General features: G+C 61.4%; 81 protein-coding genes and 1 pseudogene (2 of these 82 only partly in view). 47 read left to right on the top strand and 35 right to left on the bottom strand.

All coding sequences use genetic code 11. From position 1 onward, the window contains the following. The 3 genes from gabD to J3P81_RS24100 form a co-directional block, all read left to right on the top strand. Positions 1-924, top strand: the 3' portion of a protein-coding gene (gabD, locus tag J3P81_RS24110; RefSeq protein ID WP_420767748.1) for an NADP-dependent succinate-semialdehyde dehydrogenase. 519 nt of this gene lie to the left of the window's left edge; the window shows 924 of its 1,443 coding nt (coding positions 520-1,443); its start codon lies beyond the left edge, outside the window; the stop codon is at positions 922-924. Between the two features lie 171 nt (positions 925-1,095). Next, positions 1,096-2,373, top strand: a complete 1,278-nt coding sequence (gene gabT, locus J3P81_RS24105) for a 4-aminobutyrate--2-oxoglutarate transaminase (RefSeq protein WP_420767749.1) — start codon at positions 1,096-1,098, stop codon at positions 2,371-2,373. Positions 2,374-2,539: 166 nt separating this feature from the next. Beyond that, the gene (locus tag J3P81_RS24100; RefSeq protein WP_434561340.1) at positions 2,540-3,754 is read left to right on the top strand and encodes an HDOD domain-containing protein; all 1,215 of its coding nucleotides are present in this window, start codon (positions 2,540-2,542) and stop codon (positions 3,752-3,754) included. Between the two features lie 41 nt (positions 3,755-3,795). On the opposite strand, the gene J3P81_RS24095 is transcribed toward J3P81_RS24100, so the two are convergent. Both J3P81_RS24095 and desA read right to left on the bottom strand, forming a co-directional pair. Then, entirely contained in the window at positions 3,796-4,785 is a 990-nt protein-coding gene (locus J3P81_RS24095) for a GGDEF domain-containing protein (protein ID WP_420767751.1), read from the bottom strand. Positions 4,786-5,094: 309 nt separating this feature from the next. Further along, the gene (desA, locus tag J3P81_RS24090; RefSeq protein WP_434561338.1) at positions 5,095-6,279 is read right to left on the bottom strand and encodes a delta-9 fatty acid desaturase DesA; all 1,185 of its coding nucleotides are present in this window, start codon (positions 6,277-6,279) and stop codon (positions 5,095-5,097) included. Between the two features lie 145 nt (positions 6,280-6,424). Here desA and dibA point away from each other — a divergent pair, with 145 nt between their 5' ends. Continuing rightward, on the top strand, positions 6,425-8,329 hold the full coding sequence (gene dibA, locus J3P81_RS24085; protein ID WP_434561336.1) for a phosphodiesterase DibA: 1,905 nt from the start codon (positions 6,425-6,427) through the stop codon (positions 8,327-8,329). 464 nt (positions 8,330-8,793) lie between these two features. Here dibA and J3P81_RS24080 read toward each other — a convergent pair whose 3' ends face one another. Beyond that, positions 8,794-10,122, bottom strand: coding sequence for a PAAR domain-containing protein (locus J3P81_RS24080; RefSeq protein ID WP_434561334.1), 1,329 nt, complete (start codon positions 10,120-10,122; stop codon positions 8,794-8,796). A 276-nt stretch (positions 10,123-10,398) separates the two neighbouring features. Further along, on the bottom strand, positions 10,399-10,782 hold the full coding sequence (locus J3P81_RS24075; protein ID WP_434561332.1) for a DUF6124 family protein: 384 nt from the start codon (positions 10,780-10,782) through the stop codon (positions 10,399-10,401). 487 nt (positions 10,783-11,269) lie between these two features. On the opposite strand from J3P81_RS24075, the gene oscA reads away from it, so the two are divergent. From oscA to J3P81_RS24035, 8 genes are all read left to right on the top strand, one after another. After that, a complete protein-coding gene (gene oscA, locus J3P81_RS24070; protein WP_030138496.1) occupies positions 11,270-11,452 on the top strand; it encodes a sulfur starvation response protein OscA in 183 nt (60 codons plus the stop codon). A gap of 126 nt (positions 11,453-11,578) precedes the next feature. After that, positions 11,579-12,592, top strand: coding sequence for a sulfate ABC transporter substrate-binding protein (locus J3P81_RS24065; protein ID WP_434561330.1), 1,014 nt, complete (start codon positions 11,579-11,581; stop codon positions 12,590-12,592). A 224-nt stretch (positions 12,593-12,816) separates the two neighbouring features. Beyond that, complete coding sequence (gene cysT / locus J3P81_RS24060) at positions 12,817-13,635, top strand: sulfate ABC transporter permease subunit CysT (RefSeq protein WP_420767759.1); 819 nt, start codon at positions 12,817-12,819, stop codon at positions 13,633-13,635. A 13-nt stretch (positions 13,636-13,648) separates the two neighbouring features. After that, on the top strand, positions 13,649-14,518 hold the full coding sequence (gene cysW / locus J3P81_RS24055; RefSeq protein ID WP_420767760.1) for a sulfate ABC transporter permease subunit CysW: 870 nt from the start codon (positions 13,649-13,651) through the stop codon (positions 14,516-14,518). Positions 14,519-14,521: 3 nt separating this feature from the next. Next, positions 14,522-15,511, top strand: a complete 990-nt coding sequence (locus J3P81_RS24050; RefSeq protein WP_434561328.1) for a sulfate/molybdate ABC transporter ATP-binding protein — start codon at positions 14,522-14,524, stop codon at positions 15,509-15,511. Positions 15,512-15,769: 258 nt separating this feature from the next. After that, the gene (locus tag J3P81_RS24045; protein WP_434561326.1) at positions 15,770-17,131 is read left to right on the top strand and encodes a cytochrome C; all 1,362 of its coding nucleotides are present in this window, start codon (positions 15,770-15,772) and stop codon (positions 17,129-17,131) included. Next, complete coding sequence (locus J3P81_RS24040; protein WP_434561324.1) at positions 17,128-17,640, top strand: sorbitol dehydrogenase; 513 nt, start codon at positions 17,128-17,130, stop codon at positions 17,638-17,640. Before J3P81_RS24045 ends, J3P81_RS24040 begins: the two co-directional genes overlap by 4 nt. Further along, the gene (locus J3P81_RS24035) at positions 17,637-19,829 is read left to right on the top strand and encodes a GMC oxidoreductase (protein WP_434561322.1); all 2,193 of its coding nucleotides are present in this window, start codon (positions 17,637-17,639) and stop codon (positions 19,827-19,829) included. Before J3P81_RS24040 ends, J3P81_RS24035 begins: the two co-directional genes overlap by 4 nt. A 59-nt stretch (positions 19,830-19,888) precedes the next feature. On the opposite strand, the gene J3P81_RS24030 is transcribed toward J3P81_RS24035, so the two are convergent. Beyond that, positions 19,889-20,413 carry a DUF962 domain-containing protein gene (locus J3P81_RS24030; protein ID WP_434561320.1) on the bottom strand — a complete coding sequence of 175 codons (525 nt, stop codon included), beginning with the start codon at positions 20,411-20,413 and terminating at the stop codon, positions 19,889-19,891. Between the two features lie 87 nt (positions 20,414-20,500). Here J3P81_RS24030 and J3P81_RS24025 point away from each other — a divergent pair, with 87 nt between their 5' ends. Next, on the top strand, positions 20,501-21,187 hold the full coding sequence (locus tag J3P81_RS24025) for a Crp/Fnr family transcriptional regulator (RefSeq protein ID WP_434561318.1): 687 nt from the start codon (positions 20,501-20,503) through the stop codon (positions 21,185-21,187). 199 nt (positions 21,188-21,386) lie between these two features. Here the strand turns inward: J3P81_RS24025 and J3P81_RS24020 are convergent, their stop codons facing one another. Then, entirely contained in the window at positions 21,387-22,391 is a 1,005-nt protein-coding gene (locus tag J3P81_RS24020; protein WP_434561316.1) for an AraC family transcriptional regulator, read from the bottom strand. A 100-nt stretch (positions 22,392-22,491) separates the two neighbouring features. On the opposite strand from J3P81_RS24020, the gene J3P81_RS24015 reads away from it, so the two are divergent. Further along, the gene (locus J3P81_RS24015; RefSeq protein ID WP_434561314.1) at positions 22,492-23,565 is read left to right on the top strand and encodes a fatty acid desaturase; all 1,074 of its coding nucleotides are present in this window, start codon (positions 22,492-22,494) and stop codon (positions 23,563-23,565) included. 146 nt (positions 23,566-23,711) lie between these two features. Here J3P81_RS24015 and J3P81_RS24010 read toward each other — a convergent pair whose 3' ends face one another. The 3 genes from J3P81_RS24010 to J3P81_RS24000 all read right to left on the bottom strand — a co-directional run bounded on the left by J3P81_RS24010 (position 23,712) and on the right by J3P81_RS24000 (position 27,791). Further along, the gene (locus J3P81_RS24010; RefSeq protein ID WP_420767767.1) at positions 23,712-26,216 is read right to left on the bottom strand and encodes a TonB-dependent siderophore receptor; all 2,505 of its coding nucleotides are present in this window, start codon (positions 26,214-26,216) and stop codon (positions 23,712-23,714) included. Between the two features lie 86 nt (positions 26,217-26,302). After that, the gene (locus J3P81_RS24005) at positions 26,303-27,301 is read right to left on the bottom strand and encodes a FecR domain-containing protein (protein ID WP_434561312.1); all 999 of its coding nucleotides are present in this window, start codon (positions 27,299-27,301) and stop codon (positions 26,303-26,305) included. Continuing rightward, complete coding sequence (locus tag J3P81_RS24000) at positions 27,291-27,791, bottom strand: sigma-70 family RNA polymerase sigma factor (protein ID WP_420767769.1); 501 nt, start codon at positions 27,789-27,791, stop codon at positions 27,291-27,293. Before J3P81_RS24000 ends, J3P81_RS24005 begins: the two co-directional genes overlap by 11 nt. A gap of 265 nt (positions 27,792-28,056) precedes the next feature. On the opposite strand from J3P81_RS24000, the gene J3P81_RS23995 reads away from it, so the two are divergent. Next, the gene (locus tag J3P81_RS23995; protein ID WP_420767770.1) at positions 28,057-29,937 is read left to right on the top strand and encodes a methyl-accepting chemotaxis protein; all 1,881 of its coding nucleotides are present in this window, start codon (positions 28,057-28,059) and stop codon (positions 29,935-29,937) included. Positions 29,938-30,133: 196 nt separating this feature from the next. Here the strand turns inward: J3P81_RS23995 and J3P81_RS23990 are convergent, their stop codons facing one another. From J3P81_RS23990 to J3P81_RS23970, 5 genes are all read right to left on the bottom strand, one after another. Then, entirely contained in the window at positions 30,134-30,598 is a 465-nt protein-coding gene (locus J3P81_RS23990; RefSeq protein WP_434561310.1) for an SRPBCC family protein, read from the bottom strand. 31 nt (positions 30,599-30,629) lie between these two features. Then, the gene (locus J3P81_RS23985; protein ID WP_434561308.1) at positions 30,630-34,055 is read right to left on the bottom strand and encodes an amino acid adenylation domain-containing protein; all 3,426 of its coding nucleotides are present in this window, start codon (positions 34,053-34,055) and stop codon (positions 30,630-30,632) included. Positions 34,056-34,065: 10 nt separating this feature from the next. Beyond that, positions 34,066-34,998 carry a diiron oxygenase gene (locus J3P81_RS23980; protein WP_434561306.1) on the bottom strand — a complete coding sequence of 311 codons (933 nt, stop codon included), beginning with the start codon at positions 34,996-34,998 and terminating at the stop codon, positions 34,066-34,068. Further along, on the bottom strand, positions 34,995-35,771 hold the full coding sequence (locus J3P81_RS23975) for a DUF3050 domain-containing protein (RefSeq protein ID WP_434561304.1): 777 nt from the start codon (positions 35,769-35,771) through the stop codon (positions 34,995-34,997). The genes J3P81_RS23980 and J3P81_RS23975 overlap by 4 nt, the downstream gene beginning before the upstream one ends. A 697-nt stretch (positions 35,772-36,468) precedes the next feature. After that, positions 36,469-37,149, bottom strand: a complete 681-nt coding sequence (locus J3P81_RS23970; RefSeq protein ID WP_434561302.1) for a GntR family transcriptional regulator — start codon at positions 37,147-37,149, stop codon at positions 36,469-36,471. A 270-nt stretch (positions 37,150-37,419) separates the two neighbouring features. On the opposite strand from J3P81_RS23970, the gene lapG reads away from it, so the two are divergent. The 3 genes from lapG to J3P81_RS23955 all read left to right on the top strand — a co-directional run bounded on the left by lapG (position 37,420) and on the right by J3P81_RS23955 (position 42,231). After that, the gene (gene lapG / locus J3P81_RS23965) at positions 37,420-38,040 is read left to right on the top strand and encodes a cysteine protease LapG (protein ID WP_420767780.1); all 621 of its coding nucleotides are present in this window, start codon (positions 37,420-37,422) and stop codon (positions 38,038-38,040) included. Positions 38,041-38,054: 14 nt separating this feature from the next. Continuing rightward, on the top strand, positions 38,055-40,001 hold the full coding sequence (gene lapD, locus J3P81_RS23960; RefSeq protein ID WP_434561300.1) for a cyclic di-GMP receptor LapD: 1,947 nt from the start codon (positions 38,055-38,057) through the stop codon (positions 39,999-40,001). A gap of 1,267 nt (positions 40,002-41,268) precedes the next feature. Next, entirely contained in the window at positions 41,269-42,231 is a 963-nt protein-coding gene (locus J3P81_RS23955) for an IS110 family transposase (RefSeq protein ID WP_434560453.1), read from the top strand. A gap of 273 nt (positions 42,232-42,504) precedes the next feature. Here J3P81_RS23955 and J3P81_RS23950 read toward each other — a convergent pair whose 3' ends face one another. Together J3P81_RS23950 and J3P81_RS23945 are read right to left on the bottom strand one after the other, a co-directional pair. Continuing rightward, on the bottom strand, positions 42,505-42,843 hold the full coding sequence (locus J3P81_RS23950; RefSeq protein WP_014335964.1) for a hypothetical protein: 339 nt from the start codon (positions 42,841-42,843) through the stop codon (positions 42,505-42,507). A 120-nt stretch (positions 42,844-42,963) separates the two neighbouring features. Next, the gene (locus J3P81_RS23945; protein WP_434561298.1) at positions 42,964-56,073 is read right to left on the bottom strand and encodes a retention module-containing protein; all 13,110 of its coding nucleotides are present in this window, start codon (positions 56,071-56,073) and stop codon (positions 42,964-42,966) included. A 362-nt stretch (positions 56,074-56,435) separates the two neighbouring features. Between J3P81_RS23945 and J3P81_RS23940 the strand changes: the two genes are divergently transcribed. The 11 genes and pseudogenes from J3P81_RS23940 to J3P81_RS23890 all read left to right on the top strand — a co-directional run bounded on the left by J3P81_RS23940 (position 56,436) and on the right by J3P81_RS23890 (position 70,665). Next, positions 56,436-57,785 carry a TolC family outer membrane protein gene (locus J3P81_RS23940; protein WP_420766500.1) on the top strand — a complete coding sequence of 450 codons (1,350 nt, stop codon included), beginning with the start codon at positions 56,436-56,438 and terminating at the stop codon, positions 57,783-57,785. A gap of 37 nt (positions 57,786-57,822) precedes the next feature. Further along, positions 57,823-59,979, top strand: a complete 2,157-nt coding sequence (locus tag J3P81_RS23935) for a type I secretion system permease/ATPase (protein ID WP_434561296.1) — start codon at positions 57,823-57,825, stop codon at positions 59,977-59,979. Continuing rightward, positions 59,969-61,336, top strand: coding sequence for an HlyD family type I secretion periplasmic adaptor subunit (locus J3P81_RS23930; protein ID WP_434561294.1), 1,368 nt, complete (start codon positions 59,969-59,971; stop codon positions 61,334-61,336). Before J3P81_RS23935 ends, J3P81_RS23930 begins: the two co-directional genes overlap by 11 nt. Before the next feature lie 322 nt (positions 61,337-61,658). After that, positions 61,659-62,552 (top strand): annotated as a pseudogene (locus J3P81_RS23925) (TauD/TfdA dioxygenase family protein); the annotation flags it as partial. A gap of 45 nt (positions 62,553-62,597) precedes the next feature. Then, positions 62,598-63,623, top strand: coding sequence for an ABC transporter substrate-binding protein (locus J3P81_RS23920; RefSeq protein ID WP_434564167.1), 1,026 nt, complete (start codon positions 62,598-62,600; stop codon positions 63,621-63,623). A gap of 5 nt (positions 63,624-63,628) precedes the next feature. Continuing rightward, positions 63,629-64,489 (top strand): ABC transporter ATP-binding protein, encoded by an 861-nt coding sequence (locus tag J3P81_RS23915; protein WP_434561292.1) that lies wholly within the window; start codon positions 63,629-63,631, stop codon positions 64,487-64,489. A 12-nt stretch (positions 64,490-64,501) separates the two neighbouring features. Next, entirely contained in the window at positions 64,502-65,368 is an 867-nt protein-coding gene (locus J3P81_RS23910; RefSeq protein WP_434561290.1) for an ABC transporter permease, read from the top strand. Positions 65,369-65,973: 605 nt separating this feature from the next. After that, complete coding sequence (locus J3P81_RS23905; RefSeq protein ID WP_420766493.1) at positions 65,974-66,750, top strand: efflux RND transporter periplasmic adaptor subunit; 777 nt, start codon at positions 65,974-65,976, stop codon at positions 66,748-66,750. Next, complete coding sequence (locus J3P81_RS23900) at positions 66,747-68,066, top strand: efflux RND transporter periplasmic adaptor subunit (RefSeq protein WP_434561288.1); 1,320 nt, start codon at positions 66,747-66,749, stop codon at positions 68,064-68,066. Before J3P81_RS23905 ends, J3P81_RS23900 begins: the two co-directional genes overlap by 4 nt. 1 nt (position 68,067) lies before the next feature. After that, positions 68,068-70,164, top strand: a complete 2,097-nt coding sequence (locus J3P81_RS23895) for an HlyD family efflux transporter periplasmic adaptor subunit (RefSeq protein WP_434561286.1) — start codon at positions 68,068-68,070, stop codon at positions 70,162-70,164. Between the two features lie 9 nt (positions 70,165-70,173). Continuing rightward, on the top strand, positions 70,174-70,665 hold the full coding sequence (locus tag J3P81_RS23890; RefSeq protein ID WP_434561284.1) for a GNAT family N-acetyltransferase: 492 nt from the start codon (positions 70,174-70,176) through the stop codon (positions 70,663-70,665). A gap of 32 nt (positions 70,666-70,697) precedes the next feature. Here the strand turns inward: J3P81_RS23890 and J3P81_RS23885 are convergent, their stop codons facing one another. Further along, positions 70,698-71,009, bottom strand: a complete 312-nt coding sequence (locus J3P81_RS23885) for a DUF6916 family protein (protein ID WP_434561282.1) — start codon at positions 71,007-71,009, stop codon at positions 70,698-70,700. Positions 71,010-71,055: 46 nt separating this feature from the next. Next, positions 71,056-71,643, bottom strand: coding sequence for a phage tail protein (locus J3P81_RS23880; RefSeq protein ID WP_434561280.1), 588 nt, complete (start codon positions 71,641-71,643; stop codon positions 71,056-71,058). Between the two features lie 302 nt (positions 71,644-71,945). Between J3P81_RS23880 and J3P81_RS23875 the strand changes: the two genes are divergently transcribed. The 9 genes from J3P81_RS23875 (at position 71,946) to J3P81_RS23835 (ending at position 85,563) form a co-directional block, all read left to right on the top strand. Next, the gene (locus J3P81_RS23875; protein ID WP_434561278.1) at positions 71,946-72,791 is read left to right on the top strand and encodes a sulfotransferase family protein; all 846 of its coding nucleotides are present in this window, start codon (positions 71,946-71,948) and stop codon (positions 72,789-72,791) included. A gap of 53 nt (positions 72,792-72,844) precedes the next feature. Further along, positions 72,845-79,165 (top strand): Ig-like domain-containing protein, encoded by a 6,321-nt coding sequence (locus tag J3P81_RS23870; RefSeq protein WP_434561276.1) that lies wholly within the window; start codon positions 72,845-72,847, stop codon positions 79,163-79,165. A 40-nt stretch (positions 79,166-79,205) separates the two neighbouring features. Further along, positions 79,206-80,720 carry a TolC family protein gene (locus tag J3P81_RS23865; protein WP_420766486.1) on the top strand — a complete coding sequence of 505 codons (1,515 nt, stop codon included), beginning with the start codon at positions 79,206-79,208 and terminating at the stop codon, positions 80,718-80,720. A gap of 12 nt (positions 80,721-80,732) precedes the next feature. Beyond that, positions 80,733-81,518 carry an aspartyl/asparaginyl beta-hydroxylase domain-containing protein gene (locus tag J3P81_RS23860; protein ID WP_434561274.1) on the top strand — a complete coding sequence of 262 codons (786 nt, stop codon included), beginning with the start codon at positions 80,733-80,735 and terminating at the stop codon, positions 81,516-81,518. Beyond that, positions 81,506-82,441: a sulfotransferase family protein gene (locus J3P81_RS23855; protein ID WP_434561272.1), complete on the top strand. Its 936-nt coding sequence runs from the start codon at positions 81,506-81,508 to the stop codon at positions 82,439-82,441. The genes J3P81_RS23860 and J3P81_RS23855 overlap by 13 nt, the downstream gene beginning before the upstream one ends. Positions 82,442-82,557: 116 nt before the next feature. Beyond that, positions 82,558-82,803, top strand: coding sequence for a DUF2789 domain-containing protein (locus J3P81_RS23850; protein ID WP_420766483.1), 246 nt, complete (start codon positions 82,558-82,560; stop codon positions 82,801-82,803). Between the two features lie 196 nt (positions 82,804-82,999). Further along, complete coding sequence (locus J3P81_RS23845; protein WP_420766482.1) at positions 83,000-83,581, top strand: alpha/beta hydrolase; 582 nt, start codon at positions 83,000-83,002, stop codon at positions 83,579-83,581. A 46-nt stretch (positions 83,582-83,627) separates the two neighbouring features. Continuing rightward, complete coding sequence (locus J3P81_RS23840; RefSeq protein ID WP_434561270.1) at positions 83,628-84,563, top strand: sigma 54-interacting transcriptional regulator; 936 nt, start codon at positions 83,628-83,630, stop codon at positions 84,561-84,563. A 217-nt stretch (positions 84,564-84,780) separates the two neighbouring features. After that, on the top strand, positions 84,781-85,563 hold the full coding sequence (locus tag J3P81_RS23835) for a MetQ/NlpA family ABC transporter substrate-binding protein (RefSeq protein WP_420766480.1): 783 nt from the start codon (positions 84,781-84,783) through the stop codon (positions 85,561-85,563). A gap of 523 nt (positions 85,564-86,086) precedes the next feature. Here the strand turns inward: J3P81_RS23835 and J3P81_RS23830 are convergent. Further along, positions 86,087-87,247, bottom strand: coding sequence for an AAA family ATPase (locus J3P81_RS23830; RefSeq protein WP_434561268.1), 1,161 nt, complete (start codon positions 87,245-87,247; stop codon positions 86,087-86,089). A gap of 120 nt (positions 87,248-87,367) precedes the next feature. Here J3P81_RS23830 and J3P81_RS23825 point away from each other — a divergent pair, with 120 nt between their 5' ends. The 3 genes from J3P81_RS23825 to J3P81_RS23815 are packed head-to-tail and all read left to right on the top strand — an operon-like array spanning position 87,368 to position 92,576. Beyond that, positions 87,368-88,471, top strand: a complete 1,104-nt coding sequence (locus J3P81_RS23825; RefSeq protein WP_434561266.1) for an efflux RND transporter periplasmic adaptor subunit — start codon at positions 87,368-87,370, stop codon at positions 88,469-88,471. Beyond that, complete coding sequence (locus J3P81_RS23820; RefSeq protein ID WP_434561264.1) at positions 88,468-89,532, top strand: efflux RND transporter periplasmic adaptor subunit; 1,065 nt, start codon at positions 88,468-88,470, stop codon at positions 89,530-89,532. The genes J3P81_RS23825 and J3P81_RS23820 overlap by 4 nt, the downstream gene beginning before the upstream one ends. Then, positions 89,529-92,576, top strand: coding sequence for an efflux RND transporter permease subunit (locus J3P81_RS23815; RefSeq protein ID WP_434561262.1), 3,048 nt, complete (start codon positions 89,529-89,531; stop codon positions 92,574-92,576). The genes J3P81_RS23820 and J3P81_RS23815 overlap by 4 nt, the downstream gene beginning before the upstream one ends. A 187-nt stretch (positions 92,577-92,763) precedes the next feature. Here J3P81_RS23815 and J3P81_RS23810 read toward each other — a convergent pair whose 3' ends face one another. After that, positions 92,764-94,983, bottom strand: a complete 2,220-nt coding sequence (locus J3P81_RS23810; RefSeq protein WP_434561260.1) for a heavy metal translocating P-type ATPase — start codon at positions 94,981-94,983, stop codon at positions 92,764-92,766. Between the two features lie 85 nt (positions 94,984-95,068). On the opposite strand from J3P81_RS23810, the gene cadR reads away from it, so the two are divergent. After that, complete coding sequence (gene cadR, locus J3P81_RS23805; protein ID WP_434561258.1) at positions 95,069-95,515, top strand: Cd(II)/Pb(II)-responsive transcriptional regulator; 447 nt, start codon at positions 95,069-95,071, stop codon at positions 95,513-95,515. 123 nt (positions 95,516-95,638) lie between these two features. On the opposite strand, the gene J3P81_RS23800 is transcribed toward cadR, so the two are convergent. The 3 genes from J3P81_RS23800 to J3P81_RS23790 form a co-directional block, all read right to left on the bottom strand. Beyond that, positions 95,639-96,610, bottom strand: coding sequence for a thymidylate synthase (locus J3P81_RS23800; RefSeq protein WP_434561256.1), 972 nt, complete (start codon positions 96,608-96,610; stop codon positions 95,639-95,641). A gap of 49 nt (positions 96,611-96,659) precedes the next feature. Then, positions 96,660-97,469 carry a prolipoprotein diacylglyceryl transferase gene (gene lgt / locus J3P81_RS23795; RefSeq protein ID WP_434561254.1) on the bottom strand — a complete coding sequence of 270 codons (810 nt, stop codon included), beginning with the start codon at positions 97,467-97,469 and terminating at the stop codon, positions 96,660-96,662. Between the two features lie 68 nt (positions 97,470-97,537). Next, positions 97,538-98,320, bottom strand: coding sequence for a sulfite exporter TauE/SafE family protein (locus J3P81_RS23790; protein WP_434564166.1), 783 nt, complete (start codon positions 98,318-98,320; stop codon positions 97,538-97,540). 266 nt (positions 98,321-98,586) lie between these two features. Here J3P81_RS23790 and J3P81_RS23785 point away from each other — a divergent pair, with 266 nt between their 5' ends. After that, entirely contained in the window at positions 98,587-99,333 is a 747-nt protein-coding gene (locus J3P81_RS23785; RefSeq protein WP_420766467.1) for an NRDE family protein, read from the top strand. A 123-nt stretch (positions 99,334-99,456) separates the two neighbouring features. On the opposite strand, the gene ptsP is transcribed toward J3P81_RS23785, so the two are convergent. Beyond that, on the bottom strand, positions 99,457-101,736 hold the full coding sequence (gene ptsP / locus J3P81_RS23780; RefSeq protein ID WP_420766466.1) for a phosphoenolpyruvate--protein phosphotransferase: 2,280 nt from the start codon (positions 101,734-101,736) through the stop codon (positions 99,457-99,459). 22 nt (positions 101,737-101,758) lie between these two features. After that, a complete protein-coding gene (locus tag J3P81_RS23775) occupies positions 101,759-102,238 on the bottom strand; it encodes an RNA pyrophosphohydrolase (RefSeq protein WP_003186867.1) in 480 nt (159 codons plus the stop codon). Positions 102,239-102,381: 143 nt separating this feature from the next. Here J3P81_RS23775 and J3P81_RS23770 point away from each other — a divergent pair, with 143 nt between their 5' ends. After that, the gene (locus J3P81_RS23770) at positions 102,382-103,038 is read left to right on the top strand and encodes an HAD family hydrolase (protein ID WP_420766465.1); all 657 of its coding nucleotides are present in this window, start codon (positions 102,382-102,384) and stop codon (positions 103,036-103,038) included. Positions 103,039-103,076: 38 nt separating this feature from the next. Here the strand turns inward: J3P81_RS23770 and J3P81_RS23765 are convergent, their stop codons facing one another. The 4 genes from J3P81_RS23765 to ilvA are packed head-to-tail and all read right to left on the bottom strand — an operon-like array spanning position 103,077 to position 106,778. Continuing rightward, the gene (locus J3P81_RS23765; protein ID WP_420766464.1) at positions 103,077-103,544 is read right to left on the bottom strand and encodes a DUF2269 family protein; all 468 of its coding nucleotides are present in this window, start codon (positions 103,542-103,544) and stop codon (positions 103,077-103,079) included. Then, on the bottom strand, positions 103,541-104,797 hold the full coding sequence (locus J3P81_RS23760; RefSeq protein WP_434561252.1) for an SDR family oxidoreductase: 1,257 nt from the start codon (positions 104,795-104,797) through the stop codon (positions 103,541-103,543). The genes J3P81_RS23765 and J3P81_RS23760 overlap by 4 nt, the downstream gene beginning before the upstream one ends. Before the next feature lie 15 nt (positions 104,798-104,812). Next, entirely contained in the window at positions 104,813-105,226 is a 414-nt protein-coding gene (locus J3P81_RS23755) for a DUF2269 family protein (protein ID WP_434561250.1), read from the bottom strand. A 37-nt stretch (positions 105,227-105,263) separates the two neighbouring features. Further along, positions 105,264-106,778, bottom strand: coding sequence for a threonine ammonia-lyase, biosynthetic (gene ilvA / locus J3P81_RS23750; RefSeq protein ID WP_420766461.1), 1,515 nt, complete (start codon positions 106,776-106,778; stop codon positions 105,264-105,266). Positions 106,779-107,030: 252 nt separating this feature from the next. Between ilvA and rpiA the strand changes: the two genes are divergently transcribed. Next, on the top strand, positions 107,031-107,705 hold the full coding sequence (rpiA, locus tag J3P81_RS23745) for a ribose-5-phosphate isomerase RpiA (protein ID WP_181290264.1): 675 nt from the start codon (positions 107,031-107,033) through the stop codon (positions 107,703-107,705). Positions 107,706-107,755: 50 nt separating this feature from the next. Here the strand turns inward: rpiA and J3P81_RS23740 are convergent, their stop codons facing one another. The 4 genes from J3P81_RS23740 to J3P81_RS23725 form a co-directional block, all read right to left on the bottom strand. Further along, entirely contained in the window at positions 107,756-108,670 is a 915-nt protein-coding gene (locus J3P81_RS23740; RefSeq protein ID WP_434561248.1) for an SdiA-regulated domain-containing protein, read from the bottom strand. A gap of 120 nt (positions 108,671-108,790) precedes the next feature. Beyond that, positions 108,791-109,717: an SdiA-regulated domain-containing protein gene (locus tag J3P81_RS23735; protein WP_434561246.1), complete on the bottom strand. Its 927-nt coding sequence runs from the start codon at positions 109,715-109,717 to the stop codon at positions 108,791-108,793. A 231-nt stretch (positions 109,718-109,948) separates the two neighbouring features. Continuing rightward, positions 109,949-110,614: a fumarylacetoacetate hydrolase family protein gene (locus J3P81_RS23730; RefSeq protein WP_420766458.1), complete on the bottom strand. Its 666-nt coding sequence runs from the start codon at positions 110,612-110,614 to the stop codon at positions 109,949-109,951. Between the two features lie 42 nt (positions 110,615-110,656). Next, positions 110,657-112,051: an FAD-binding oxidoreductase gene (locus tag J3P81_RS23725; protein ID WP_434561244.1), complete on the bottom strand. Its 1,395-nt coding sequence runs from the start codon at positions 112,049-112,051 to the stop codon at positions 110,657-110,659. 204 nt (positions 112,052-112,255) lie between these two features. On the opposite strand from J3P81_RS23725, the gene serA reads away from it, so the two are divergent. Beyond that, a complete protein-coding gene (gene serA / locus J3P81_RS23720; RefSeq protein WP_039592617.1) occupies positions 112,256-113,485 on the top strand; it encodes a phosphoglycerate dehydrogenase in 1,230 nt (409 codons plus the stop codon). A gap of 187 nt (positions 113,486-113,672) precedes the next feature. Here the strand turns inward: serA and J3P81_RS23715 are convergent, their stop codons facing one another. After that, entirely contained in the window at positions 113,673-114,098 is a 426-nt protein-coding gene (locus J3P81_RS23715; RefSeq protein ID WP_420766456.1) for a DUF4399 domain-containing protein, read from the bottom strand. Positions 114,099-114,229: 131 nt separating this feature from the next. Here J3P81_RS23715 and J3P81_RS23710 point away from each other — a divergent pair, with 131 nt between their 5' ends. Then, positions 114,230-114,796, top strand: coding sequence for a transporter substrate-binding domain-containing protein (locus tag J3P81_RS23710; RefSeq protein WP_434561242.1), 567 nt, complete (start codon positions 114,230-114,232; stop codon positions 114,794-114,796). Between the two features lie 186 nt (positions 114,797-114,982). On the opposite strand, the gene J3P81_RS23705 is transcribed toward J3P81_RS23710, so the two are convergent. Continuing rightward, on the bottom strand, positions 114,983-115,343 hold the 3' portion of the coding sequence (locus J3P81_RS23705) for a class I SAM-dependent methyltransferase (RefSeq protein WP_434561240.1). Its footprint extends 266 nt past the window's final position; 361 of the gene's 627 nt are visible here — the last part of the coding sequence; the start codon falls outside the window, past its right edge; its stop codon occupies positions 114,983-114,985.

Raw genomic sequence — 115,343 nt, 5'->3', positions numbered from 1 at the left:
GGTTGTACCATGGTCATCAAGCCCGCTTCGCAAACCCCTTTCTCGGCCCTGGCCCTGGTTGAACTGGCGCACCGTGCCGGCATTCCGCAAGGCGTGCTGAGCGTGGTCACCGGCAGCGCAGGCGATATCGGCGGCGAGCTGACCAGCAACCCAATCGTGCGCAAGCTGTCTTTCACTGGCTCGACCGAGATCGGCCGCCAGTTGATGGCCGAATGTGCCAAGGACATCAAGAAGGTTTCCCTGGAACTGGGCGGCAACGCGCCATTCATCGTGTTTGACGACGCGGACCTGGATAAGGCTGTCGAGGGCGCGATCATTTCCAAATACCGTAACAACGGCCAGACCTGCGTCTGCGCCAACCGCCTGTACATCCAGGATTCGGTGTACGACGCGTTTGCCGAGAAACTCAAGGCAGCGGTCGCCAAGCTCAAGATCGGCAATGGCCTGGAAGACGGCACCACCACCGGCCCGTTGATCGACGAGAAAGCGGTCGCCAAGGTTCAGGAGCACATCGCCGATGCCGTTGGCAAAGGCGCGACCGTGCTGGCGGGCGGCAAGCAGATGGAAGGCAACTTCTTCGAGCCGACCATCCTGACCAACGTGCCGAAAACCGCCGCCGTGGCGAAGGAAGAAACCTTCGGCCCGCTGGCGCCGCTGTTCCGCTTCAAAGACGAAGCCGAAGTGATCGCGATGTCCAACGACACCGAGTTCGGCCTGGCCTCGTACTTCTATGCCCGCGATCTGGGCCGTGTGTTCCGTGTGGCCGAAGCCCTGGAATACGGAATGGTCGGCGTCAACACCGGGTTGATCTCCAATGAAGTCGCGCCGTTCGGCGGCATCAAAGCTTCGGGCCTGGGCCGTGAAGGCTCCAAGTACGGCATCGAGGACTACCTGGAAATCAAATACCTCTGCCTGGGTATCTGATCCCGCTTCAAGCGCGAAGGGCACGAGAGCGCTGCCCCTTTGCGCGTTTCACCCGTTCTGTTTCTTGTGGCCGGAACGCTGCGGCAGTCGATCATCGCATGCTGCCGCAGTTGTCTCCCCGCCATGTATTCCTTGAGACACGCCGCCCTGAGCTGCGAATGAGGACTGTAAATGAGCAAGACTAACGCTGACTTGATGGCCCGCCGTACCGCCGCTGTTCCCCGTGGCGTCGGCCAGATCCACCCGATCTTCGCCGAATCGGCAAAGAACGCTACCGTAACGGACGTTGAAGGTCGCGAATTCATCGACTTCGCAGGCGGCATCGCCGTGCTGAACACCGGCCACGTGCATCCAAAAATCATCGCCGCCGTGACCGAGCAGCTGAACAAGCTGACCCACACCTGTTTCCAGGTCCTAGCCTACGAGCCGTACGTGGAACTGTGCGAAAAAATCAACGCCAAGGTTCCTGGTGACTTCGCAAAGAAAACCTTGCTGGTCACCACTGGTTCCGAAGCGGTGGAAAATGCCGTGAAAATCGCCCGCGCCGCCACTGGCCGTGCCGGTGTGATCGCGTTCACCGGCGCTTACCACGGTCGTACCATGATGACCCTGGGCCTGACCGGTAAAGTCGTACCGTACTCGGCCGGCATGGGCCTGATGCCCGGCGGTATCTTCCGCGCGCTTTACCCGAACGAATTGCATGGTGTGAGCATCGACGACTCCATCGCCAGCATCGAGCGCATCTTCAAGAACGATGCCGAGCCACGCGACATTGCCGCCATCATCATCGAGCCGGTTCAGGGCGAGGGTGGTTTCTATGTGGCGCCGAAAGAGTTCATGAAGCGCCTGCGCGCCTTGTGCGACCAACACGGCATCCTGCTGATCGCTGACGAAGTGCAGACCGGTGCCGGCCGTACCGGGACTTTCTTCGCCATGGAGCAGATGGGCGTTGCCGCCGACCTGACTACCTTCGCCAAGTCCATCGCCGGCGGCTTCCCGTTGGCCGGTGTCTGTGGCAAGGCCGAATACATGGATGCCATTGCACCGGGCGGCCTGGGCGGCACCTACGCGGGTAGCCCGATTGCCTGTGCCGCCGCGCTGGCGGTGATGGAGGTGTTCGAAGAAGAACATCTGCTGGATCGCTGCAAGGCCGTTGGCGAGCGCTTGGTGACCGGCCTCAAGGCCATCCAGAAGAAGTACCCAGTCATTGGCGAAGTGCGTGCCCTGGGCGCGATGATTGCCGTGGAGCTGTTCGAAAATGGCGACACCCACAAGCCGAACGCCGCGGCAGTGGCCCAGGTGGTGGCCAAGGCCCGTGACAAGGGCCTGATTCTGCTGTCCTGCGGCACCTACGGCAACGTCCTGCGGGTGCTGGTGCCGCTGACCTCGCCGGACGAGCAGTTGGACAAAGGCCTGGCGATCATCGAAGAGTGCTTCTCCGAGCTCTGATTTTTACGAGCTCTGATTTTCACGAGCGCTGAGCTGTGCGCTGATCCACAAAAAAACCCGCTTCGGCGGGTTTTTTCATACCCCGAGGAAGGGGGCTGGTGTTGTTGAGCTGTCTGGAACGGCCGCGATTGTCTAAGGTGCATGTATTGCAAGGGAGTGATACGGCATGACGGCTGTGGATTTACCCGCTGGACCGCGCGTATTGATTGCCGAGGCCGATCCAGCGTCTAGAGAATTGCTGGAGCAAGCGGTGTCAGAGGTGCGTTGCGACGCCCGGGTGCAGACCTGTGGCGAAGGAAAGCAGGCGCTGGAGCTGCTGGCCCAAGACCCATACGACTTGGTCATTGCCGACTGGGAACTGCCGGGCGTCGATGGCTTGAGCATCTTGCGCGGTTTGCGTCAGCAGCGCCGCTCCCCCGTGTTGCCATTCATCCTGGTGAGCCAGCGCAACGACAGCGCCAGCGTGCGGGAGGTATTACCGCTGGCGCCGGCGGCGTACCTGACCAAACCCTTGAACCGGGAAAACCTGACCCAGCGCCTGCAAGGGCTGCTCTTGAGTGGTGAAGACACCTCCAATGCCGCGCCCATCCCAGGACCAGCGCTGACATTGGCGACTTTCCTGGAGCGTCGACGGGATCTGGCCGAAGGCGCGCCGTTGATGACCGATGTGCAAGTGGCGATCAAGCGTAGCCTCAATCCCGGTGGGCTGGATCTGAAACTGCTGGAAGATGAGATCCGCACCGACCCGCAGATCACCGCAGTGCTGATCGCCGCGGCCAACAGTGCTGCCCAGCACCAGGGCGGCGGCCCCGTACAGACCGTAGCCCAGGCGTTGCACCAGCTCGGTACCGGGCAAAGCATGAATCTGGTTCTCGGCCTGACGCTCAAGCGCTGTGCCCGGCTGAGTGTCCCTTGCCTGGCGGACTATGCCGAACGGTATTGGGAATTGTCGCTGCACACCGCCGAGTACGCCCGGACCATGGCCCGCCTGCTCGACTTGGATCAGGAGCGCTGCTATTGCGCCGGCCTGTTGCATCGCTTGGGCGACTTGGCGCTGTTGCGCTGTCTGGAAGAGTGGAAGCAAGCCGGTGGTGAGCTGGATGAGCCCGAGGAGGTCGGGGATTCGCTCGAAGCGTTCGGCGCTGGCTTCGGCTCGGCACTGCGCGCCCGCTGGCGGCTGCCGCTGGAGCTGCGGGAATTGATCGCAGCGGTCTATGGCTTGGGTGGCGGGGTCTATTCCCGCGAGGCGCTGGTGATGAACATGGCCGCGCAGCTGGCCCATCTGCCATCCCAGCAAGGCCTGGAAGAACTGGCTCGGGGCCGCACGGCGCGATTGTTGAAGATCGGGCTGCCGGAATTGATGCGGCTGCGCCGTCAGTAAAACCAGTGCTTAACCCCGTGGGAGCGAGGGGTGAAGTCTGATCAAACTGCGATGATGCGGTTCTTCCCCTGACGCTTGGCCTCGTACATGGCCGCGTCGGCCCGGGAGAACAGGCTGTCGAGGGTCTGGTCTTCGGCGGTGATACCGGTCAGGCCCTGGCTGACGGTGATGCCGAAGTTTTGCTCGCCACAGCGGAACGCCAGGCGTTGAATTTCCCGTTGCAGGCGTTCAGCGACCTGCAGCGCCATGTCCGGTGGGCAGCCTGGAAACACAGCGGCGAACTCTTCACCGCCGATCCGCCCGAACAAGTCACCGCGCCTGAGCACGCTGCGTCCGCTCTCGGCGATCTTCTGCAATACCGTATCGCCTTCTTGATGGCCGTAGGTATCGTTGATCAACTTGAAATCATCGATGTCGAGCAGCAGGAACGCCATGGGGGTGCCTTGCAACCGTGCCTGCTCAAATTCACGATGGGCGCATTCGAAGAAGTGGCGGCGGTTGCTGCTCTGGGTCAGTACGTCGGTGGTCGCCAGGCGCTGAAGTTCGCTTTCGAGCAGCTTTTTCTCGGTGATGTCTTCGGCAATGCCGACGACGATCACCGGTTGGCCCGGATCAGCCTGACGGTTGATGAAGCATTTGTCGCTGAGCCAACGAATCTGGCCATCTGCGGCGATGATCCGGTACTCGCGATCTTCGACGGCGCCTTTGACCAGCACTTCCGCCAGGCTGCGCTCGGCGTAGTCCAGGTCGTCCGGGTAGATGGCATCGCGCCATTCGTTGTAGTCGGCCAGCACCAGGCCCGCAGGCCGGCCGAAAATCCGCTCGTAAGCCGGGCTGACGTACAGTACTTGCCGGGTTTCCCAATTGAATGCCCACAGCACCGCGTTGACGCTGACCAACAGCGAACTGAACAGCTGCTCCCGCTCGCTCAGGCGCGCAACTTCGCCCTGGGCGTGCATCAGCGCCATGAGTGTCTGGGCCGCTTCGGGCCAATGCGGCTGGGATGAATCCTGTAGGTTCTTATCGACCATCGGCACAAATCTCAAGGAACGTGCATTGCTATGGATTTGCACGCGCTCACTCCAAAGCCCGCCAGGATGGCGAAGTGCTCTTGAGATATGGGATTGCTGGCGAAGTTCCTTTTCAGGCGACGAAGGGCGGGGGGATGACGGCTCCCAACCTGTGGCGAGGGGATTTATCCCCGTTGGGCTGCGCAGCAGCCCTGAAACCAGTTGCCTCGGTGTGTCAGAAATAACTACATCGCTGTCTTGGGGCTGCTGCGCAACCCAGCGGGGATGAATCCCCTCGCCACAACAACCTCCCCGCCGCGCACATCGGTGTCAGGCCGTGGCGGGGCGCAGCGAATAGGTCTTGAGCTGGTCGGCGAAGTCGCGCAGGGACTGGATGCCACTGGCTTCCGCTTCGTGGACCCATTCCTTGATGGCGGCGAGCATGTCGTGGCCGTTGCTGCTGGTCTTGACCCAGATCTGCTGCAAGGCCAGGCGTTTTTCGTAGATCACCTTCAGCGCCTGGCTATGCTCCAGCATGTTCTGGATACGCACATGGTGGCGGTCGTCCAACAGGCTGGTTTCCCGGGACAGCAGGCGTTTGGCCCGATGGAACTGATGGCGGACCGAGTGATCGACCTTTTCCAGTTCCTGCTTGACCAGCGGCGCGATGACCAGCCGGCGATACTGGGCCATGATCTGGAAACGGTTGTTGAGGATCGCCATGGCGGTGTCCATGTCCAGATGGCCCTTGCCTTCGACCCGGTGGGCAATCGGCGCGACCCGCTGAACCTTCGCCAGGCGCAGGAAGCTGAAGACCTTGATCCAGGCCCAGCCCAGGTCGAATTCCCATTTGCGCACCGACAGCTTGGCCGAGTTGGGGTAGGTGTGGTGGTTGTTGTGCAGTTCTTCGCCGCCGATGAGGATGCCCCATGGCACCAGGTTGGTCGCCGCGTCGCGGCACTCGAAGTTGCGATAGCCCACGGCATGCCCCAGGCCATTGACCACGCCAGCGGCCCAGACAGGAATCCACATCATCTGGATGGCCCAGATGGTGATGCCGATGGTGCCGAAAAGCAGCAGGTCGATGACGCCCATGATCGCTACGCCCAACAACGGGAAACGGCTATAGAGGTTGCGTTCGATCCAGTCGTCGGGGCAATTCTTGCCGTAGATGCGCAGGGTTTCCGGGTTTTGCGCCTCGGCGCGGTACAGCTCGGCGCCTTTGCGCAGCACCGTGGACAAGCCTTTGACGACCGGGCTGTGAGGGTCATCCTCGGTTTCGCATTTGGCGTGGTGCTTGCGGTGGATGGCCGTCCACTCGCGGGTGTTCTGCGCCGTGGTCAGCCACAGCCAGAAGCGGAAGAAATGTTTGAGACCGCCGTTCAGTTCCAGGGAACGGTGAGCCGAATAACGGTGCAGGTAGACCGTGACGCTGATGATCGTCACGTGGGTCATCAGCAGGGTGACTGCCACCAGCGACCAGGGCGACAAGCCAAGAAAACCTTCGTACCACATAGGCTGTAGGGCCCTCGATAAAAATAGAAACTGCCGTTGCATTATCACCAGCCCGAGGGAGAAAACCAGTCGGCCTTTCAGATAAGAGTGGCAGGATGTTTCTTACTTTATAATCCCCGCAAATTACAGGGACATGGACGGCCGCATGACCAACTCTCAACGCACCGCCATGCACGGGGCATTGATTTACCTTCTGCTATCCGTTGCCTGGCTGCAGCTGGTTGGTTATTTACTGAGCAGTTTCTTCGATGATTCCGCCGACCGGCTTCGCTGGCAACTGATCAACGGTTATGCCTGGGCGCTGGTCAGCGCCGTGCTGATTTTCATGGCTCGGGTGCGCATCGCGCGTGGTTTGCGCAGGGGCGAGGGCACTGTCGATCGTGAGCGATTGCGCCAGGCCGCCGCCGTCTTCGATTGCACCCGCGAAGGGGTCCTGGTCACGGACCGTCAAGGCCTGATCGTGCATGTCAACCCAGCGTTCATGGCGATCACCGGTTACGCCCGCGACGAGGTGCTGGGCCGTCAACCCAACCTGTTCAAGTCCGGCCGGCATGGCCCGGCGTTCTACCGGGAAATGTTCGCTTCGCTGTCCAGCCGTGGCGAATGGAGCGGCGAAATCTGGAACCGCCGCAAAAGCGGAGAGATTTATCCGCAATGGCAGACCATCCGTGCCGTTGTCGATGACGAGGGCGAAGTCAGTCAATACGTGGCGGTGTTTTCCGACATCAGTGCAATCAAGGATTCGGAGCATGAGCTGGCGCACCTGGCCCATCACGACCCGCTGACCGGCCTGCCCAATCGCCTGCTTTTTTGCGACCGCACCGAGCAAACCGTGGCTTCGGCGCAGCTTCACAAGCGTGGGTGCGCGCTGCTGCTGTTGGATCTCGACCACTTCAAGAACATCAACGATAGCCTCGGCCATGCCGTGGGAGATGAATTGCTCAAAAGCGTGGCCCAGCGCTTTCTCGGGTTGTTCGCGCCGGGCATCACCCTGGCCCGGCTAGGCGGCGATGAGTTCGCGGTGGTGGTGGAAAATTGTTCTCAGCCAGGGCAGGCGGCGGCCTTGGCCAGGCGCATCCTCGATGTATTGAAAGAGCCTTTGCAGCTCGGCGGACAGTCGCTGTTTATCAACGCCAGCATCGGTATCAGCCTGTTTCCCGGCGACGCTCTCAGTGCCGAGCAATTGCTGCGCAACGCCGATTCGGCACTGTTCAAGGCCAAGAGCAGTGGGCGCGATGGGTATGCCTTGTATACCGAAGAACTCACCACCCATGCCCAACAGCGGGTGGAGATCGGGTTCGAGCTGCGACGCGCGCTGCAGCAAGACGAACTGCGCGTGCATTACCAACCGGTACACGACCTGGCGACCAGCCGTCTGGTCGGGGTCGAGGCCCTGGTACGCTGGGAGCATCCCACGCGTGGGCTGGTGTCGCCGGCCGAGTTCATTCCCATCGCCGAGCGTACGGGGCTGATCGCCCAGATCGATGCCTGGGTCATGAAGCAGGCCTGTCGCCAGATGGGAGAGTGGCAGCAGGCCGGGGTGGTGCTGTCGTTCGTGGCGGTCAATGTCTCCAGCCGCCTGTTCGCACGTCGCGAATTGTATGAGCAAGTCGCCCGCGTGCTGCACGAGACTGGCCTTGACCCGGCCCTGCTCGAATTGGAAGTCACCGAAAGCGCAGTCATGGAAGACCCGGAAGTCGCGCTGGAACAAATGCACCGTTTGCGCGAATTAGGCGTGCGCCTGGCCATCGATGACTTCGGCACGGGTTATTCATCGCTGCTGCGACTCAAGCGTTTGCCGGTGCAGAAACTGAAGATCGACCAGGGGTTTGTCGCCGGGTTGCCCTGGGATGAAGATGACGCGGCGATCGTTCGCGTGATCATCGCCCTGGCTCACAGCATGGGCATGCAGGTGCATGCCGAGGGCATTGAACAACAGGAGCAAGCGGCGTTTCTGCTGGGCCAGGCGTGTGAGCTGGGGCAGGGATATTGGTTTGGCCGGCCGGTGGCTGCGTCGCAGTTGGATTGGGATCGGGCGCCTGTTGTTTGATCACCTGGCATTGCTGAGAGAACTGACGCCATCGCGAGCTTGCTCGCGTTGGCGTCAGTTCTGCTGGTATTGATCGATTTATTTGAACTTGATCAGTGCAGCTACAACGCCCATCCATGCCAGAGTAAAGGTTATCAACGTTCTATCAATGATGAGAAGACGTTTCAGATAGGGTGGGAAATGTTTGACATCAACAGGGTCCACATCCCCGATGCGGATATACGCATTCGAAAATATCACCATCCCGGCAATTTTACTGAGCAGTAAAAATCCTCCAAAACAGCCTCGATTCCGCCAAGCGGGGCCCCAAAGGTATATGAAACGGCTATTTTTCAAAGCGTCCATCATGGTGTCCAAATGATGGAGAATTAGATACAGACTGAACACCAAGCACGCAAGGTTCAAGGGGATCATAGCCAACACAATCCAATCAGACAGTGAAGAGTCCCAGAACTTCCCCAGCGTCATGGCAAAGCTATTTCGTACATAAGATCACCTATTTTTTCGCCTCCCATACTTCCAGCAGCTGTACCTGCCCAAGCACCAACGCCCACTACGGCCGCGACACAAATAACACCTCCAATACCAGTAGAGACACCAAGCGCCAAGCAAAGCGGCCCGCTGGCTGATAGACCTAAATTTCCACCCCAAGCACCGCCGAAAGTGGATAGGCCGAATTTTCCCCCTTCAGTGAACTTAACTTTCTCACAAGCCGCCTCAGAGCCTCCGTTACAAACTTCCTGTACCGCGAGCACTGAAGACACGCCACCAATCCCAATGCCGACATACCCACCCATCTGCATATATTTTGCGGCACGACTTATGCTCTCAACATGTGTCGCATACCCCGGTATCTGCCCCGGCGCGCCAGCCTTGTTCCAATGATGAACCAGACTGCGATTCGAAATACCAAGGGCGGTTTTCAGTTTGGGATGGTCACCCAGTGTCGTATGGCCGCGCAGGCGTGTAGAGTTCAGCAGGTGCGCATCCAGTTGGGCGAGCAGCAGCTTGCGTTCGGTAAAGAATTGCGCTGATTTGAGATGTCCGTGCTGGCGATAACTGTCCTGATGCAAGCGCTCCATGGCTTGCAGGGTGTCGCGCAGGCTGGTCAGGTGTTTTTCCATTACCACGGCGCTCACGCCCAGCCAAGTCGAGGTCTTGCCGGTGAAGCTGGCGATCTCGGCTGCGTGGCGGTGCATGAAGTCGGCTTGTTCGGCCGTCAGGTCTTCGAGCGCGGCATTCACCGTTTCCGCTGCCGCCATCACCTGTGCTTCTTCGCGGGTGCATTGCAAATTGGTTGGATCGCTCAGTACGATCATCGACCCCGCTTTGACCACATCGTGATGAGGGTTCAGCGTTCGAAATTTGCGTATCACCTGTGGATCGGGAGCCGGGAATAGCGTGGCTTCCAGCGCTTTGCGGGTCACGCTTTTAGAGACGACATAGAAACCCGGCTCCGGGGGTTCCATGCGGGTGAATGCCGCGAATGCCGGGTTGCTTGAAGGGGCAAAACCGGAGTGGCGCGACGCAGCGGGAACGGTGTTCGCGGGCTGTGAAACCGGTCCAGCGGCTCGGCCGGCTTGCGGTGCAGCGCCGGCTTTTCTGTACGTGGCCGAGAGTAGCGATGGAGTCAACTGAGCGTTACAAGGGCAACTGCTAACGCTGTCCAGCGAGCCGGCGTTACGCCGGCCGTTGCTGGTCATGCCTGATATCCCGCCCACAATCCGATAAGTCTTCCCGTCCTTGCCACAAGAAACCGGATCACCTTCACGGGCACGAGCGATACCATTCATTCTGTTGTGTCCGTCCCCATCCATGACCTTTCCGCCGCAGGTGGTCTGGTCACCGAGTCTAATGTAATAACCCTTGCCCATTAGATTTCCCCTCCATCGAGGCCACCCATAAAACGATGGGGGGCTGATCGGGTGCAATCCCTGCGGCAGGGCATTTGGGAAGAAGAGGAAAGCTCGTACAACGCAAGGTCACGCGTCCTACAAATCGACGGCCGCTCTGCTATCGCGAGCGCGCCTGCTCGCGATAGCGATGCTCAGTCTGCGTCAATACCTGCGCTAACCCTCGGCGCCAGTCGCCGCTATCCCCTTCGTCTCCAAATGATCCAACGCCCGCTCCACCAGCAACTGAACCCCATCGGCCATTCGACTGATCGCCAGGGCGACGCTGCGGCGTGATTCGTCGATGTCGTCGGCCAGGTCGGCGGCGATCGTACTGATGGACAGCAAGTCTTCGGAGGCGTTGGCGAGCAAGGTTTCGGTGTCGATGTGCGGGGAGACGATGAAGAGTTGGTCTTTGTCAGGTTCCGGCGGTGAGGCGGGGTGGGGCTTGAGGTAGTAATCGAGGGCGCGGTTGGTGGCGTCTTCGAGCCGTTGATTTTCGAGTTTTTCGACGCGGGATTTATGGCCGTTTTGCGGCGGATTCGGCGTAGGTTTGAACATGGGTAAGTTCCTAAAGAGAACCGCCCTGGATCGCTTGCACGCAATGAAGGGTGGCAGCTGTGTGCGAGTGTGCAAGACCGAGCAACCTTACCCAAAACTCGGCAGATCCGAAGACCTCCCGAACACAGCCGCCATAAAACACGGGCACGAATGCGCCACGAATGGCTAGAAGCATTAAGGGTTGGTGTTTTACTCGGACTTGCACGTCCGTGTCACCGTTTTTTGCGATGACGAAGAAAGGTTAGCGATGCATTTCCCCAGTGCCTAGTTCATCAACGCCACCACGGTTTGAAGGAAATCTCCGAGGGTTTGGCAGGGAAAAGGACCCACGATCAGATCCATCGCAGGACGCCAAATTAGAGTTGGTATTTTGGTTATATAAAAATTCTTAAATAGTCTTTTTAAGAATATCCCGCTTTATCTAGTATTGCTCCCACGCCGCAAGCAGTGCCGCCCACTGCCAGGCATTCATACAAGGAGCAGCAGCATGAGCGCATCCCTACGTAGCGTTGACGGCCAGGACGAAGCAACCATCTTGCGCGAGATCCAGAGCGCATTGCGTGACCTGCGCTTTGGCGCGGTGGAAATCACGGTGCACAACGCGCAGGTGGTCCAGATCGAGCGCAAGGAAAAATTCCGCCTGCAGCAACCGAGTCAGAAACCGAGTTAAAGGATCGCCGCCTACGGCAGCTCCGACCGGGGGGCTGTGGCGTGGGCGCTGTCGCAGGCGGCGATCCTTGCTGCAAGCCATCCGATTCCAGAAGCCATAAAAACCAGAATTCCAGGAGCTTTCACCATGTCGTCGATTCGCCGTTATGCCTTGGCCGCCCTGGCCAGCGCTGTTTTTGCAGGTTCCGCGGTTGCCAAGGATTACGAGCTGCTCAATGTGTCCTACGACCCGACCCGCGAGTTGTATCAAGAGTACAACGCCGAATTCGCCAGTTTCTGGAAGAAAGCGCATCCGGATGACACGGTGAAGATCCAACAGTCCCACGGCGGCTCGGGCAAGCAAGGCCGGGCGGTGATCGATGGTCTGCGCGCCGACGTGGTGACCCTGGCCTTGGCCGGCGACATCGACGAAATCGCCAAGCTGGGCAAATCCCTGCCAGCGGACTGGCAAACACGCCTGCCAGATGCCAGCACGCCTTACACCTCGACCATCGTGTTCCTGGTGCGCAAGGGCAACCCCAAGGGCATCAAGGATTGGGGCGACCTGATCAAGGATGACGTGTCGGTCATCACACCGAACCCGAAAACCTCCGGCGGCGCTCGCTGGAACTTCCTCGCCGCTTGGGCCTATGGCTTGAAAGCCAACGGTGGCGACGAGGCCAAGGCCAAGGAATATGTGCAAGCGCTGTTCAAGCACGTGCCGATCCTGGACACCGGCGCCCGCGGTTCGACTATCACGTTCGTCAACAACGGCCAGGGCGATGTGTTGCTGGCTTGGGAAAACGAAGCCTTCCTGGCGCTGAAAGAAGACGGTGGCGCCGACAAGTTCGATATCGTCGTGCCGTCGCTGTCGATCCTCGCCGAACCGCCGGTGGCGGTTGTGGACAAGAATGCCGAGAAAAAAGGTAATGCCGAGATCGCCCAGGCGTACCTCAAGCACCTGTACAGCCCGGCCGGCCAGGAAATTGCCGCGAAGAACTACTATCGCCCGCGTGACAAGGACGTGGCCGCCAAGTATTCCCGCCAGTTCCCGAAGGTGGAGCTGGTGACCATCGACAAGGACTTCGGCGGCTGGAAAACTGCCCAGCCGAAATTCTTCAACGATGGCGGTGTGTTCGACCAGATCTATCAGGCGCAGTAAGCTGGGCAGGCCTGAAGGGCTGATTGCTAGCTGAAGCCAGACACTGAATCTGTGGCGAGGGGATTTAGCGAAACGTCGCACCGCCCCGTTGGGGCGCGAAGCGGCCCTGAAGCTGGCATGCCGTTATGCTCAGGTGAATCGAGTCGACTGCTTTGGGGCTGCTTCGCAGCCCAACGGGGATAAATCCCCTCGCCACAGTTGTGCGTTCTCAACCAAGGACCTTTATGTCGCGTCGCATATCCCCCGTCATACCCGGCTTCGGGCTGACGCTGGGCTACACCCTGGTGTACCTCAGTCTGATTGTGCTCATACCCCTGGCGGCGATGTTCGTGCATGCCGCCCAACTCACCTGGGATCAGTTCTGGGCGATTATCTCGGCGCCGCGGGTGCTGGCTGCCTTGAAGCTCAGCTTCGGCACCGCGCTGTGTGCCGCGATCATCAACGGCATCATCGGCACGCTGCTGGCTTGGGTGCTGGTGCGCTACACCTTCCCCGGCCGCAAGGTCATCGATGCGATGATCGACCTGCCCTTCGCCCTGCCCACCGCCGTGGCCGGTATCGCGCTGACGGCGTTGTATGCGCCGACCGGCCTGGTTGGCCAGTTCGCCACCGACCTGGGTTTCAAGATCGCCTACACCCCGCTGGGCATTACCCTGGCGCTGACCTTCGTGACGCTGCCGTTCGTAGTGCGCACGGTGCAACCGGTGCTGGCCGACATTCCTCGTGAGGTCGAAGAGGCCGCTGCTTGCCTAGGGGCGAAGCCGTGGCAGGTGTTCCGCCACATCCTGATGCCGGCGCTGTTGCCGGCCTGGTTGACCGGGTTCGCCCTGGCTTTCGCCCGTGGCGTGGGCGAGTACGGCTCGGTGATTTTCATCGCCGGCAACATGCCGATGAAAACCGAGATCCTGCCGCTGCTGATCATGGTCAAGCTCGACCAATACGACTACACCGGCGCCACTTCCATCGGCGTGCTGATGCTGGTGGTTTCCTTCGTCCTGTTGCTGCTGATCAACTTGCTGCAGCGGCGCATCGAAACCCCATAAGGAGGCGCGAATCATGTCCCAATCGTCTATTTCCGCCGCTTCCACCAACGCCGCCCGTCGCGGCAGCGCGACGTCGCGGCGCGTGCTGATTGGCCTCGGCTGGCTGATCTTTGCGCTGTTTCTGCTGCTGCCGTTGTTCATCGTCGTGTCCCAGGGCTTGAAGTCCGGCCTTGGGACGTTCTTCGCGGCAATCTTTGAGCCTGACGCCTTATCGGCGCTCAAACTCACGGTGTTCGCGGTGTTGATTTCGGTGCCGCTGAACCTGGTGTTCGGCGTGAGCGCCGCGTGGTGCGTGAGTAAATATTCATTCCGTGGCAAGAGCATGCTGGTGACGCTGATCGACCTGCCGTTCTCGGTGTCGCCAGTGATCGCGGGCCTGGTCTACGTGCTCATGTTCGGCGCCCAGGGGCTTTTCGGGCCGTGGCTGTCGGATCACGACATCCAGATCGTGTTTGCGCTGCCGGGCATCGTCCTGGCGACGATTTTCGTCACGGTGCCGTTCGTGGCCCGTGAGCTGATCCCGCTGATGCAGGAACAAGGCACCCAGGAAGAAGAGGCCGCGCGCCTGCTCGGCGCCAATGGCTGGCAGATGTTCTGGCATGTCACCGTGCCGAACATCAAGTGGGGCCTGATCTATGGCGTGGTGCTGTGTACCGCCCGGGCCATGGGCGAGTTCGGCGCGGTGTCGGTGGTGTCCGGGCACATTCGGGGGGTGACCAACACCCTGCCGCTGCACGTCGAGATCCTCTACAACGAATACAACCACGTGGCCGCGTTCGCCGTGGCGAGCCTGTTGCTGATCCTGGCGCTCTTCATCCTGCTGCTCAAGCAGTGGAGCGAAAACCGAATCAACCGCCTGCGCGCCAGCGCCGCGGAGGAATAAGTCATGTCGATCGAAGTCCGTAACGTCAGCAAGAATTTCAACGCCTTCCGGGCCCTGGACGACATCAGCCTGGACATCCAGAGCGGTGAGCTGGTGGCGCTGCTCGGGCCATCGGGTTGCGGCAAGACCACCTTGCTGCGGATCATTGCCGGCCTCGAGACGCCGGACCAGGGCAACATCGTCTTCCATGGCGAGGACGTGTCCGGCCACGATGTGCGCGATCGTAACGTCGGGTTCGTGTTCCAGCACTACGCCTTGTTCCGCCACATGACCGTGTTCGACAACGTCGCGTTCGGCCTGCGCATGAAGCCCAAGGGCCAGCGCCCGAGCGAAAGCCAGATCGCGACCAAGGTCCACGAATTGCTGAACATGGTGCAACTGGACTGGCTCGCCGACCGCTACCCCGAGCAGCTGTCCGGCGGCCAGCGCCAGCGTATCGCGTTGGCCCGCGCCCTGGCGGTGGAGCCCAAGGTATTACTGCTGGACGAACCATTTGGCGCCCTCGACGCCAAGGTCCGCAAGGAACTGCGCCGCTGGCTGGCGCGGCTGCACGAGGACATCAACCTGACGTCGGTGTTCGTCACCCACGACCAGGAAGAAGCCATGGAAGTCGCCGATCGGATCGTGGTGATGAACAAGGGCGTGATCGAGCAGATCGGCTCGCCGGGCGACGTTTACGAAAACCCGGCCAGCGACTTCGTGTATCACTTCCTCGGGGATTCGAACCGCCTGCACTTGGGTGAGGACCGGCATGTGCTGTTCCGTCCTCACGAAGTCTCGCTGTCGCGCTCGGAACTGGAAGACCACCACGCCGCCGAGGTGCGCGACATTCGTCCACTGGGCGCCACCACGCGGGTGACCCTGAAAGTGGAAGGCCAGAGAGAGCTGATCGAGGCCGAAGTGGTGAAGGACCACGACAGCCTGGTGGGGTTGGCGAAGGGCGAAACGTTGTTCTTCAAGCCGAAGGTCTGGCAGAAAGTCTCCAACCTTTAAGATCAAAAACATCGCGAGCAAGCTCGCTCCCACAGGGATTTGTGTATGGCGCAGATCCAGTGTGGGAGCGAGCCTGCTCGCGAAAGCGCCCCGATCCGAATCTGAATAACCCCGCTGGGCCTTGCTTCGATTGGTTCTACTTTTAACCTTCCCCTGACCCAAACCCTACCTAGACTCTGACATGCCAGGAGGCAAGTGAGAGTCCATGACGGACCGGTGTTGTTGTCTCCTGGCGCCCTGATGCCAAGGAGAAAAAGCATGAGAATGGAAGTCAGTCGGCACGGCCCTTTCGGTTGTGCCTTGTTAAGCGTTCTGTTGAGTCCTTCTGCCAGCGCCGCCCCCACGTTGTCTCCCCAGATACCTTTCGATGTCACGGTGACCGAACCGGTTTCACTCTCCAGCCTGCAAGCCAATTTCGATGATTTGTCATGGCAGACCTTCATCGCTCTGAATTGGCCGGCCCTGGACAATGGCAACCCCAATACCGGCGTCACCATCGGAAAACAAGACGGGGCAACGGTTTGGGAAAGTTGGAAAGAGAGCTACCAGATTTTTCGTGCGAAAGGGCAGGCACCACTGCCTTGGAATGCGCCGGCGACCCTGCCTGAAGCGTGTAAGTCACTCAAGTCCGGCCGCCTGTTACAACAAATGGGCAAGGTGCCCGACGTGCTGGATGAATTTATCCAGCCCTTCGAGAGCGGTCCGCTGGTGGATCAGAACGGCGTGTATACGCGCAATGAAATCGTGGTCAACCAATCGATGTTCGACGGGATCGTAAACAACGGCCTGTACAGCATCGAAGGCCAGCAGCAGTTCTTCGCCGCGAACCCGAACAACACCGTGGCATTCAGCTGTGGTTCTACCAAGAGCCAGGAAGTCGGCGCGGTGATGGTGAAGGCGTCGTGGAAAGTGCTCGGTCCCAGCGACAAACGACAGGATTTCCATACGGTCGATGCCCTGGTCTACACGCCGGGCAATAGCGACCCGGGCAAAGGGCCGATCGTGGAGGAATCGTGCGTGTCCGAGCCGGTCGGGTTGGTGGGGTTGCACATGGTCCACAAAACCGCCAATGCGGCCCAGTGGGTCTGGTCGACTTTCGAGCACGTAAAAAACGTTCCTGAAAAAACCACGCCCGTCGGACAGCGCACGGGCCCTTATCTGTTCTACAACGCCGATAGCCAGAGCGCCATCAATCAGCCTCCGCCACGGCCGTGGAACCCGGCGGTCAAGGCGACGCCTTCGCAAATCGTGCGGGAAGTGCCACTGACCGAGGCGACCAAGACGCTCAACGCCTCCTATCAAGCGCTGTTGCGTACGGCCAATCCACAAAGTGTCTGGGCGAACTATCAGCTGATCAGCACCCAGTGGCCTTCAGACCCGCCGAAGGATTGCCAGGTATCGGCCGCCAACCCGCTGGGTAGCCCAGCGCCGTCGTTCCTGGCCAACGCCACGCTGGAAACCTATATCCAGGGCACCGTTCCCCAGGCGTCCTCCAGCTGCATGGCGTGTCACGGCAATGCGGCGACCCATGTCACCGAATCGCCGCGCACCAGTTTTGCGGACTTCACCTATTTGCTCGAACGCGCGCAGTCCACCAGTGGGCAAGGAGCCAAGCAATGAGTACCGATCTGGACAATTTTGTAGGCCTGTCGTCGGCCCTGATCGGCATTTCGACGGATCGTCTGGCGCCGCAGATCGACCCGGTCGGTCTGCCGCCGATCTTTCTCGATTACGTGACTGCGCGCATTTCTTCTGACGTGCTCAACGCGTTGCTCACTCAGTACGCCACCCTGGCGGCCGACCATGTACCGCCCGACCAGATTGCCGAGCAAATACTCAAATTCAATATGCAGCCGACGATTCCTGACACCGTGCTGGCTGCGCGTTCGATCATGAAACTCTGGTTGCTAGGCGTCTGGTACCAGCCTTTCGATACCTCGGATTTCAAGAAAGGCAGCTCGGAGGTGGTGGCCGACCAAGCCTACATCTACAGCTGGGCCTGGAAAATCGCCCAGGCTCATCCGATGGGCTACAGCGAATCGTTCTTCGGTTATTGGAACGGCACGCCGCCCAGTCTCAAGGATTTGACGGGAGTATCCGCCAACGGACAGCAAGGAGCGTCGTCATGAGTACCGAACAAGCAGAAGTGGTGATCGTTGGCGCCGGATTGGCCGGTAGCATCATTGCCTATCAATTGGGTATGGCGGGGGTGGAGGTGCTGGTGCTGGAGTCGGGGCCGGAAATTCCGGCCAACCGTTCGCAGTATCTGGAGCGCTTCTACACCTCGACGTTGAAAACCCCCGAGTCGCCCTATCCGCCGGTGACCAGCCTGGACCCGGCACGTGATCCTGCCACCCAGAATGCGCCGCGGGCCACTATCGCCGACCTGATCCTGGGCTGGAACCAGCCGAAGGTCAGCTATCTGGTGCAAAAGGGGCCACTGCCATTTACCAGCACCTATGAACGAGTAGGCGGCGGCACGACCTGGCATTGGGTCGGCACTTGCCTGCGCATGGTGCCGAACGATTTTCGCTTGAAATCCCTGTATCGCGTTGGTGTGGACTGGCCTATTGGCTATAACGATCTGCAAAGCGCCTACTGTCGCGCGGAGGCTGAGATTGGCGTGTCGGCCGACGTTGCCGACCAAGCCTACCTGGGCATGACCTTTCCCGAAGGCTATGCGTTCCCGATGCACAGTATTCCGTTGTCACTCGTCGATGGCAGCTTTGTCACCGCCGTCACGGGGCAGACGTTCGATAATTTGCCGCTGGTGGTCAGCCCGACGCCGGCCGGGCGCAACTCCCAACCTTATGCCGGTCGCCGGGTTTGCGCCGGCAATACCAACTGCACGCCGATCTGCCCGATCCAGGCCAAGTACGACGCCACTGTGACCATGAACAAGGCCCTGGCCACCGGCAAGGTGCGCGTGCTTTATCGAACCGTGGCCAGCAAAGTAACCGTTGGCCCCGACAGCAACATCAACGGTATCGAGTTCAAGCAATATCAATTGGGCGACGGCCCCGTCGTAGGAACCGGCGTGGCGCTCGGACAGCGCTATGTGATTGCCGCCCATGCAATCGAAACACCGAAACTGCTACTCAACTCCGCATCGACTGCTTGGCCCGCCGGCGTGGCCAACAGCAGCGGTCAGGTGGGCCGCAGCCTGGCTGACCATCCAATTTATCTGGCTTGGGGGCTGATGCCCGAGGGCAAGGCGATCTTTCCTTATCGGGGACCGCTATCGACGGCGGGCATCGAAAGCCTGCGCGACGGCGCCTTTCGCAGCGACCGCGCGGCCTGGCGTATCGAGATCGGCAACGAGGGCTGGAACTGGCCGGCCGGTGATCCCTACACCACCGTGGCCGACTTTATCGATGGGGTGAACAATGGCGGCGCCAACCCGGGTAATACGTTGGTGTCCGGAACGGCGCTGGTGAAGAAGCTCAACGACGTTTTTACCCGCCAGTTCCGGATCGGTTTCCTGGTTGAACAGGTTGAGGATCATCCCGATCAGGCTGACAGCTACATCGTGCCTTCGGCCGAATACAAGGATCGGCTCGGCATTCCACGGCCGGAAATCCATTACGACCTGTCGGAATACACCAAGAAAGGTTTCCAACAGGCGAAGGTGCTCGCCAGCCATATCATCAAGGACTTGCTTGGGGCGCAGGAATTGACGCAACCCATTGGACCTGGACTCTTCGATTATGAGGGGGTGCGGTACAGTTTCCAGGGTGCCGGTCACCTGATGGGGACCTACCGCATGGGCGACGACAAGACCAAATCGGTAGTGGATAAACACCAGCGCAGTTGGGACCACAAGAACCTGTTCCTGGTGGGCGATGGCGTCTTCCCAAGTACCGGCACCTCGAACCCGAGCCTGACAATCGCCGCGCTGTCGTTCCAGGCCGGGGATACGTTGGCCAATGACCTGCGGGCGGTGACGATGCAGGTTCAATCCAACAAGGCCTGGCAGGGCACCGGTGTGCAGCTCAACGCCCAGGTTCCGCGTGTGGTCCGCTATGTCAGCGGCCAGTGGTGCGCCAGCAAAGAGGGTGGGATGGTGGATGGAAACGGTGGCTCGCGGCACATCACCTATTCCAGCTATACGTTGCCCGGCGCGGCTGAAGGTGCGTTGATCGGCCGGGTGGGCGACGGCGGGACGCCGTTTCTGATTGGTGATCGGGCGCAGCTACCCGTGAATCAACAGGGGGAGCTGCAACTGTGCATCAACGATGACTTGACGAGACAGCATGGCGCCGGCCTGACCGACAATGTTGGCGCGCTGACGATTCGGGTCGAGTTCGGTTCGCTGTAACTTGAGCGGTGAAACCTAGCTACTGTGGGAGCGAGCTCGCTCCCACAGTGACGGGTATTTCACACCGTCGAACGTTGGTTGCGCAGGGCCACCGGACCTGCGCGCTCCTCAATGGCCTGCTTCAGATCGTTTCTGAGTCCCAGCAAAAAACCCGCCTCGACCACCACAAACAACGGCCCGACGATCAACCCGGTCAGGTCATCGACGAACGCCGGTTTGCGCCCTTCGTAGTAATGACCGACGAACTGAATCACCCAGCCCACCACGAACATGCCCAGGCCGCTGCCTAGCCACACCGTTGTGCTTTGCGCGGCGAGTACCTGGCCCAGCCAGATGGCTAGGCCCAGCAGCACCGTCATCAACACACCCAGGCGCAACTCCAGGCGCAGATAGAACCAGGCACTCGCCATCGCCACCAGCAGCGCCGGGGAAACCAGGACCGCGCCAACCGGCCATCCGGGCCGGGACAACAGCACCGCGACGGCGATGAAGATCAGCGGAATCCCGATGAAATGACTGACGATGTTACGCGGGTCGCGGTGGTAGGCCGCGTATTGACTGAGGTGATCGACGAGGCTTTTCATTGTTGTTCCTCCTGAGGTGATGCCTGCATGATGAACAGGTTTCACCAGGCGCTCTGTCAGCTAGCCGACACTTGTCCCGGAGTTTGCATGAATACCCATCCCTGGCACTCGCATTTGATGGTCGGTCACTGGTACAGCCATCTGCCTGCTGAGTTACAGCATAGCCTGCTGGACATGTCGCGAGTGCGTCGCCTGCCGCCCGGCCAGCGGCTGTTCCAGCGCGGCGATGCACCGTGCGGGCTGTACGCGGTGCTCGAAGGCGCGGTGCGTATCGGCGCGGTCAGCGAGCAGGGCAAGGAAGCGCTGCTGAGCGTGGTGGAGGCGCCGCATTGGTTCGGTGAAATCTGCCTGTTCGATGGACAACCGCGGACCCATGATGCGGTGGGCGTCGGCCAATGCACATTGCTGCATTTGCCACAGGCTGCGCTGTTGGCTTTTCTTGAAGCACAACCCGTTTATTGGCGTCATCTTGCCTTGTTGATGAGCCACAAACTGCGCCTGACCTTCATCAACCTTGAACACCTGAGCCTGATGCCCGCCCCGGCCCGCGTGGCCCACCGCTTGCTGATGATCGCCGAAGGCTACGGCGAAATCGAACCGGCGCGCCGGGTCTTGCCACTGCCCCAGGAGCAACTGGCGATGATGCTTTCCCTGTCGCGCCAGACCACCAACCAGATCCTCAAGGATTTGCAGGGGCAGGGCATTGTTCACCTCAGTTATGGTGAGATCGAAATCCTCGACATCGAACGGTTGCGAGCCCTGACCACAATCTGAAACCGACCTGGACCCTGTGGGAGCGAGCTTGCTCGCGAAGACGTCAGGTCAGTCGACATCGATAGTGACTGATACACCGCCATCGCGAGCAAGCTCGCTCCCACAGGGGCTTGGTGTTGTCGCAGCTATTGCGGTCACACCGCTTCCCATGTGGGAGCGAGCTTGCTCGCGATAGGGCCCGCCCCGGCGCTGAAAACATTCAGCGCAACCCATCCCGAAACTGTCCCGGCGTCATGCCTGTCCAACGCTTGAACGCGCGGCTGAAGCTGCTGGTGTCGGCAAAGCCGAGCAGGTAACTGACCTCACTCAGCGAGCACTGCGGATCGCGCAGATGCAGCAGCGCCAGATTCTCCCGGCATTCGTTGAGCAGCGCATCGAAGCGGCAGCCTTCGTCGGCCAGGTGTCGCTGCAGGCTGCGCAGGCTCAGATGCATGGTTTGGGCGATGCGTTCGGCGCTGGGTTCGCCTTCGGGCAGCTGGGCTTCGATGGCGGCGCGGACCTTGCGTTCCCAGGTCAGCGGCTGAAGCTGGGCGAGGGTGCGCTTGAGCACGGTTTCGTTGTGTTCGGCCAGCTCCGGGTTCGCGTCGTCCAGGTGGCTGTCGAAATCCAGGAGGTTGAATTCCAGGCAATCCTGGCCGGCGTCGAAATGCACCGGTGCCCGAAAAACCTTGTGCCATGGGCTCGGGTCCAGCGGTTCCGGGCGGCGCAGATAGACTGCCAGCGGTGCGTAGTCGCGACCCAGCCGGTTGCGGCAGGTGCGCACGTAGATCGCGGCAAACGCGTCGATGGCCTCGAAGGCGGGAGCGGGGCGTCCCGCCGGTACATCGAGGCTGAAGCGATAACGGTCTTCGCCGCGGCTCAGCTGCAAGGTCAGCGCATCGCTGACCACCGGGTGATACCGCACGATCCGCTCGAACACTTCACGCAAGCTGCCGCTGGCCACCAGGGCGTAGCCCAGTGCATGGAACGTGGTGGGGCTGACGAAGCGCGACACCCGCAAGCCGATCGCCGGATCGCCGCTGGCCTGCACCGCCAACGTCCACAGGCGCGTGGTGGCCGAGAGCGGGTAGCGGGCGTTCGGGTCGTCCATCAACACCGGGTCCAGGCCCGCCTTCACGCACAGGGCTTGGCTGTCCAGGCCCAGTGCATCGAGCTGTTTGCGCAGGGCGCGGGTCCAGCTGGCGAGGGAAGTGGGTTCGGTCATGACAATTGGCGCTTGCGGTCAACAGGTTGGCGTTTACGGCTACCACCCGATGGGACAACGCCCGGCAGGATGAGCACATCGTTAACAGAGGATGTAAGCCATGCACGGCACTTGCGCAAGCCCCGAGCGATTGAATGCACAACAGCGAGCCGCCCACATTCGCCAGGTTGTCCTGGGCCGAGGTGAGGAATTGCGTCGGCGCTACCCGATCCTGCAGCACCAGGACGCGCTGGGCGCAGGCATCCTGGCGTTCGCCCTGGCCGGGATGATCGGCTCGGCGCTGCTCTACATCAACGGTCACCTGGCCGGTTGGGCTTGCCTGCTGCTCAACGCGTTTTTCGCCTCGCTGACCCACGAGTTGGAACATGACCTGATCCACAGCATGTACTTCCGCAAGCAACGCGTGCCCCATAACGTGATGATGGGTCTGGTGTGGCTGGCGCGGCCCAGCACCATCAACCCATGGATCCGCCGTCATCTGCACCTCAACCACCACAAAGTATCCGGCAGCGAAGCGGACCTGGAAGAGCGGGCGATTACCAACGGTGAGCCGTGGGGATTGGCGCGTTTGCTGATGGTGGGTGACAACGTGATGTCGGCGTTCATCCGCCTCCTGCGAGCCAAGACCTGGGCGCACAAGCGCAGCATCCTCAAGCGTACGCTTAAGGTGTACTTCCCACTGGCACTGCTGCATTGGGGCGCCTGGTACGTGTTCCTTGGTTTTCATGGGGCCAACGCTGTGGCCGGGCTACTGGGCGCTTCCATCGACTGGTCGGCCAATACCCTGGCGACGATGCACATCATCGACATCGCCGCCGTGGTGATCATCGGCCCGAATGTGCTGCGCACCTTTTGCCTGCATTTCATCAGTTCGAACATGCATTACTACGGCGACATCGAGCCGGGCGATGTCATCCAGCAAACCCAAGTGTTGAACCCCTGGTGGCTGTGGCCGTTGCAGGCGTTCTGCTTCAACTTCGGCAGCAGCCATGGCATTCATCATTTCGTGGTGAAGGAGCCGTTCTACATCCGGCAGATGACGGTGCCGGTGGCTCATGAAGTGATGCGGGAGATGGGCGTGCGGTTCAACGATTTCGGCACGTTCGGGCGGGCGAATCGGTTTGCGGGTGAGGAAGGCGTTGTGAGGGAAGAGGCGAAGGCCGTTCAGGCCTGATCGCTCCTTTCATGAGCGAAGGTAAACCCGTGGCGAGGGAGCTTGCTCCCGCTGGGCTGCGTAGCAGCCCCAAAATCAGGGCCGCTATGCGACCCAGCGGGAGCAAGCTCCCTCGCCACGGGGAATGAATCAAGTCTGAAAGCAAGTCAGAACTGATAACTCACCGTAGCCGCCACATTGCGCTCTTCGCCCATGTAGCAGAAGTTCAGGCTGGCGCACGAGGCGACGTAGGTTTCGTTGGTCAGGTTGTTCGCGTTCAGGCGCACGTCCACGCCCTTCAAGCCGACCTTGCCCAGGTCGTACCCCACCGACGCATCGAACAACGTGTAGGACGGCACCTTCATGGTGTTCTCCGCATCGACCCAACTGTAGCCGACATAACGCACGCCGCCGCCCAGTCGCAAGCCATCGAGCGTGCCGCTGTCGAACTTGTAGTCCGCCCACACCGAGGCCATGTGGCGCGGGGCCTGGGTCGGTGAGTTGCCTTTGTTTTCGATGATGTTGGTCGGGGTGCTCAGCGTGCTGACCATCGACTTCGAATATTCGATGTCGGTGAAGGTGTAGCTGCCCAGCACTTTGAACTGCTCGGTCAACTGTACGTGCGCTTCCAGTTCCAGCCCTTGGGAACGAACGGCGCCGACGGCGCGATAGAAATTTTCCTGGGGCAGCTTGGTCGCGAGGTTTTCCTGATCGATGCGGAACAGCGAGGCGGTGTACAAATCATCGGTGCCTGGCGGTTGGTACTTCAAGCCCAGTTCCCACTGCTTGCCGTCGGTGGGCGCCAGTGGATTGCCAGCGCTGTCGGCGTAGGAGTTGGGGTTGAACGACTCCGAGTAGCTGATGTACGGGGCCAGGCCGTTGTCGAACAGATACAGCGCTCCGACGCGGCCGGTGAGCTTGGTGCGCTTGTCATTGATCTCGGTGCCTTCAGGGCGACCAGCTTCGGCGATGCGGTTTTCATCCGAGGTTTCGACCCAGTCCTGGCGCAGGCCCAGGGAGAAGCGCCACTTGTCCATTTCGATCAGGTCTTGCAGATAGACACCGGTTTGCTCCAGGCGTCGCACGTAGCTGGTCGCGCTGACGTTGGTGATCGCCGAGTTTCCGTAGACCGGGTCGAAGGCGTTGATCGGGGCGAGGCTGCCGCTGGTCCAGTCGACCACGGTCTTGCGCCGCTGGTAGTCCGCGCCCATCAGCACGGTGTGCTTGGTCGCGCCGGTGAAAAATTCGGCCTGCAGCATGTTGTCGACGATGAACGAATGCAGCTTTTCATCGGCGCCGGTGTAGTAACGGTTCAACTCGTTGCTGGTGGGGCTGGTCCAGCCGAAGGCATAGACCTGATTGTTGGTGACGTCGGAGTCCAGGTAGCGGAAGTTTTGCCGGGCGGTGAAGACATCGTTGAAACGGTGTTCGAATTGATAACCGAACGACTGCTGATCACGTTCGTAAACGTCGACGCCGGGCTCGCCTTCGAAGAAATTTTCCGAGATCCGCCGACCGTTGCGCGGGTGCAGTGCGCCGTCGGCCGGTACGCCGCCATGGTAGCCGCCGTCGGGTTCGTGCTGCAGGTAGGCTTGCAGGGTCAGCGAGGTGTCCTCGGTGAAGTCGATGCTGACGGTGGGCGCCAGGGTAAAGCGCTTTTCTTTGTTGTGATCGAACTGGGTATCGGAGGTGTCCGCCAGGCCGATCAGGCGATAGGCGATGCGTTTTTCATCGTCCACCGGCCCGCTGAAGTCGAAGCCCACGCCGCGCTGGCCCTGGGTGCCGACAGTGGCCTGGACCTGATGGTAGGCCTCATAAAGCGGCTTTTTGCTGGTGAGCGCCACCAGGCCGCCCGGAGAACTGCGGCCATACAGCACCGACGACGGGCCCTTGAGGATGTCGACGCGCTCGAGAAAGTACGGGTCGACCTGCATGGAACTGTAGGTGCCGCTGTCGCCCATGGACTTGAGGCCGTCGAGGTAGATGTTATCCACCGAGCCGTCGTTGAAGCCGCGCATGGCCACGTAATCGTAGCGATGGGTCGCACCGTAGGGGTTGGTCAGCACGCCGGGGGTGTAGCGCATCGCCTGGGATACGGTCTGCGCGCCCTGGTCGTCCATTTGCTCGCGCGTCACCACCGATACGCTTTGTGAAGTCTCTCGCAGGGCGGTACTGGTCTTGGTCGCGACTTGGCTGTGGGTGGCGTTGTAGCCCGCCATGCTGCCCAAGGCGTTACCCAGGGCGAAGCCCTTGACGTCAGTGGTCGGCAGCGCCAGTGCACTGTCCCCGGCCTGGGCCTGCAATACGTAGCCGCTGCCTTCCTGGCCGACCGCAATCAGCCCCGAACCGCTGAGCAACTGGTCCAAGGCCTGGTCCGCCGAGTAGTCACCTTTGAGCCCAGGCGACTGGCGGCCAGCGGTTTGCTCGGGGGTGCTCGCCAGGGTAATCCCGGCCTGGCGCGCGAACTGATTCAGCACCTCGTTCAACGGGCCTGCCGCGATGTTGTAGCTCTGACGGCTGGCCGTGACGCCGTCCTGCGCGGCGACAGCGAGCATCGGCACGGCGCTGACGCCCAGCGCGGTGCTCAGCAGTGCGGCGTGGACGGCTTGGCGCAAAGGGCTGGTTTGCGAGGAACAGCCGAAGGAGGTCTTGAGGGTTACGCGCTCAGTCATTTTGGGTTTCCGTTGGAGTCGCTGAAGGCAGATAAGCGTTGCTTACTGTCCTAGCCGGACGCCCTCGCAAAACCCGCCAAAAAAAATCAGGCCGCACGTTCCACCGTGACCCACCAGCGGGTTCGATAATGCAGCTGCACGGGCAGCGTGCGGGGGAGCACGGCGAGCATTTTGTCGATGTCATCCAGGCGGAAGACTCCGGACAAGCGCAGGTCCGCGGCCGAGGCGGCGCATCTCAGACAGCCCCGGCGGTAGCGGCCGACCTCGTTGAGGAAGTCTTCCAGGCGCATGTTGCGCGTCACGATCAAGCCGTCCGCCCAGGCGCCGGCGTCCATGTCCAGGGGCGGCGCCAGGGTCGCTGTCGATGAACTGACGAGGTAGCTTTGCCCTGCCTCCACGTGGATCGGCGCGCCCTCGCTGTTGCGATGTGAGCGAATGGCGACCCGGCCGCTGGTGACGCTCAGGCGCGTGCAGCCGCTGTCCTGGCGCACGACGAAGCGCCCTTCCAGTCCTTCGAACAGACCCTCGCGGCTTTTCACCAGCAGCGGGCGTCCTGGGTCTCGGCCACAGGTGACCATGATTTCGCCGCGGGTCAACGTGATCAGACGCTGGCTGGCGGTATAGTCGAGGTCGGCGGCGCTGCGGGTGTTGAGTTCAAGTCGTGTACCGTCCGGCAATTGGAAACCGCGTCGTTCGCCCGTGGCAGTGGCGAAGTCGGCACGCCACGGCTGCCAGCCTAGGTCCTTGCCCAGCCATGCGGCGGCGCCCACCACGGCGACGCCGGACAACAATTTCAGGGCCTGGCGTCGACCGAGGCGCTGGGCGCTGGCCTCCAGGGTGTCGAGGGCAATATGAGCACTGGGCACGGCGCGCAGGTTGGAGGTGAGTTCGCTGTGCAGCGATTGCACCCGTTGCCAAGCCAATTCGTGATCGTGATGGGCGATGCGCCAGGCGTCGCACTGTTGGCTAAGGATCGGATTGGCGGCATGGTTGCGCAGGCGCAGCAGCCAATGGATCGCTTGCTTGACCACCAGTTGCGAAGGACCTCGACCGCGCGATGGCGGGTCGATCGGCTCAATCTTCATAGCGCAGCACGTAGCAGTGATACAGCGCATCGGCGACGTACCGCTCCACCGACCGAAGCGAGATGCCCATTTGCTCGGCGATCTGCTTGTGGGTCATGCCGTCACACTGTGCAAGCAGGAACGCCCTGCGTACTTTCGGCTTGAGGCCGTCGAGCATGCGGGAAATGCCCTCCAGCAGTTCGAGGATCAGGGCTTGGGCTTCGGCACTTGGGATCTGGGCCTGCGGCAGATGCGCGATGGTTTCGAGGTAGGCGCGTTCGATTTCTTCCCGGCGCCAGTGATCGATCACCAAGCCCTGCGCGATGGTGCGCAGGAAGGCGCGCGGTGCCGTGAGTTCCAGGCGTTCGGTGCGTTGCAGCAGGCGCACGAAGGTGTCCTGGGCCAGGTCAGCCGCATCGGCGGCGTTGCCCAGTCGGTGGCGCAGCCATGTGTGGAGCCAGCCGTGATGGCTGCAATAAAGCGCCTGTACTGCTAACTGGGGGGAGGACATGAGCGCAATAGCCTGATATCACAAATGATAATAGGTCGCATTGTCATAAGCGTTCATCAAATTTGCAACCACCGTTCGACGCAGGCTGTGTGATGTTGGCAATCATCTCGTCGGACAATTGAACAAGGGCCTAATCTTTTCCACGGGTTGGCCGACAGAAGGGTATGCGTGCACCAAAATGGAGCGGATCCAATCTCCAGCTCTTGCGGCTACATGGAACTGCCAACCGGAATGCACCCCCATCCCCTGCATAAGAAGTCCCTCCATGAATCTTAAGTTCAGCCACAAAATCCTCTTGGCCGCCTCAGGTGTGGTGGTGTTGGCTTTTGCCCTGTTCACGCTCTACAACGATTACCTGCAACGCAATACCATCGGTCGCAGCCTGGAATCCTCCATCGAGCAATCCGGTGACCTGACGGCCAGCAGCATCCAGAACTGGATGAGCGGGCGGGTGCTGGTGTTGGAAAACCTGGCTCAGAACATTGCGCACCAAGGGGCGGGCGCCGATTTGCCAGGGCTCGTGGACCAGCCGGCGTTGACCTCGAACTTCCAGTTCACCTACGTGGGCCAGAACACCGGCGTGTTCACTCAGCGACCTGACGCGAAGATGCCCGACGGTTACGACCCGCGTCAGCGCCCTTGGTACAAACAGGCCGTGGCCGCCGATAAAACCATGCTGACCCCACCCTACGCGGCGGCAGTGGGCGGCCTGGTGGTGACCATTGCCCTGCCGGTCAAGCACAACGGTGAATTGTTGGGCGTGGTGGGCGGTGACCTGAGCCTGGAAACCCTCGTGAAAATCATCAACTCCGTGGACTTTGGCGGGATCGGTCATGCGTTTTTGGTCAGCGGCGACGGCCAGGTCATCGTCAGCCCAGACAAAGACCAGGTAATGAAAAACCTCAAGGACATCTACCCCGGCACCCCTGTGCGCATCGGCAAGGGCATCCAGGAAGTCGAGCTGAACGGGGAGGACCGCATCCTTTCGTTCACCCCGGTGGCAGGTTTGCCGGGCGCCGAGTGGTACATCGGCCTGTCGATCGACAAGGCCAAGGCCTACGCACCGCTGAGCCATTTCCGTACGTCTGCGTTGATTGCGATGTTCATTGCAGTGGCTGCGATTGCGTTGCTGCTGAGTCTGCTGATCCAGGTGTTGATGCGCCCGCTCACCACCATGGGCCGCGCCATGCAGGACATCGCCCAGGGTGAAGGCGACCTGACCCGGCGCCTCGTGGTGCAGGGCAAGGATGAATTCGCGGTATTGGGAGGGTCGTTCAACCAGTTCGTGGAACGTATCCACGCGTCGATCGCCGAAGTGTCTTCCGCCACGCGTCAGGTGCATGACCTGTCGCAACGGGTGATGACGTCTTCCAACGCCTCCCTGGTTGGATCGGATGAGCAGAGCGCGCGCACCAATAGCGTGGCCGCCGCGATCAATCAGTTGGGCGCCGCGACCCAGGAAATCGCCCGTAACGCCGCCGATGCCTCGCAACACGCCAGTGGCGCCAGCGAGCAAGCGGACGATGGTCGTCAGGTGGTGGAAAAAACCATCCAGGCGATGACCGAGCTGTCACAGAAAATCAGCCTGTCGTGCACCCAGATCGAAACCCTGAACGCCAGCACCGACAACATCGGGCACATCCTGGACGTGATCAAGGGCATCTCCCAGCAAACGAACTTGCTAGCCTTGAACGCCGCCATCGAAGCGGCCCGTGCCGGTGAAGCCGGACGTGGTTTTGCGGTGGTGGCCGATGAAGTGCGCAACCTGGCGCATCGCACCCAGGAGTCGGCTGAAGAGATTCACAAGATGATCACCTCGCTGCAAGTCGGCTCCCGTGAAGCGGTGACCACGATGAATGCGAGCCAGGCTTCCAGCGAGGAGAGCGTGGAAGTGGCGAACCAGGCCGGCTTGCGCTTGGTCAGCGTGACCCAGCGCATCGGCGAAATCGACGGCATGAACCAATCCGTGGCCGCCGCGACCGAGCAACAGACAGCCGTGGTGGAGACCCTCAACATGGACGTCACGCACATCAATACGTTGAACCAGCAAAGCGTCGCCAACCTCAACGAAACCCTGAAGGATTGCGATGCCTTGTCGCAGCAGGCCAATCGATTGAAGCAACTGGTGGACAGCTTCAAGATCTGACGGACCCGATCCCCCGTGGCGAGGGAGCTTGCTCCCGCTGGCCTGCGCAGCAGGCCCCTGCAAGCCTGCAGGCGGACCGCGTTGGCTGGCTTTACGCCTGCTGCGCAGCCGAGCGGGAGCAAGCTCCCTCGCCACGGGTGTGGGTTGTCTGGGCTGATGCCATCGCGAGCAGGCTCGCTCCCACAGGGTTTTTTGGTCAGGCGAACATCTTCACCACATTTCCCATCGCCTCATCGGCGAACCCTTGCAGAAAACCCCTGAACCCTTCCCGTGTGTGCACCTCGGTGTGGTCGGCGATGATGGTCCAGGTGGCGCGGCAGCGGCTGTCTCCCAGGGGCTCGACGCGCATCGCCGCCCAGAGGTTGTCGATGCCGAGGGTGTTGTAGATCAGCGTCCAGGTCATGTGCATGGCCTGGTCATCGCGGCTGTTGAGCTGCTCCACCACCAGGTTTTGTCCGTCGCGGAAGAATTTCTTGCGCAGCGAACGCACGCCGTCGCCAGTCATTTCGATGTATTCAAGGGCTGGAATAAAGCGGTTGAACCCGCCGAAGTCGCCCACCACTTCCCAGACGCGCGCGGCGTCGGCGGGCACTTGCACCGAGGTTTCGACATGGCAGGCTTGAGGGTTCTTGATCAGGGTGTCGGGTTGAAAAGCACTCATGGTCTTGCTCCTTGCGTGGGGTTGGGTTGCTTCAGATGAAATCGATGGCCTTGAGGTAATCAGCACCGCGGCGCAGCAGGGCCGGGGACTTTTCCGGGTAACGGGTGCCCATCTGCCTCACGCCGGACCGGGCGTTGTCATGGCGGATCAGGGAGATATCGCCGATGTCTTCTTCGAAGCCGTTGAGGTAGAAACCCAGTACGCCGAACAGCGCGTTGTCGGTATCGACCCGCGCCAGCTGCTGTTGCCAGTCAGCGACACTGACCAGCGCGAATTCCCGGCCACTGTCGCGGAACGACGCCACATAGGCGTCCCAGCTCAAGGGTTCGGGGTTGTGCAGGTTGAACACGGCCTGGTTGGGTTGGTAACGGCTGGCGTGGAAGGCGATGAAACGGGCCAGGAAGTCCACCGGCATCAGGTCGAAATTGAGCGACAGATCCGGCACCTGGCCGAGCTGGATCGATCCCTTGAGCATCAGCATCAAGCGGTTCTTGTGGGGCTGGCAGACCCCGGTCTGGCTGTTGAAGCTGATGTTGCCGGGACGGAACAGATTGACCCGGACGCCAAGGTCCCGGGCCCGTTGCAGAATCCGCTCGCCGACCCATTTGGACAGGTTGTAGCCATTCTTGATGTAGATCGGCGGTGTCCTTGCTGCTGGCTGCTCCAGCACCTGCCCATTAGCGTCCAGGGTGCTGGAGGCCGACAGCGTCGAGACGAAGTTGAAGATTTTCTTGCTGCGCCCTTCGCACAGCCGCAGGCATTCGAAGATGGGCTCGACGTTGTCCCGCGCCAGGGACTCGTAGTCGAGCACATGATTGACATGGGCGGCGTTGTGCACCAACGCGCCGAACGTGCTGTCGATCCGCTGGTAGGTGTCGTCCGGCAAGCCCAGTTGTGGCTGGGTGATGTCGGCGGCGTAGACGCTGACACGGCTCAGGTCCAGATGCTCCAGGCGATTTTCCCGCAGGGCCTGGGCGAACCGCTGGGCCGCGCTTTGCCCGCCGGATTCACGCACCAGGCACGCCACTTCCGTGGCCCCCCACGCCAGCAACGCTTCGACGATATGCACGCCGAGAAAACTGTTGGCGCCGGTCACGACCACTTTATGCACATCACCGCTCTGGCTGATGGGCAGTGAATCGAGGTTGAGTTCGGCTTCGGCGTCGATGAAAGCCTGGGGGCTCAGCGAGGATGCATCGCTCTGGTCGGGGGCATCAAGCAACTTCGCCAAGGTGATCAGCGTCGGTGCTTCGATGAAGCGGTTGATCGACAGGCTGCGACCAAACGTCTGCCTGAGACTCAACAGCAGCTGCGAAAGCAGGATCGAATGCCCGCCAAGGTTGAAAAAACTCTCGTCGGTGGCGATGTCCTCGGCTGGCAACTGCAGCAGCTCGGCCCATAGCTGTCGGAGCTGGGTTTGCAATGCATTTTGTGGCTGACGCCCTTGAGCTCCTGCCTGGACCGATCCCGCCGACGCCAGCAATGCCCGGCGATCGACCTTGCCGTTGCTGGTGTAAGGCAGGCTGGGCAGCTCTACATAGGCCGCCGGGTGCATGTAGCTCGGCAGCGAATCCTGCACATGCTGGCGCAAGGCGTTGAGGGCCGCGCCGGGTCGATCGTCCACGGGGTTCGCCAGGAACGCCAGGATCCGCCGGCGCTCGTCGACCCCCACCGCCACCTGGCGAAACACTTGGCTGTCGCGCAGGCAATGCTCGATCTCCTCGGGCTCGACCCGAAAGCCGCGGATCTTGACCTGGTTGTCGCGGCGGCCGCACAGCTCGATCCCGTCGTCGGTCCACTGGCCGATATCCCCCGTGCGATAGACCCGCAGCGCTTGCTCGTTGGGCAGCGTCAGGTCGAGATAACGGCTGCTGGTCAGCACTGGATCGTTCAGGTACCCCAGGCCGACTCCAGGCCCTGCGATGTACAGCTCGCCGGGTGTGCCCTGGGGCACCGGTTGCAAATGTTCGTCGAGGATGAGCACGCGGGCATTGCCGATGGGTATACCGAGGTTGCGGTTGTTATCGCCCACGGCGAATTGCCGCGTGGTGGCCAATACCGTGGTTTCCGTCGGGCCGTAGATATTGTGGAACCGGCACTGCGGCGCCAGTCGCTCGATCACGTACGGCTCGCAGACGTCCCCGCCAGTGATCAGGTGCGCCAGCCCCAATGACGCCTCCAGCGGCATGACGCTCAACAGCGCGGGCGGCAGGAAGGCATGGCTGACGCGCTGTTCACGCATCAACGACTCCAGTCGCTGCGGGTCGCGGCGCTGATCCTCGCTGGGCACCACCAGCAGTCCGCCTTGGATGAAGGTCGGCAAGATGTCCAGCAACGATGCGTCGAAGTTGATGGTGGAAAACTGCAACGCTCGGCTGTCGCGCCGCAGCTCGACATGATCTGCGTACCAGGCGCAAAAATGGCTGAGGTTACGGTGGCTGAGCAGGACCCCCTTGGGCTGGCCGGTGGTGCCGGAGGTGTAGATCGCCACGGCTGGTTCGTCGGCATCCACCACGCGGCGAATCGTCGAGGCCGGGAAGCCAGGCTTGGACGAAGACAGCCGATGGACATTCAGCATCGGCGTCGGGCTATCGCCCAGGTCGCTGTCGCCATCGTGCAATAAGAGATCGGCCTTGGCGTTGTCGAGGATGAATCGCCGGCGTTGCGCCGGGTGTTGCGGGTCCAGCGGCAGGTACACCGCCCCGCACCCCAGCACCGCAAGGATTGCCGCGTACAGCTGCGCGGATTTGGGCAGGCACACGGCAATCACCCGTGGATGATCGGTTGCTCTTCCCAGGCTTGCCGTTATGGCCTCCTGCAACCGCAACACCCAATTGCGCAAGGTCCTGTAGTCGATGAGCTGACCCTCGACCCACAGGGCAGGCTGCGATGCGTCGTCGAGCATGCGCTGCTCGATGCTGTGCATGACAGGCATTTTTGCAGCCGCCAGCAGCCAAGGTACGGCGGGCCGGTTAAGGCAGTGTTTGAAGGCCAGCGGCTCCAACGCATCGAGCCCATGCTCGGGTTGGTCGATGGGCTCGTGCGGGGCCGTCGGCCACTGATCGAAACCGTGCTCATCGCGTGACAGATGACTGACCAGCCGTGCGCCGTGCTCGACGATTGCGGTTATTGCCTGCTGGCGCAGCGACTGGCCGTTGCCGTCGCTCGGCGTGGTGATCACTTCGTGGACCAGCAGTCGCTGCGCTGCGTCACGGAAAAACACCACCGGCCGCGGCAATGCCTGGCCGGGCGCTTCCTGGAATGCCACGCGCAGCCGGAGCTGAACACCAGCCTCGATGGCCCCTGGCGCCGTACCATCGTCGATCAACAGGTCGATCGCGCGGTCGCCGGCCGGTGATTGTGGACCCACGACGGCGTGGCCGTGTCGTTCAAGTTCCCGGGCCAGTTCGGCCAGGGCCTGGCTGTGGCCAGACATTGCGATTTCGAGGCGTCTCATCGGAAGGTCCTCATGGGGTCAGGTAGTCGGCCAGGGCATCGCGCACGCAGGCTGACGCCAGCATCGAGCTGCCGCGGAAGAACCGCGTGATGTTGCCCACCAACGGGTGAAAACGGTTGATGGGATAAGCCAGCGCCCGGGCGTCTTCGCGCAGCGACTGGCGTGCCGATTCGTCGATCGGCAAATGGTTGATCAGCTCGAAATCGAACGCCTGCTGCAGGTCGCTCGCCAGGTAATCGGCGATGAAACCGGGCATCAGCCGCGCAATCGTCTCGCGGTCCTCTTCGGGCGCGGCGCGCCAGTAAATCTGTACCAGCCGCGTCCAGAAACCGGAGTGGCGTCCCTCATCCTGCAGGTGATCGGCCATGAGCCCCTTGATCGAGGCCTTGACCGAGTCGTCCCGGGCAAAGGCTGCCACTTCGTTGGTCACGGTGTTTTCGGCGATGGCGATGCAGACCAACTCCACGGCGCTGAGCAGATGCTCCGGTGTTCGCGCCAGCGTGGCCGGAATGGCACGGCTGAGCTCGATCTGCTGGGGCAACGGGATCGGTGCGATGCCGGTCATGTCGATGGTTTGCTGCATGAAGTCCATCGCCACCAGCGCGTGGTAATCCTCGTCCACCACCACGGTCATCGCGTCATAGCGACAGGCGAACGGAAACTCGATGCCAAAGCGGTTCTTGGCGATGCGCCGGGCGGTGTGATCCACCAGCTCGGTCTCGAAAATCACCACGTCGTTGATGAACTTGTAGAGACTCTGCACCAAGACAAAATCACGCAATTGCGGGCAATGGGTCAGGAAGGTCTGGCTGTGCACCATGGGTTGGCGGCTCATGGGAAAGATCAGCTTGTCGTCATCCTCGACCCGGCGCCGTGGCCGGGTACGGATCGTCGCCCGGCTTTCCCAGGCGTCGGCGAATGATTGGTATTGGATGGCGTTCATGGCGTCACCTGCGCAACCGGCTGGGCCATGCTCAGGCGCAGGCCATCCCACAAGGCTGCGCGGCTGTGGACGGCAGCGAGGGCAGCGGCGAGGACCTCGCGCTCGCGCTGCGGGTCGCCATCGATCAGCCGCGCCAGCAATTTTTCCGCCGCCGGGCCGTGGTCTTCGGAGTCCACCTCGATATGGCGTTGCAGGTAATAACGAAACGTCGGTGCCTGATCCAGGCCGATACCCCAGGCGTCCAGCATCCGCTGGAACATCTGCGGGATGACGCTTTCGCGACCATGCACGAACGCGGCGGCCACGCTGTGGGCCGGGGCGTGCAGGGCGGTGTGCAGGGTCTGGCGCACGAAGCGCGCTGCAGCCGGTTCTACCTCGACGCTGTCCAGCGCGGTTTCGGGGCTGACGCCTTCTTGCTGCAGGGCGATGAATTGTTCAATCGCCTGGGTGTCCGCGCCTACCTCGCGCATGGCGTCCAGATACAGTTCGAAATGGCTGCAATAACCGGCACCAGGACGGTCGTCGGATTCTTCTCCCAGGACGATTTCGTTGATCAGACGCGCGGCATGGGGGTCGGCGGGTGGCAGCCACGGCAGTTGGATGCAGGTCAGTTCCCTTTGCAGCCGCTTGGTCAGGGACATGAAGTCCCACACGGCGAAAACGTGGCTTTCCATAAAACGGCGCAACAGATCGATTGATGTTATTTCGGAAAAAACCGGGTGTTCACCAAGTTCGTGTTTTTTCAGAGATAGTTGTTCTTTGGTTGGCTGCATTGGAACGTCCTCATCAATATTGTTTGTCCGGAAAGTTGCTCGCCTGTTTTGTCGGGGCGAGCGAGTGCGCGAACCGGAATCCATGTTCACTTGGAACTTTTAACTGATACCTGCTTGTGGCTGTGTGGCTTGCTACAGGCGCATCCCATGGTGCCTGTGGGCGTCGAAAGCAACTCGACGAGTAAAAAATTAGTACAAGTTTCAAACGCTTCGCAAGTTATTTTTTTAATATTTAAAGTGGCGTTTTTATTGGGCGCGAAGAGGGTGGTTAAAACTTTGTTTATAAGTTTTATTGGCGCGAAGTTGCTCCTTCCGATTTATAGCGATCAGAGTCGAATGGTTCGAGTGAATGCCTCACTCGGAGCACTTCAGGGACAAAGGAAAGTAAGAAGTTGATGTTTTATGGGCGGGAACCCGGTCGGACCTCCAGGTCATCCCCGCCAGTTGGGCGGCGCTCCTTGCGTGATGGCTTCGATTCGCCTGGCTATTGCCGGACGCTGACTTCTTCAGGTCTGTTTTCGAACCGATAAACGCAAGAGTGAGCCCAAATCGACGGCAGTTCCATTGAACTGATGCAGCGACGCATCGCGGCCACGGTCAAGCCGCGCCCTGCTGGCAATCTCGGGTGTAGGAAGGATGTGTAAGAAAGTGCTACGCCGGCCAGGTGGCCGGCGCTGGGGATGGGGCTGCGGTCCGGCTATTGCTTCAGGTACAGGCGCATGGTGGCCGAGGCTTTCTCGAGGTGCTCTTCAAGCAGATGAACCGCTTGGTCGATGTCTTTGGCTACCGCCGCGGCGAGTATCGCGCGATGGTCACACTGGGTGAGCTCACCCAAACCCATGGTCGAAAGGTGAAAGCGCAGGAAACGTTCTTCTTCATTGAGCTCATGTTCAATCAGGTCCAACAGCTTGGCGTTGGGCGCCTTATGGTAAAGCGACATGTGGAATAGACGGTTGAGCTTGGCGATCTGCGCATAATCAACTTGGCCTTCCAATTGCTCGATGTATTCGGCGGCCATGGCCAGGTCATTGTCGTCTAGCAGGGGAATGGACAAGCGCAGGGCGAAGGCTTCGAGGACCGACCGCAAGGCGTAGGTTTCGACTGCATTGCTGGTAATCAGCGGGGCTACCACCGCGCCCTTGTGCTGGACCACGTTGAGCAATGACTGCGCTTCGAGCTGGCGCAACGCTTCGCGTACCGGCATGCGGCTGACACCGAACAGGTCTGCCAATTCCTGCTGGCGCAACGCTGTGCCGCTTGGCAGTCGCCCGTCGAGAATGGCTTCGCGCAAAGCGCTTTCAATGATTGCGCGGGCCTGGGCAGCGGGGATGGGCCCGTTGACCTGAATAGTGCTGAGTGGTTTGGGCTTCTGTGTCACGACAACACCTGACTGTAGTCACAATGATTGGATCCAAGGCAACATTAGTTACAGAATGCCCAGCCGTCAAAATCTCGCGGCCTCGGTTCCTGAACTAAAGTTTAGACTGCTTGCGGTGATTGCAACCTGCCATTGTTTTTTGCCGGTCCAGGCTGCACCATCCAACGAATTTTTCCAACGGCCCTTTTCGGACGTATTCCCTTGGCTGCACCTTCCCCGGTCCTCAGGTCCTTGCGCTGGCTGTGTTCGGCATTTTTGCTGGCAGGCCTGATGCTGGGCGGCCTGCGAGCCGACTGGGACTTTGCGCAGATAAGCCGGCGGGCGCAAGCGTTATATGGACCGCTGGGCGACGGGCAGCAGCGGATCGACGCGTGGCAGCAGTTGCTGGCAACCCAGAAGCAGATTCCTGAGCTTGCACAGCTCAAGGTGGTGAACCTGTTCTTCAACAAACAGGTGCGCTACGTGGAAGACCTCGATTTGTGGCGTGAGACCGATTATTGGGAAACCCCGATCCAGGCCCTGTGGAAGGGCGCGGGCGATTGCGAGGACTACGCCATCGCCAAGTATTTCAGCCTGCGCCATCTAGGGGTTTCCAGTGACAAGCTGCGCATCACCTACGTCAAGGCGTTGCGGCAGAACCGCGCGCACATGGTGCTGACGTATTACGCCACCCCCGATGCCATGCCACTGGTACTCGATAGCCTGATCGACGGCATCCAGCCGGCCAGCCAGCGAACCGACTTGCTGCCGGTCTACTCTTTCAATGCCGAAGGGCTGTGGCTGTCAGGCAAGGGCAACAAGAAAGTGGGCGACACCAAGCGCCTGTCCCGGTGGCAGGATGTGTTGAAGAAAATGCAGGCCGAAGGTTTCCCGGTCGAGACGACTAACTAGGAGCACGCGCTCAGATGTCTTTGTTCAAACAGCTGTTGATCGCTATCTGTCTGTTCCTGGTGGTTGCCTTCAGCGGCAGCTTCATGGTCAGCCTGGAGAGTTCGCGGACCCAGTACGTCAATCAGCTGCGTTCCCATGCCCAGGACGCGGCCACGGCGCTGGCGCTGTCGTTGACGCCGAACATCGACGACCCGGCGATGGTCGAGCTGATGGTCAGTTCGATCTTCGACAGCGGCTACTACGCCAGCATCCGCGTGGTCGACGTGACAAACGACAAGACCCTGGCCGAGCGCACCGGCACCCCGGATGCCGGCAATGTACCGCAGTGGTTTATCAAGCTCATCGGCCTTGAGCCGGCCGGCGGCGATGCGATTGTCAGCCGCGGTTGGGAACAGGCGGCGCGGGTCGAAGTGGTCAGCCACCCGATGTTCGCCCTCGCCAAGCTGTGGCAGAGCGCGCTGGGCAGTCTGGGCTGGTTGTTGCTGTGCGGCGCCGTGAGCGCGGTGCTGGGAGCCTTGCTGCTGCGTCGCCAGCTCAAGCCGCTGGACTACATGGTTCACCAGTCCCACGCCATCGCCCGACGTGAGTTTTTGAGCCTGCCGGAGCTGCCGCGCACACCTGAATTGCGGCGTGTGGTCCAGGCGATGAACCAGATGGTCGAGAAGCTCAAGGCGCTGTTCCAGGAACAGGCCGAGCGCAGTGAAAAACTGCGGGTGGAGTCCTATCAGGACAACCTCACGGGGCTGGCCAATCGACGGTACTTCGAGATGCAGTTGCATGCGCGGGTGAGCAACCCGGAACAGGCCAGTTCCGGTTATCTGTTGTTGTTGCGGGTCAAGGACCTCGCCGGTCTGAACCAGCGGCTGGGCGGGCAGCGCACCGATCAGTTGCTCAAAGCGGTGGGCGAGCAGTTGTCGCGTGAGTGCGCTCGCTACCCGGAAACCCATAACCTGGTGACGCGGATTCGCGGTGGGGAGTTCGCGGTGCTGGCACCCGGGCTGGTGCGCGAGGAGGCGCTGCAGCTGGCGCAGAATCTGGAAGGCGCGTTGGCGAGTTTGCACGCCACCGGCGCGACCGACGTGGCATCGGTGGCGTCCATCGGGCTCGCTCCGTTCGTTCATGGCGACTCGCCGCAGGCAGTGCTCCAGCTTGGCGACCAGGCACTGGCCCAGGCCGAAAGCCAGGGCGAACCGGGCTGGGCCTGCCTGGAGCATAGCGCTTCCGCCAGCGTGGGCGATGATCACCACGCCTGGCACCAACTGCTCGATCAGGCCCTGGGCAATCAACGCTTCGAACTGTACTTCCAGCCGGTGGTGGCGGCCCAGGACACCCAGGTCGTGCTGCACTACAAAGTGCTGTCGCGGCTGCTTGACGACCAAGGCCAGACCATCCCCGCCGGACGCTTCCTGCCTTGGCTGGAGCGCTTCGGCTGGACCGCGCGCCTGGACCGCTTGATGCTCGAACAGGTGCTCAAGCAGATGGCCGGGCACGAACAATCCCTGGCGCTCAACCTGTCCTCCGCGACCCTGGCCGATCCTCAGGCGTTGAACAAGGTCTTTGAAATCCTGCGGGCTCACTCCAGCCTCGGGCCGCGCCTGACCTTGGAGATTGGTGAAGAGCAACTGCCCGAGCAAGCGGTGTTGGAGCAGTTGACCCGGCAGTTGCGCGAGCTTGGTTTCTCCTTGAGCCTGCAGCGCTTTGGTGGGCGGTTCAGCATGATTGGCAACCTGTCGCGGCTGGGGTTGGCCTATCTGAAGATTGACGGTAGCTACATTCGTGCGATCGACCAGGAAAGTGACAAGCGTTTGTTCATCGAGGCCATCCAGCGTGCTGCTCACAGTATCGACCTGCCGTTGATCGCTGAGCGGGTGGAGACGGAAGGGGAGTTGGCGGTGATTCGTGAGATGGGGTTGTTTGGGGTGCAGGGGCAGTTGGTGGGTGAGCCTAAGCGTTGGGGGTGAGGATTGCTTGCTAGGTTTTTGGCCGAGTACATATCCGTTGCTGCGGTAACGGCGTCTGGCGGTTCCGCCCTTACGGCGGCTTACTTTTTTTCAGACGCCAAAAAAAGTAAGCAAAAAAGGCTTGGCCCCACCACTCGGTGCCTCGCCTAGGCTCGGCATGCCCTCACTCCGGCATTGCTCCGTGGGCCCGCCGCGAAGGGCCATCCATGGCCCAACGCGGCTATCCCGGCATCCATGCCGGGATACCCACTACGCAATGCCTGCGTTCGGCCATCGTGGTTAACGGGGCCTGGCAGATCAAAAGCAAAAGCAAAGCAAAGCGAAAGCGAAAGCGAGGCGGCGGTATGGCCGACCTGGGTCTCCTGGTCGTACTCCAATTGTGGGAGCGAGCGTGCTCGCGAAGGCGGAGGGTCAGTTTCCGCTGATGTTGAATGTGCTGGCCTCATCGCGAGCAAGCTCGCTCCCACAGGTTTTTGGGTTGTGTGCAAGGTTGTGAACACCTGCAAACCCATGTGGGAACGAGCCTGATCGCGATAGCGGTGGTTCATCTAAATAAGTGCCGAGATGCTCCTGCTCTTGCTTTGGATCTTGATCTTGATCTTGATCTGGAAGGGCCCGTTAACCACGATGGCCGAACGCAGGCATTGCGCAGTGGGTACCTCGGCATGGATGCCGAGGTAGCCGCGCTGGGCCATGGATGGCCCTTCGCGGCGGCCCACGGAGCAATGCCGGAGTGAGGGCACACCGAGCCTAGGCGAGGTGCCGAGTGGTGGGGCGGAGCGTTTTTGGTTACTTTTTTGGCGTCTGAAAAAAGTAACCCGCTGTAAGAGCGGAACCGCCAGCAGCCTTTACCGCAGCAACGGATATGCCCCGATAGCGGCTAGTCTGAGTTTGTCATCGAAAAAACGGTGACACTGGCGGCAAGCCGGTTAAAAGACGACGCGCAAGCGCTTTATGGCGGTTGTGGGTCGCGCCGGAGGAGCGGGCGATGGATCGGCTTGAAGTGCAAGCGCCAGCCTGACAGCCCCGTAATAAACCGAAGACCGCTATCGCGAGCAGGCTCGCTTGTATGTTTAGACTTGAAGGGGTGGGCAGGACTAAAAGCTCGATTCCGACTCTAGCCAGTACGGACCGTGGGAGACTTCTCATCCCGCCCTTTCTACCTAAAGCGCCGATAAGGAATTCATCGGTAAAACCGACGATAGAAGCAAGCCAGCGCTACGGTAGACCCCGACAAGCATCTAAACCCTAGCTCCGAGGATTCGAGATGACAATCCTTACCTCTCCAGCGGTTATCGGTATTGATGTCGCCAAGGCTGAAATTGTCGCTTATCGCGAGGATCTGAAAAGCATTCAAATCGTCGATAACAATCGTGAAGCCCTTGTCCGTTGGCTCAAAATGTTGCCAGCGCAAAGCTTGATTGCCTTGGAAGCCACCAGCTTTTATCACCTGGATACGGCTGAACTGGCCCATGGGATGGGGCACAGGGTTTATGTTGTGGATGCCTATCGTGTGGCCCATTACCGCGAAAGCATTGGGCAGCGGGCAAAAACCGACCCTTGTGATGCACGTTTGCTGGCGCGTTATCTGACGAATGAACAGCAACGGTTACGTGCCTGGACACCACCTTCAGATGCCTACAAAGTGCTAAGAAGCCTGCTACGCAAGCGTGCAGAACTGATCAAAGCTCGCGTCAGCCTCATGCTGAGCTGGTCGAGCGAACCGCTTCTGAAAGATATCCTGACCCAGCAACTGGACGCCTTCAAGCAAAGCGATCGGGCCATTCAGAAGTTATTGCGTGAAGCCAGCCAAGGGGCGGGGATTACTGAGAATATCAACCGCTGCAAAGCCATTGAGGGTGTGGGCGAACTGACGGCAACAAGCCTGGCGACCGCATTCATGCGAGGTGACTTCGCCAGCGGCGATGCGTTCATTGCCTTTTTAGGGATGGACCTGAGGCCAAAAGACTCCGGAAAAAAACACAGTCCCAGACACCTGAGCAAGAAAGGAGATGGCGAGCTGCGACGCTTGGCACACACCGCAGCAATGGCGGCTTGCCGGTCTCCAGTCTGGAAGCCTTACTACGAGTCCTGCTTGGCAAGAGGTTTCGCCAGAACCCAAGCGTTGGTGAGCCTCGCCCGTAAATTGTGTCGGGTGGCATTCGCCCTGATGAAAAACCAGAGCGAATATCGCTCTAATTCTATGCTGCAGGGTTCCCCTGCAACATAGAATCTCCCACACTGGATCTGTGTCGAGCCGGAATATAAAGGGTCAACACTGATCTACCGTGGGAGCGAGCCTGCTCGCGATAGCGTCAGCCCAGACACCAAAAAATTCGTGGCGAGGGAGCTTGCTCCCGCTCGGCTGCGCAGCAGTCGTAAAACCTGCCAACACGGTTTCGCATATAGACGGGCTGGGGCATGCTTCGCAGGCCAGCGGGAGCAAGCGCCCTCGCCACAGGTTCGGTGTGCTGCAGGCAATGGCGCCAGCCTTGGCGGCAGGCTAGATCAACCCCTTCTCATCGTCATCGATCAACCGACTCAACCCACCCAGCGCTTCACGGGCCTGGTTGCGGTCCATCAGCTTGGCCTGGGCCGCTGGTGGCAGGTCGGTGACGCGGATGACGCCTTTGCTGGTCAGCACCTGGATCAAGTCATCGAGTACCCGGATCATCTCCAGGTCGCTTTGTTTGAGTTGCTTGAGGCTGTTTTCTACCGCCTGGTTGGCGAACCAGTCCTGGATCTCATGGTTGTCGGCCGGCAAGGTCTCGGTGGCCTCGGCGTAAGCGGTGGCTTCCACGCGCACCAGCAGGCCTTGTGCATCGCGTTGCACATAAAACATCGGGCATCCCTCATGTATGAAGCGGCGTCATGCTGGGCAGCATAGGCCAACTGGGGGGAGTATGAACACTTATCCCATGGCGAGGGAGCCAGCTCCCTCTCCACAGGATGTGTGTCAGCCTCAGCTGTTGTTGTGATCGATCTTGATGGTCGGATCACTGCCGGCGATCAGCGAGTTCAGGTTGATGTTCGACCAGTTGTTGCCTTCCAGCTTGATCGTCACGTCTGGCGTCGCCGCCGCACCGTTGGCCGCGTTGAACTGGCCGGTGGTGCTGACTTGCAAGGAGGACACGCCATCGACCGTGCTGATTTTCAGGAAGTGATCGATGGTGCTGCCGGTTTCGCCCTGCAACAGGTCCCGCAGGTCGATCCGGTCACCGTCGCCGGCCTTGAAGTCCTTGATCACGTCATTGCCGGTGTCGCCGGCTTTCCAGACAAACGTGTCGCCGCCCAGACCACCGATCAGGGTGTCGTTGCCCGTGCCGCCAATCAGGGTATCGGCACCGCTGCCGCCGAGCAGGATGTCATTGCCTTTACCACCGTCCAGCAAGTCCTTGCCGCCCTGACCGAAGATGATGTCGTTGCCGGCACCGCCCAGCAGGGTGTCGTTGCCGTCATGTGCGCCGGACACATCGAACGCGGTGTAGTGTTCGGTGATGTACTGGTGCACGTTGCTGGTGGTGACCTTGCTGACGTCCGCGCCGCTTTGTTGGGCGACAAATGACTGGATGGCCTGGTAACCCTCGCCGGCGATGCCGTTGAAACTCACCAGGTCGCCGAACAGGATGTCGTTGCCGTCCGCGCCGTTGACCGTATCGGCTCCCGGCATCGTCGCTTCGGTGTGGCCGATGATCGAGTTGGCCAGGTCCTTGGGGTCGATGTTGGTTTGCGGCTTGCCGTCCGAGTCGTAGGGTGCGAGGTCGGACAGAGTGACGCCCTTGTTCAGGCCGATAGCCTCTACGCCCGATACCGAACTCAATAGCGCGAAGGCGCTCGCGGAGTTGCTGGTGGCGGCCGAGTCGGTACTGCTGCCGGTCCCGTCGCGGTACGACAGCTCATAGGTGCCGTCGCCTTGGGCGTGCAGCGTGCCCAGGTTCTCTTCGCTCCAGTAGCCGCCCCAGGACTTTTTCCAAGTTTGCAGCGTGACGTTGCCGGACTTGTCGACCTGAACACGGTGGGTGCTGTCCAGTGCGGCGCTGAACGTCTGCCCCAGCTTGTAATTGCTGGTGGTGATCAAGCTGTCGAGCTTCACGCCGTTGTAGATATCCGGGTTTGTGTCTTCGTCGCTCTGGTAGTAAGTCGGCTGGCCGTCGGTGATGAAGTACGTCAGGTTCTTCGCACCGGAGTTGCTCATGGCCTCGCTGCTCTTGAACCAGTTGGCGGTGGTCTTGAATACGTCTTCGTAGTTGGTACCACCACCGGAATCCATCGAGTCCAGGACGCTCTTGAGCAACGCCAACGCGTTCGGGTCCTTGAGGTTGACCGAAACGGTTTGGTTCACCTGGTTATCGAAGTCCGCCAGGAAAATATTCACCGTCCCGGAGTTGCTGCCCATGCTCTGCTTGAGCGTGTTGAACACCTGGGTCAGCGAGTTCTTCGCGGCGGTAACGGAAGACGAGCTCATGCTGCCGGAGCTGTCGACCATGAACGCGATGTTGTAGTTGACGCCCGGCACCACGGTCAGGCCGCCGATGTCGGCGACCACGATGTCGTTGCCGTCGGTGCCGGTGACGTTGTCACTGCCGGAAGTGGCTGTCGCAGCGTTGTAGACCGCCGGATGCACCGTTACCGGGATCTGTGCCGTGGTCGTCGCCGACCCGCCGAGGGTTTCGGTGGAGGTCGACGTCACTGTCAGGTTGATCTGGCCGTTGAAATAGGTCGGCGGCGTCAGGTTGAGGCTGCCCAGGTTCCAGCCGGTAACCGAGGCTTCGCCGTTGGCTCCCACGGTTGCGGTGTGACCCGCGCCGTCACTCAGGACGCTGCCTTCAGGCATGCCGCCGATCTTCACGCTCAAGCTTTCGGAACCGTCGGTGTCGGTCAGGGCGGTGGTGATCTTCGACAGGTTGACGCTGCCGCCTTCGGCGCCTTCGTTGAGCTTGAAGCCGTCGTAGTAGCCTTCGCCATTGGTGCCGTGCAGGTCGGAAACGGACACGCCAGCGTTCGTCAGGTCGGCGACGCCGGTATAGAGCGGTATGCCGGCGCTGCTCAGGTCCACGGGCGTGCTGCCGTTGACCGACAGGTTCACGTCATAGCTGCCCGGGCCGGTCTGGTTGTGGTGGTAGATGTCCAGGGTGTAGTAGCCGCTGGTGGTCGGGGTGAACGAACCATTGAGCTTGCCACCGGCGCCCCAGGTAATGCCCGCCACGTCCTTGCCACCAATGGTCACCAGCAGGCTGTCATCGCCGGTGCCGCTGAAGGTATAGATCTTGCCGGCTTCCAGGAAAATCAGCCCCGAGGTCTTCGACGCGGTGCCCGGATTGACGTTGCCGTCGTTCTGCACGTTGCTCACGTTGGTGCTGCTGTTCGGCGTGCCGGCGGCATCGATCACTGACTTGAGCGTGCCCGACGGCGCGCCGTTGCCATCGGTGCCCAGGCCCGACAGCCCGGTCCAGACTTCCTTGATCAGGCCGGTGGAGGTCACGTTGTTGCCGGCTACGTTGAGGGTCGGCGCGTCGGCGGTTGGCGTGATGTCGATCTTCACGGTGCCGGTGTTGCCCAGGGCCTGGCCGTCGGTTGGCTGGAATTTGATCTGCGCGTAGTCAGCCTGCTTGTTGCCCACGCCGCTGCCGCCATAACCATTGGCACCGGATTCGTTGGCATCCGGGGTGAAGCGCAACTTGCCGGCGTCGATGTCGGCCTTGGTGAAGGTCTGGTTGTTGGCAACGTTCTTCCAGGTCGCGCCATCCAGGTACTGCAACTTGCCATCGCCTGGCAACCCGGTGATTTTCACGCCCTGGCTGGCGGCGGAGCTGTCCACGTCGCTGACGCCGAAGGTCGACCAGCCGAGGACCAGCGAAGTGTCCTCGGTACCGGTCACCGAACCACCGGCGGCCACCGGTGCATCATTGACGCCGACCACGTTCACCGTGGTAGTGGCGGTGTTGGAGTAGCTGGCGCCGTCGGTCACCGTCACGGTGATGACGCGCGGTACGCTGCTCGGGTCTTCGCTGTTGTTGATGAAGCTGATGTTCTTGATCTGCTGCATATAATCGGCCAGCGTCGCATTGCCCGTCAGCGTCAGGACGACCTTGCCGTCGGTGCTGTTGGCGTTGATGCTGATGCCGTTGACGCTATTGCCCAGGTTCAGATGATCGCCAGGCTGACGGTTGGTCAGCACAATGGTGGCGCCGGTCAGCATGGTGCTGTCCGGGTCGGTGATCTTCAGGTCGGTATCGCCAATCGACACGCCTGGGCCGGTGGTGCCTTCGGTGAAGGTCACCTGGTAATCGGCACCGGTCTTGCCACTGGAGTTGTTGGCATCCAGGTCGAGCACCGGCGCCGCATCGTTGTCGATGATCGAGGTGCTGACACTGCCGTTGGTCCCGCTGACCGCCAGATGCTCGAAGTTACCGCCGGTGGCGGAGTCGATCTTGACCACGAAGTTTTCCGTGCCTTCGGTGATCTTGTCGTCCAGGGTTGCCACGTTGAAGTTGGCGCTGGTGGCATTGGCCGGGATCTTCACGGTGTAAACGCCCGTGAAGTCCGAGCCGTCGGCGGCAGTGCCGCTGTAGACGATCTTCACCGTCACCTCGGTTTGCGCCGGGTTCGTCAGGCTGACGGTATAGGTAGCCGCCTGGCCTTCGGTGACCGATGAGCTGCCGGTGATGCTGACAGTGGTGTTGTCGACGGTGTCGCCTACAGCAGTCGATGCGCCAGTCTTATCAACGACGATGGCTTCCAGATTGCCGCCGGATGCCGATTTGATCGACTCGGTAATGGACGGCGCACCGGTATAGACATCGTTACCGACCGCGACATTGAGCACGCCAGAGCTTGCGCCGGCTGCGATGGTGATTGTCTTACCGCTTTCGAGCGTGACCGTTACAGGACCATTTTGCGCGGTGACGGGTTTACCGTCGGCGCCCGTCAGGGTGGCGGTGTAGGTGATCGTACCGTTTTCGTTCACGGTCGGGTTGGCGGTCAAGGTCACGGTAGTGGTGTCGTTGACGTCGCTGACCACGGTGCTGACCGGCGCGGTGTTAGGTGCGATGGCTTCCAGGTTGCCGCCGGATGCCGAGGCAATTGATTCAGTAACCGTCGTTGGACCTTGGTAGACGTCGTTGCCGACCGCTACATCCAACACACCCGAGCTAGCACCGACTGCGATGGTGATCGTCTTACCGCTTTCGAGCGTCACGGTGACCGGACCATTCTGGGCAGTGACGGGTTTGCCATCGGCACCCGTCAGCGTGGCGGTGTAGGTGATCGTGCCGTTTTCATTCACGGTTGGGTTGGCGGTCAGCGTCACGGTGGTCGTGTCGTTAACGTCGCTGACGATAGTGCTGACCGGAGCGGTGTTCGGTGCGATGGCTTCTAGGTTGCCACCGGATGCCGAGGCAATCGATTCGGTAACCGTCGTTGGACCCTGGTAGACGTCGTTGCCAACCGCTACATCCAACACACCCGAGCTTGCGCCCGCTGCGATGGTGATGGTTTTACCACTGTCCAAGGTCACGGTAACCGGACCATTCTGGGCAGTGACCGGCTTTCCATCGGCACCCGTCAAGGTCGCGGTGTAAGTGATCGTGCCGTTTTCATTCACGGTCGGGTTAGCCGTCAGCGTCACGGTAGTGGTGTCGTTGACATCGCTGACCACAGTGCTGACTGGCGTCGTGTTCGGCGCGATGGCTTCGAGGTTGCCACCTGTTGCATCTTTGATCGACTCGGTGACGGTGGTTGGGCCTTGGTAGACGTCGTTGCCCACTGCCACATCCAACACACCCGAGCTTGCGCCGGCTGCGATGGTGATGGTTTTACCGCTTTCCAGCGTCACGGTAACCGGACCGTTCTGGGCAGTGACGGGTTTGCCATCGGCACCCGTCAGCGTGGCGGTGTAGGTGATCGTGCCGTTTTCATTCACGGTCGGGTTAGCCGTCAGCGTCACGGTAGTGGTGTCGTTGACATCGCTGACCACAGTGCTGACTGGCGTCGTGTTAGGTGCGATGGCTTCGAGGTTGCCACCTGTTGCCGAGGCAATCGATTCAGTAACCGTCGTAGGGCCTTGGTAGACGTCGTTGCCCACCGCCACATCCAACACACCCGAGCTTGCGCCCGCTGCGATGGTGATCGTCTTACCGCTTTCGAGCGTGACCGTTACAGGACCGTTCTGCGCAGTGACGGGTTTGCCATCGGCACCCGTCAGCGTGGCGGTATAAGTGATCGTGCCGTTTTCGTTCACGGTTGGGTTAGCGGTCAGCGTCACGGTAGTGGTGTCGTTGACATCGCTGACCACAGTGCTCACTGGAGTCGTGTTTGGCGCGATGGCTTCGAGATTGCCGCCGGATGCGTCTTTGATCGACTCGGTGACAGTGGTAGGGCCTTGGTACACGTCGTTGCCTACCGCTACATCCAATACGCCCGAGCTTGCGCCCGCTGCGATGGTGATGGTCTTACCGCTGTCCAAGGTCACGGTAACCGGACCATTTTGCGCGGTAACGGGCTTGCCATCGGCACCGGTCAGGGTAGCGGTGTAAGTGATCGTGCCGTTTTCATTCACGGTCGGGTTAGCAGTCAACGTCACGGTAGTGGTGTCGTTGACGTCGCTGACCACAGTACTGACTGGCGTGGTGTTAGGTGCGATGGCTTCGAGGTTGCCGCCGGATGCCGAGGCAATCGATTCGGTAACCGTCGTAGGGCCTTGGTAGACGTCGTTGCCTACCGCTACATCCAAGACACCAGAGCTCGCTCCGGTTGCGATGGTGATGGTTTTACCACTGTCCAAGGTCACGGTAACCGGACCATTTTGCGCAGTGACCGGCTTGCCATCGGCACCGGTCAGGGTGGCGGTGTAGGTGATCGTGCCGTTTTCGTTCACGGTTGGGTTAGCAGTCAAGGTCACGGTAGTGGTGTCGTTGACATCGCTGACCACGGTGCTCACTGGAGTCGTGTTTGGCGCGATGGCTTCCAGGTTGCCACCGGTTGCATCTTTGATCGACTCGGTGACGGTAGTTGGGCCTTGGTAGACGTCGTTGCCCACTGCCACATCCAACACGCCCGAGCTTGCGCCGGCTGCGATGGTGATGGTCTTACCGCTGTCCAAGGTCACGGTGACCGGACCGTTCTGCGCAGTGACTGGCTTGCCATCGGCACCGGTCAGGGTCGCGGTGTAAGTGATCGTGCCGTTTTCGTTCACGGTCGGGTTGGCGGTCAAGGTCACGGTAGTGGTGTCGTTGACGTCGCTGACCACGGTGCTGACTGGCGTCGTGTTCGGCGCGATGGCTTCGAGGTTGCCGCCGGATGCGTCTTTGATCGACTCGGTGACGGTGGTTGGACCTTGGTAGACGTCGTTGCCGACCGCCACATCCAACACACCCGAGCTTGCACCGGCTGCGATGGTGATCGTCTTGCCGCTTTCGAGCGTCACGGTAACCGGACCGTTCTGGGCAGTGACGGGTTTGCCATCGGCACCGGTCAGGGTAGCGGTGTAAGTGATCGTGCCGTTTTCGTTCACGGTCGGGTTAGCGGTCAGCGTCACGGTGGTGGTGTCGTTGACGTCGCTGACCACAGTGCTGACTGGCGTGTTGTTAGGCGCGATGACTTCCAGATTGCCACCGGATGCCGAGGCAATCGATTCGGTAACCGTCGTTGGACCTTGGTAGACGTCGTTGCCAACCGCTACATCCAACACACCCGAGCTTGCTCCGGCTGCGATAGTGATGGTTTTACCACTGTCCAAGGTCACGGTAACCGGACCATTTTGCGCAGTGACCGGCTTGCCATCGGCACCCGTCAGCGTGGCGGTATAAGTGATCGTGCCGTTTTCATTCACGGTTGGGTTAGCGGTCAAGGTCACGGTGGTCGTATCGTTGACATCGCTGACCACAGTGCTGACTGGCGTGGTGTTCGGTGCGATAGCTTCGAGGTTGCCGCCGGATGCCGAGGCAATCGATTCAGTAACCGTCGTTGGACCTTGGTAGACGTCGTTGCCGACCGCCACATCCAACACACCCGAGCTTGCACCGGCTGCGATGGTGATCGTCTTACCGCTTTCGAGCGTGACCGTTACAGGACCATTTTGCGCAGTGACCGGCTTGCCATCGGCACCGGTCAGGGTCGCGGTGTAAGTGATCGTGCCGTTTTCGTTCACGGTCGGGTTGGCGGTCAAGGTCACGGTAGTGGTGTCGTTGACGTCGCTGACCACGGTGCTGACTGGCGTCGTGTTCGGCGCGATGGCTTCGAGGTTGCCGCCGGATGCGTCTTTGATCGACTCGGTGACGGTGGTTGGACCTTGGTAGACGTCGTTGCCGACCGCCACATCCAACACACCCGAGCTTGCACCGGCTGCGATGGTGATGGTTTTACCGCTTTCCAGCGTCACGGTAACCGGACCGTTCTGAGCAGTGACGGGTTTGCCATCGGCACCCGTCAGCGTGGCGGTGTAAGTAATCGTGCCGTTTTCGTTCACGGTTGGGTTCGCGGTCAACGTCACGGTCGTCGTGTCGTTAACATCGCTGACCACAGTGCTGACTGGCGTGGTGTTCGGCGCGATGGCTTCGAGGTTGCCGCCGGATGCGTCTTTGATCGACTCGGTGATGGCGGTTGAACCTTGGTAGACGTCGTTGCCGACCGCCACATCCAACACACCCGAGCTTGCACCGGCTGCGATGATGATCGTCTTGCCGCTTTCGAGCGTGACCGTTACAGGACCATTCTGGGCAGTGACGGGTTTGCCATCGGCACCCGTCAGCGTGGCGGTGTAAGTGATCGTGCCGTTTTCGTTCACGGTTGGGTTAGCCGTCAGCGTCACGGTGGTCGTGTCGTTGACGTCGCTGACCACGGTGCTGACTGGCGTGGTGTTCGGTGCGATGGCTTCGAGGTTGCCGCCGGATGCGTCTTTGATCGACTCGGTGACGGTGGTTGGGCCTTGGTAGACGTCGTTGCCCACTGCCACATCCAACACACCCGAGCTTGCGCCGGCTGCGATGGTGATGGTTTTACCGCTTTCCAGCGTCACGGTAACCGGACCGTTCTGAGCAGTGACGGGCTTGCCATCGGCACCGGTCAGGGTGGCGGTGTAGGTGATCGTGCCGTTTTCATTCACGGTTGGGTTGGCGGTCAGCGTCACGGTGGTCGTGTCGTTAACGTCGCTGACGATAGTGCTGACCGGAGCGGTGTTAGGTGCGATGGCTTCCAGGTTGCCGCCGGATGCCGAGGCAATCGATTCAGTAACCGTCGTTGGACCTTGGTAGACGTCGTTGCCGACCGCCACATCCAACACACCCGAGCTTGCACCGGCTGCGATGGTGATGGTTTTACCGCTTTCCAGCGTCACGGTAACCGGACCGTTCTGGGCAGTGACCGGCTTGCCATCGGCACCCGTCAGCGTGGCGGTATAAGTGATCGTGCCGTTTTCGTTCACGGTCGGGTTAGCCGTCAGCGTCACGGTGGTCGTGTCGTTGACGTCGCTGACGATAGTGCTGACCGGAGCGGTGTTCGGTGCGATGGCTTCGAGGTTGCCGCCGGATGCCGAGGCAATCGATTCAGTAACCGTCGTTGGACCTTGGTAGACGTCGTTGCCGACCGCCACATCCAACACACCCGAGCTTGCACCGGCTGCGATGGTGATCGTCTTACCGCTTTCGAGCGTGACCGTTACAGGACCATTTTGCGCAGTGACCGGCTTGCCATCGGCACCCGTCAGCGTGGCGGTATAAGTGATCGTGCCGTTTTCGTTCACGGTTGGGTTAGCAGTCAAGGTCACGGTGGTGGTGTCGTTGACATCGCTGACCACGGTGCTGACTGGCGTCGTGTTCGGCGCGATGGCTTCGAGGTTGCCGCCGGATGCGTCTTTGATCGACTCGGTGACGGTGGTTGGACCTTGGTAGACGTCGTTGCCGACCGCCACATCCAACACACCCGAGCTTGCACCGGCTGCGATGGTGATGGTCTTGCCGCTTTCGAGCGTGACCGTTACAGGACCATTTTGCGCGGTAACGGGCTTGCCATCGGCACCGGTCAAGGTCGCGGTATAAATGATCGTGCCGTTTTCATTCACGGTCGGGTTAGCAGTCAACGTCACGGTGGTGGTGTCGTTGACGTCGCTGACCACGGTGCTGACTGGCGTCGTGTTCGGCGCGATGGCTTCGAGGTTGCCGCCGGATGCGTCTTTGATCGACTCGGTGACGGTGGTTGGACCTTGGTAGACGTCGTTGCCGACCGCCACATCCAACACACCCGAGCTTGCACCGGCTGCGATGGTGATCGTCTTGCCGCTTTCGAGCGTCACGGTAACCGGACCGTTCTGGGCAGTGACGGGTTTGCCATCGGCACCCGTCAGGGTGGCGGTATAAGTGATCGTGCCGTTTTCGTTCACGGTCGGGTTGGCGGTCAAGGTCACGGTAGTGGTGTCGTTGACATCGCTGACCACGGTGCTGACTGGCGTCGTGTTAGCCGCGATGGCTTCGAGGTTGCCACCGGTTGCATCTTTGATCGACTCGGTGACGGTAGTTGGGCCTTGGTAGACGTCGTTGCCGACCGCTACATCCAACACACCCGAGCTTGCGCCCGCTGCGATGGTGATGGTCTTGCCGCTGTCCAAGGTCACGGTAACCGGACCATTTTGCGCAGTGACCGGCTTGCCATCGGCACCGGTCAGGGTGGCGGTGTAAGTGATCGTGCCGTTTTCGTTCACGGTTGGGTTAGCGGTCAGCGTCACGGTGGTCGTGTCGTTAACGTCGCTGACCACGGTGCTGACTGGCGTCGTGTTCGGCGCGATGGCTTCCAGGTTGCCACCGGTTGCATCTTTGATCGACTCGGTGACAGTGGTAGGGCCTTGGTACACGTCGTTGCCGACCGCTACATCCAATACGCCCGAGCTTGCGCCCGCTGCGATGGTAATCGTCTTGCCGCTTTCGAGCGTGACCGTTACAGGACCATTTTGCGCGGTAACGGGCTTGCCATCGGCACCGGTCAAGGTCGCGGTGTAGGTGATCGTGCCGTTTTCGTTCACGGTTGGGTTAGCAGTCAAGGTCACGGTAGTGGTGTCGTTGACATCGCTGACCACAGTGCTGACTGGCGTGGTGTTCGGTGCGATGGCTTCGAGGTTGCCGCCGGATGCCGAGGCAATCGATTCAGTAACCGTCGTAGGGCCTTGGTAGACGTCGTTGCCTACCGCTACATCCAACACACCAGAGCTCGCTCCGGCTGCGATAGTGATGGTTTTACCACTGTCCAAGGTCACGGTAACCGGACCATTTTGCGCAGTGACTGGCTTGCCATCGGCACCCGTCAAGGTCGCAGTGTAAGTGATCGTGCCGTTTTCATTCACGGTCGGGTTAGCCGTCAGCGTCACGGTGGTCGTGTCGTTGACGTCGCTGACGATAGTGCTGACCGGAGCGGTGTTCGGTGCGATGGCTTCGAGGTTGCCGCCGGATGCCGAGGCAATCGATTCAGTAACCGTCGTTGGACCTTGGTAGACGTCGTTGCCGACCGCCACATCCAACACGCCCGAGCTTGCGCCGGCTGCGATGGTGATCGTCTTACCGCTTTCGAGCGTGACCGTTACAGGACCATTCTGGGCAGTGACGGGCTTGCCATCGGCGCCGGTCAGGGTCGCGGTATAAGTGATCGTGCCGTTTTCATTCATGGTCGGGTTAGCGGTCAAGGTCACGGTGGTCGTGTCGTTGACATCGCTGACCACAGTGCTGACTGGCGTGGTGTTCGGCGCGATGGCTTCGAGATTGCCACCGGTTGCATCTTTGATCGACTCGGTGACAGTGGTAGGGCCTTGGTACACGTCGTTGCCGACCGCTACATCCAACACACCCGAGCTTGCGCCCGCTGCGATGGTGATGGTCTTGCCGCTGTCCAAGGTCACGGTAACCGGACCATTTTGCGCAGTGACTGGCTTGCCATCGGCACCGGTCAGGGTCGCGGTGTAAGTGATCGTGCCGTTTTCGTTCACGGTCGGGTTAGCGGTCAGTGTCACGGTAGTGGTGTCGTTGACATCGCTGACCACAGTGCTCACTGGAGTCGTGTTTGGCGCGATGGCTTCGAGGTTGCCACCGGTTGCATCTTTGATCGACTCGGTGACGGTAGTTGGGCCTTGGTAGACGTCGTTGCCGACCGCTACATCCAACACACCCGAGCTTGCGCCCGCTGCGATGGTGATGGTCTTGCCGCTGTCCAAGGTCACGGTAACCGGACCATTTTGCGCAGTGACCGGCTTGCCATCGGCACCGGTCAAGGTCGCGGTGTAGGTGATCGTGCCGTTTTCGTTCACGGTTGGGTTAGCGGTCAGCGTCACGGTAGTGGTGTCGTTGACATCGCTGACCACAGTGCTCACTGGAGTCCTGTTCGGTGCGATGGCTTCGAGATTGCCGCCGGATGCCGAGGCAATCGATTCAGTAACCGTCGTTGGGCCTTGGTACACGTCGTTGCCTACCGCTACATCCAACACACCCGAGCTTGCACCGGCTGCGATAGTGATGGTTTTACCACTGTCCAAGGTCACGGTAACCGGACCATTCTGGGCAGTGACCGGCTTTCCATCGGCACCCGTCAGCGTGGCGGTGTAGGTGATCGTGCCGTTTTCATTCACGGTTGGGTTAGCGGTCAGCGTCACGGTAGTGGTGTCGTTGACATCGCTGACCACAGTGCTGACTGGCGTGGTGTTCGGTGCGATGGCTTCGAGGTTGCCGCCGGTTGCCGAGGCAATCGATTCAGTAACCGTCGTTGGACCTTGGTAGACGTCGTTGCCGACCGCTACATCCAACACACCCGAGCTCGCGCCGGCTGCGATAGTGATGGTTTTACCACTGTCCAAGGTCACGGTAACCGGACCATTTTGCGCGGTAACGGGCTTGCCATCGGCACCGGTCAGGGTAGCGGTGTAAGTGATCGTGCCGTTTTCATTCACGGTCGGGTTGGCGGTCAACGTCACGGTGGTGGTGTCAAGCGAATCAGTGATCGTCGTGACCGCAGGCGCCGTATTCGGAACCAGGTTCTCGAAGTTACCCCCAGTTGCGCCAGTAATGGTGGCGCTGACAGTACTGCCATTGTTGTAGACATCGTTCGGCGGGGTATCGACAGCGACGGTGCCGGTGGTCTGGCCGGCGGCAATGGTAATGACCGAGCCGTTGCTCAAGGTCACGGTCACTGGCGTCTGGGCCGGATTGGTCAGCGTGGCGGTGTAAGTGATCTGACCGCCTTCGGTAACGGTGTCGCCTGCGCTCAGGGTGACGGTGGTGGTGTCGACGGTGTCGGTGATCTGGGTAACGGCGGGCGTGGTGGGTACGGTCACGGCGATGCCGCTGCCGCCGGTGGTGCCGGTGACAGTCACGCTGATCTGGCTTGGGTCGTTATAGACCGTGTCGTTCGGCGCGAGCGGCACATTGACGCTGCCGGTCAGTTGTCCGGCTGGAATGACGATGACTGCACCGTTGGACAAGGTCACGGTCAGGTTGGTCAGCGGCGCCTGGGTGACGGTCGCGGTGTAGACCAGCACGCCGCCGGCCTCGGTCAGGGTCGGCGTGGCGCTCAGCGTCATGGTCGCATTGAGCACGGCGTTGGCGGTCGTATCGGCAGTGGTGTCACCACCCAGGATGTTGTCATCGGTGGCGGCAGCCGCGGCGAGTCCTTCCGTGGGAAAACCGATTGTCGGATCGACGCTGCCAGCCGTGGCATCCAGTACGACGAAGTTGTGGCCACCACCGGCCGCACCGCCCGTGCCAGCAGCGGTTGGGCCGGCAGCGGTGGCTTCCAGGGCGGTCGTCGGGTCGACGCCCGCGGCGATGGCTTGTTGCAGTTCGTCTACCGAGGGCGCGGCTTGGGCGGCGGCCTGTTCCAGATCAGTGGAGGAGTCCGCATCATTGGCGCTCCATTGGGTGTCCCGGCCCAGGTCCAGCGAGCGGCCATCGGCCAGCTCCAATGTGACGGCACCGGCAGGGCCGGTGTCCAACTGGTCGCCCACGTTAAGGCGGTCGCCTTCAATGAGTACGCGCCGAATACCCTCGGGGGATACGGCGAAAACCTGACCAACAATGCTTTTGACGACGGCAATAACACTGCTCATTGAAGACTCTCCGGGTACCACGTTCAGTAGACTTCCATGGACCCGACAGCCTCGTTGGCCGTAGCGGTCTGGACGTACATGCTCACTAAGGGAAAATGTTTTGACGCTTTAAATTTGACGGTTTATTGGCGGCAACTGCGGAAGGTTTTTGTTGCTGCCAAACTATTGACCTTCTGCCGGCCATCCTAAACAATCGCTTCTGTAATGTCACATTGATATTTAAGCGGCGACCTGTTCTTTCAGTGCGTGTTCCAACCCCTGTTTTGAACTTTCCGACATACGGTCATTCCGGTTGCCATCATCCGATGCAGCGCCACGTTTCGCTGTGATTCAAGACAAGCGTTTTCGGGATTTAACCAACCATGCGTTCGCATCTGCTCAAGGCTTTACCTTTCGCCCTCGCCGCCAGTTTCGTACAAGCACAAACCTTGCCGCAGGCCATGCAACAAGCATTGGATGTTCACCCGGAAATCCAGGCGGGCGTGAACAGTCGCCTGGCGGCGGACTATCAGCTCAAGGCTGCCAAGGGCGGCTACCTGCCTAGAGTGGACCTCGCAGCCGGGTACGGCCGTGAAGGCACCGACAGCGTGACCACCCGTTCGGGCACCAATAATCATTGGGAAACCTTGAACCGCAGCGAGTCGAGCCTGCGCCTGTCGCAAATGGTTTTTGACGGTTTTGCGACGTCCAGCGAAGTGGGGCGTCAACAAGCCAACGTCAATGCCCGTGCCTATTCCTTGCTCGACGCCTCTGAGCGCACTGGCTTGACGGTGGCCCAGGTGTACCTGGACGTGCTGACCCGTCGCGAATTCGTGCGCCTGGCCGAGGAAAACCTCAAAAGCCACGAACGCATCTTCGATCAGATCAAGCTGCGCACCTCCCGTGGCGTAGGCAGCGGCGCCGACCTGGACCAGGCCGAAGCGCGCATGGCCCAGGCCCGCAATAACCTCATCACCGAACAGACCAACCTGGCCGACGCCGAGACCAATTACCTCAGCGCCGTCGGCCAACTGCCGGATCAATTGGAGCGTCCCGCCGACTTTATGGCGCTGCTGCCGGCCAACCTCACCGAAGCCCGCGCCCAGATGCTAGACAACAGCCCGGTGCTGCGTTCGGCCGAAGCGGATATCGCCGCTGCCGAGCAGCAGTACGCGGCCGCCAAGTCGAGCTTCTATCCACGCTTCGATGCAGAGTTGGGTCGCACTGCCGACAATGACCTGGACGGCCAGAACGGCCACAACAATGAATGGCAAGCCATGCTGCGCATGCGCTTCAACCTGTACGCCGGTGGCAGTAACAAGGCCGACCTGGAATCCAAGTCCTACCTGTCCAACCAGGCGCTGGATATCCGCAACAACGCGCTGCGCCAGTTGAACGAAGAACTGGGCCTGGCCTGGAACGCGTTGAACAACGCCAACGCCCAAGTGCCGATCGCCCAGCAATACGTCGACCGCAGCGCCAACGTGCGCACGGCCTATCAGAAGCAGTTCAGCCTCGGCGAGCGTACCTTGCTCGACTTGCTCGACAGCGAAAACGAGTTGTTCAGCGCTTCCCGTCGCCTGGCGGAAATCAAGAACGTGCAGCTGTTCACCCAGTACCGGATCAAGGCAACCATGGGCCAGTTGCTGAAAAGCCAGGGTGTGGTCGCGCCGTTGGCATCGGTTGTGCAGAACGACGTGAAACCCAAGGTCCAGTTACCTGGGATGAATTGAGTCCTCCCACCCGTTTTTATCAGTCAGAGTGCCGAGCGTGGAATCAGAAGTCAGTCCAGTCGAACTAGTTCATGACCCGCGCACGCTGCACGACGACCCGTTGTTGGATGGTTTGCTGGCGCTTTGCATGCTGCATCAGAAGCCTGCCAGCGCGGCGATGCTCACCACCGGCCTGCCGTTGCCCAAGCAACGGCTGAGCGTCGAATTATTGTCGCGTGCGGCGGCCCGTGCCGGTCTGCAAGGCCGGGTGCTGCAGCGCAAGCTTGAACAAATCCCCGCCATTGCAATGCCGGCCCTGTTGCTGCTTAAGGAAGGCCGCAGCGCCGTGCTGCTGGGCTGGGCCGGGGACGGCCAGGCGCGCTTGCTGCTTAGCGAAAGCGAAGGCGGCGAAGTCACGGTGAGCCATGAGCTGCTTGCCGACGACTACAGCGGCAAAGTTTTTTTCGCCCAACCGCAGCATAAATTTGACGTCAACCACGGCACGCTCATTCCCCGCGCGCGTTCCTGGTTTCGCGATACGCTCAAGCGTTCCCGCTGGCTGTACGCCGACGCCATCGCCGCCAGCCTGTTGATCAACATCATCGCCATGGCCGCTCCGCTGTTCGTGATGAACGTCTACGATCGCGTGGTGCCGAACCAGGCCGAGTCGACGCTGTGGGTACTCGCCGTCGGGATCACCGGCGCCTATGTGTTCGACCTCATCCTGAAAATGCTGCGCAGCTTGTGCCTGGATTTGGCGGGCAAGAAAACCGACTTGATCATTTCGGCGACGCTGTTCGAGCGCATCGTCGGCATGGCCATGAAATACCGCCCTGCGCGGGTGGGCAGCTTTGCCCAGAATATTCATGAGTTTCAGAGCCTGCGGGATTTCCTTGCCTCGCTGACCCTCACCAGCCTGATCGACCTGCCGTTCACCCTGCTGATCTTCATGGTCATCGCGATCCTCGGTGGGCATCTGGTGTGGATTCCGGTGCTGGCGTTCCCGATTGCCTTGCTGATCGGTTATGCGTTGCAAAAGCCTCTGGTCGCGACCATGGAGCGCACCATGGCCCTGGGCGCCGAGCGTCAATCCAGCCTGATCGAAACCCTCGCCGGCCTGGATGCGGTGAAGGTCAACAACGCCGAGAGTGAGCGGCAATATCAGTGGGAACAAACCATCGGCACCCTGGGCCGTCTCGAACTGCGGGTGAAAATGCTGTCCGGCCTGGCGATGAACATCACCTTGCTGATCCAGCAACTGGCCGGGGTGATCATGATCGTCTTCGGTGTCTACCAGATTATCGCCGGCAACCTGAGCATGGGCGGGTTGATCGCTTGCTACATGCTCAGCGGTCGTGCCCTGAGCCCATTGGCGTCGCTGTCGGGCTTGTTGACCCGTTACCAGCAGGCGCGGGTGACCATGACGTCTGTCGATCAAATGATGGAGCTGCCCCAGGAACGCAATTTCGAAGAGCGTCCGCTTAGCCGCAAGGTCTTGCAGGGTGCAGTTGAATGCCGGCAGTTGAATTTCACCTACCCGAACCAGCAGACCCCCGCGTTGAAGAACATCAACCTGGTGATCAAGCCGGGCGAAAAGATCGGCATCATCGGCCGCAGTGGCTCGGGCAAAAGCTCGCTCGCCAAATTGCTGGTGGGTCTGTACCAGCCTGACGACGGCGCGTTGCTGGTGGACGGCGTGGACATTCGCCAGATCGACGTCAGCGAGCTGCGTTACAACATTGGCTATGTGCCCCAGGACATCCAGTTGTTGGCCGGCACCCTGCGCGACAACCTGACCTCCGGCGCCCGTTACGTCGAAGACGAATTGGTGCTCCAGGCTGCGGAACTGGCAGGCGTACACGAGTTCGCACGCCTGCATCCGCAAGGCTACGAGCTGCAAGTGGGCGAGCGGGGACAGAACCTGTCCGGCGGCCAGCGCCAGAACGTCGCCCTGGCTCGCGCGTTGCTACTCAATCCGCCCATCCTGTTGCTGGACGAACCTACCAGCGCCATGGACAACACCGGCGAAGAACGCTTGAAACAGCGCTTGGCCGCCGTGGTGGAAAACAAGACGGTGCTGTTGGTGACGCACCGGGCATCGCTGCTGTCGCTGGTGGATCGCCTGTTGGTGGTCGACCGAGGGCAGATCCTCGCCGACGGTCCCAAGGCCGCCGTGATGGAAGCGTTGAAAAAGGGGCAGATCAGTGTTGCTTAAATCAGGTTTGAAGGGCGCTGTGGGCCGCTATTTCAAGGGTTCCGACTCGCTGCATGGCCAACCGCTGCCCGAGGTCAACAAGGCACTGATCGAGGACGCCCCGCGAGTGGTGCGCCTGACGATCTGGGGCATCATCGGCTTCTTTGTGTTCTTGGTGCTGTGGGCCAACTTCGCTGAGATCGACGAAGTGACCAAGGGCGACGGCAAGGCAATCCCATCGTCCAAGATCCAGAAGATCCAGAACCTGGAAGGTGGCATCGTCGCTGAGCTGTTCATCAAGGAAGGGCAGATCGTCGAGGCTGGCGCGCCATTGATTCGCCTGGACGACACGCGGTTTGTCTCCAATGTCGGGGAAACCGAGGCCGATCGCCTGTCGATGCTGCTGCGGGTCGAGCGCCTGAGCGCCGAGGTTGAAGATAGACCGCTGAATTTTCCGGCCGATGTGCTCGAGGCCGTACCGGGCCAGGCCGCCAGCGAAGAGTCGTTGTACATCAGCCGTCGCCAGCAACTGCACGATGAGATCGGTGGCTTGCAGGAGCAGTTGATCCAGCGCCAGCAGGAGCTGCGCGAGTTCGTGTCCAAGCAGGCGCAGTACCGCTCCGGCCTGGCGCTGCAACGCCAGGAAATCAACATGTCCGAGCCGCTGGTGGCCCAAGGCGCGGTGTCGCCGGTGGAGGTGCTGCGGCTCAAGCGCGCCGAAGTCGAGACCCGCGGGCAACTGGACGCCACGACGCTGGCGATTCCTCGCGCCGAGTCGGCCATCAAGGAAGTGCAGCGCAAGATCGACGAGACCCGCGGTAAATTCCGCAGCGAAGCCTTGACCCAACTCAACGAAGCGCGCACCGACCTGAACAAGGCCCAGGCCACCGGCAAGGCCCTGGAAGACCGCGTGAGCCGGACTCTGGTGACGTCGCCGGTGCGCGGCATCGTCAACAAAATGCTGGTGAACACCATCGGTGGCGTGATCCAGCCGGGTAGCGACCTGGTGGAGATCGTGCCGCTGGACGACACCATCCTGGTGGAGGCGAAAATCCGTCCCCAGGACATCGCCTTCCTGCACCCCGGCCAGGACGCCACGGTGAAATTCACGGCTTACGACTACACCATCTATGGCGGGCTGAAAGCCAAGCTGGAACAGATCGGCGCCGACACCATCACCGATGAAGACAAGAAAAGCACTTACTACATCATCAAGCTGCGCACCGAGCGTAGCCACCTGGGCACGCCTGAAAAGCCGTTGCTGATCATCCCGGGCATGGTGGCGTCAGTGGACATCATCACCGGCAAGAAGACCGTGCTGAGCTACCTGCTCAAGCCGATCGTCAAAGCCCGGGCCGAGGCTTTGCACGAGCGGTAAATTAATCGAGCTGTGACTCGGTGCTTTTGTGGCGAGGGAGCTTGCTCCCGCTGGGTCGCGCAGCGGCCCCATAAAAAGCGACGAGCGCCGCGCACTCAAGCGGGAGCAAGCTCCCTCGCCACGGGCGTCGTTTCCAGACCGTCGGTTCGGCCATATGATTATGCGTTTTTAATATTTAAACTAACGCTCTTATATCTTTAGAGTCATCCCCCTGCGTACCTGCCGACCAATCGGCGCGCCGCACGACACAAACCAACACGGTAACGCCGTGAGTTTTGATCGATTGCGCGCCATCGAAGCGCGCCGTGCGTGGGAGTGATGTATGTCAGCCGTCTCTTTTTCTCCAGATTCAAATGCCGCGAACATCGCGCCGCAGTCGTTCGAGATCCGCCCATTCCCCGATGCCGTAGGCGCCGAGATTATCGGCCTGGACCTGTCCCGGCCCATCGACGACCAGGATTTCTCTCGCATCCACCGCGCCCACCTCGACTATCACGTGGTGGTGTTGCGCGACCAACGCATCACCCCCGAACAGCACATCGCCTTCAGCCGTCGTTTTGGCGTGCTGCAGATCCATGTGCTCAAGCAGTTCCTGCTGGCCGGGCATCCGGAAATCCTCATCGTTTCCAACATCATCGAAAACGGTCAATCCGTCGGCCTTGGGGACGCCGGCAAGTTCTGGCATTCGGACCTTTCCTATAAGCAATTGCCCAGCCTCGGCTCGATGCTCCATGCCCAGGAGCTGCCGAGCGAAGGCGGCGATACGCTATTCGCTGACATGCACAAGGCCTGGGACGGTTTGCCCGAAACGCTGCGGAAGGCGATCGAGGGCCGTTCGGCGGCGCATTCCTACACGGCGCGCTACAGCGAGACCAAATTCGAAGGCAACTGGCGCCCGACGTTGACGCCAGAGCAACTGGCCCAGGTGGCCGAAGTGGTGCATCCAATCGTCCGCACCCACCCGGAAACCGGGCGCAAAGCGTTGTTCGTCAGCGAGGGCTTCACCACCCGCATCGTTGGTTTGCCAGAGGATGAAAGCACCGCAATCCTGACGCAGCTGTATGCCCACAGCGTGCTGCCCCAGAACATCTATCGCCATCAATGGCAGCCCCACGACCTAGTGTTCTGGGACAACCGCTCGCTGATCCACTTGGCAGCCGGTTGCCCGAGCCATCTGCGTCGCAAGCTGTACCGCACCACCATCCAGGGCGACGCCCTTTCTGATCGGCTGCACAGCGCGCAAATTGCCCGGAGAATCACCATGTCCAAACCCATTGTTTTTGCACCGTTGGCCGCAGCTATCGGCCTGGGGCTCAGCCTGCTCGCCAGCAGCCTGATCGCGCCGGCCAGCGCCCACGCCGAAGGCGAGATTCGCATCGCCGAGCAGTTCGGCATCGTTTACTTGTTGTTGAACGTGGTTCGCGACCAGCAACTGATCGAGAAACACGGTAAGGAGGAGGGCATCGATATCAAGGTCGACTGGACCCAACTATCGGGCGGTGCGGCGGTCAACGATGCGTTGTTGTCGGGCTCCATCGACATTGCCGGGGCCGGTGTCGGGCCGTTGTTGACGGTCTGGGACCGCACCCGTGGCAAGCAGAACGTCAAGGCCGTGGCATCCTTGGGCAATTTCCCCTATTACCTGCTGAGCAACAACCCGACCGTCAAGACCATCGCTGACTTCACCGAGAAGGACCGCATCGCGGTGCCGGCGGTGGGCGTGTCGGTGCAATCGCGGTTCTTGCAACTGGCCGCCGCCAAGCAGTGGGGCGACAAGGATTTCAATCGTCTCGACAAGTACACCCTGGCCGTCCCGCACCCGGACGCCACGGCCGCGCTGATTGCCGGCGGCACCGAGTTGACCGGGCACTTTTCCAACCCGCCGTTCCAGGATCAGGCCCTGCAAAACCCCAACGTCCACGTCGTACTCAATTCCTATGACGTGCTCGGGCCGAACTCGCCCACCGTACTGTTCGCCACCGAAAAATTCCGTGATGAAAACCCGAAGACGTACAAGGCGTTCATCGAGGCCCTGACCGAGGCCGCCGAGTTTGCCCAGAATGACAAAGGCGCGGCGGCGGACACTTACCTGCGGGTGACAAAGGCCAAGATTGACCGCGCGACCTTGCTCAAGATCATCGAAAACCCCCAGATCGAATTCACCGTCACGCCGAAGAACACTTACCCATTGGCTGAGTTCCTCTACCGCGTCGGTGCGATCAAGAACAAACCGGCCTCCTGGGAAGATTATTTCTTCCAGGACGCAAAACCGTTGCAGGGGAGCTGATCGTCATGAACGCGCCATTGCAAGGCCACGCGGCCAGCAACGCCACCCGCACCGACACCGCGTTGCTGGCGGTGGACAACGTCAGCCTGGAATACCGCACCCCGCAGCGTGTGGTGCGGGCTACCCATCAAGTCAGTTTCGAAGTCGATCCGGCGGACCGTTTTGTACTGCTCGGCCCGTCCGGGTGCGGCAAGTCCACGCTGCTCAAGGCCATCGGCGGTTTCATCGCGCCGAGTGAAGGCGAGATCCGACTGCAAGGCCAAACCGTCAACGCGCCGGGTCCGGACCGGATCGTCGTGTTCCAGGAGTTCGACCAACTGCCGCCCTGGAAAACCGTCAAGCAGAACGTGATGTTCGCGCTGCTGGCGTCGGGCACGCTCAAGCGTCGCGAAGCCGAAGAGCGGGCGCTGCACTACCTCGACAAAGTGGGGCTGGCGGCGTTTGCCGATGCCTACCCCCACACCTTGTCGGGGGGCATGAAGGCCCGTGTCGCGATTGCCCGGGCGCTGGCGATGCAGCCGAAAATCCTGTTGATGGACGAACCCTTCGCCGCACTCGATGCCCTGACCCGGCGCAAAATGCAGGAAGAATTGTTGCTGCTCTGGGAGGAGGTGCGTTTCACCCTGCTGTTCGTCACTCACTCCATCGAGGAGGCGCTGGTGGTGGGCAATCGTATTCTGCTGTTGTCGCCGCACCCGGGACGGGTCCGGGCGGAAATCCACAGCCATCAATACGATCTGCACAGCCTTGGCGGCGTGGGTTTCCAGCACACGGCACGGCGGATTCATTCGTTGCTGTTCGAGCAAGGCCAGTCGCCGGAGGCCGAGCGTGAGCTGGGGTTTGCCGATATCCGTATCGCGTATTGAGGAAAGGGTTTGATGAGCCAGTTATTGCCAGTGCGCGAAGAATACGAAGTCGATCTGCAACCGCTGACCCACGTGCCGCTGGAGCGGGAGTTGCCCTTGGGCCAGCGCCTGTGGCAACAGGGTTGGCTGCGTAAAAGTGTGATTCTGATAGTGCTGGCGGTGCTGTGGGAGGGCGTGGCGCGTTACCAGAACAACGATTTGCTGCTGCCGAGCTTCCTGCAAACCGCCAACGCGTTGTACGACGGTTTGCTCAGCGGCGAGCTGCTGGGCAAGGTGTGGATTTCCCTGGTGGTGCTGCTCAAGGGTTATCTGCTGGGCATCATCCTGGCGTTTGGCTTGACCACTTTGGCGGTGTCGACGCAGTTGGGCCGCGACCTGCTTAGCACGTTGACGTCGATGTTCAATCCACTGCCAGCCATCGCCCTGTTGCCGTTGGCGCTGTTGTGGTTCGGCCTGGGACAGAACAGCCTGATTTTCGTGCTGGTGCATTCAGTGCTGTGGGCGCTGGCATTGAACATGTATGCGGGTTTTCTGGGCGTGTCCGAAACGCTGCGCATGGCCGGGCGCAACTACGGGCTCAAGGGCCTGCGCTTTGTGCTATTCATCCTCATCCCGGCCGCGTTGCCGTCGATCCTCGCCGGGTTGAAGATCGGCTGGGCCTTCGCCTGGCGCACCCTTATCGCTGCCGAACTGGTGTTCGGCGCCACGAGCGGCAAGGGCGGTTTGGGCTGGTACATCTTCCAGAACCGCAACGAGCTGTACACCGACAAGGTGTTTGCCGGTTTGGCGGTGGTGATCCTGATCGGGCTGCTCGTCGAGAACCTGGTGTTCGACAGTCTGGAGCGGGTGACGGTGAAGCGTTGGGGGATGCAGCGTTGAACCGTTCTGAAGTCATACTCCGAACCCGTGGCGAGGGAGCTCGCTCCCGCTCGGCTGCGCAGCAGTCGCAAAACCGGGCCATGCGGTTTGCCTGAAGGAATGTTGGGGGCCTGCTTCGCAGGCCAGCGGGAGCAAGCTCCCTCGCCACGGGTTTGGGGTTGTCTGGGCTGACGTCATCGCGAGCAGGCTTGCTCTCTCGTCACTGGGAGTGCGTTCAGTTCAGGGTTGTTCTCAATCCCCAGAAACGAAAAAACCGGCCGAAGCCGGTCACCCCAACGGCCAGAGAATTTAATCTCTGCGTACGGGGTTGAGTGGGGGCATCCTAAGTAGAAGAAAGTGTAAGGCCAACGCTATCAGTGCAGATATTACTCAACCCGTGGCGAGGGGATTTATCCCCGTTGGGGCGCGAAGCGGCCCTGAAAACAGTCATCTCGGTGTGTCAGGCTGTTGGTCTTCAACCATTTAGGTCTGCTGCGCAGCCCAACGGGGATAGATCCCCTCGCCACAGTGCGCGCATGACCAGCAGATTTCATCCTCTCACGGTTCCTCCTTGACGCCCTCCACCGCTGTCGTAGACTCCGCCCATCCGTCAGGGAGTAACGGTCATGCGACGTTTGTGCAGTTGGGTTGTGGGATTGGCCTTCATAACGTGCGGGGTTCAGGCGCAGACGCCGGCTTCCGACGATCCGTTGCTGGAGGGCAACATCTCCGCCAGTGCGTCGAGCAGCGAGGCGCGAGGAGTGCTTCGGGCGCGGGATCAAGCCGTGCTCGCCAGCGAGTTGGCCGGGCGGATTGTCGAGTTGCCGTTCAGTGAGGGTGAGTCGTTCAAGAAGGGCGACACCTTGGCGCGTTTCGATTGCTCGGCCTATCAGGCCCAGCTCAACGCGGCCCAGGCGGCGAGCCGGGGCGCCAGTGAAGAGCTGGCCCACAATCGGCAGCTCGCCGCGTTGAAATCCGTCGGGCGTTTCGAGGTGTCGCGGGCCGAGGCCCGGCTCAGCGAGGCCCAGGCGCAGTCCCAGGTTTATCAAGTGCAGGTCAAGCGCTGCAGCGTTATCGCGCCGTTCGACGGGCGGGTGGTGGCGCGCAAGGTCCAGCGTTATGAAAGCGTCGCGGCCGGAGCGCCGTTGCTGGACGTCGTGGACAACCGCACGCTGGAAATTCACCTGCTGATTCCCTCGCGTTGGATGGGCAAGCTCAAGCCCGGCCAGCCCTTTACCTTTGTTCCCGATGAAACTGGCCAGCCGCTGCAAGCGACGGTCAAGCGCCTGGGCGCGCGCATCGACGAGGGCAGCCAGACGCTGTTGCTGGTGGCGAGTGTTCCGGATGCCAGCGGCCTGCTGTCCGGTATGAGCGGCACGGCGCGCTTCTCGGAGTCGAAGTGAACGCGCCGGTTTCGGGCAGCGCCGAGCAAGTGTTTGCCCGCTTCCTCGACCTAGAGCGCCAGACGAGGGCCGCGCGTACGCCGGAGCAGCTGAGCTACAGCTTGGTCAACGATGGCCAGGCCCTGTTCGGCTTTCGTCATGCCGCGCTATTGATCGCCGGTAAAGTGCAAGCCGTGACCGGCGTCAGCGCCGTCGAGCCGAACGCGCCGTTCGTGGCGTTCGTCGAGCAAGCAGTCGCGCAATTGTTCAAAAAGGGGACGCTGGACAAGGCGCGGGTCATTGCCCCTGACGAGGTGAGCGAATCGGTCCAGGCGGATTGGCGAAGCCTGTCGGCCGGGCACGTGTTCTGGCTGCCATTGATCGATCATCAAGGCCAGGTTTTCGGTGGCTTGTGGCTGGCCCGCGACCTTCGCTGGACGGCGCCGGAACAAGTGCTGCTGTCGCAGCTGGGCGACACCTACAGCCATGCGTGGCTGGCGCTGCAACCTCGCAAGCCGTGGCGCCTGCGCTGGACGCGCAAACGCCAGGTCGCGTTGGTGGCGGTATTGCTGCTGGGCTTGCTGATCCCGGTGCGCCAGTCCGTATTGGCCCCGGCTGAAGTGGTGCCGTTGGGCGGGCAGGTGGTGGCGGCGCCGTTGGATGGCGTAATTGCCGAATTCCGGGTCAAGCCCAACCAGACCGTCAAAAGCGGGGACCTGTTGCTGCGCTTCGAAAGCACCACCCTCAAGGCCCAGGCCGATGTGGCCGAGCGCGCGTTGGGCGTGGCCGAGGCGGAGCTCAAGGCCAATTCCCAGCGCTCGTTTGCCGACGCCGAGTCCAGTTCGAAGATCGACTTGCTGGCGGCTCGCGTCGAGCAGAAACGCGCCGAGCGCGACTACGCCATGGAGTTGCTCAAGCGCAGCGAAGTCCGCGCCGAGCGTGACGGCATCGCGGTATTCGCCGACGCCGAGCGCTGGCTCGGCAAGCCCGTGCAGACCGGCGAGCGGCTGATGGAAATTGCCGATCCGAACCAGGCCGAGTTGCGTATCGAGTTGGCGGTGGGCGATGCGATTGCTCTGGAGCCGGGCGCGCAGGTGGCGTTGTTTCTCGACAGCGATCCGTTGCAACGGCACCTGGCCCGGCTTGAGCGTTCGGCCTACGAAGCGCAACCTACCGCCGCCGGACAGTTGGCCTATCGGTTGGATGCGCGATTCGATGCCACGGCGCCGCGCATCGGCCTGCGGGGCACGGCGAAGATTTTCGGCGATCGCGCGCCGCTGGCGTTGTACCTGTTGCGTCGGCCACTGGCAGGTCTGCGCCAGAGCGTGGGCTTGTAGCGTGGTCCTGCCGAGCTTGCGGGCCGATCTGCAACTGTCCGCGGCCGCCCCCGACCCGGACGGCTCACCCCAATGGACGCTGGCCGATCCGGTACGCGGCCGCTATTTCAAGTTGGGCGCGGCGGCCATGCGCATGCTGCGACACTGGTCCCTGGGCGATCCGGAACAAGTGCTGCAGGCGGCCAACCGCGAGCCGGGCCTGCCGCTCAATGACGAATCGCTGGAGCAGTTGCTGGGCTTCTTGCGCGGACATGACCTGATCAGCGCCATGGACCCGCAACAACGTGACAGCTATCAGTACAAGACGGCTTCCCAGCGCCAGAGCGTGTGGCAGATCCTGCTGCATCAATACCTGTTTTTCCGCATACCGCTGTGGCGTCCGGATGCGTTTCTCAATCGCGCCTGGCCTTGGCTCGCGCGGTTCGGCCCTGGCGTGCTGCGTTATGGAATACCGCTGACCCTGGGCCTGGGCATTTTCCTGGTGTCCAGGGACTGGCAGCGGTTTCTGGCGACCTTTCCACACCTGTTCAGCCTGGGGGGCGCGCTGGCATTCGGCGTGGCGTTGTTCTTCGCCAAGTTGTGCCACGAATTCGGTCACGCCTTCATGGCCAAGCGCGCCGGTTGCCGAGTGCAGAGTATGGGCGTGGCGTTCATGGTGCTGTTGCCGATGTTTTATACCGACGTCAGCGACGCCTGGCGGATCAGGGATCGACGGGCCCGGCTGTTGATCGGCGCGGGCGGCGTGCTCGCCGAATTGCTGCTGGCCTGCATCGCTTTGCTGGCCTGGTCGCTGCTGCCCGATGGCCCGGCGCGCACGGCGGCGTTCATGCTTGCCAGCGCCACCTGGATCACCACACTGATCATCAACCTCAATCCCTTCATGCGCTTCGACGGGTATTTCCTGCTCAGCGATTTCTGGGCGGTGGATAACCTCCAGGGCCGCGCATTCGCCTTGTGTCGCTGGCGTCTGCGCGAAGCCTTGTTCGGTTATGGCGCGGCGGCGCCGGAGCCATGGTCGCCGAAGATGCGCCGGCGCTTGTTGGTGTGGGGCTATGGCGCCTGGCTGTGGCGCGCGGCGTTGTTCCTCGGTATCGCCCTGGCGGTCTATCACCTGTTCTTCAAGGTGCTGGGCATTTTCCTGATGATGGTGGAATTGGTCTGGTTCATTTTCATGCCTATCGTGAGTGAAGGACGGCAATGGTGGAACCGCCGCGAGCAGGCTCATCGCCCTCGTGTGTTGCTGACTGGCTTGGTGCTGCTGGTGTTGCTGCTGGTCCTGCTGTTGCCTTGGCGCAGCGCGGTGGAGGTCCCGACCATGCTGGAAGCCGGCCGTGCCAGCGCCTTGCATGCGCCGGTGGCGGCGCGGGTCAAGCAGGTCAATGTCCATGACGGCCAGGTCGTGGCCCAGGGCGATGTGTTGATCGAGCTGGAGTCGCCGGACATGGCGTCGCGCCTGGCCATCGTGCGCCGGGAAATCCAGATCCAACAGTTGCAGATGCGCCGCCAGGCCGGCCGCAGCGAAACCGCCGCCGATGCCGGTATCGTCGAACAGCAACTGGCCGAAGCAGTGGCCGAATACCGGGGCCTGGTCGCTCAGCGTGAGCGCCTGTTGTTGCGCGCGCCCCACGCCGGACAAGTACGCGACCTGCTGACGGATCTGCAAGCCGGGCGCTGGCTGTCGCCCACCCAACCCCTGGCTCGAGTGGTGCAGGATGACTCACGCTTGCGCGGCTACCTCACCGAAGCCGAGCTCTGGAGGGTCGCGCCGGGTGCCACGGGACGGTTTATCGCTGACGATCCGATGCACGCCTCGATTGCGGTGCAGCTCAACGAAATCGACGCCAACGGCGTAGCCTGGGTCGAGCAACCGGCGTTGACGTCCGACCACCACGGCCCCATCGCCGTGCGCCGTGATTCGCAACAGCGAGCCGAGCCGGTGCAGGCGCAGTATGGGGTTCGCTTGAGCGCCCTCGACGGGACGCCCGCCCCGGCCCAGCCGTTGCGTGGCGTGGTGGTGTTGCAGGGGCAGGGTGAATCGGTATTGGGAGCGGCCTGGCGTCGGGTGGCGGCGTTGGGTGTCAGGGAAAGCGGGTTCTAGGAAGCGAGCATGGATTCAGTGGCGGCAGAGGGGTTGGTGGTGCGTCCATCACGGGTCAGCGATGGTCCGTTCTTGCAGGGCCTGTATCAGGCGGCGCGACCGGATCTGCAATGGATCGACGGCGAGCATGAGCAGGTGCAGCAAATCATCGCGCAACAGTTCCAGGTGCAGGAGCAAGGGCTGGGCGAGAACTTCCCCAACGCCATGCATTACGTCGTGGAAAAACTCGGCAGCGCCATCGGGGCCTTGAGTACGGATTTCGGCCCCAATGAAATTCGCGTGCTCTACCTGGCCTTCATTCCACAGGCCCGTGGGCAAGGTTATGGCCGAGCGGTATTGCAAGGGGTGCAGAAGGCGGCGCAACAGATCCGATGCCCAGTGGCGACCGTGGTCTGGGCCAGCAACCCCTACGCCCGCAAACATTACCTGGCGCTGGGTTTTGAGGTACAAGAGCGCAACCCGGCGGCAGAGCGATTGGTGTGGTATCCGAAAGGAAACTGAGCGGCGCTATTTGCGTGTGGGAGCGAGTCCCGTCAGTTGAACGCGATGTAGAAATAACCCACCGACGGATCCCGCCCCATCGGTGGTATTCGCGATACGAAAACCCCTTCGAGCCTTCCCAGTTCCGGCACCTCCAGTGCGCAGAGCCCATCGACGAAGTCTGTGCTTTGCAGGCTGTTGAACTCAACGCTGAACGGCATGCGTTCGCTGCTGGGCATTTTCGCCCTGGGTGCTTCGTCCAGGGTGTCGAAACGCACCGGCAGGCATCTGCCGTCAGGCAGGGTCAGGCTGCCGGTCTGGCCCAGCAGCGGTTGGAAATGGCGGCTATGAACCTGTTGCAGCATGTCGATGCTCCCAAAGGCCGGAAGGCCAAGGCCTTCCGGCGGATTGTCAGTTGCGGGATGGAAAATAACCTTGCAGCGCGATGCTGAAGTTGATGGCCAGGAACGGGTTCATGATTGCCATGGGCATGTTGCCGCCGGTGGGGGATACCGTGCCGCTCACGGTGGTGCTGACGCCTTGCAACGGCACTGGCGAAGCGCCCTGTTGATCCGAATAGATCGCCGCCGAACCGGGCCCGGTGCCCGAGGTTCCGATGAATGAATTGGTGGGCGTCGGCGTGTTCACCGGATTGCTGGCCGGGTTCGCCAGTTGCAAGGTGGTGGCGGCGGTAATGCCGGTCAATGCATGGGTGTGGTTGGGCAGGTTGTTCAGCGTTGCGGTGACGTTTTCCGTGCCGGCGACTTCGCCGATCACCCGGGGAGTCAGGCCCAGTCCGTCGCCTTGGCCGACGGGCATGCGGCCTTGGAGGTTGGGCAGCATGAAGGTGGTTTGTCCGTTGCCGCCGTACGTCACGCCGATCAAGGCGAACAAGGTCTGGTATTGGGCAAGGGACAGCGTCTGCCCATTGCACAGCGCCCAGTCCCTGGGTGCGAAGTTGAAGGCGAATGGCTGGATCGTGCCGATGAATACTTCCATAGATTCCTCATCCCTCAGGTTATTGGTCTGCGGGTGCCCGGCACAAAGAGGACAAGAGTGCGATCAGCCCGACTCCTTCGTTCCCTGGCCTGGTCACGCACGGCTGAGCGTAGACCGGGATGTCCGATTTTGCCGGACGGAGGGGGTGAAAAAAATTCCCGGTCCGCTTAACCGATTCACCTCTTCGACGCCTCGATACCGTCCATCCTTTTTACAGTTTTCTGCGCGCCTGATGGCAAAACACCACTAGGCGAAATTTTTTAAGTCGGCTACGCTTCGGCTACAAAGGGACTCAATACAAGGTGAAGGGATTGTCGCAGTTTCACTTTATTTCCGGTTTACCGCGCTCTGGCTCGACCCTGCTTTCTGCCATCCTGTTGCAGAATCCGCGCTTCCATGCCGGCATGACCAGCCCCGTCGGTACGCTGTTCAGCAGCGTCCTGCAGCAATGCAGCGCCGGCAGCGAATTCGGCTCGGTGATCGACACTGATCTGCGCCGTCGCCTGTTGCGTGGCCTCTTCGATTCCTACTACGCCGACAAGGCCGACAAACCGGTCATCTTCGACACCAACCGTCAATGGTGCGCCCGCTTGCCGGCCTTGCAGGACCTTTTCCCCCAGGCCAAGACCATCGCTTGCGTGCGCAACGTCGCCTGGATCCTCGATAGCCTGGAGCGGCTCTACCGCGCCAATCCCTTCGAGAACACCAAGCTGTTCAACGACGATGACGAGCGCAACACCGTCTACAGCCGTTGCGAAACCCTGGCCCAGCGCAATCGCCTGGTGGGGTTCGCCTGGACAGCGCTCAAGGAAGCCTATTACGGCGAGAACGCCGAGTCGTTGCTGATCGTTGACTACGACCTGTTGAGCCAGGCGCCCGAGCGGGTCATGCGGCTGGTCTACGAGTTCATCGGCGAGCCTTGGTTCGAGCACGATTTCAATCACTTGACCTACGACGCGCCGGCCTTCGACCAGGCCTTGGGCGTCGCCGGCCTGCACAAGGTCAAGCCCAAGGTTGCGCCGCAAGCCCGGCGGACCTTGCTGCCGCCGGATCTGTTCGAGAAGTATGCCGAGTTGTCGTTCTGGCGCGATGGCGCAGCCAGCGCGGCGAATGTCATTCGTATGAAAACCGACGCCGCGGTCAGCTGATCGCGGTTTTTTTTCATTGGCGTGTTGAATAAGTTCGAGTCCAGGTGATCGTCATGTGGTGGAGCAAAGGCAAATCGCGGGTAACCGAGAGCACGCAACCCCTGGCATCGCCAATGATCATGTCTCTGGAACCGCGAATGCTGTTCGACGGCGCGGTGGCGGCCACCGTGGCCGATGCGGCGCAATCGGACGCGCAACCGACTGCCGAGGCGGCCAAGACGCCCACAGCGGACCAGCCTTCCGACACCCATGTTCCCCAAGGCCAGGCCGATGCCACCGAGGCCGCCGTCCCGGGCAAGTCCGTGGTGTTCGTCGATTCACGGGTCAAGGACGCTGGCAGCCTGCTGCAAGGCGTGGCCCCCGGGACCGAGGTGGTGCAACTGGATGCCACCAAGGACGGCCTGCAACAGATCGCCGATTACCTGGACACGCACCAGGGCGTCAGCTCGGTGCAGATCATTGCCCACGGCAACGCCGGTGATTTGTGGCTGGGCAACAGCTACCTGTCGGCGGACAACGTCCAGGCCCGCGCCGAGGTGCTGGCGCAGATCGGCCAGGACATGAACGCCGGCGGCGATATCCTGATCTACGGCTGCTACACCGCCGAAGGCGACCGCGGCATGAGCCTGGTCAATTCGCTGGCGCAGCTCACCGGCCGAGACGTGGCCGCTTCCGACGACCGCACCGGCCTGGGCGGCGACTGGAACCTGGAAATCGCCACCGGCACCATCGAAAGCGCCAACGTGCTGTCGAGCAAGGCCATGAGCGAGTACCAATGGGGCCTGGCCACCTGGACCGCCACCAACAACCTCAACACCGGCGTCGGTTCCCTGCGTGTGGCCCTGGCCTCCGCACAGAACGGCGACATCGTCACGTTCAATAACACCATGACCGTCGGGCTGACGTCGGTGCTGGTGGTCAACAAGAACGTCACCATCGATGGCGATCTCAACAACGACAACGTTGCCGACGTGACCCTGGATGGCCAATACCGGACCCAGATCATCAACGTGACGGCCGGCACGACGGCAACCCTCGATGGGCTGGTGATCACTCGGGGCATGGCGGCGGGTAACGGCGGCAATGGCGGCGACGATGCGCTGGTGTCCAAGGGCGGTGGTATCTACAACGCCGGCACCCTGACCCTGCGCAACGTCACGGTCACCGCGAACGCCGCGTCTGGCGGTGGTGGTGGCGGTGGCGTGACGCCGCAATACGCCGGTGGTGGCGGTGGTGGCGGTGGTGCGGTCGGTAGCGGTATCGGTGGCAAGGGCGGCGATACGCTCAACGCCACGGGTTCCAATGGCTCGGCCGGGCAGGGTGGCGCGGGCGGCGGCTTCTTCAACATTGGCGGGCGTGGCGGTTCCACCACGGGTGGTGCGGGCGGTGCGGCCTATCCGGGTTACAGCACCGGTTCGGCCGGAGGCACGGCCAGCAGCGGTGGCTTGTCCATCGGTGGCGGTGGCGGTGGCGACGGTTATGACGACATCGGTGGGGCAGGTGGCGGCGCGGTCGGGGGTATCTATAACGATACCGGCGCGACCCTGCGCGTCATTGGCAACTCGGTTATCTCCAACAACGTCGGTGCCGGCGGTGGCGGTGGCGGTGGTGGCGCCGGTGGGGGTTACACGCAGGCGGGCGGTGCGGGTGGCGTTGGTGTTGGCGCCATCTGGAACAAAGGCACGATCCTGATCACCGCCGCCAACTTCGCGGCCCTGGCCGGCAACGTCGGCGGCAGTGGTGTGGGTGGGACGAGTGCCGGCAGCGCCGGCGTTTCACCGGCATCGGTGGCCAACGTCTACGGTGACGGCGGCACCATCAATACCAACTATGTACCGGATGAGACACCGCCTACCGCGACCGTCGTGGTGGCCAATACCAACCTGAACTCCGGTGGCACGACGACGGTGACCATCACCTTCTCCGAGGCCGTAACGGGCCTCACCGCGGCGGACCTGACGGTGCAGAACGGCACCGTTGGCCTCTTGAGCAGCGGCGACGGCGGCATCACCTGGACCGGCACCCTGACGGCGGCCAGCAACATCGCCGACACCACCAACATCATCACCCTGAACAATACCGGTGTGGCCGACCTGGCGGGCAATACCGGCGTGGGCACCACCGACTCGAACAATTACGTGGTCAACGACACCGTGGCGCCCACGGCGTCCATCGTGGTGAGCGACACGGCCCTCAGGATTGGCGAGACGTCGACGGTCACCATCACCTTCTCCGAGGCGGTCTCTGGCTTTACCACGGCCGACATGACTGTGGCCAATGGCTCGCTCAGCGGCCTGAGCACCAGCGACGGCGGTATCACCTGGACGGCCACGTTGACGCCGGACGCGGCGGTCACCGATACCTCCAATCTCGTTGTGTTGAATAACACCGGCGTGGCGGACCTCAATGGCAACGCCGGCGTGGGGACGACCAACTCCAACAATTACGCCATCGACACGCAACGCCCGACCGCCACCATCGTGGTCGCCGACACCGCGTTGAGCGCGGGCGAAACCTCGTTGGTGACCATCACCTTCAGCGAGGCGGTGAGCGGTTTCACCAGCGCCGACCTGACGGTCGCCAACGGTGCGGTCACCGGGTTGAGCAGCAGCGACGGCGGCATTACCTGGACCGCAACGCTGACGCCGAGCGCCAGTGTCACTGACACCAGCAACCTGATCACGCTGACCAACAGTGGCATTTCCGACCTGGCCGGCAACATCGGCAGCGGCACCACCGACTCGAACAACTACGCCATCGACACACAGCGCCCGACCGCCTCCATCGTGGTGGCCGATACCGCACTGAACATCGGTGAAACGTCCCAGGTGACGATTACCTTCAGCGAGCCCGTTACCGGCTTCACCTTGGCGGACCTGACGGTTGCCAACGGCTCGTTGAGTGGACTGAGCAGCAGCGATGGCGGCATCACCTGGACCGCGACGCTCACACCGAGCGCCACTATCAGCGACGCGACCAACCTGATTGTCCTGGCCAATACCGGTGTGTCGGACGCGGCGGGCAATGCCGGTAGCGGCACCACCAGCTCCAACAACTACGCCGTTGATACCCAGCGTCCCACCGCCAGCATCGTTGTCAGCGATACCTCGCTGAGCGTCGGCGAAACGTCTCTGGTGACCATCACCTTCAACGAAGCAGTGACAGGCTTTACCGCCGCTGACCTGACGGTCGCCAACGGCACGGTTATCGGCCTGAGCAGCGGCGACGGCGGCATCACCTGGACCGGGACGCTGACGCCAACCGCCAGCATCAGCGACACCAGCAACCTCATCACCCTGGCTAACTCCGGCGTCGCCGACGCGGCGGGCAACGCTGGCAGCGGCACCACCGACTCCAACAACTTCGCCATCGACACCGCGCGTCCGACCGCCACCATCGTGGTCGCCGACTCGGCCGTTGGCGCTGGCGAAACATCGGTGGTGACGATTACCTTCAGCGAAGCGGTGACCGGTTTCACCCTGGCCGACCTGAGCGTCACCAACGGCAGCCTGAGTGGCCTGAGCACCAGCGACAACATCACCTACACGGCGACGTTCACGCCATCGGCAGGCGTCACCGACACCACCAACCTGATCACCCTCAACAATACCGGCGTGGTGGATGGCGCAGGCAATACTGGCAGTGGCACCACCGATTCCAACAACTACGCCGTGGACACCCAGCGCCCGACCGCCACCATCGTGATCGCCGATACGGCGCTGAGCGTCGGCGAAACCTCCCTGGTGACCATCACCTTCTCCGAAGCGGTCAGCGGGTTCGATAATTCGGACCTGAGCGTGGCCAACGGCACGTTGAGCGCAGTGAGCAGCAGCGATGGCGGCATCACCTGGACCGCTACTTTCACGCCGGCCCTTGGGGTGAGCGACATCTCCAACATAATCGTCCTGAACAACACCGGCGTGGCGGACGGGGCCGGTAACAGCGGCACTGGCACCACCAGTTCCAACAATTACCAAGTCGATACCAACGTGCCGACAGCGACCGTCGTGATTGCCGATAGCACCCTCGGCATCGGCGAAACCACGACCGTGACCATCACCTTCAACTCGGCGGTGAGCGGTTTCGACAACAGTGACCTGACCGTCAGCAACGGCACCCTGAGCAATGTCGGCAGTGTCGACGGCGGTGTTACCTGGACAGCCACGTTCACGCCGAGCGTCAGCATTTCCGATACCACCAACGTAATCACCCTGGACAACACCGGCGTGATCAACGTGGCGGGCAACGCGGGTGTCGGCACCACCGACTCAAACAATTATGCGGTGGATACGGTGCGACCCACCGCGACCATTGTCGTGGCCGACACGGCAATCGGTGCCGGCGAGACGTCGCTGGTCACCATCACCTTTAGCGAGGCGGTGACCGCATTCACCGCCGCGGATCTGACGGTCGCCAACGGTACGATTTCCGGGCTGAGCAGCAGCGACGGCGGTATCACCTGGACCGCGACCCTTACGCCCACCAACGGGATCAACGACAGCAGCAACGTGATCTCCCTCAATAACGGCGGCATCATCGATCTGGCGGGCAATGGCAACGTCGGCGCGACCGTCTCCAACAACTACGCGCTCGATACCCAGCGCCCTACCGCCACTGTCGTGTTGAGTGATTCATCATTGAGGCCGGGCGAAACCGCCCAGGTGACCATAACGTTCAGCGAGGCGGTGAGCGGCTTCAGCAATGATGACCTGAGCGTTGCCAACGGCACCTTGAGCGCCGTGAGCAGCAGCGACGGCGGCCTGACCTGGACTGCCACGTTTACCCCGACCCTGGGCGTGAGCGACACCACCAACCTGATCGTCCTCGACAACACCGGTGTGAGCGATGGGGCCGGCAACACCGGTACCGGTACCACCAATTCGGCCAACTACGCCGTCGAGACCCGCGTGCCGACCGCCACCGTCGTGGTGGCCGATCCAGCGCTGAGCGTGGGCGAAACGTCACTGGTGACGATCACGTTCTCTGAAGCGGTGAGCGGTTTCGACAACAGCGACCTGACCGTCAGCAACGGGACGCTGAGCAATGTGTCCTCGACCGACGGCGGCGTCACCTGGACGGCAACGTTTACCCCGGCAAGCAACGTCACTGACACCAGCAACCTGATCAGCCTGGACACCAGCGGTGTGTCAAACGTGTCGGGCAATGACGGCGTCGGCATAGTCAATTCCAACAACTACGCGGTCGACACCGTGCGTCCGGGCGCCACCATCGTGGTGGGCGATACGTCCCTGGGCATTGGCCAGACCACGACAGTGACCATCAGCTTCACCGAGGCGGTGTCCGGTTTCGACTTGTCGGACCTCAGCGTCGCCAATGGCGTGCTGTCCAACCTCGCCAGCGTTGACGGCGGCCTGACCTGGACGGCGACCCTGACGCCGACGGCGGGTATCAACGACGCCACCAATTTGATCTTGCTGGATGCCAGTAACGTGCAGGACAGCGCCGGCAATGCCGGTGTCGGCATTGCCATCTCCGCCAACTACGCCCTCGACGCCACCCGGCCGACCGCGACCATCGTGGTGGCCAATCCGAGCCTGGGCGTGGGCCAGACGACCCAGGTCACGTTCACCTTCAGCGAGGCGGTGACGGATTTCGACCTGTCGGACCTGAGCGTCACCAACGGCGAACTGAGCAACCTGAGCAGCAACGACGGCGGCAAGACCTGGACAGCGACCTTCACTCCGTCGGTGAACCTCACCGACCCGAGCAACTTCATCGCCCTGGATACCAGCAACGTCAGCGATCTGTCGGGCAACGCCGGGTCAAGCGTGTCGGTGTCCAACAACTATGCGATCGACACCGTGGTGGCCAACGATGTGAAACCACCGCCAGAGTTCCTGATCTCGGATCCGGTCACGGCCATCCCGTCGTCCGAGGTGCCCTTGCAACCAATCATTTTCAACCCGCCAACCGGCGACTTGGGCTCGCCGCTGGGCTTCCCGCCGCTGTTCGAGCAACGGGACGTGGGCGGTGGTCTTCGGCCCATCGGGGATATCTTCATCAACCGTGGCGAGTTGGCGCCCAGCTATATCGCCCAGGTTTTCAGCAGTGACGCCGGCGGGGACGGCTCGGGCCAAGGGTTCCTGGGTTTTGGCGGCGGCGACGGCGGCGTGTTTGGCAGCAGCACGATTTCTAGTTTGTTCAACCAGGACACGGGTTCCGATGGCGAGTCGCTGGATGCCTTCGAGAACCGGTCGATAACGGGGGGCGATGCCTCCCAAGGCCTGCGCGGCGTGTTTGGCGCTCCGACCTTGGGCCAGCAGTTGCAGCAGCTCAAAGACACAGAACAACGCCAGGTGGACAGCCTCGCGACGGCTTTGAAACAGGTCGGCACCAGCCAAGCGCTGGCCTGAGAATTCCATAAAAAATACGGTAGCCAGGGGCAATCCAGGGATGAATAGAAGTCAGAAGTTATTCGGTGTGAGTTTGCTGGCGTTGGTGATCAGCGGTTGTGCGGTCACCAGCGAGCCGATCGATCGAAGCACCAGCGAACAGCGCGCCCGGAACGACCTGCAGAATATGTACAAGGACCAGGAGCCCCTCAGTGGTCCGTTGACGCTGCACCAGGCCATGGCCCGCGCGGTGAAGTACAACCTCGAAGGCCGCCTGAAAATCATGGAAGAGGCCTTGGCCAAGCGTCAGCTGGACCTCGCCAGCTTCGACATGCTGCCGCGCATGGCCCTCGATGCCGGTTATGTGGGGCGTAACAACGTCAGCGCCTCCAGCAGCCAGAGCGTGGAGACCGGCACCCAGTCCCTGGAACCGTCGACCTCCCAAGACCGCGACCGCGAAGTGGCGGACCTGACCATGGTCTGGAACGTGCTCGATTTTGGCGTCAGCTACATCAGCGCCAAGCAGGCCGGTGACCAAAGATTGATCGTGCAGGAACGCCGGCGCAAGGTGATCAATACCATCGTCCAGGATGTGCGCTCGGCCTACTGGCGAGCCATGGCCGCCGAACGTTTGCTCAAGCAGATCGACAGCCTGATGGCCCGGGTCGAGGCGGCGCGAGGCAACAGCCAGAGCATGAGCGAGCAGCGCATCGGCGACCCGGTGCAGGCCTTGGGTTACCAGCGCTCGCTGATACAGGCGACCCGTCAGTTGGAAGAACAGCGCCGGGCCTTGTCCCTGGCCAAGACCGAACTGGCGACCCTGATCAATCTGCCGTTGGGCACCGAGCTGACCCTGGCGACCCAGGATGAGTACGCCATCCCGGAACTCAAGGTCGATTTGGCTCGCCTCGAACAGGAAGCGCTGGCCAGCCGGCCGGAACTGCGCGAGCAGGACTACCAGACCCGCATCACTGCGGCGGAAACTCGCAAGGCCATGTTGCGCTTGCTGCCGGGGCTGGAATTTTCCGCCGGCGGGCATTACGACAGCAACTCGTTCCTGGTGGAGCAGGGCTGGGCCGACTACGGCGTCAAAGTCACCTGGAACCTGTTCAATGTCATCTCCGCTCCAGCGGCTATCGACGTGGCCAAGGCCGGTGAAGAAGTCGCGGCGGCACGGCGCCAGGCGATGTCGATCGCCGTGTTGGCGCAGCTGTACGTTGCCAACGCCAACTACCGCGAAGCGCTGCGCCAGTTCAAGACCAGCCAGGAGCTGTCGGACATCGATGGGCAAATAGTCGGTCAACTGCGTAGCCGTCACCAGGCTGCGGGTATTGGCGAACTGGACCTGATCCAAGGCGAGCTGAATACCTTGCAGGCGGACCTGCGGCGGGACCTGGCCTATGCCGACCTGCGCAACGCCTACGGACAAATCTTCGCCAGTGCCGGCCTCGACCCATTGCCGAACGAGGTGCAGTCCACCGAAGTGCAGTCGATTGCCACTGCGTTGGCCAATCGCGAAGCGGCCTGGGCGCAGGGCGATATCACGCTGCCGAAAACAGCCACGATGACTCAATAACCGGGCACAGCCATGACGCGCCCGGCGTTTTCCCGCCTGCCCGTCACGGTGAACCTGCCGTTGCTGTTGCAAGCGCTGGCAGCCATCAAGGACGAGCGTTGGCGAGGGCATTTCAACACTGCCTATCACAGCGGTGATTGGAGCGGCGTGGCGTTGATCTCGGCTGCCGATGCCTTGACCGAGCTGTCGCCCGGACACGGTAAGCCCGTGTACCGCGTGCCCTGGTCAGAGGATGGTCGCTGGCAAGAAGCATTGGCCGATTGGCCTCTGGATATCGTCTCGGCCCGCCTGCTGCGGTTGGGCCCGGGTGGTCTCATCCATGAGCATCGCGACTATGACCTGGGCGGTCCGGACGCCGACCTGCGCCTGCACGTTCCGCTGCTGAGCTCGCCGGGGGTTACGTTCTGGCTGGACGGGCAGATCATTGCGATGCAGGCGGGCGAATGTTGGTTTCTCGATCTGGCGCGTCCTCATCGCGTTGCCAATCAAGGCGACCAGGCGCGAATCCATCTGGTGCTCGATTGTCGCCCCGGGCCATGGTTGGACCAGCAGATAGCCGAGGGGCTGCGTAGTACACCCGAAGCCGTCGTTGGGCAAAGCGACCTGGCCCGTTTCCAGCATTGCGTGGAGGTCGATCCTCAGCTTGCCAGCGCATTGCAAGGCCTTCATGACCTGGACACTTTCGTTGAAACCGCGCTGACGCTTGGGGCGGAACAAGGGCTGCATTTCACCCGGGAGCAATTGCGGGCTGCCATGCGCCACGGTCGCCGACAATGGAGTGACCAGTGCAAGCCCTGAGGCTGGATGGCTGGTTGCCGATCCGCGTGTGGCAGGAGGCCGGTGAGTGGCGAGTCGATTGGTGCTGGTTCGGTGACCGACGACTGTCGCAGCCGTTCTTCGGCGATGCCGTGGAAGAAGCCCTGCGCTTGCCCTTCAACCTGGTGTTCCGCCGCCAGACACCCTTGGACGTCCTGGGCCAATGGCAGCGACAGAGCCCCGGCCTGGCGCCCAGCGCATTCATCTTCCATGCCTCCCGATGCGGCTCGACACTGATCAGCCAGATGCTCGCCCAACTGGATGACCACATCGTCATCTCGGAGCCGCCGCCCCTGGATGCGCTGCTGCGCAGTGATTTGCCGCCTGCCGGACGGCGCGTGGCGCTCAAAGGCTTGGTGTCGGCCTATGGGCAGCGCCGTCGAGGTGGGGAGCAACGGCTGGTGATCAAGCTCGACGCCTGGAACATCGGCGAATTGGCGCTGTTGCGCGAATGTTTTCCCGATACGCCTCGGCTGTTCCTGTACCGCGATCCGCTGGAAATTGCCGTCTCCCATCTGCGCCGCCCTGGCATGCACATGGTGCCGGGGTTGATCGGGGCGAGCGTGCTCGACGATGAATTACCCTTCGTCAGCCAGGAAGATTTCATCTCGCGTCGGGTGGGCCGTTTGTTGACGACAGGTCTGGAGCACTGCCAGGCGTTTGCCGCAATGGCGGTGGACTACACCGAACTGCCCGAGGCGATGACGGGAAGGCTGGCGGCGTTTTTCGGGCTTGATGATGAGCAACGCAGGCGAGTGTTCGCAAAAGTGGGGCAGCATGCCAAGCAGCCGGCGCAGGCGTTCACTGGCGACAGCGAGGACAAGCGCCGGGAGGCTTCGGCGCTGTTGCATGAGCGGGTCAGGTGTTACGCGCAGGCACCCTATGAAGCGTTGAGATCGTTGTAGTCCAGGCGATCCCGCTTCTGCGGTGAAGGTGCTTGCCACAAAGGGTTCAGCGTTCGCTTCAAAGGACTAGACTGCGAGAGTCCCCCAGTTGATCCTTTCATGCTCAGGAGTTTCGCATGGAAACCCCGATCCATAACCTTCCCGCGCTGTTCAAACAACTCGGCCTGCCCGACGACGCCGTCAGCATCGATCAATTCATCGCCAGCCACTCGCCGCTCAAGCCCGAATTGCATCTGGCCGACGCATTCTTCTGGAACGAGAGCCAGCGGCAATTGCTGCGTGATGAAATTCTCGAAGATGCCGATTGGGCGGTGGTGGTGGATCAGCTCGACGTGCTGCTGCGCAAGGGCCGAAGTGGTTGAGGCTTATGCTGCAATACTTGTGCTAGCGAGCTAATCAATCAGTGCCGATGCCAGACACAACAGATCGCGAGCAAGCGCGCTTCCCCATGGGCTGATCAGTTATGCTATTTAAGCCTTAATAAATAGCTTCTTATTCCTTAAGCAATGCAGCTCTCCTCCTTATACTCGTCCGCAAACAGATACGCAGGAGAGCCCCATGCGCAACGAATCGATTCGCTACCTGATTGTGCCGGGCTGGCAAGGATCGCCAGACAATCATTGGCAAACCCACTGGCAGGCCAGCCTGCCCAATAGCACCCGGGTCGAACAGGCTGACTGGTTGACGCCACGCCGAGAAGATTGGGTCGCCGCGCTGGCAGAAGCCATCGCCGCTGACAGCACGCCGGTGATTCTCATCGCGCACAGCCTGGGTTGCATCACGGTTGCCCATTGGGCTGCTACAGCTCCGGTGCAGCTGTTACGACAGGTGCGCGCCGCGTTGCTCGTGGCACCGGCGGATGTGGAGCGGCCGGCCTGCGCCCCGGCGTTGCGCAATTTCGCGCCGATCCCGACGAACCTGCTGCCATTCCCCAGCCAAGTGGTCAGTTCCGACAACGACGCGGCAGTCAGTGCCCCGCGCGCGCTGGAGCTTGCACGCAACTGGGGGGCCGAGGCCGGGATTCTGGCGGGGGCCGGGCATATCAACGTGAAATCCGGACATCAGCGTTGGGAGCAGGGTTTCGCTTATCTCTACCGCCTGCAAACGCGCATGGAGCATCACGCCCTGCGTCGTGCCTGAATTTTTAGTGCCCTCCGTCTCCCGGCGGTTTGGGCGGGAGCCTTCCATGACCCTGAACGAAACCTTTGGCCAGCCATTGCTGACCTTTCCCGACTCGGAAAAAAGCCCTCTGAGCATCCGCGCCAAGGCGCTGGTTTTCGTCGACCCACGTTCGCGGCAGTTACGCCAGGAGCTGGAGCGATTGGCACCGCGCTCGGTCTCGGTGTTGATCCGCGGCGAAACCGGCACCGGCAAGGAGCTGTTGGCCAGGCACATCCACCGCGAAAGCAATCGGGGCGGGTTGTTCGTTTCAGTCAATTGCGGCGCCATCAGCCCTACTTACGCCGATGCCGAGTTGTTTGGCTACGCCGCTGGCAGCCATAGCGGTTCGGCCAGCAGCCGGGCGGGGTGGTTCGGCTCGGCCAATGGCGGCACGCTTTACCTGGACGAGATTGGCGACTTGCCGTTGCCGATCCAGATCAAATTGCTGGCGGCCCTGGAGAACCATGAAGTCACTCGCGTTGGTGCGCACCAGCCCAGTCCGGTGGACGTACGCCTGGTCGCGGCCACCAGTATCGATCTGGCGCAAGCGGTGTCGGCTGGAAAATTCCATGATCGGCTCTACCACTACCTTTGCGAGGGTCAGCTTGAGCTGCCGGCCTTGCGCGAAAGAGTGGGCGACATCCTGTCCCTGTCCGAATACTTCTTGGGCATCTACAGCCAGCGGCTTGGTTTGACGGTGCCGCTGATCAGCGAAGCGGCGCAGCATGCCCTCGAACGGCACAGCTGGCCGGGCAATACACGCGAGTTGGAAAACGTCATTCACTTCGCATTGCTGGTGAGCACGGGAAACGAGATTTTGCCGGAGCATTTGAATCTGCCCTCCCGGCCATCGGCCCTGGGACTGATCGACGGCCAGGTGGCGCAGGTTATCGCCCAGGGCTCGGAAACCGAACGCCTGGCCCTCAAAGCGTGGCTCGTTCAATTGAGCCAAACGCTCTAGACCGGACCCGTTCAACTGCGGCGAAGGTGCTCGCTCCCTCGCCACCAAAATCTGCGGTTTTCGTATATGAGTAAAATGAATATGAACTTGAATAAAAGATATTGTTAAGGCATAAAAAATATCGGTATCTTGCGCATCACGCCAGCGATAGCACTTCGCTGGCACTTTACTTCTGGCCGTCGTCCATGACGCCTGTGATTTTCGATAAGGACACCGCATGAAAAAGGTTCTGTTGTTCACCGCATTGGCGGCAGCCCTCACCTCGGGCCTGGTCCAGGCCGCAGAGAAGCTGGTCGTCGCAGCCACCCCGGTACCCCACGCCGAAATCCTTGAGCTGATCAAGCCAGCCCTCGCCAAAGAAGGCGTGGACCTGGAGATCAAGGTTTTTACCGACTACGTTCAACCCAACGTACAGGTTGACCAAAAGCGCCTGGACGCCAACTACTTCCAGACCCTGCCGTACCTCAAGAGCTTCAACGAAGGCAAAGGCACTGATCTGGTAACCGTAATCGGCGTGCACGTCGAACCGTTTGGCGGCTACTCGAAAAAGGTCAAGAGCCTGGCTGAGCTGAAGGACGGCGCAACCATCGCCATCCCTAACGAAGGCAGCAACAGCGGCCGGGCCCTGATCCTGCTGCAGAAGGCTGGCCTGATCAAACTCAAGGATCCGAAAAACGCCTTGGCGACGCCGAAAGACATCGCCGAGAACCCGAAGAACTTCAAGTTCAAGGAATTGGAATCGGCCATGTTGCCGCGGGTGCTGGATCAGGTTGACCTGGACATGATCAACACCAACTACGCCTTGGAAGCAGGCCTGAACCCGGCCAAGGACGCTTTGGTTATCGAAGGTTCGGATTCGCCTTACGTTAACTTCCTGGTCGCCCGTCCGGACAACAAGGACAGCGACGCCATCCAGAAACTGGCCAAGGCCCTGACCAGCCCGGAAGTGAAGGCGTTCATCGAGAAGAAGTACAGCGGCGCGGTACTGCCGGCGTTCTGATTCGCGCGGTAAACCCTGTTACGGTTTCAAACGTCGACGGCTGATACAGCGTCGGCGTTTTTTATGCTCGAAAGATTGCTTGGGTCAGGGACAGGATTACCTGTGGCGAGGGAGCTTGCTCCCGCTCGGCTGCGCAGCAGTCGCAAAACCCGCTAATGCGATCTGCATTAAGGACGACTGGGGGCCTGCTACGCAGGCCAGCGGGAGCAAGCTCCCTCGCCACAAGATCAAAGGCGAAAATCAGGCCATTCTGGTCTTCAACGCCCGGCGCAACGCCACCAGCAATTTCAATATGTCCTGCGGTTCCAGTCGCTGCGGCACTTTTACTTCAGCCATGTTTTTCTTCCTTGTGTGTTCAGCCAGGAGTCTGGCCAAAAGCGGAGCATCCTTGGAGGGGCATTGCGAAAAAAAGAGCTTTCCTACAGCGAAGGAAAGTAGTCGCCTTCTTTTGCCACGGCAAATCGTAGGGTGGGTTTTCAGATGGATATAACCCTTGGCGCTCCCTTGCCACAGGGGGCGGCGGTTAATCCGGCCAGTGCCACGCCGGCTCATCCAGTGCCAGCTGCCCGACGATTCCCGTCTGCCCGAAATCTTTCTCCAGCACGATGCAATTGCAGTCCTCATCCTGTTCCAGCGCGGCAATCAGGCGCGAGGCGTGGGATACGACCCAGACCTGGCAACTGGCCGAAGCGCGGATGATCAAGCGCGCCAGGGCCGGCAACAGGTCGGGGTGCAGGCTGGTTTCCGGTTCGTTGAGCACCATCAGCGACGGCGGTCGCGGTGTGAGCAGCGCGGCCACGAGCAGCAGGTAGCGAAGGGTCCCGTCCGACAGTTCGGCGGCGGTCAGCGGCCGTAGCAGGCCGTGTTGCTGGAACGCGATGGCGAAACGTCCGCCTTGCAGCTTGTCGATCTGCAGATGGGCACCGGGGAACGCATCGCCGATGGCCCCATGCAACGCGTCGACGTCACCGATTTCAAGAATGGTCTGGAGGGCTGCGGCCAAATCGCGCCCATCGTGATGCAACACCGGTGTGCGTGTGCCCAGTTGCGGTTGGCGCACCGGGGCGTCGGCGTCGCTGCGAAAGTGATCATAGAAACGCCAGCGGCGGATGAATTCACGCATTTGCAGCACCTCCGGCGAAGCACGCAGGCTGCCGACCTGGTCGAACAGGCTATCGAAGGTCGGGGTGTGCTGGGACAGGACATCCCACGAACGGCCTTCGCGGGCACGGACCATCGGCCCGTTGCGGTCCACCAGCAGGCTGGCCGGTCGGAACACGGGGCCAGCCCAGATGCACTCGCGCTTGATTTCCGGGTCCAGTGAAAACGCCGATCGACTGGGCGCCGGCAGGCCGAGCGCGATCGAATAGCTGAAGTCTTCACCGGCGAATCCCAGGCGCAGGCGCTTGGTGCCCTGACGCACGACCGCCTGCACTGGCACTTCGCCGTTGCGCATGCGCCGGCTGATTTCTTCGGGGCCGGCCCAGAAGGTCGAATCCAGCCCGCCTTCACGGGCCAAGGCATTTACCACTCCGCCCTGTGCCGTCTCCGCCAACAGTCGCAAGGCCCTGTACAGATTGGATTTGCCGCTGCCGTTAGGGCCGGTGATCAAGTTCAACCGACCCAACGGGATGACCAATTTATTGATGGATCGGTAGTTGGCCACCGCCAATGTCTTGAGCATGCATATTTCCTTTGCGTGGTCGCAATCAAGTCTGCCCGATTGCCGTGCATTCGGTGAACCCTGTTCTAAGCTCAGAGTCGTATCGTCACTGGTACGTCGGTACAACGCAAAGGAGTCTGCATGACTGGTCCCGGAATCAAATTGATTGTTGGCTTGGGCGTGTGTGCGTTGTTGACGGGGTGCGGTGATAAGAAACCCGAGGAAAAAGCCTTGCCACGGGTGTTCATACAGCAAGCCACGCCCAGCGAATACGCGGCCTCCGTGACGCTGACCGGCGATGTCCAGGCCCGCGTTCAGGCCGACCTCTCGTTTCGCGTGAGCGGCAAGATCATCGAGCGCAAGGTTGACGTCGGTGACCGGGTCTCGGCCCGGCAAGTGTTGGCCAGGCTCGATCCTCGCGACTTGCAGACCAACGTCGACTCCGCCGAAGCCCAGGTGGCAGCCGAACAGGCGCGGGTCAAGCAGAGCGCCGCCGCCTTCGTGCGCCAGCAAAAGCTCTTGCCCAAAGGCTATACCAGCCAGAGTGAATACGACGCGGCCCAGGCTCAACTGCGCAGTAGCCAGAGCGCGCTGACGGCGGCCCAGGCACAACTGGCCAATGCTCGCGAACAGCTGAGCTACACCGCGCTGATCGCCGAGGCGCCTGGCATCATCACGGCACGCCAGGCGGAAGTCGGCCAGGTGGTCCAGGCCACCGAGCCGATCTTCAGCCTGGCCAGGGACGGTGAGCGTGACGCAGTGTTCAACATCTATGAATCTCTGCTGCGCGAACCGCCGTCGGACCCGGCTATCACCATCAGTCTGCTGGACAACCCTGCTATCAAGACCACCGGTACGGTGCGTGAGATCACCCCGGCGGTGTCCGCCGAGACCGGCACCGTGCAGGTCAAGGTCACGCTTCATGACTTGCCTGAAGGCATGCGCCTGGGATCCGTGGTCAGCGCCACGGCCAAGTCCGCCGGAAAGACGGCCGTGGAACTGCCCTGGTCGGCACTGACCAAGAACCTCAGCGAGCCCGCCGTGTGGCTGGTGGACGACGAGGGCAAGGCGCAACTGCATACGGTCACGGTCGGTCGTTACTTGACCGGCAAGGTCATCATCAGCGACGGGCTCAAGGGCGGCGAGAAGGTCATCATTGCCGGCGGGCAGCTGCTCCATCCTGGCGTGCGCGTCGAGATCGCCGAAAACAACCACGCCAAAGCCCCGACAGGAGCCCAGCCATGAAGCGCTTGTGGATGGTCTTGGCCGGCCTGCTGCTGGCCGCCTGTTCGAAGGAAGAGGCGCCGCCGGAGCCGGTGCGACCGGTGTTGTCCATCGAAGTCCGGGCTTTGGACCAACAGGCGCTGGGACGTTTCGCGGGGAATATCCAGGCGCGTTACGAGACCAACGTGGGGTTCCGGGTGCCGGGCCGCATTGCCAGCCGCAACGTCGATGTCGGCGCCGAGGTGAAGAAGGGCGACCTGCTCGCGACCCTCGATCCCACTGATCAGCAGAACCAATTGCGCGCCGCCCAAGGCGATCTCGCGCGGATCCAGGCGCAGTACATCAATGCCCAGGCCAACGCTCGCCGGCAGCAACAATTATTCGACCGAGGGGTCGGTGCCCAGGCGCAACTGGACATCGCCCAGACGGACCTGAAAACCACCGCCGCGTCCCTGGAGCAGGCCCGGGCCTCGGTGGAGCAAGCCCGCGATCAGCTCAACTACAGCGAGCTGCATACCGACCATGACGCTGTTGTCACGGCCTGGAATGCCGAGGCGGGGCAAGTGGTGACCGCCGGCCAGCAAGTAGTGACCCTGGCCCGGCCCGACGTGAAGGAAGCGGTGATCGACCTGCCCGCCGGGCTGGCCGAGCGCCTGCCCGAGGACGTGGTGTTCGAAGTCGCCGCGCAACTGGACCCGGCGACCCACACCACGGCCATCGTGCGCGAAATCGAGCCCCAGGCCCAGAGCGCCACCCGCACCCGTCGCGCGCGCCTGACGCTGACCGATACTCCACCGGGATTTCGCCTGGGCACGGCGATCAGCGTGACCCTTAGCTCGGCCATCGAGCCACGCATCGAACTGCCGCTCAGCGCCTTGCAAGAGGTTGATGGCAAGACGCGAATCTGGCTGATCAACCCGCAGGACCAGACGGTTTCGCCACGGGACGTGCAGGTGCTGGAACGGTCGGACGGCTCGGTGTTGGTGGCCAACGGCATCAAGCCCGGCGACCGCGTGGTCAGCGCTGGCGTGAACAGTCTCCAGCCGGGGCAAAAAGTGAAACTCGACGAGGAAGCACGATGAAAGGGCCTTTCAACTTATCGGAATGGGCCCTGCGGCATCAGTCGTTCGTGTGGTACCTGATGTTCGTCGCGTTGTTGATGGGCGTGTTTTCGTACCTGAACCTGGGCCGCGAAGAGGACCCCTCGTTCACCATCAAGACCATGGTCATCCAGACGCGCTGGCCTGGCGCGACCCAGGAAGAAACCCTCAAGCAGGTCACGGACCGCATCGAGAAAAAACTCGAAGAGCTCGACTCCCTCGATTATGTGAAGAGCTACACCCGACCCGGGGAATCGACGGTATTCGTCTATCTGCGCGATACCACTGGCGCCGAAGAGATTCCCGAGATCTGGTACCAGGTCCGCAAGAAGATCAACGACATTCGCGGCGATTTCCCGGAAGGCCTCCAAGGGCCGGGATTCAATGACGAGTTCGGTGACGTCTATGGCTCGGTGTACGCCTTCACCGGCGACGGCTTGTCGATGCGTCAGTTGCGCGACTACGTGGAGCAAGTACGTGCCGAGATCCGCGAGGTGCCTGGCCTGGGCAAGGTGGAAATGGTCGGCGAGCAGGACGAAGTGCTGTACCTGAATTTCTCCACCCGCAAACTCGCGGCGCTGGGAATCGACCAGCGCCAAGTGGTGCAGAGCCTGCAATCGCAGAACGCGGTGACCCCGGCCGGTGTGATCGACGCCGGGCCAGAGCGGATTTCCGTGCGCACCTCGGGCCAGTTCCAGTCGGAAAAGGACCTGGCCAACGTCAACCTGCGACTCAACGACCGTTTTTATCGACTGGCCGACATCGCCGATATCCGCCGTGGCTACGTCGACCCCGCCACACCGATGTTCCGCTTCAACGGCACGCCGGCCATTGGCTTGGCCATCGCCATGAAGAAGGGCGGCAACATCCAGGAATTCGGCAAGGCCCTGCATGCACGCATGAACGAACTGACCGCCGACCTTCCGGTGGGCGTCGGCGTGCACACGGTGTCGGACCAGGCCGAAGTGGTGGAGGAGGCCGTCGGCGGCTTCACCAGCGCGTTGTTCGAGGCGGTGATCATCGTGCTCGTCGTCAGTTTCATCAGCCTCGGCATCCGGGCGGGGCTGGTGGTGGCCTGCTCGATCCCGCTGGTGTTGGCGATGGTTTTTGTCTTCATGGAATACAGCGGCATCACCATGCAGCGGATCTCCCTCGGCGCGCTGATCATCGCCCTGGGCCTGCTGGTGGACGATGCAATGATCACCGTGGAGATGATGGTCACCCGCTTGGAGAAAGGCGACACCAAGGACCAGGCCGCCACCTTTGCCTATACCTCGACCGCCTTCCCCATGCTCACCGGGACCCTGGTGACCGTGGCCGGTTTCGTGCCCATCGGCCTGAACGCCAGTTCGGCGGGCGAATACACCTTCACCCTGTTCGCCGTGATTGCCGTGGCGATGCTGGTGTCATGGATCGTCGCGGTGCTGTTTGCGCCGGTGATCGGCGTGCACATCCTGAGCACCAACATCAAACCCCACAGCGCCGAGCCGGGGCGCATTGGTCGGGCCTTCAACGGTGGCCTGTTGTGGGCGATGCGCAATCGCTGGTGGGCCATTGGCATCACGGTGTTGCTGTTTGCGTTGGCGGTGTTCTGCATGCGCTTCGTGCAGAACCAGTTCTTCCCGTCCTCGGACCGCCCAGAGATCCTGGTGGACCTCAACCTGCCGCAGAACGCCTCGATGGACGAGACGCGCAAGGCGGTCGATCGCCTGGAAGCGACCCTCAAGGATGACCCGGACATCGCGCGCTGGAGTACTTACATCGGCGAAGGCGCGATTCGTTTCTATCTGCCGCTGGACCAACAGCTTCAAAATCCGTACTACGCGCAACTGGTGATCGTCAGCAAGGGCCTGGAGTCGCGCGCGGCCCTGACCGAACGTCTGCAGAAACGCCTGCGGGAGGATTTCGTCGGCATTGGCAGCTACGTGCAGGCCCTGGAAATGGGCCCGCCGGTGGGCCGTCCGATCCAGTATCGCGTCAGCGGCAAGGACATCGACCAGGTGCGCAAGCACGCCATCGAGCTGGCGACCGAGCTGGACAAGAACTCCCACATCGGCGAAATCATTTACGACTGGAACGAGCCAGGCAAAGTGCTGCGCATCGACATCGCCCAAGACAAGGCGCGGCAACTGGGCTTGTCTTCGGACGATGTCGCCCGGCTGATGAACAGCATCGTCAGCGGCTCGCCGGTGACCCAGGTCAACGACGATATCTACCTGATCGACGTGGTAGGGCGCGCCGAAGACGCCGAGCGCGGCTCGCCGGAAACCCTGCAGAATCTGCAGATCGTTACCCCGAGCGGCACGTCGATTCCATTGCTGGCCTTCGCCACGGTGCGTTACGAGCTGGAGCAGCCGCTGGTGTGGCGTCGCGACCGCAAGCCCACCATCACCATCAAGGCCGCCGTGCGCGATGAAATCCAGCCCACGGACCTGGTGCGGCAACTGCAACCGGACATCGACAAATTCGCCGCCAAATTGCCAGTGGGCTACAAGATCGCCACCGGCGGTACGGTGGAAGAAAGCAGCAAGGCCCAAGGGCCAATCGCCAGCGTTGTGCCGCTGATGCTGTTCTTGATGGCGACGTTCCTCATGATCCAGCTGCACAGCGTGCAGAAGCTGTTTCTGGTGGCGAGCGTCGCGCCGTTGGGCCTGATTGGCGTGGTGCTGGCGCTGGTGCCGACGGGCACGCCCATGGGCTTCGTGGCGATCCTCGGCATCCTCGCGCTGATCGGCATCATCATCCGTAACTCGGTGATCCTGGTGACCCAGATCGATGAGTATGAGCGTGACGGCTACGAGCCGTGGGACGCCGTGGTGGAAGCCACCGAGCATCGGCGCCGGCCGATCCTGCTGACAGCTGCCGCGGCGAGCCTGGGGATGATCCCGATTGCCCGGGAAGTGTTCTGGGGGCCGATGGCCTACGCGATGATCGGCGGCATCATCGTCGCCACGCTGCTGACGCTGCTGTTCCTGCCGGCGCTGTACGTGGCCTGGTACAAGATCCGTGAGCCGAAGCGTGATTGAGGCGGCCGAGTACTGTCAGATGTGGCGAGGGGATTTATCCCCGCTGGGCTGCACCGCAGCCCCAAAGAAAACAACCTCATTCAACCTGATACACCGGGTTTGCAGCCTTTTGGGGCTGCTTCGCAGCCCAGCGGGGATAAATCCCCTCGCCACAGGTCAGGTGTCTGGTCTCGGCAGCGCGCAATTTTTACTTGCGCAACAACCGCAACCCATTGAACACCACCAGCAGACTCACCCCCATGTCGGCAAACACCGCCATCCACATGGTCGCAAGCCCTGCAAAGGTCACCCCAAGGAAAATCGCCTTGATGACCAGCGCCAGGGCGATGTTCTGCTTGAGGATGCTCGAGGTCTGCCGCGACAGCCGGACGAATGCCGGAATCTTGCGCAGGTCATCGTCCATCAAGGCCACGTCGGCGGTCTCGATGGCCGTGTCGGTGCCGGCCGCCGCCATGGCGAAACCGATTTCCGAGCGGGCAAGCGCCGGGGCGTCGTTGATGCCGTCGCCGACCATGCCGACGCGGTGGCCTTGGGCGTAAAGACTTTCGATGGCGTGTAGCTTGTCCTCTGGCAGCAGGTCGCCACGGGCCTGATCCATGCCCACCTGCCTGGCGATCGCTTCGGCGGTGTGGGCATTGTCGCCGGTCAGCATCACCGTCTTGATACCCAGATCATGCAGTTGCCGGATGGCTTCTCGGCTGGAATCCTTGACGGTGTCAGCGACGGCAAACAGCGCCAAGGGTTTTGTGCTGTCGAGCAGCAGCACCACGGACTTGCCTTGTTTTTCCAGGGCGAAGAGCTTCTCTTCAAGCTCAGGGGAGCAGAGGCCAAGGTCTTCCACCAGGCGATGATTGCCCAGGTGATACGTCTGGCCACCGATGTCGCCACGGACGCCGCGCCCAGGGAGCGCCGCAAAGTTATCCACAGTCTGCTGCGGCTGGTTTTTATCCACAGCCGCCTCGGCAATCGCCTGGGATACCGGATGGTCTGAGCGCGCCGCGAGGCTGGCGGCCAGGGCCGGGACCGCCGTCTCCAGAGTCGGGTTCAGCAGTACGTAATCGGTCTGTACCGGTTTGCCATGGGTAATCGTGCCGGTCTTGTCCAAAGCCAGATAATCGAGTTTGTGGCCACCCTCAAGGTAAACGCCGCCCTTGACCAATATGCCTTTGCGCGCCGCAGCCGCCAGGCCACTGACGATGGTCACCGGGGTGGAAATCACCAACGCACAAGGGCAGGCCACCACCAGCAGGACCAGTGCGCGGTAGATCCAGTCGAACCAGCTCGCGTCCATGAGCAGCGGTGGGATGACCGCCATGGCCAGGGCCAGGGCAAACACCGCCGGGGTGTAGATTTTCGAGAATTGATCAACGAAACGCTGGGTCGGCGCCCGGGAACCCTGGGCTTGCTCCACGGCGTGAATGATCCGCGCCAGGGTGGACTGGTCGGCGACGGCGGTCACGGTGTATTCCAGTTCACCGGCCTGGTTGATCGTGCCGGCGAACACTTTGTCGCCCACGGATTTTTCCACCGGCAGGCTTTCACCGGTAATGGGTGCCTGATCGATGGTCGAGCGTCCAGCGACCACGTCACCGTCCAGCCCAACCCGCTCGCCAGGACGAACCCGCACCCTTGCGCCGAGGGCGATGGTTTTTACGTCCGCTACCTGCCACGTGCCGTCGGCCTGTTGCACCGTGGCTTGCTCCGGCGTCATTTGCATCAGGCCGCTGATGGCGTTGCGCGCCCGGTCGAGGGATTTCGCCTCGATCAGCTCGGCCACGGTAAACAGGAACATCACCATCGCCGCTTCCGGCCATTGGCCGATGAGCACGGCGCCGGTCACGGCAATGCTCATCAAGGCGTTGATGTTCAAGTTGAGGTTTTTCAGGGCAATCCAGCCCTTCTTGTAGGTGCCGAGGCCGCCGCTGAGAATCGACACCAGCGCGACCAGGGCAACCACCCAATCAGGCGCGGCACTGGTGAAATGGATCACCTCGGCAGCCAGTGCCGTGACGCCGGACAACGCCAGCGGCCACCAGGGCTTCGCTGGGGCAGGCAGGTTGGCGGTGGGTCTTTCCTGGCCATCGGACAACAGCTCCGCCTGCATTCCAAGGGACTCGATAGCCTTGACGATCGGGGCGTCGCTGGGCAGGTCATGGGTCACGCCCAATACCCGGTTGATCAGGTTGAATTCCAGCTGTTGCACGCCTTCGAGCTTGCCGAGTTTGTTCTGGATCAGCGTTTGCTCGGTGGGGCAATCCATGGCTTGGATGCGAAAGCTGCTCAGCCGCGCACCGTCCGTCGGTGTTTTGCCGAGGTTGACCACCGACGGTGCTGCTTTCGCAGCACAGCAGGAATGCCCGTGGCCGTGGCCGTGGTCGGGGTTATGAAGGTGAAGGGAATCGCTCATTGGGGACGTCCATGAAAAGTACCTGTTGCGCAGTAAAGACCCTGTAGCCACTATAGGGTCAAGCACCTATTTCGGAGGCTGCATCATGAAAATCGGAGAACTGGCGAGAATCACCGACTGCCAGGTGGAAACCATCCGCTACTACGAACGTGAGGGCCTGTTGCCGGAGCCGGCCCGCAGCGACGGCAATTACCGCGTCTACACCCAGGCCCATGCCGAGCGGCTGACGTTCATCCGCAACTGCCGCACCTTGGACATGACCCTGGAAGAAATCCGCAGCCTCCTGGCCCTGCGCGACAGCCCCCAGGACCAGTGCGAAAGCGTCAATGCACTGATCGACGAGCACATCCATCACGTCAAGGCCCGCATCGATGGCCTGATGGCGTTGCAGGCACAACTGATCGACCTGCGCCATCGCTGTGGCGAAGGGCCGGATCTGGACCAATGTGGGATTTTGCAGCGGCTGGAAGTCAGTGGCGCGGTGGCGCCGGATGTGGAGCATTCCCATGTAGGCAGGAGCCATGGGCATTGAGCGGCAAGGAAAACCAATGTGGGAGCGAGCCTGCTGGCGATAGCGGTGGATCAGTCACATAAGTATTGAATGTGAGGACGCTATCGCGAGCAGGCTCGCTCCCACAGGGAAGGGAGCTGTTTTTTAGACCGCCATCGGCGCGGTCATCGGCGCATGGTGCTGGTAGCCTTCCAGGGAAAAATCGCTCGGCTCCACCTGTTCCAGCCACTCCGGCTGGTACATGCCGGTCTTGGCAAATTCCGGTACACGCTCGGAAATCACCAGCTTGGGCATCGGGAACGGCTCGCGGGTGAGCTGTTCGTTGAGCATGTCCAGGTGGTTTTCGTAGACGTGGGCATCGCCGATGAAATAGGTGAACCAGCGCGGCGTGTAGCCGGTCAGGCGACCGATCAGGCTCAGCAGCGCGGCGCCCTCGGTGAGGTTGAATGGCGTGCCCAGGCCCAGGTCGTTGGAGCGGATGTAGAGGGTCAGGGAGATTTCCTTCGTCTCGACATTCGGGTGGAACTGGTAGAGCAGATGGCACGGCGGCAATGCCATTTCATCGAGCTGGGCGCAGTTCCAGCCGTGGAACAGGATGCGCCGGCTGCCCGGGTCCTTGATGATGGTGTCGACGCACTGGCGAACCTGGTCGATGGCTTTGTACAGCACCACGTAGGCCTGGCCGTTTTCTTCGCCCTCGGCGATCTGGCGGTAACCCTGGACGAGCGTCTGCTCGATGGCCGCCGGGTTGCTCAGGGGGATCTGTTTGTACGCCGGCCATTTGCGCCATTGCACGCCGTAGATCTCGCCCAGGTCGTCTTCGCCCTGGCGGAATGGGTTGGCCAGCCATTGGGCATTTTCGTTGGCGTTCTGGTCCCAGACCTTGCAGCCCAGGGCGCGGAACTCGGCGGCGTTGTTCACGCCACGGAGGAAACCGCACATCTCGCCGATGGCCGACTTGAAGGCCATCTTGCGGGTGGTGATGGCGGGAAAGCCTTCCTTCAGGTCATAGCGCAGCATGGCGCCAGGGAAGCTGATGGTGTTCACGCCGGTGCGGTTGGCTTGCTTGGTGCCGTTCTTGATGACGTGGGCCACCAGATCGAGATATTGCTTCATGGATTACCTGTGTCCTTGAACCCGAGGCCGTGCCCCGGGGTTCGAATTTTTAAACCTTGGCCACTGCAGCCGGCGCGCGACGATAGGCCAGCCAGATCAGCGCCAGACCGCCAATGATCATCGGCAGGCACAGCACCTGGCCCATGGTCAGCCAGTTCCACGCCAGATAGCCGAGCTGGGCGTCCGGGACGCGGACGAACTCGACGATGAAGCGAAAGATGCCATAGAACAGCGCGAACATGCCCGACACCGCCATGGTCGGTCGCGGCTTGCGCGAAAACAGCCAGAGAATCAGGAAGAGTGCCACGCCTTCGAGGGCGAATTGATAGAGCTGCGACGGGTGGCGCGGCAACTGCGACGGGTCACTGAACGGTGGGAAGACCATCGCCCACGGTACGTCGGTCGGCTTGCCCCACAGCTCGGCATTGATGAAGTTGCCGATGCGCCCGGCCCCCAGACCGATCGGTACCATCGGCGCGACGAAGTCCATCAGCTCGAAAAACGATTTGTTGTTGCGCTTGCCAAACCACAGCGCCGCCAGCATCACGCCGATGAACCCACCGTGGAATGACATGCCGCCCTTCCAGACTTCGAATATCAACGTCGGGTTGGCCAGATAGGCGCTCAGGTCGTAGAACAGGACGTAGCCCAGGCGTCCGCCGACGATCACCCCCATGGACAACCAGAACACCAGGTCGGAGAGCTTTTCCTTGTTCCAGGTCGGGTCGAAGCGGTTGAGCCGCCGCGACGCCAGCAGCCAGGCGCCACCGATACCGATCAGGTACATCAGGCCGTACCAGTGGATTTTCAGCGGACCGATGGCCAGGGCCACCGGATCGATCTGCGGGTAAGGCAGCATGGGCATTCCTCATGAACGTCAAAAATTCCCGGGCGACGCTGCCACCTCGGGATTAAGCCAGGATTGTGTCAGAGCAGGAAACTCAAGCCCACGCTGAACAGCAAGGCGGCGAACAGCCGCTTGAGCAAGCGCGGCGACAAACGGTGGGCCAACCTCGCGCCGACGCGAGCGAAGACCATGCTCGTCAGGGCGATGCCCAGCAGCGCCGGCAAATACACAAAACCGAGACTATGGGGTGGCAACAGTGGATCCTGCCACCCCAGAATCATGAAACTTAACGCACTGACCAGGGCGATGGGCAATCCACAGGCCGAAGAAGTCGCCACCGCTTGTTGCATCGGTACGCTGCGCCAGGTCAGGAACGGTACGGTCAGCGAACCGCCACCGATGCCAAAAATCGCCGAGGCCCAGCCGACCACCGTGCCGGCCAGGGACAAGCCAACCTTGCCCGGTACCGTGCGGCTGGCCTTTGGCTTGAAATCCCAGGCCAGTTGCGCGGCGACGAGCATGGCGAACACACCAATGATTTTTTGCAGGTGCGGACCGGAAATCGCTTCGGCGGTAATCGCGCCGAAACCGGCACCGATCAGGATCCCGACGGTCATCCAGGTAAAGATCTGCCAGCGTACGGCCCCTTTTCGATGATGCTCGCGCACGGCATTCACCGAAGTGAAGATGATCGACGCCAGGGAAGTGCCCACGGCCAGGTGCGTCAACACCTGCGGATCGAACCCCTGCAGGGTAAAACTGAACACCAACACCGGGACGATGATCATGCCGCCCCCCACGCCGAACAGCCCGGCCAGCACCCCGGCACAGGCGCCGAGCAGCAGATAGAGCACAAATTCCACCAGCGTTGCCTCGACCATCGCAAATAAGAGCGGCATGGTAACGGATCGAGGGGCCTGGGCTCCACTGAAGGCGATGGATGCGTCAGTGATGTATGGGTAGAGTGGTGGGGATGCGACGAATAGCCTTTGTGGCGAGGGAGCTTGCTCCCGCTGGTGGGCGACGCCCACCCAACGAGGTTTTTAGGGCTACTTCGTAGCCCAGCGGGAGCAAGCTCCCTCGCCGCAAAAGCGGTGTTGTTCAGCTTCATTCTTAACAGGACAACCTGATGTGCCTGATCGTATTTGCCTGGCGCCCTGGCCACGCCCAGCCGCTGATCGTCGCGGCCAACCGCGACGAGTTCTACGCGCGACCGACCTTGCCCCTGGCCCAGTGGCCCGACGCGCCCCATGTCCATGCCGGTCGTGACCTGGAGGCTGGCGGCACCTGGCTTGGCGTAGGTGCCGGTGCTCGCTTCGCGGCCCTGACCAACATCCGCGACCCCGGTCAGCTACCAGCATTCAAGTCTCGCGGCGAGCTGGTGGCGCGGTTCCTGATCGGGGATCTGTCGATCGCTGATTATCTAAGCGACGTGGTGCCGCGTGCCGGCGAGTACGGCGGCTTCAACCTGCTGCTTGGCGACGGCACGCAGCTGTGGCACTACAACGCACGCGATGCCCGACCTCAGCAGTTGGCTGAAGGGGTCTATGGCTTGTCGAACGCTGGGCTGAACACGCCTTGGCCCAAGTTGCTCAAGGCCCGGGCTGCGTTGAGTGAGGTATTGCATGACCCGCACCCCCAGGCCTTGCTGGCGCTGTTGAGCGATCCGCAACCGGCCCCAGTGGCCGAGTTGCCGGACACTGGTGTGGGGCTGGCGACGGAAATGCTGCTGTCGAGTGTCTTCATCGCCAGCCCGGCCTACGGGACGCGGGCGAGCACGGCGCTGATCGTCCATGCCGATGGAACGCGGCAGATGGTCGAGCGCAGTTTCGGGCCCCATGGGGGGCATTTGGGGGAGGTGGAATTAATTGTTTAATGCAGCACGGAACCTGTGGCGAGGGAGCTTGCTCCCGCTGGTGGGCGAAGCCCGCCCAAAAAAGGCTTTGGGGCTACTTCGTAGCCCAGCGGGAGCAAGCTCCCTCGCCACAGGTGCTCTTGCTCAGAGCGTCTTGCTCGAAGCCGGATTGATCATCCGCGCCAACCCAAGGTTCTTCAGCGCCAACTGCAAGGAGCTGTGGATCACCTGCGGATTGTCGATGGTCATCAGCTCCGCCAGCAGTTCCTGGGCCTTGCTGAGGTTGATCTGGCGCAGCATCCACTTCACTTTCGGCAGGTTGGTGGCGTTCATCGACAGGCTGTCGAAGCCCATCGCCATCAGCAGCACCGCCGCCGCCGGGTCGCCGGCCATTTCGCCGCAGATGCTCACCGGCTTGCCTTCTGCATGGGCATCACGGACCACGGTCTGCAGGGCCTGCAGCACCGCCGGGTGCAGGTAGTCGTACAGGTCGGCCACCCGAGGGTTGTTGCGGTCCACGGCCAGCAAATACTGGGTCAGGTCGTTGGAGCCTACCGACAGGAAGTCCACCTGCCGCGCCAGTTCCTTGGTCTGGTACACCGCCGCCGGAATTTCGATCATTACCCCGACGGGTGGCATCGGCACGTCGGTGCCTTCATCGCGCACTTCGCCCCAGGCCCGGTGAATCAGGTGCAGCGCTTCTTCCAGCTCATGGGTGCCGGAAATCATCGGCAACAGGATGCGCAGGTTGTTCAGGCCTTCGCTGGCCTTGAGCATCGCGCGGGCCTGGACCAGGAAGATTTCCGGGTGGTCGAGCGTCACGCGAATGCCGCGCCAGCCGAGGAAGGGGTTGTCTTCCTTGATCGGGAAATAGGACAGGGATTTGTCGCCGCCAATGTCCAGGCTGCGCATGGTCACCGGCTGCGGATGGAACGCCGACAGTTGCTCGCGGTAGATCGCCAGCTGTTCCTTTTCGCTGGGGAAGCGCTGGTTGATCATGAACGGCACTTCGGTGCGATACAGGCCCACGCCCTCGGCGCCACGTTTCTGCGCCCGGGCGACATCGGCCAGCAGGCCGGTATTGACCCACAGCGGCATGCGGTGGCCGTCGAGCGTCACGCACGGCAGGTCCTTCAGCGCATCGAGTCCCAGGGACAGTTGCTTTTCTTCTTCCACCACGTCGGCGAACTGCTTGCGCAGCACGTCGCTGGGGTTGGTGTAGACCTCGCCGTGGTAGCCGTCGACGATCATCTGGATGCCGTCGACTTTGGAGTACGGCAGGTCCACCACGCCCATGACCGTTGGGATGCCCATCGCCCGGGCCAGGATCGCCACGTGGGAGTTGCCCGAACCGAGCACCGAGACCAGGCCCGCCAGCTTGCCCTCCGGCACTTCGCCGAGCATCGCCGGGGTCAACTCCTCGCTCACCAGGATGGTGTTGTCGGGATAGACCAGGGTCTGCTGGCGCTCTTGCTGCAAATAAGCCAGCAGCCGCCGACCGAGGTCCTTGACGTCGGAGGCGCGTTCGCGCAGGTAGGCGTCGTCCATTAACTCGAAACGATTGACGTGGTCGGTCACCACCTGGCGCAACGCGCCCTGGGCCCATTGGCCGGTCTTGATGACCGTGGTGACTTCGCTGCCCAGGGACGCATCGTCAAGCATCATCAGGTAAACGTCGAACAGCGCGCGCTCTTCGGGGCGCAACTGCGTCGCCAGCTTGGCCGAAAGGGCACGCATGTCGGCCCGCACGCCTTCGATGGCGGTCTTGAACAAACCGAGCTCGGCGTCGATGTCGGCGATGGCCTTGTCAGGCACCACATCGAGATCGGCGGGCGGCAACATGACCACTGCGGTGCCCACCGCCGCGCCCGGGGAACCTGGCACGCCGACGAACTTGGCTTCCTGGATGCCCTTGCCCTGGCGGCCAAGGCCGCTGATCGAACCGGTGGCCTCGGCATGGGCGATAACCCCGGCCAGTTGCGCGCTCATGGTGACGAGGAAGGCTTCTTCACCCTCATCGAACTGGCGGCGCTCTTTCTGCTGGATGACCAACACGCCGACGACGCGGCGGTGGTGAATGATCGGCGCGCCGAGGAAAGACGCATAGCGCTCTTCACCCGTTTCCGCGAAGTAGCGGTAGCGCGGGTGGTCCGCGGCGTTTTCAAGGTTCAGGGGTTCTTCCCGCGTGCCGACCAGGCCGACCAGGCCTTCATTGGGCGCCATGCTGACCTTGCCGATGGAGCGCTTGTTCAAGCCCTCGGTGGCCATGAGCACAAAACGGTTGGTCTCGGGGTCAAGCAGGTAGACCGAGCAGACTTGGCTGCCCATGGCCTCTTTGACGCGCAATACAATAATGCCCAACGCCGCCTTGAGATCCTTGGCGGCGTTAACTTCCTGGACGATCTTGCGCAGCGTATTGAGCATGGCTCGGGGTCGAACTCCGTCGTCAGTCGCGCGTCAGCAGGCGCGGGGCAAGCTCTTTGAGAGCGCGTCGATACACCTCGCGCTTGAATGTCACCACCTGGCCCAACGGATACCAATAACTGACCCAGCGCCAGCCATCGAACTCCGGTTTACCGGTCAAATCCATCCGCACCCGCTGCTCATTGGAGATCAGGCGCAGGAGAAACCATTTCTGCTTCTGGCCGATGCACAGTGGTTGGCTGTGCGTCCTGACCAGGCGTTGCGGCAAACGATAGCGCAACCAGCCTCGGGTGCAGGCGAGTATTTCGACATCTTCGCGCTCCAGCCCGACTTCTTCATTCAACTCACGGTACAAAGCTTCTTCCGGCGTCTCCTGGGGGTTGATCCCACCCTGGGGAAACTGCCAGGCGTCTTGATTGATACGGCGTGCCCATAGCACCTGCCCAGCATCATTCGTAAGAATGATCCCCACATTGGGACGGAAACCATCGGGATCGATCACGGCAACAACCTCGCAAACGCATGTCGCCGCATTGTTCCACAAAGGTTGTGAAAGCAGCAACGAGACTGCCGAGCTTATGTGCACTCTTGTGAAAAGTACGTATTCTGGGCGCCTTTCTTCAGATATTTCAGCGAGTAACTGCAATGCGGCTGGCTTTATTCGACTTGGACAACACGCTGCTGGGCGGTGACAGCGATCACGCCTGGGGCGATTACCTGTGCGAACGCGGCTTCCTCGATGCCGTGAGCTACAAGGCACGCAACGATGAGTTCTACCAGGACTACCTGGCGGGTAAGCTCGACAACGCCGCGTACCTGAATTTTTGCCTGGAAATCCTGGGTCGTACCGAGATGGAAGTGCTGGCACAGTGGCACCTCGATTACATGCGCGACTGCATCGAACCTATCGTATTGCCCCAAGCGATCGCGCTGTTGAAGAAACACCGTGACGCCGGCGACAAACTGGTGATCATCACCGCCACCAATCGCTTCGTCACCGCGCCGATCGCCGAGCGACTCGGAGTAGAAACCCTGATCGCCACCGAATGCGAGATGATCGATGGCCGTTACAGTGGCCGCAGCACCGACATTCCCTGCTTTCGCGAGGGCAAGGTGACCCGGTTGAACCGTTGGCTGGAAGAGACTGGGTATTGCCTCGACGATAGCTACTTTTATAGCGATTCGATGAACGACTTGCCGCTGCTGGAAGCGGTGACGCATCCGGTGGCGGTCGACCCGGACCCGAACCTTCGGGCCGAGGCCCAGAAGCGTGGTTGGCCGGTCATCAGTCTGCGCGACTGATCTCACTGCCGCCCGCCGGGCAAACACCGGCGGGCCGCTTACGCGGGCTTGGCTACCATCAGGTAGAAAATCGCCATGAATGCCAGGAACGCCGGCCAGCCCAGCGCAAACCACCAGCGCATGTAGGTGGCGGCCTTGATTGGCATGGGTGTGCCGTCCCGCAAGGCTTGCTCGGCCATCTTGTGTACGCGGATCTGCAACCAGACCACCGGCAGCCAGCAGGCGCCCGCCAGGCAATAAAGGCCGATGCTCCACACCAACCAGCTCTGTTGCAATTGCCAGCCGGCGATGTGCATCAGGGCCAGTCCGCTCAGTGGCTGAAATACGGCGGTGGTGGCGGTGAATGCCCAATCGGCGAAAACCAGATGCTTGAAGGTGACGGCGATGACTTCAACCTTGCCGCTGCGCCAGGCCCGGAGCGCGTAGTAGGCAGACCCCGCGCCCAGGCCGAACAGGATGGTGGAAGACAGGATGTGCAGGGTCTTCAACAGCAGGTAGATGCTCATCGGCGGGGCTCAGTCCAAAGCAACCATAACGTCGCGACTACCAATACCAGATTCTTGGCGACAGCCGCAAAAGGGTCGAACCAATGGTGCGGCAGGATAAAGCTGATGCACAGCGTATAGCCGAGCATCAGACCCAACTGCAGCCGCAATGCCTGTTGGCGCCAGCGTTTGAACAGCATGCCCACGCCCAGCGCGCCATCAAGCAGCGCGCCGCTGACGACCGCAAGCTTGGCCCAGGCGCCGTACACGCCGGCTTCGGCCATGATGCGCAGGCCCCAGTCGAAGCCTGGGCCGAGGCATACCACGGCGGTTCCCAACCAGATGAGTGCGAGCACCGCCAGCATCAACGGGCGGATCGCCCGAAGGCTGCTCTGGGCGACGGCGGGCCACCCCTGCAAGCGGGTCTGTACGGGGGCGGCGTGATATCCGCAGATTGATGCGAGCACCTCGGGGTCGGCCAGGTTGTCCCGTTGTGCCAGGGCCACGCTTTGCCGGTTCAACGCTCGCCAGCCGAACCGGTCCCCCATCCGGCTGCCCACTTCGGTCAACAGCGCAGGCGCCTTGATGTAGCGTGCCGGCGCCCAGCCCTGCGCGGCTCGCAAATGATCGATGAGCCGGGCCAGCGTCATCGGCTGGGGTCCCACCAGCGGCACCACCACCGACTCGGTTGGCCATTGCCGCAGCAGGGCGAGCACCGCGCCCGTCAGGTCATCGACGTGCACGGGTTGGATGCGCGCCGTCAGATCCAGCAAGGGAATCAGTGGCCACGGTGAAAGGCCCTCCATCCAGCCACTGCTCGCGCCGCCTGGCCCCACCACCAACGAAGGCCGCAGCACAACCGATGGGATGTGGAGGCTGGACAGATATTCGTCAGCCCGTCCCTTGCTTGCCAGGAACGGCACGTCGGATTGAGCGCTCGCGCCCAGCGCGGAAATCTGCAAGATGCGAACGCCACGGCGTGCGGCCTGCTCGAACAACGCGCACGCGCCACGATCCTGGACCAGACTCAGCGCCTGGGCATCCACGCTGAGCAAGCCGGCCGCGTTGATCAGCAAATCAACGTCCGTAGGGAGGACGAAATGTGCCGGGTCGGCCGACAATACGCCGAGATCCAGCTGCCGCCATTCAACCCCAGGCGAACTCGGCGGCCCGGGTTCACGACGGGTCGCGATGATCGAGTGGCCGGCGCCGTGCAGCGCCCTCAGCAGGTGGCGTCCGATAAAGCCGCTGCCTCCCACCAGTAGGATTTTCATGACGTTCCTTGTCGGTTAGATCGGTTTGGCACCCATCAATGCGGCGATGGACAGGAAGCCGACGCCACCGATGATCGCCAATGCCAGGGTAAACCTGCCGCCGCCACCGTTGCCCATGCGCAGGCGGTTGAGCCGTGCCAGCAGCCAGAAAACGCAAAGCGCCGCCACGGTGTAGATCACGCTGGAACCCAGCAGCCAGGTTTGCCCCAGCGGCCAGCCCACCAGATGAACCAGCCACCAGCCGGTAAACGGCATGCTCAGCATGCACACCAGCATCGTGCCCCATGCCAGCAGCCAAGGGCGCCGCAGCGTGCAGCTTGGTGCCTCGCTGCGTTTGCGCCAGGCCACAACGGCTAGGCTTGCAGCGCAAGCCACAAGCAAGACCGTGGCCGCGACGTGCAGGATTTTCAAGGTCAGCAGAGTTTCCATGGGGTTTCCTTAGGCTGGTGTCCTTCAGCGTAGCCCTTCAGCCGAGAAACAGCTGATAGGCCGGGTTATCGCTTTCATCCCAGTACGGATAGCCGATTTCCTCCAGGGCGGCCGGCACCAGGTGGCGCTCATCGTGAGGCACTTGCAGCCCGGCGACCACGCGGCCATCCGCCGCGCCATGGTTTCGGTAGTGGAACATCGAGATGTTCCAGCGCCCGCCCAGTTTATTGAGGAAGTTGAACAGCGCCCCCGGGCGTTCCGGGAATTCGAAACGCAGGACCACTTCGTCGATGACGTGAGCGGCATGGCCGCCGACCATGTGGCGAATGTGCAACTTGGCCAGTTCATTGTCGGTCAGGTCCAGCACCGGGAAGCCTTGCTCGGTCAGGCTGGCAATCAGCTTGCTGCGCGGGTCGTTTTCCGGATGCGTCTGCACGCCTACGAAGATGTGCGCTTCGCTGCCGGTGTTGTAGCGGTAGTTGAATTCGGTGATCTGGCGTTTGCCGATGGCCTCGCAGAACGCCTTGAAGCTGCCCGGCTTCTCGGGGATGGTCACGGCGATGATCGCCTCGCGGCCCTCGCCCAGTTCGGCGCGCTCGGCCACGTGACGCAGTCGGTCGAAGTTGACGTTGGCGCCGGAATCGATGGCCACCAGCGTCTGGCCGCTGATGCTGCGTGTCTCGACATACTTCTTGATGCCGGCAACGCCCAAGGCGCCGGCAGGTTCGGTGATCGAGCGGGTATCGTCGTAGATATCCTTGATCGCTGCGCAGATCTCATCGGTACTGACGGTGATGACTTCATCCACGTAGTGCTTGCAGATATCGAAGGTGTGCTGGCCGATCTGTGCCACCGCCACGCCATCGGCGAACAGGCCCACGGTTGGCAGGACCACGCGTTCGCCAGCAGCCATGGCCGCTTGCAGGCAGTTCGAATCGTCCGGTTCGACGCCGATGATCTTGATCTCGGGGCGCAGGTATTTCACGTAGGCCGCGATGCCTGCGATCAGCCCGCCACCGCCCACCGGGACGAATATCGCGTCCAGGCGCCCCGGGTGCTGGCGCAGGATTTCCATCGCCACGGTGCCCTGCCCGGCAATGGTGTGAGGATCGTCATAGGGATGAATGTAGACGTAGCCTTTTTCGTCGACCAGTTTCAACGAATAGGCCAGGGCCTCGGGGAACGAATCGCCATGCAACACCACTTTGCCGCCCCGGGAGCGCACGCCCTCGACTTTGATTTCCGGCGTGGTCTTGGGCATGACGATGGTGGCCTTGACCCCCAACACCTTGGCGGCCAGCGCCAGGCCCTGGGCATGGTTGCCCGCCGAGGCCGTGACCACGCCACGGGCGCGCTCTTCGTCGGTGAGCTGGGTCAGCTTGTTGTAGGCCCCGCGAATCTTGAACGAGAACACCGGCTGCAAGTCTTCACGCTTGAGCCAGACCTCGTTGCCCAGCCGTTCGGAGAGCTGGCGGGCGGTCTGCAGCGGGGTTTCTACGGCAACGTCGTAAACGCGCGAGGTGAGGATCTTTTTGACGTACTGTTCAAGCATCGGAAAGCATCACTGAGCGGGTTGGGCAGGGCCAAGGAGTCTAACCCGGCTTTTGGCCGGGCGACCACACGAATTAAGGCACTTTGAGCGCAGGAACCCCCGTGGCGAGGGAGCTTGCTCCCGTTGGGTCGCGCAGCGGCCCCAGAAAAAGCGATGAGCGCTTCGCACTCAAGCGCGAGCTTGCTCCCTCGCCACGGTTTCTACGCCTATAATGCCGGCCTTTCGTTCTCTCTCGGCACCTTCGGAGCCCGCATGACCCAGGATCAACTCAAACAGGCCGTGGCCCAGGCCGCTGTCGACCTCATCCTCCCGAAACTGGATGACAAGAGCATCGTCGGGGTCGGCACCGGCTCTACCGCCAATTGCTTCATCGACGCCTTGGCGCAGCACAAAGGCGCGTTCGACGGCGCGGTCGCCAGCTCCGAAGCCACCGCGGCGCGCCTCAAGGGCCACGGGATCCCCGTGTACGAGCTCAACACCGTGAGCGACCTGGAGTTCTACATCGACGGCGCCGACGAAAGCGACGCGCACTTGAACCTGATCAAGGGCGGCGGTGCGGCCCTGACTCGCGAGAAGATCGTTGCGGCCGTCGCCAAGACGTTCATCTGCATCGCCGATGCCAGCAAACTGGTCCCGGTGCTCGGCGCGTTCCCGCTGCCGGTGGAAGTCATCCCGATGGCCCGCAGCCACGTTGCCCGGCAATTGGTGAAGCTGGGCGGCGATCCGGTGTATCGCGAAGGCGTGCTGACCGATAACGGCAACATCATCCTTGACGTGCATAACCTGCAGATCACCAATCCGGTTGAACTGGAAAGCCAGATCAACGCCATCGTCGGCGTAGTCACCAACGGCTTGTTCGCCGCTCGCCCGGCGGATGTGCTGTTGTTGGGGACTGCTGATGGCGTGAAGACCCTGCGGGCGGAATAATCCGGGCTGATTCAACAAACCCTAAGGGAGCGAGCTGGGTCAGGAGTGGTTCAAGGCTGCGGCTTCTTGAACACATAGAACAGATTCGGCTCGCTCACCACATACAGATTGCCATCGTCATCCATGGCCAAGCCTTCCGGTTGGGGAATGGTTTTCTCCAGTCCGTGGCGGCCCTTGCTCAACGACAGCGTGCTTAAGGGCCGACCATCGATATCCAACTCGATAATCAACCGCGACTCATCGGACAGCGCCAGCAGATGGCCGCTGCGTTCGTCGTATTGCAGGCTGGAGAGATCGCGCACGAACAGTCCTGCATCGCGCTTGGGGTTGTTGATTACGTGGACAGCGTAGGATTTTTCCGGATTGTGGTGGGGAAATCCGTGTACTTCATAAATCAGCATCGGGTCGCGTTCCTTGGCGACGAACAGCCGCTTGCCGATGGAGTCATAGGCCAGCCCTTCGAAACCCTTGTTGCCGCTCATGTGCACGCCGAGTGTCATTTGCTCGGCATCGGCCGCGTCCAGGAAGCGGGTGTCTTCTTTCAGGTGGATCTTGATCAGGCGCTGCTGACGTTCGTCGGTAATGACGTAGATGTTCTCGCTGATGAATTCCACCGCTTCCGGGTCGCCAAAGCCGACCAGGGCGATGCGTCGCAGAATCTTGCCGTCCAGTGACAGCTCGATCAGCTCGGCATTCTTGTTGGTGACGGTGAAGAGGCTTTTGCGGATCGGATCGAACGTCAGCGCGGAAACGTCGTCGTCCAGGCCTTCGATGACTTGGGCTTGTACCGTGATCTGGTATTGGTCCAGGGCAATGGCTTGCTCGCCAAGGGTGTGCCAGAGCGTATTGAAATTGAACCAGGCGCGCTCGAACAGACGCAGGTATTGCCCGGCTGCGATTAATCCAATCAGGGTAATCGACAGCAACAGCAGGATCAGGGGTCTTGGACGGGCAAGTCGGCGCATCGGGAGTGGGCTCGGATAAGAACAGGTGGTTGGAAATACCACGACTGCCTGAACTGAAGCTTAATGGCCGTCTGCCACGCCCTACAACGAAGGAAGAATTTCCCTACAGAGTTTTCGCAATCAGCGTTGTTTTTCGAAACGATAGAACAGGTTCGGCTCGCTGACCATATAAAGGTTGCCCGCTTCATCGACGGTGACGCCTTCGGCGCGGGGAACCGTATCTTTCAGTCCGTTGAAGCCTCCCAACAGCGTCATGAAGCTGACCTGTTCGCCTTCTGCATCCAGCTCCAGCAGTAGATGGGAGTCGGCTGACAGCAACAGCATATGTCCCGTACGAGGATCGATCGCCAGGGCGGACAGGTTGCGCAGGTCCAGCTCATCGCTGACATGGATCTGCTTGTCGCCCTTGAGCAATTGGCTGCCGTCACTTTTCCAGGTGAACAAGGCTGGCGGGCGCTCTTCGCCCAGCACCAGTTGTTGATTGCGCGGATCCCAGACGATCGCCTCGAACCCTTTGTTCTGGTTCTGTGACGCGCCAAGGTCGTATTGGGGAAAGTCCTTGCTGTTCAGCGTTTGGGTATTGGCATCGACCTGGACGATCGACAGGGTGTGGTTTCGCTCATCGGTAATGGCCAGCAGGCCATTTTCCATATAGGTCACGCCTTCGGGATTGTTCCAGCCCACCAATGGCATCTTGCGCAGCACGTCGCCTTGCAGGGTCAGCTCCGCCAGGAACGGATTCTTGCCCATGACCGCGAACAGCGTCTTGGTCTGCGGGTTGTAGGTGACGTCGGAAGCCTCGTCCTTTTCCATGCCAGGCAGGGGCTTGGCGTCGATCACGGCGCGATAGTCGGGCAACCAGATGCTTTCCTGGCGTTGGGCCGGGCTTTCGAAGCGTTCCGCCACCCAGAGCCGGCCCCGGTCATCCCAATGCATCGCGAACGCCAGGCCATAGGCAGCGATTGCGGCCAGCAGCAGCCAGGCATACCAGGGCAAGCCGAAGCGAGCACGGCGGACGGAGGTGGGCAGGGTTTGGGTCTTGGCCATCGAGGATGCGTTCCAGGAATTCGCGCGAGGGATCGGCAGGCTCAGATGCCGCAATCCCCGGAATTATCCGGATGGCATGTGAAAAAAACGGTAAATGCTGGACAAGGCTGCTCAAGAGCCCGGTGGGAGCGAGCTTGCTCGCGATAGCGGACGGTCAGCCAACTTAACTGTTGGATGTGATGACCTCATCGCGAGCAAGCATGCTCCCCCAGGAAATTGGAGGCGTGGCCGTTAGCGAACGCTGCTTTCGAAGCGGCTCGCCCCAGGCAGTTCCAGCACCAGTTCATCGCCAATGTTCAGCGGCCCGACGCCCGCCGGGGTGCCCGTGAGAATGACGTCTCCGGCCTGAAGCGAGAAGCAGCCGGCCATGTACTGGATCATCGGCACGATGGGGTTGAGCATCAGGCTGCTGTTGCCGTCCTGGCGGACTTCGCCGTTGATGGTCAGGCGAACGGGAATATCGGTCAGGTCGGCAAACGTGGCGTTCGAGACAAAGGGAGCGATCACTGCCGCGCCGTCGAAGGACTTGGCGACTTCCCATGGCAACCCCTTGGCCTTTAGTTCGGCCTGCTTGTCCCGCAGGGTCAGGTCCAGGGCCGGGGCGAAGCCGGAAATGGCGTCCAGTACTTCTTCAACGCTGGGCTTGGTGGACAGTGGCTTGCCGATCAGCACGGCGATTTCCGCTTCGTAGTGCACCGAGCCGCGGTCGGCGGGAATGCTGAAGCCGCCTTCCAACGGCACCACGCAGCTGCCTGGCTTGATGAACAGCAGAGGTTCGGTGGGCACCGGGTTATCCAGTTCCTTGGCGTGTTCGGCATAGTTGCGGCCGATGCACACTACTTTGCCCACCGGGAAATGAATACGCGTACCGTCGACATACTGGTGCTGATAGCTCATTACCGACTCCTGCCTTGAGATTTCATCAAGTGTTGTTATAGATCAAACCGCGAAAATCTTGCCCGGGTTCATGATGCCGTTCGGGTCGAACACCGACTTCACGGCTTTCATGTATTCGATTTCAACCGCAGAGCGACTGTACGTGAGGTAGTCGCGCTTGGTCATGCCCACGCCGTGTTCGGCGGAGATTGAACCGTTGTACTTCTCGACGGTTTCAAAGACCCATTTGTTCACCGTCGCGCATTTAGCGAAGAACTCATCCTTGCTCAGGTTTTCCGGCTTGAGGATATTCAGGTGCAGGTTGCCGTCGCCGATGTGGCCGAACCAGACTATTTCAAAGTCTGGGTAGTGTTCGCCGACAATCGCGTCGATCTCGCGCAAGAAGCTCGGGACTTTGGAGACGGTTACCGAAATATCGTTTTTGTACGGCGTCCAGTGGGAAATGGTCTCGGAGATGTACTCGCGCAGCTTCCACAGGTTTTGCAGTTGGGTTTCGCTCTGGCTCATTACGCCGTCCAGTACCCAGCCTTGTTCGACGCAGTGCTCGAAAGTCTCCAGGGCGTGGTTGGCGACTTCTTCGGTGGTGGCTTCGAATTCCAACAGGGCGTAGAAAGGGCAGTCGGTTTCGAACGGGGCCGGGACGTCACCACGGTCGAGGACCTTGGCCAGGGCCTTGTCGGAGAAAAATTCAAAGGCGGTCAGGTCCAGCTTGCCTTGGAATGCGTGCAGTACCGGCATGATCGAGTCGAAGTCCGGCGTGCCGAGCACCATGGCGGTGAGGTTTTTCGGCGCGCGGTCCAGGCGCATGGTGGCTTCGACCACGAAACCAAGGGTGCCCTCGGCGCCGATGAACAGCTGCCGCAAGTCATAGCCGGTGGCGTTCTTGATCAGGTCCTTGTTCAGTTCCAGCACGTCGCCCTTGCCCGTCACGACCTTCATGCCCGCCACCCAGTTGCGGGTCATGCCGTAGCGAATGACCTTGATCCCGCCAGCATTGGTGCCGATATTGCCGCCAATCTGGCTCGAACCTGCCGAAGCGAAGTCCACCGGATAGTAGAGCCCATGTTCTTCAGCCTTGTTCTGCAACTGTTCGGTGACCACGCCCGGCTGGCATACGGCGGTGCGGTCGGTCAGGTTCACATCGAGGATCTGGTTCATGTAGTCGAATGACACGACCACCTCGCCATTCGCCGCGACGGCGGCGGCGGAGAGGCCGGTACGCCCGCCCGATGGCACCAACGCGACTTTGTGCGCGTTGGCCCAGCGCACAATGGCCTGGACTTGTTCGGTGGTCTTTGGAAACACAATGGCGGTCGGTGCGGGCGCGTAATGCTTGGTCCAATCCTTGCCGTAAGCATTCAGGGAGTCGGCATCGGTCAAAACTTTGCCAGGCTCAACCAGGGTCTTCAGCTCATCTATCACGGCAGGATTGGTCATCGACAGAACTCTCGAACAATTCATGGTCATCCTGAGAACGCTTCACGTCGCAGGAATGGGTGTTTGCGGGGGGCATATGCTAGCATACCGACCCCGCAGCGTAGTGCCCAACGGCTGTTCTGCGGCGACGGCTGTCACGCCGGTCGGGCCAGCATGCGCTGTCCGATTCCCTGCCATTTTTCTCCGGGACACAGGTTTACGCAGATGAGCAAGACTTCTCTCGATAAGAGCAAGATCAAGTTCCTTCTTCTCGAAGGCGTCCACCAATCGGCTGTCGACGTCCTCAAGTCGGCGGGCTACACCAGCATCGAGTACATCACCAGTTCTCTGCCGGAAGCCCAGCTCAAGGAAAAGATCGCCGATGCTCACTTCATCGGTATTCGCTCCCGTACGCAACTGACTGAAGAGATCTTCGACCACGCCAAGAAACTGGTGGCGGTCGGCTGCTTCTGCATCGGCACCAACCAGGTGGACCTCAACGCGGCTCGCGAACGCGGTATCGCGGTATTCAATGCGCCGTATTCCAACACCCGTTCCGTTGCCGAACTGGTGCTGGCCGAGGCGATCCTGCTGTTGCGTGGCATCCCCGAGAAGAACGCTTCCTGCCACCGTGGCGGCTGGATCAAGAGCGCGGCCAATTCCTTCGAGATCCGCGGCAAGAAGCTGGGTATCGTCGGCTACGGCTCGATCGGTACTCAATTGTCGGTACTGGCTGAAGGCCTTGGCATGCAGGTGTTTTTCTACGACACCGTGACCAAGCTGCCGTTGGGCAACGCGACCCAGGTCAACGACTTGCACGAATTGCTGGGCATGTCCGACATCGTCACCTTGCACGTGCCGGAAACCCCAGCCACCCAGTGGATGATCGGTGAAAAGGAAATCCGCGCCATCAAGAAAGGCGGGATCCTGATCAACGCCGCTCGCGGCACCGTGGTCAAGCTCGACGCACTGGCCGAAGCGATCAAGGACAAGCACCTGATCGGCGCGGCGATCGATGTGTTCCCGGTGGAGCCTCGCTCCAACGACGACATCTTCGAAAGCCCGCTGCGAGGCCTGGACAACGTGATCCTGACCCCGCACATCGGCGGTTCCACCGCTGAAGCCCAGGCCAACATCGGTCTGGAAGTGGCTGAAAAACTGGTCAAGTACAGCGACAACGGTACCTCGGTATCGTCGGTGAACTTCCCGGAAGTGGCTTTGCCGGCCCACCCTGGCAAGCACCGCCTGCTGCACATCCACGAAAACATTCCGGGTGTGATGAGCGAGATCAACAAAGTCTTCGCGGAAAACGGCATCAACATTTCCGGTCAGTTCCTGCAGACCAACGAGAAAGTCGGCTACGTCGTGATCGACGTCGATGCCGAATACTCGGACCTGGCCCAAGAGAAGTTGCAGCACATCAACGGCACCATTCGTTGCCGCGTGCTGTTCTAAGCGGGCCTGGCTTGCAATGAAAACGGGAGCTCCGAAGGGGCTCCCGTTTTTCTGTCCGACACAATGGAACCCTGTGGGAGCGAGCCTGCTCGCGAAAGCGGTCTGTCAGGCGCATTTACTGATATGCCGCTTTCGCGAGCAGGCTCGCTCCCACAGTGGATACTGCATTTATCTTCTAAGTGCTGTGTTACTCGACGTTCACCGTGATCTTTTCGGACACGATCGACGGGTCGAACGGCATATGGCCGCTGTCGCCCAGGATCAATTGCAAGGTGTGTTTGCCCGGCGCCAGTTTGATCGTGGCTTCGGTTTGCGCCTTGCCAAAATGCATGTGGTGGGGGTCGGTCGGAATCGGCGTGCCCTCGGCAGGCAGATCATCGACATCGATCAGCAGGTGGTGATGGCCGGTGTTCTTGGTCACGTCGCCCGCCGGGGCAAGTGCGATGTTCTTGACGCCGAACTTGACCTTGAACTCTTGGCTGACGGTGGCACCGTCTTCAGGAGAAACGATGAATACTTCTGCACCTTTGGGCGCCGGGGTTGCCGCTGTCGCCAGCATCGAAGTTCCGAGCAACAAGCCGGCCAACGCCGCACGTGACATAAAACTTTTCATTTTTTACTCCAGTTTTCCCATAAATCCGTCGGGTCATGACAACTTCATGACTAATCGTTGTCGAAGCCTGCAACAACCATAGCAAAGCGAGCCTGAAACGAGCGTCGCTTGTATAAATACTAGGAGTGACCATGCGTTTCCTGCCTGGCCTGATCTGCCTGCTACCTCTGTTGAGCCCTCTGGCCCATGCGGAACTGATCGACGACGTCAACGACCGTGGCGAGTTGCGAATCGCCCTCGAGGCCAACACCGCGCCGTTCAATTTCAAGGAGGACGGCAAGCTCACCGGTTTCGAAGTGGAGCTGGGCGAAATGCTCGCGGGCGAGCTCGATGTACGCCCTGATTTTGTCGTCACCGATGCGGCGGATCTGTTGTCCGGCGTGGAAAGCGGCAAGTACGACGTCGCCATCAACCACATAGCAATGACCCCGGAGTTGGCGGAACGTTTCGATACCAGCGCTACTTATAGCCAACCGGATGCGCAATTGCTGGCAAGCAAGGATGAGGCGCAACGTCCTCTGGTCCTGGCGCAGTCTTTCCAGCCGGAAGAGAAAAAAAGCCCGGCGCCGAGCCTGGTGATACCGTTCCAGAAGGGCAATCCTGCGTTCAAGGCGAGCCTGGACAACGCCTTGGGGCGGATCAAGGACGATGGACGGCTGGAGCGGTTGTCGCAGAAGTGGTTGCTCAAGCAAGAGTGAATTTTGTGGTCAAACGCAATCGTTGTGGCAAGGGAGCTTGCTCCCGCTCGGCGGCGCAGCCGTCGTAGCGCGGTTGACGCGGCCTGTCGGGAAACCAGATTGACCGGGTTGGGGCCGCTTCGCGGCCCAGCGGGAGCAAGCTCCCTCGCCACAAGAGCTAGGCACAACCTCGTTACAGAGCCGCTTTCAAATCTTGCGCCATACGCTCGCCAACCAAGGCTGCTGTTCTCGCGGCAGCCCCGCCGGCCGGTAGTAATGCTCCAGCTCCACAAAACCCGCCTGCGTGAGCGACACGCGCCAGGCCGCGAGGTCGTGATACGCGCCAAAGCGTTGGCCGTTCCAGCCTTCCTGGTTTTCGCCCCGGGGGTTTGAGCTGAACAGCACGCCGCCGGGCTTGAGCGTGGCGTGCAATTGCTTGAGCACGCGCGGCAGCTCCTGCACAGGGATGTGGAACAGGACGGCGTTGGCGAAGATCCCGTCGAAACGCTCCGCCGGCAGATCGAGTTGCAGGAAATCCTGTTGCCACACCTCGCATCCGCTGTCCTGG

It is taken from the genome of Pseudomonas sp. R1-6 (assembly GCF_051132115.1).
Classification (GTDB): Bacteria; Pseudomonadota; Gammaproteobacteria; order Pseudomonadales; family Pseudomonadaceae; genus Aquipseudomonas.
Note: the sequence above shows the minus strand (reverse complement) of the source record. Positions and strands in the feature narration are given on the sequence as shown.

Excerpts from the sequence above, each read along its gene's own strand:
- gabT (WP_420767749.1), top strand. The coding sequence starts at position 1,096 with ATGAGCAAGACTAACGCTGACTTGATGGCCCGCCGTACCGCCGCTGTT.
- J3P81_RS24100 (WP_434561340.1), top strand. The coding sequence starts at position 2,540 with ATGACGGCTGTGGATTTACCCGCTGGACCGCGCGTATTGATTGCCGAG.
- J3P81_RS24095 (WP_420767751.1), bottom strand. The coding sequence starts at position 4,785 with ATGGTCGATAAGAACCTACAGGATTCATCCCAGCCGCATTGGCCCGAA.
- desA (WP_434561338.1), bottom strand. The coding sequence starts at position 6,279 with ATGTGGTACGAAGGTTTTCTTGGCTTGTCGCCCTGGTCGCTGGTGGCA.
- dibA (WP_434561336.1), top strand. The coding sequence starts at position 6,425 with ATGACCAACTCTCAACGCACCGCCATGCACGGGGCATTGATTTACCTT.
- J3P81_RS24080 (WP_434561334.1), bottom strand. The coding sequence starts at position 10,122 with ATGAATGGTATCGCTCGTGCCCGTGAAGGTGATCCGGTTTCTTGTGGC.
- J3P81_RS24075 (WP_434561332.1), bottom strand. The coding sequence starts at position 10,782 with ATGTTCAAACCTACGCCGAATCCGCCGCAAAACGGCCATAAATCCCGC.
- oscA (WP_030138496.1), top strand. The coding sequence starts at position 11,270 with ATGAGCGCATCCCTACGTAGCGTTGACGGCCAGGACGAAGCAACCATC.
- J3P81_RS24065 (WP_434561330.1), top strand. The coding sequence starts at position 11,579 with ATGTCGTCGATTCGCCGTTATGCCTTGGCCGCCCTGGCCAGCGCTGTT.
- cysT (WP_420767759.1), top strand. The coding sequence starts at position 12,817 with ATGTCGCGTCGCATATCCCCCGTCATACCCGGCTTCGGGCTGACGCTG.
- cysW (WP_420767760.1), top strand. The coding sequence starts at position 13,649 with ATGTCCCAATCGTCTATTTCCGCCGCTTCCACCAACGCCGCCCGTCGC.
- J3P81_RS24050 (WP_434561328.1), top strand. The coding sequence starts at position 14,522 with ATGTCGATCGAAGTCCGTAACGTCAGCAAGAATTTCAACGCCTTCCGG.
- J3P81_RS24045 (WP_434561326.1), top strand. The coding sequence starts at position 15,770 with ATGAGAATGGAAGTCAGTCGGCACGGCCCTTTCGGTTGTGCCTTGTTA.
- J3P81_RS24040 (WP_434561324.1), top strand. The coding sequence starts at position 17,128 with ATGAGTACCGATCTGGACAATTTTGTAGGCCTGTCGTCGGCCCTGATC.
- J3P81_RS24035 (WP_434561322.1), top strand. The coding sequence starts at position 17,637 with ATGAGTACCGAACAAGCAGAAGTGGTGATCGTTGGCGCCGGATTGGCC.
- J3P81_RS24030 (WP_434561320.1), bottom strand. The coding sequence starts at position 20,413 with ATGAAAAGCCTCGTCGATCACCTCAGTCAATACGCGGCCTACCACCGC.
- J3P81_RS24025 (WP_434561318.1), top strand. The coding sequence starts at position 20,501 with ATGAATACCCATCCCTGGCACTCGCATTTGATGGTCGGTCACTGGTAC.
- J3P81_RS24020 (WP_434561316.1), bottom strand. The coding sequence starts at position 22,391 with ATGACCGAACCCACTTCCCTCGCCAGCTGGACCCGCGCCCTGCGCAAA.
- J3P81_RS24015 (WP_434561314.1), top strand. The coding sequence starts at position 22,492 with ATGCACGGCACTTGCGCAAGCCCCGAGCGATTGAATGCACAACAGCGA.
- J3P81_RS24010 (WP_420767767.1), bottom strand. The coding sequence starts at position 26,216 with ATGACTGAGCGCGTAACCCTCAAGACCTCCTTCGGCTGTTCCTCGCAA.
- J3P81_RS24005 (WP_434561312.1), bottom strand. The coding sequence starts at position 27,301 with ATGAAGATTGAGCCGATCGACCCGCCATCGCGCGGTCGAGGTCCTTCG.
- J3P81_RS24000 (WP_420767769.1), bottom strand. The coding sequence starts at position 27,791 with ATGTCCTCCCCCCAGTTAGCAGTACAGGCGCTTTATTGCAGCCATCAC.
- J3P81_RS23995 (WP_420767770.1), top strand. The coding sequence starts at position 28,057 with ATGAATCTTAAGTTCAGCCACAAAATCCTCTTGGCCGCCTCAGGTGTG.
- J3P81_RS23990 (WP_434561310.1), bottom strand. The coding sequence starts at position 30,598 with ATGAGTGCTTTTCAACCCGACACCCTGATCAAGAACCCTCAAGCCTGC.
- J3P81_RS23985 (WP_434561308.1), bottom strand. The coding sequence starts at position 34,055 with ATGAGACGCCTCGAAATCGCAATGTCTGGCCACAGCCAGGCCCTGGCC.
- J3P81_RS23980 (WP_434561306.1), bottom strand. The coding sequence starts at position 34,998 with ATGAACGCCATCCAATACCAATCATTCGCCGACGCCTGGGAAAGCCGG.
- J3P81_RS23975 (WP_434561304.1), bottom strand. The coding sequence starts at position 35,771 with ATGCAGCCAACCAAAGAACAACTATCTCTGAAAAAACACGAACTTGGT.
- lapG (WP_420767780.1), top strand. The coding sequence starts at position 37,420 with ATGCTGGGCGGCCTGCGAGCCGACTGGGACTTTGCGCAGATAAGCCGG.
- lapD (WP_434561300.1), top strand. The coding sequence starts at position 38,055 with ATGTCTTTGTTCAAACAGCTGTTGATCGCTATCTGTCTGTTCCTGGTG.
- J3P81_RS23955 (WP_434560453.1), top strand. The coding sequence starts at position 41,269 with ATGACAATCCTTACCTCTCCAGCGGTTATCGGTATTGATGTCGCCAAG.
- J3P81_RS23950 (WP_014335964.1), bottom strand. The coding sequence starts at position 42,843 with ATGTTTTATGTGCAACGCGATGCACAAGGCCTGCTGGTGCGCGTGGAA.
- J3P81_RS23945 (WP_434561298.1), bottom strand. The coding sequence starts at position 56,073 with ATGAGCAGTGTTATTGCCGTCGTCAAAAGCATTGTTGGTCAGGTTTTC.
- J3P81_RS23940 (WP_420766500.1), top strand. The coding sequence starts at position 56,436 with ATGCGTTCGCATCTGCTCAAGGCTTTACCTTTCGCCCTCGCCGCCAGT.
- J3P81_RS23920 (WP_434564167.1), top strand. The coding sequence starts at position 62,598 with ATGTCCAAACCCATTGTTTTTGCACCGTTGGCCGCAGCTATCGGCCTG.
- J3P81_RS23915 (WP_434561292.1), top strand. The coding sequence starts at position 63,629 with ATGAACGCGCCATTGCAAGGCCACGCGGCCAGCAACGCCACCCGCACC.
- J3P81_RS23910 (WP_434561290.1), top strand. The coding sequence starts at position 64,502 with ATGAGCCAGTTATTGCCAGTGCGCGAAGAATACGAAGTCGATCTGCAA.
- J3P81_RS23905 (WP_420766493.1), top strand. The coding sequence starts at position 65,974 with ATGCGACGTTTGTGCAGTTGGGTTGTGGGATTGGCCTTCATAACGTGC.
- J3P81_RS23890 (WP_434561284.1), top strand. The coding sequence starts at position 70,174 with ATGGATTCAGTGGCGGCAGAGGGGTTGGTGGTGCGTCCATCACGGGTC.
- J3P81_RS23885 (WP_434561282.1), bottom strand. The coding sequence starts at position 71,009 with ATGCTGCAACAGGTTCATAGCCGCCATTTCCAACCGCTGCTGGGCCAG.
- J3P81_RS23880 (WP_434561280.1), bottom strand. The coding sequence starts at position 71,643 with ATGGAAGTATTCATCGGCACGATCCAGCCATTCGCCTTCAACTTCGCA.
- J3P81_RS23870 (WP_434561276.1), top strand. The coding sequence starts at position 72,845 with ATGTGGTGGAGCAAAGGCAAATCGCGGGTAACCGAGAGCACGCAACCC.
- J3P81_RS23865 (WP_420766486.1), top strand. The coding sequence starts at position 79,206 with ATGAATAGAAGTCAGAAGTTATTCGGTGTGAGTTTGCTGGCGTTGGTG.
- J3P81_RS23860 (WP_434561274.1), top strand. The coding sequence starts at position 80,733 with ATGACGCGCCCGGCGTTTTCCCGCCTGCCCGTCACGGTGAACCTGCCG.
- J3P81_RS23850 (WP_420766483.1), top strand. The coding sequence starts at position 82,558 with ATGGAAACCCCGATCCATAACCTTCCCGCGCTGTTCAAACAACTCGGC.
- J3P81_RS23845 (WP_420766482.1), top strand. The coding sequence starts at position 83,000 with ATGCGCAACGAATCGATTCGCTACCTGATTGTGCCGGGCTGGCAAGGA.
- J3P81_RS23840 (WP_434561270.1), top strand. The coding sequence starts at position 83,628 with ATGACCCTGAACGAAACCTTTGGCCAGCCATTGCTGACCTTTCCCGAC.
- J3P81_RS23835 (WP_420766480.1), top strand. The coding sequence starts at position 84,781 with ATGAAAAAGGTTCTGTTGTTCACCGCATTGGCGGCAGCCCTCACCTCG.
- J3P81_RS23830 (WP_434561268.1), bottom strand. The coding sequence starts at position 87,247 with ATGCTCAAGACATTGGCGGTGGCCAACTACCGATCCATCAATAAATTG.
- J3P81_RS23825 (WP_434561266.1), top strand. The coding sequence starts at position 87,368 with ATGACTGGTCCCGGAATCAAATTGATTGTTGGCTTGGGCGTGTGTGCG.
- J3P81_RS23820 (WP_434561264.1), top strand. The coding sequence starts at position 88,468 with ATGAAGCGCTTGTGGATGGTCTTGGCCGGCCTGCTGCTGGCCGCCTGT.
- J3P81_RS23815 (WP_434561262.1), top strand. The coding sequence starts at position 89,529 with ATGAAAGGGCCTTTCAACTTATCGGAATGGGCCCTGCGGCATCAGTCG.
- J3P81_RS23810 (WP_434561260.1), bottom strand. The coding sequence starts at position 94,983 with ATGAGCGATTCCCTTCACCTTCATAACCCCGACCACGGCCACGGCCAC.
- cadR (WP_434561258.1), top strand. The coding sequence starts at position 95,069 with ATGAAAATCGGAGAACTGGCGAGAATCACCGACTGCCAGGTGGAAACC.
- J3P81_RS23800 (WP_434561256.1), bottom strand. The coding sequence starts at position 96,610 with ATGAAGCAATATCTCGATCTGGTGGCCCACGTCATCAAGAACGGCACC.
- lgt (WP_434561254.1), bottom strand. The coding sequence starts at position 97,469 with ATGCTGCCTTACCCGCAGATCGATCCGGTGGCCCTGGCCATCGGTCCG.
- J3P81_RS23785 (WP_420766467.1), top strand. The coding sequence starts at position 98,587 with ATGTGCCTGATCGTATTTGCCTGGCGCCCTGGCCACGCCCAGCCGCTG.
- ptsP (WP_420766466.1), bottom strand. The coding sequence starts at position 101,736 with ATGCTCAATACGCTGCGCAAGATCGTCCAGGAAGTTAACGCCGCCAAG.
- J3P81_RS23770 (WP_420766465.1), top strand. The coding sequence starts at position 102,382 with ATGCGGCTGGCTTTATTCGACTTGGACAACACGCTGCTGGGCGGTGAC.
- J3P81_RS23765 (WP_420766464.1), bottom strand. The coding sequence starts at position 103,544 with ATGAGCATCTACCTGCTGTTGAAGACCCTGCACATCCTGTCTTCCACC.
- J3P81_RS23760 (WP_434561252.1), bottom strand. The coding sequence starts at position 104,797 with ATGAAAATCCTACTGGTGGGAGGCAGCGGCTTTATCGGACGCCACCTG.
- J3P81_RS23755 (WP_434561250.1), bottom strand. The coding sequence starts at position 105,226 with ATGGAAACTCTGCTGACCTTGAAAATCCTGCACGTCGCGGCCACGGTC.
- ilvA (WP_420766461.1), bottom strand. The coding sequence starts at position 106,778 with ATGCTTGAACAGTACGTCAAAAAGATCCTCACCTCGCGCGTTTACGAC.
- rpiA (WP_181290264.1), top strand. The coding sequence starts at position 107,031 with ATGACCCAGGATCAACTCAAACAGGCCGTGGCCCAGGCCGCTGTCGAC.
- J3P81_RS23740 (WP_434561248.1), bottom strand. The coding sequence starts at position 108,670 with ATGCGCCGACTTGCCCGTCCAAGACCCCTGATCCTGCTGTTGCTGTCG.
- J3P81_RS23735 (WP_434561246.1), bottom strand. The coding sequence starts at position 109,717 with ATGGCCAAGACCCAAACCCTGCCCACCTCCGTCCGCCGTGCTCGCTTC.
- J3P81_RS23730 (WP_420766458.1), bottom strand. The coding sequence starts at position 110,614 with ATGAGCTATCAGCACCAGTATGTCGACGGTACGCGTATTCATTTCCCG.
- J3P81_RS23725 (WP_434561244.1), bottom strand. The coding sequence starts at position 112,051 with ATGACCAATCCTGCCGTGATAGATGAGCTGAAGACCCTGGTTGAGCCT.
- serA (WP_039592617.1), top strand. The coding sequence starts at position 112,256 with ATGAGCAAGACTTCTCTCGATAAGAGCAAGATCAAGTTCCTTCTTCTC.
- J3P81_RS23715 (WP_420766456.1), bottom strand. The coding sequence starts at position 114,098 with ATGAAAAGTTTTATGTCACGTGCGGCGTTGGCCGGCTTGTTGCTCGGA.
- J3P81_RS23710 (WP_434561242.1), top strand. The coding sequence starts at position 114,230 with ATGCGTTTCCTGCCTGGCCTGATCTGCCTGCTACCTCTGTTGAGCCCT.